This is a genomic window from Enterobacter cloacae complex sp. IR5428 (assembly GCF_049238585.1).
In the GTDB taxonomy this organism is placed as follows: domain Bacteria; phylum Pseudomonadota; class Gammaproteobacteria; order Enterobacterales; family Enterobacteriaceae; genus Enterobacter; species Enterobacter intestinihominis.
The window spans coordinates 228,569-334,231 of record NZ_JBMKHV010000007.1 but is presented as its reverse complement, the minus strand read 5'-3'; the positions used below and the strand labels follow the sequence as shown (position 1 = coordinate 334,231).

Annotated in this window: 94 protein-coding genes, 5 tRNA genes, 1 pseudogene and 1 riboswitch (1 of these 101 running past the window's edge); of the genes and pseudogenes, 61 read left to right on the top strand and 39 right to left on the bottom strand. The window is 56.3% G+C overall.

Annotated features, from left to right (window positions below; genetic code table 11):
• Positions 1-364: 364 nt before the first annotated feature.
• The 9 genes from potE to kdpF form a co-directional block, all read right to left on the bottom strand.
• Positions 365-1,678: a putrescine-ornithine antiporter gene (gene potE, locus ACOTXC_RS13495; protein ID WP_022647448.1), complete on the bottom strand. Its 1,314-nt coding sequence runs from the start codon at positions 1,676-1,678 to the stop codon at positions 365-367.
• Positions 1,675-3,873 (bottom strand): ornithine decarboxylase SpeF, encoded by a 2,199-nt coding sequence (gene speF / locus ACOTXC_RS13490; RefSeq protein ID WP_063150777.1) that lies wholly within the window; start codon positions 3,871-3,873, stop codon positions 1,675-1,677. The genes potE and speF overlap by 4 nt, the downstream gene beginning before the upstream one ends.
• A gap of 254 nt (positions 3,874-4,127) precedes the next feature.
• The gene (speFL, locus tag ACOTXC_RS13485) at positions 4,128-4,232 is read right to left on the bottom strand and encodes a leader peptide SpeFL (protein ID WP_003858645.1); all 105 of its coding nucleotides are present in this window, start codon (positions 4,230-4,232) and stop codon (positions 4,128-4,130) included.
• A 278-nt stretch (positions 4,233-4,510) separates the two neighbouring features.
• The gene (gene kdpE / locus ACOTXC_RS13480) at positions 4,511-5,188 is read right to left on the bottom strand and encodes a two-component system response regulator KdpE (protein WP_022647450.1); all 678 of its coding nucleotides are present in this window, start codon (positions 5,186-5,188) and stop codon (positions 4,511-4,513) included.
• Entirely contained in the window at positions 5,185-7,872 is a 2,688-nt protein-coding gene (gene kdpD / locus ACOTXC_RS13475; protein WP_108367305.1) for a two-component system sensor histidine kinase KdpD, read from the bottom strand. Before kdpD ends, kdpE begins: the two co-directional genes overlap by 4 nt.
• Entirely contained in the window at positions 7,873-8,448 is a 576-nt protein-coding gene (kdpC, locus tag ACOTXC_RS13470) for a potassium-transporting ATPase subunit KdpC (RefSeq protein WP_022647452.1), read from the bottom strand.
• Between the two features lie 12 nt (positions 8,449-8,460).
• The gene (gene kdpB, locus ACOTXC_RS13465; protein WP_421767748.1) at positions 8,461-10,509 is read right to left on the bottom strand and encodes a potassium-transporting ATPase subunit KdpB; all 2,049 of its coding nucleotides are present in this window, start codon (positions 10,507-10,509) and stop codon (positions 8,461-8,463) included.
• Between the two features lie 18 nt (positions 10,510-10,527).
• Positions 10,528-12,207, bottom strand: a complete 1,680-nt coding sequence (gene kdpA, locus ACOTXC_RS13460) for a potassium-transporting ATPase subunit KdpA (RefSeq protein ID WP_023305700.1) — start codon at positions 12,205-12,207, stop codon at positions 10,528-10,530.
• Positions 12,207-12,296, bottom strand: a complete 90-nt coding sequence (gene kdpF, locus ACOTXC_RS13455) for a K(+)-transporting ATPase subunit F (protein ID WP_003858638.1) — start codon at positions 12,294-12,296, stop codon at positions 12,207-12,209. Before kdpF ends, kdpA begins: the two co-directional genes overlap by 1 nt.
• Positions 12,297-12,606: 310 nt before the next feature.
• Between kdpF and ACOTXC_RS13450 the strand changes: the two genes are divergently transcribed.
• The 7 genes and pseudogenes from ACOTXC_RS13450 to nei all read left to right on the top strand — a co-directional run bounded on the left by ACOTXC_RS13450 (position 12,607) and on the right by nei (position 18,711).
• The gene (locus ACOTXC_RS13450) at positions 12,607-12,813 is read left to right on the top strand and encodes a YbfA family protein (RefSeq protein ID WP_014069366.1); all 207 of its coding nucleotides are present in this window, start codon (positions 12,607-12,609) and stop codon (positions 12,811-12,813) included.
• Positions 12,814-13,411: 598 nt separating this feature from the next.
• Positions 13,412-14,824, top strand: a complete 1,413-nt coding sequence (gene phrB / locus ACOTXC_RS13445; protein ID WP_199125575.1) for a deoxyribodipyrimidine photo-lyase — start codon at positions 13,412-13,414, stop codon at positions 14,822-14,824.
• Positions 14,825-14,834: 10 nt separating this feature from the next.
• A complete protein-coding gene (locus ACOTXC_RS13440; RefSeq protein ID WP_003858635.1) occupies positions 14,835-15,578 on the top strand; it encodes a type 2 GTP cyclohydrolase I in 744 nt (247 codons plus the stop codon).
• Positions 15,579-15,592: 14 nt separating this feature from the next.
• Positions 15,593-16,249, top strand: coding sequence for a 5-oxoprolinase subunit PxpB (gene pxpB, locus ACOTXC_RS13435; RefSeq protein WP_421767747.1), 657 nt, complete (start codon positions 15,593-15,595; stop codon positions 16,247-16,249).
• Positions 16,243-17,175, top strand: a complete 933-nt coding sequence (pxpC, locus tag ACOTXC_RS13430; RefSeq protein ID WP_022647458.1) for a 5-oxoprolinase subunit PxpC — start codon at positions 16,243-16,245, stop codon at positions 17,173-17,175. Before pxpB ends, pxpC begins: the two co-directional genes overlap by 7 nt.
• Entirely contained in the window at positions 17,162-17,902 is a 741-nt protein-coding gene (pxpA, locus tag ACOTXC_RS13425; RefSeq protein ID WP_022647459.1) for a 5-oxoprolinase subunit PxpA, read from the top strand. The genes pxpC and pxpA overlap by 14 nt, the downstream gene beginning before the upstream one ends.
• Positions 17,903-17,920: 18 nt before the next feature.
• Positions 17,921-18,711 (top strand): annotated as a pseudogene (nei, locus tag ACOTXC_RS13420) (endonuclease VIII).
• Between the two features lie 84 nt (positions 18,712-18,795).
• Here nei and ACOTXC_RS13415 read toward each other — a convergent pair.
• Positions 18,796-20,079 carry a citrate synthase gene (locus ACOTXC_RS13415; protein WP_006809584.1) on the bottom strand — a complete coding sequence of 428 codons (1,284 nt, stop codon included), beginning with the start codon at positions 20,077-20,079 and terminating at the stop codon, positions 18,796-18,798.
• 639 nt (positions 20,080-20,718) lie between these two features.
• Here ACOTXC_RS13415 and sdhC point away from each other — a divergent pair.
• The 8 genes from sdhC to sucD all read left to right on the top strand — a co-directional run bounded on the left by sdhC (position 20,719) and on the right by sucD (position 30,381).
• Positions 20,719-21,123 carry a succinate dehydrogenase cytochrome b556 subunit gene (sdhC, locus tag ACOTXC_RS13410; RefSeq protein ID WP_026080740.1) on the top strand — a complete coding sequence of 135 codons (405 nt, stop codon included), beginning with the start codon at positions 20,719-20,721 and terminating at the stop codon, positions 21,121-21,123.
• The gene (gene sdhD, locus ACOTXC_RS13405) at positions 21,117-21,464 is read left to right on the top strand and encodes a succinate dehydrogenase membrane anchor subunit (protein WP_003858621.1); all 348 of its coding nucleotides are present in this window, start codon (positions 21,117-21,119) and stop codon (positions 21,462-21,464) included. Before sdhC ends, sdhD begins: the two co-directional genes overlap by 7 nt.
• Positions 21,464-23,230 (top strand): succinate dehydrogenase flavoprotein subunit, encoded by a 1,767-nt coding sequence (gene sdhA / locus ACOTXC_RS13400; RefSeq protein WP_023299611.1) that lies wholly within the window; start codon positions 21,464-21,466, stop codon positions 23,228-23,230. Before sdhD ends, sdhA begins: the two co-directional genes overlap by 1 nt.
• Before the next feature lie 15 nt (positions 23,231-23,245).
• Positions 23,246-23,962, top strand: coding sequence for a succinate dehydrogenase iron-sulfur subunit (locus ACOTXC_RS13395; RefSeq protein ID WP_022647461.1), 717 nt, complete (start codon positions 23,246-23,248; stop codon positions 23,960-23,962).
• Between the two features lie 238 nt (positions 23,963-24,200).
• On the top strand, positions 24,201-27,008 hold the full coding sequence (gene sucA / locus ACOTXC_RS13390; RefSeq protein WP_022647462.1) for a 2-oxoglutarate dehydrogenase E1 component: 2,808 nt from the start codon (positions 24,201-24,203) through the stop codon (positions 27,006-27,008).
• A gap of 14 nt (positions 27,009-27,022) precedes the next feature.
• Positions 27,023-28,249, top strand: coding sequence for a 2-oxoglutarate dehydrogenase complex dihydrolipoyllysine-residue succinyltransferase (gene odhB, locus ACOTXC_RS13385; RefSeq protein ID WP_003858613.1), 1,227 nt, complete (start codon positions 27,023-27,025; stop codon positions 28,247-28,249).
• A gap of 96 nt (positions 28,250-28,345) precedes the next feature.
• Positions 28,346-29,512: an ADP-forming succinate--CoA ligase subunit beta gene (gene sucC, locus ACOTXC_RS13380; protein WP_022647464.1), complete on the top strand. Its 1,167-nt coding sequence runs from the start codon at positions 28,346-28,348 to the stop codon at positions 29,510-29,512.
• Positions 29,512-30,381, top strand: a complete 870-nt coding sequence (gene sucD, locus ACOTXC_RS13375; RefSeq protein ID WP_006809578.1) for a succinate--CoA ligase subunit alpha — start codon at positions 29,512-29,514, stop codon at positions 30,379-30,381. The genes sucC and sucD overlap by 1 nt, the downstream gene beginning before the upstream one ends.
• Positions 30,382-30,467: 86 nt before the next feature.
• Here sucD and ACOTXC_RS13370 read toward each other — a convergent pair whose 3' ends face one another.
• The gene (locus ACOTXC_RS13370) at positions 30,468-31,184 is read right to left on the bottom strand and encodes a GntR family transcriptional regulator (protein WP_022647465.1); all 717 of its coding nucleotides are present in this window, start codon (positions 31,182-31,184) and stop codon (positions 30,468-30,470) included.
• 171 nt (positions 31,185-31,355) lie between these two features.
• Here ACOTXC_RS13370 and mngA point away from each other — a divergent pair, with 171 nt between their 5' ends.
• The 20 genes from mngA to pnuC all read left to right on the top strand — a co-directional run bounded on the left by mngA (position 31,356) and on the right by pnuC (position 48,246).
• Positions 31,356-33,272 carry a PTS 2-O-a-mannosyl-D-glycerate transporter subunit IIABC gene (gene mngA, locus ACOTXC_RS13365; RefSeq protein WP_023299613.1) on the top strand — a complete coding sequence of 639 codons (1,917 nt, stop codon included), beginning with the start codon at positions 31,356-31,358 and terminating at the stop codon, positions 33,270-33,272.
• A gap of 23 nt (positions 33,273-33,295) precedes the next feature.
• On the top strand, positions 33,296-35,932 hold the full coding sequence (gene mngB, locus ACOTXC_RS13360) for a mannosylglycerate hydrolase (protein ID WP_421767746.1): 2,637 nt from the start codon (positions 33,296-33,298) through the stop codon (positions 35,930-35,932).
• A gap of 681 nt (positions 35,933-36,613) precedes the next feature.
• Positions 36,614-38,182 (top strand): cytochrome ubiquinol oxidase subunit I, encoded by a 1,569-nt coding sequence (gene cydA / locus ACOTXC_RS13355; RefSeq protein ID WP_023299615.1) that lies wholly within the window; start codon positions 36,614-36,616, stop codon positions 38,180-38,182.
• A 15-nt stretch (positions 38,183-38,197) separates the two neighbouring features.
• Entirely contained in the window at positions 38,198-39,337 is a 1,140-nt protein-coding gene (gene cydB, locus ACOTXC_RS13350) for a cytochrome d ubiquinol oxidase subunit II (protein ID WP_022647469.1), read from the top strand.
• Positions 39,338-39,351: 14 nt separating this feature from the next.
• Entirely contained in the window at positions 39,352-39,465 is a 114-nt protein-coding gene (gene cydX, locus ACOTXC_RS13345; protein ID WP_014169181.1) for a cytochrome bd-I oxidase subunit CydX, read from the top strand.
• Positions 39,465-39,755, top strand: a complete 291-nt coding sequence (ybgE, locus tag ACOTXC_RS13340) for a cyd operon protein YbgE (protein WP_003858596.1) — start codon at positions 39,465-39,467, stop codon at positions 39,753-39,755. The genes cydX and ybgE overlap by 1 nt, the downstream gene beginning before the upstream one ends.
• A 148-nt stretch (positions 39,756-39,903) precedes the next feature.
• A complete protein-coding gene (gene ybgC, locus ACOTXC_RS13335) occupies positions 39,904-40,308 on the top strand; it encodes a tol-pal system-associated acyl-CoA thioesterase (protein WP_003858593.1) in 405 nt (134 codons plus the stop codon).
• Positions 40,305-40,997 carry a Tol-Pal system protein TolQ gene (gene tolQ, locus ACOTXC_RS13330; protein ID WP_022647470.1) on the top strand — a complete coding sequence of 231 codons (693 nt, stop codon included), beginning with the start codon at positions 40,305-40,307 and terminating at the stop codon, positions 40,995-40,997. The genes ybgC and tolQ overlap by 4 nt, the downstream gene beginning before the upstream one ends.
• 3 nt (positions 40,998-41,000) lie before the next feature.
• The gene (tolR, locus tag ACOTXC_RS13325) at positions 41,001-41,429 is read left to right on the top strand and encodes a colicin uptake protein TolR (protein WP_003858589.1); all 429 of its coding nucleotides are present in this window, start codon (positions 41,001-41,003) and stop codon (positions 41,427-41,429) included.
• A gap of 28 nt (positions 41,430-41,457) precedes the next feature.
• Positions 41,458-42,711, top strand: coding sequence for a cell envelope integrity protein TolA (gene tolA, locus ACOTXC_RS13320; RefSeq protein ID WP_421767745.1), 1,254 nt, complete (start codon positions 41,458-41,460; stop codon positions 42,709-42,711).
• Positions 42,712-42,840: 129 nt separating this feature from the next.
• Entirely contained in the window at positions 42,841-44,133 is a 1,293-nt protein-coding gene (tolB, locus tag ACOTXC_RS13315; RefSeq protein ID WP_022647472.1) for a Tol-Pal system beta propeller repeat protein TolB, read from the top strand.
• 34 nt (positions 44,134-44,167) lie between these two features.
• Positions 44,168-44,689 carry a peptidoglycan-associated lipoprotein Pal gene (pal, locus tag ACOTXC_RS13310; protein WP_003858578.1) on the top strand — a complete coding sequence of 174 codons (522 nt, stop codon included), beginning with the start codon at positions 44,168-44,170 and terminating at the stop codon, positions 44,687-44,689.
• Positions 44,690-44,698: 9 nt separating this feature from the next.
• Positions 44,699-45,487 carry a cell division protein CpoB gene (gene cpoB / locus ACOTXC_RS13305; RefSeq protein ID WP_022647473.1) on the top strand — a complete coding sequence of 263 codons (789 nt, stop codon included), beginning with the start codon at positions 44,699-44,701 and terminating at the stop codon, positions 45,485-45,487.
• A gap of 161 nt (positions 45,488-45,648) precedes the next feature.
• Positions 45,649-45,724: transfer RNA gene (locus tag ACOTXC_RS13300), tRNA-Lys, on the top strand.
• Positions 45,725-45,751: 27 nt separating this feature from the next.
• Positions 45,752-45,827 (top strand) — tRNA-Val (locus ACOTXC_RS13295).
• Positions 45,828-45,830: 3 nt separating this feature from the next.
• Positions 45,831-45,906 (top strand) — tRNA-Lys (locus tag ACOTXC_RS13290).
• A 41-nt stretch (positions 45,907-45,947) separates the two neighbouring features.
• Positions 45,948-46,023 (top strand) — tRNA-Lys (locus ACOTXC_RS13285).
• A gap of 31 nt (positions 46,024-46,054) precedes the next feature.
• A tRNA-Lys gene (locus ACOTXC_RS13280) sits at positions 46,055-46,130 on the top strand.
• A 330-nt stretch (positions 46,131-46,460) separates the two neighbouring features.
• A complete protein-coding gene (nadA, locus tag ACOTXC_RS13275) occupies positions 46,461-47,504 on the top strand; it encodes a quinolinate synthase NadA (protein WP_032676358.1) in 1,044 nt (347 codons plus the stop codon).
• Between the two features lie 22 nt (positions 47,505-47,526).
• On the top strand, positions 47,527-48,246 hold the full coding sequence (gene pnuC / locus ACOTXC_RS13270; protein ID WP_421767744.1) for a nicotinamide riboside transporter PnuC: 720 nt from the start codon (positions 47,527-47,529) through the stop codon (positions 48,244-48,246).
• On the opposite strand, the gene zitB is transcribed toward pnuC, so the two are convergent.
• Both zitB and ACOTXC_RS13260 read right to left on the bottom strand, forming a co-directional pair.
• Positions 48,243-49,181, bottom strand: a complete 939-nt coding sequence (gene zitB, locus ACOTXC_RS13265; protein ID WP_022647476.1) for a CDF family zinc transporter ZitB — start codon at positions 49,179-49,181, stop codon at positions 48,243-48,245. The genes pnuC and zitB overlap by 4 nt on opposite strands.
• A 99-nt stretch (positions 49,182-49,280) precedes the next feature.
• The gene (locus ACOTXC_RS13260) at positions 49,281-49,640 is read right to left on the bottom strand and encodes a protein YbgS (protein WP_022647477.1); all 360 of its coding nucleotides are present in this window, start codon (positions 49,638-49,640) and stop codon (positions 49,281-49,283) included.
• A gap of 304 nt (positions 49,641-49,944) precedes the next feature.
• On the opposite strand from ACOTXC_RS13260, the gene aroG reads away from it, so the two are divergent.
• Positions 49,945-50,997, top strand: coding sequence for a 3-deoxy-7-phosphoheptulonate synthase AroG (aroG, locus tag ACOTXC_RS13255; RefSeq protein WP_022647478.1), 1,053 nt, complete (start codon positions 49,945-49,947; stop codon positions 50,995-50,997).
• 61 nt (positions 50,998-51,058) lie between these two features.
• Here the strand turns inward: aroG and gpmA are convergent, their stop codons facing one another.
• From gpmA to modE, 7 genes are all read right to left on the bottom strand, one after another.
• Positions 51,059-51,811: a 2,3-diphosphoglycerate-dependent phosphoglycerate mutase gene (gpmA, locus tag ACOTXC_RS13250; protein WP_003858562.1), complete on the bottom strand. Its 753-nt coding sequence runs from the start codon at positions 51,809-51,811 to the stop codon at positions 51,059-51,061.
• A 273-nt stretch (positions 51,812-52,084) separates the two neighbouring features.
• Positions 52,085-53,128 (bottom strand): galactose-1-epimerase, encoded by a 1,044-nt coding sequence (galM, locus tag ACOTXC_RS13245; RefSeq protein ID WP_023299620.1) that lies wholly within the window; start codon positions 53,126-53,128, stop codon positions 52,085-52,087.
• Positions 53,122-54,270: a galactokinase gene (gene galK / locus ACOTXC_RS13240; protein WP_023305717.1), complete on the bottom strand. Its 1,149-nt coding sequence runs from the start codon at positions 54,268-54,270 to the stop codon at positions 53,122-53,124. The genes galM and galK overlap by 7 nt, the downstream gene beginning before the upstream one ends.
• Positions 54,271-54,272: 2 nt before the next feature.
• A complete protein-coding gene (gene galT / locus ACOTXC_RS13235) occupies positions 54,273-55,319 on the bottom strand; it encodes a galactose-1-phosphate uridylyltransferase (protein ID WP_421767743.1) in 1,047 nt (348 codons plus the stop codon).
• 9 nt (positions 55,320-55,328) lie between these two features.
• On the bottom strand, positions 55,329-56,345 hold the full coding sequence (gene galE / locus ACOTXC_RS13230) for a UDP-glucose 4-epimerase GalE (RefSeq protein ID WP_022647482.1): 1,017 nt from the start codon (positions 56,343-56,345) through the stop codon (positions 55,329-55,331).
• 201 nt (positions 56,346-56,546) lie between these two features.
• Positions 56,547-58,019, bottom strand: a complete 1,473-nt coding sequence (gene modF, locus ACOTXC_RS13225) for a molybdate ABC transporter ATP-binding protein ModF (protein WP_421767742.1) — start codon at positions 58,017-58,019, stop codon at positions 56,547-56,549.
• Positions 58,020-58,086: 67 nt separating this feature from the next.
• Complete coding sequence (modE, locus tag ACOTXC_RS13220; protein ID WP_421767741.1) at positions 58,087-58,875, bottom strand: molybdenum-dependent transcriptional regulator; 789 nt, start codon at positions 58,873-58,875, stop codon at positions 58,087-58,089.
• A gap of 127 nt (positions 58,876-59,002) precedes the next feature.
• Between modE and ACOTXC_RS13215 the strand changes: the two genes are divergently transcribed.
• From ACOTXC_RS13215 to modC, 4 genes are all read left to right on the top strand, one after another.
• The gene (locus ACOTXC_RS13215; protein ID WP_003858549.1) at positions 59,003-59,155 is read left to right on the top strand and encodes an AcrZ family multidrug efflux pump-associated protein; all 153 of its coding nucleotides are present in this window, start codon (positions 59,003-59,005) and stop codon (positions 59,153-59,155) included.
• 178 nt (positions 59,156-59,333) lie between these two features.
• Positions 59,334-60,110, top strand: coding sequence for a molybdate ABC transporter substrate-binding protein (gene modA, locus ACOTXC_RS13210; protein ID WP_022647485.1), 777 nt, complete (start codon positions 59,334-59,336; stop codon positions 60,108-60,110).
• On the top strand, positions 60,107-60,799 hold the full coding sequence (modB, locus tag ACOTXC_RS13205) for a molybdate ABC transporter permease subunit (protein ID WP_105322565.1): 693 nt from the start codon (positions 60,107-60,109) through the stop codon (positions 60,797-60,799). Before modA ends, modB begins: the two co-directional genes overlap by 4 nt.
• Positions 60,799-61,857: a molybdenum ABC transporter ATP-binding protein ModC gene (gene modC / locus ACOTXC_RS13200; protein ID WP_017384950.1), complete on the top strand. Its 1,059-nt coding sequence runs from the start codon at positions 60,799-60,801 to the stop codon at positions 61,855-61,857. Before modB ends, modC begins: the two co-directional genes overlap by 1 nt.
• On the opposite strand, the gene ACOTXC_RS13195 is transcribed toward modC, so the two are convergent.
• On the bottom strand, positions 61,858-62,676 hold the full coding sequence (locus tag ACOTXC_RS13195; protein WP_022647486.1) for a pyridoxal phosphatase: 819 nt from the start codon (positions 62,674-62,676) through the stop codon (positions 61,858-61,860).
• A gap of 119 nt (positions 62,677-62,795) precedes the next feature.
• Between ACOTXC_RS13195 and pgl the strand changes: the two genes are divergently transcribed.
• On the top strand, positions 62,796-63,791 hold the full coding sequence (gene pgl, locus ACOTXC_RS13190; protein ID WP_023305719.1) for a 6-phosphogluconolactonase: 996 nt from the start codon (positions 62,796-62,798) through the stop codon (positions 63,789-63,791).
• Positions 63,792-63,894: 103 nt separating this feature from the next.
• Here the strand turns inward: pgl and ACOTXC_RS13185 are convergent, their stop codons facing one another.
• The gene (locus tag ACOTXC_RS13185) at positions 63,895-65,178 is read right to left on the bottom strand and encodes a putative acyl-CoA thioester hydrolase (RefSeq protein ID WP_048966835.1); all 1,284 of its coding nucleotides are present in this window, start codon (positions 65,176-65,178) and stop codon (positions 63,895-63,897) included.
• Between the two features lie 223 nt (positions 65,179-65,401).
• Here ACOTXC_RS13185 and hutI point away from each other — a divergent pair, with 223 nt between their 5' ends.
• The 5 genes from hutI (at position 65,402) to hutH (ending at position 71,647) form a co-directional block, all read left to right on the top strand.
• Positions 65,402-66,625 (top strand): imidazolonepropionase, encoded by a 1,224-nt coding sequence (gene hutI / locus ACOTXC_RS13180; RefSeq protein WP_421767740.1) that lies wholly within the window; start codon positions 65,402-65,404, stop codon positions 66,623-66,625.
• Positions 66,622-67,560 carry a formimidoylglutamase gene (gene hutG, locus ACOTXC_RS13175; protein ID WP_022647490.1) on the top strand — a complete coding sequence of 313 codons (939 nt, stop codon included), beginning with the start codon at positions 66,622-66,624 and terminating at the stop codon, positions 67,558-67,560. Before hutI ends, hutG begins: the two co-directional genes overlap by 4 nt.
• A gap of 19 nt (positions 67,561-67,579) precedes the next feature.
• Positions 67,580-68,314, top strand: a complete 735-nt coding sequence (locus ACOTXC_RS13170; protein WP_046618841.1) for a histidine utilization repressor — start codon at positions 67,580-67,582, stop codon at positions 68,312-68,314.
• A 127-nt stretch (positions 68,315-68,441) separates the two neighbouring features.
• Complete coding sequence (gene hutU, locus ACOTXC_RS13165) at positions 68,442-70,130, top strand: urocanate hydratase (protein WP_003858533.1); 1,689 nt, start codon at positions 68,442-68,444, stop codon at positions 70,128-70,130.
• Positions 70,127-71,647, top strand: a complete 1,521-nt coding sequence (gene hutH, locus ACOTXC_RS13160) for a histidine ammonia-lyase (protein WP_421767739.1) — start codon at positions 70,127-70,129, stop codon at positions 71,645-71,647. Before hutU ends, hutH begins: the two co-directional genes overlap by 4 nt.
• A gap of 85 nt (positions 71,648-71,732) precedes the next feature.
• Here hutH and ACOTXC_RS13155 read toward each other — a convergent pair whose 3' ends face one another.
• Together ACOTXC_RS13155 and bioA are read right to left on the bottom strand one after the other, a co-directional pair.
• Complete coding sequence (locus ACOTXC_RS13155) at positions 71,733-72,209, bottom strand: kinase inhibitor (RefSeq protein ID WP_421767738.1); 477 nt, start codon at positions 72,207-72,209, stop codon at positions 71,733-71,735.
• Between the two features lie 47 nt (positions 72,210-72,256).
• Positions 72,257-73,546, bottom strand: a complete 1,290-nt coding sequence (bioA, locus tag ACOTXC_RS13150) for an adenosylmethionine--8-amino-7-oxononanoate transaminase (RefSeq protein WP_421767737.1) — start codon at positions 73,544-73,546, stop codon at positions 72,257-72,259.
• Between the two features lie 86 nt (positions 73,547-73,632).
• Here bioA and bioB point away from each other — a divergent pair, with 86 nt between their 5' ends.
• The 4 genes from bioB to bioD are packed head-to-tail and all read left to right on the top strand — an operon-like array spanning position 73,633 to position 77,260.
• Complete coding sequence (gene bioB / locus ACOTXC_RS13145) at positions 73,633-74,673, top strand: biotin synthase BioB (RefSeq protein WP_421767736.1); 1,041 nt, start codon at positions 73,633-73,635, stop codon at positions 74,671-74,673.
• Entirely contained in the window at positions 74,670-75,827 is a 1,158-nt protein-coding gene (gene bioF / locus ACOTXC_RS13140) for an 8-amino-7-oxononanoate synthase (RefSeq protein WP_421767735.1), read from the top strand. The genes bioB and bioF overlap by 4 nt, the downstream gene beginning before the upstream one ends.
• Complete coding sequence (gene bioC / locus ACOTXC_RS13135; RefSeq protein ID WP_421767734.1) at positions 75,811-76,566, top strand: malonyl-ACP O-methyltransferase BioC; 756 nt, start codon at positions 75,811-75,813, stop codon at positions 76,564-76,566. The genes bioF and bioC overlap by 17 nt, the downstream gene beginning before the upstream one ends.
• Positions 76,559-77,260 carry a dethiobiotin synthase gene (gene bioD / locus ACOTXC_RS13130; RefSeq protein ID WP_421767733.1) on the top strand — a complete coding sequence of 234 codons (702 nt, stop codon included), beginning with the start codon at positions 76,559-76,561 and terminating at the stop codon, positions 77,258-77,260. Before bioC ends, bioD begins: the two co-directional genes overlap by 8 nt.
• Here the strand turns inward: bioD and ACOTXC_RS13125 are convergent.
• Positions 77,223-77,945 (bottom strand): ABC transporter ATP-binding protein, encoded by a 723-nt coding sequence (locus tag ACOTXC_RS13125; RefSeq protein ID WP_108367321.1) that lies wholly within the window; start codon positions 77,943-77,945, stop codon positions 77,223-77,225. The two genes, bioD and ACOTXC_RS13125, sit on opposite strands and share 38 nt — an antisense overlap.
• 748 nt (positions 77,946-78,693) lie before the next feature.
• Here ACOTXC_RS13125 and uvrB point away from each other — a divergent pair.
• Positions 78,694-80,709 carry an excinuclease ABC subunit UvrB gene (gene uvrB / locus ACOTXC_RS13120; protein ID WP_003858519.1) on the top strand — a complete coding sequence of 672 codons (2,016 nt, stop codon included), beginning with the start codon at positions 78,694-78,696 and terminating at the stop codon, positions 80,707-80,709.
• Between the two features lie 515 nt (positions 80,710-81,224).
• Here uvrB and yvcK read toward each other — a convergent pair.
• The gene (gene yvcK / locus ACOTXC_RS13115; protein ID WP_023299636.1) at positions 81,225-82,133 is read right to left on the bottom strand and encodes a uridine diphosphate-N-acetylglucosamine-binding protein YvcK; all 909 of its coding nucleotides are present in this window, start codon (positions 82,131-82,133) and stop codon (positions 81,225-81,227) included.
• A 226-nt stretch (positions 82,134-82,359) separates the two neighbouring features.
• Positions 82,360-82,493, top strand: a riboswitch (molybdenum cofactor riboswitch).
• Between yvcK and moaA the strand changes: the two genes are divergently transcribed.
• The 6 genes from moaA to ACOTXC_RS13085 all read left to right on the top strand — a co-directional run bounded on the left by moaA (position 82,481) and on the right by ACOTXC_RS13085 (position 85,954).
• On the top strand, positions 82,481-83,470 hold the full coding sequence (gene moaA, locus ACOTXC_RS13110; RefSeq protein ID WP_017384935.1) for a GTP 3',8-cyclase MoaA: 990 nt from the start codon (positions 82,481-82,483) through the stop codon (positions 83,468-83,470). Its footprint overlaps the riboswitch before it by 13 nt.
• A 24-nt stretch (positions 83,471-83,494) precedes the next feature.
• On the top strand, positions 83,495-84,007 hold the full coding sequence (gene moaB, locus ACOTXC_RS13105; RefSeq protein ID WP_022647501.1) for a molybdenum cofactor biosynthesis protein B: 513 nt from the start codon (positions 83,495-83,497) through the stop codon (positions 84,005-84,007).
• Positions 84,008-84,010: 3 nt separating this feature from the next.
• Positions 84,011-84,496: a cyclic pyranopterin monophosphate synthase MoaC gene (gene moaC / locus ACOTXC_RS13100; protein WP_006809528.1), complete on the top strand. Its 486-nt coding sequence runs from the start codon at positions 84,011-84,013 to the stop codon at positions 84,494-84,496.
• Entirely contained in the window at positions 84,489-84,734 is a 246-nt protein-coding gene (moaD, locus tag ACOTXC_RS13095; RefSeq protein ID WP_022647502.1) for a molybdopterin synthase sulfur carrier subunit, read from the top strand. Before moaC ends, moaD begins: the two co-directional genes overlap by 8 nt.
• 1 nt (position 84,735) lies before the next feature.
• Positions 84,736-85,188: a molybdopterin synthase catalytic subunit MoaE gene (gene moaE, locus ACOTXC_RS13090; RefSeq protein ID WP_022647503.1), complete on the top strand. Its 453-nt coding sequence runs from the start codon at positions 84,736-84,738 to the stop codon at positions 85,186-85,188.
• Between the two features lie 58 nt (positions 85,189-85,246).
• On the top strand, positions 85,247-85,954 hold the full coding sequence (locus ACOTXC_RS13085; RefSeq protein ID WP_015571081.1) for a Bax inhibitor-1/YccA family protein: 708 nt from the start codon (positions 85,247-85,249) through the stop codon (positions 85,952-85,954).
• Positions 85,955-86,486: 532 nt separating this feature from the next.
• Here the strand turns inward: ACOTXC_RS13085 and ACOTXC_RS13080 are convergent.
• Genes ACOTXC_RS13080 through ACOTXC_RS13070 form a run of 3 tightly spaced genes read right to left on the bottom strand, consistent with a single transcriptional unit; the run spans position 86,487 to position 89,445 of the window.
• On the bottom strand, positions 86,487-87,449 hold the full coding sequence (locus ACOTXC_RS13080) for a lysylphosphatidylglycerol synthase domain-containing protein (protein ID WP_421767732.1): 963 nt from the start codon (positions 87,447-87,449) through the stop codon (positions 86,487-86,489).
• Positions 87,449-88,687: a cardiolipin synthase ClsB gene (gene clsB, locus ACOTXC_RS13075; protein ID WP_022647504.1), complete on the bottom strand. Its 1,239-nt coding sequence runs from the start codon at positions 88,685-88,687 to the stop codon at positions 87,449-87,451. The genes ACOTXC_RS13080 and clsB overlap by 1 nt, the downstream gene beginning before the upstream one ends.
• The gene (locus ACOTXC_RS13070) at positions 88,684-89,445 is read right to left on the bottom strand and encodes an endonuclease/exonuclease/phosphatase family protein (protein WP_022647505.1); all 762 of its coding nucleotides are present in this window, start codon (positions 89,443-89,445) and stop codon (positions 88,684-88,686) included. Before ACOTXC_RS13070 ends, clsB begins: the two co-directional genes overlap by 4 nt.
• A gap of 133 nt (positions 89,446-89,578) precedes the next feature.
• Between ACOTXC_RS13070 and ACOTXC_RS13065 the strand changes: the two genes are divergently transcribed.
• Complete coding sequence (locus ACOTXC_RS13065) at positions 89,579-89,989, top strand: YbhQ family protein (protein ID WP_003858499.1); 411 nt, start codon at positions 89,579-89,581, stop codon at positions 89,987-89,989.
• On the opposite strand, the gene ACOTXC_RS13060 is transcribed toward ACOTXC_RS13065, so the two are convergent.
• The 5 genes from ACOTXC_RS13060 to cecR are packed head-to-tail and all read right to left on the bottom strand — an operon-like array spanning position 89,951 to position 95,639.
• Positions 89,951-91,057, bottom strand: a complete 1,107-nt coding sequence (locus tag ACOTXC_RS13060; protein ID WP_421767731.1) for an ABC transporter permease — start codon at positions 91,055-91,057, stop codon at positions 89,951-89,953. The genes ACOTXC_RS13065 and ACOTXC_RS13060 overlap by 39 nt on opposite strands.
• A gap of 57 nt (positions 91,058-91,114) precedes the next feature.
• Complete coding sequence (locus ACOTXC_RS13055) at positions 91,115-92,248, bottom strand: ABC transporter permease (RefSeq protein WP_022647507.1); 1,134 nt, start codon at positions 92,246-92,248, stop codon at positions 91,115-91,117.
• Complete coding sequence (locus tag ACOTXC_RS13050; RefSeq protein WP_421767730.1) at positions 92,238-93,977, bottom strand: ATP-binding cassette domain-containing protein; 1,740 nt, start codon at positions 93,975-93,977, stop codon at positions 92,238-92,240. Before ACOTXC_RS13050 ends, ACOTXC_RS13055 begins: the two co-directional genes overlap by 11 nt.
• Positions 93,970-94,965 (bottom strand): secretion protein HlyD, encoded by a 996-nt coding sequence (gene hlyD, locus ACOTXC_RS13045; protein ID WP_022647509.1) that lies wholly within the window; start codon positions 94,963-94,965, stop codon positions 93,970-93,972. Before hlyD ends, ACOTXC_RS13050 begins: the two co-directional genes overlap by 8 nt.
• The gene (gene cecR / locus ACOTXC_RS13040; RefSeq protein ID WP_046618586.1) at positions 94,962-95,639 is read right to left on the bottom strand and encodes a transcriptional regulator CecR; all 678 of its coding nucleotides are present in this window, start codon (positions 95,637-95,639) and stop codon (positions 94,962-94,964) included. The genes hlyD and cecR overlap by 4 nt, the downstream gene beginning before the upstream one ends.
• Positions 95,640-95,843: 204 nt before the next feature.
• Here cecR and rhlE point away from each other — a divergent pair, with 204 nt between their 5' ends.
• Together rhlE and dinG are read left to right on the top strand one after the other, a co-directional pair.
• Entirely contained in the window at positions 95,844-97,226 is a 1,383-nt protein-coding gene (gene rhlE / locus ACOTXC_RS13035) for an ATP-dependent RNA helicase RhlE (protein ID WP_017693771.1), read from the top strand.
• Positions 97,227-97,322: 96 nt separating this feature from the next.
• The gene (gene dinG / locus ACOTXC_RS13030; protein ID WP_421767729.1) at positions 97,323-99,500 is read left to right on the top strand and encodes an ATP-dependent DNA helicase DinG; all 2,178 of its coding nucleotides are present in this window, start codon (positions 97,323-97,325) and stop codon (positions 99,498-99,500) included.
• Here dinG and ACOTXC_RS13025 read toward each other — a convergent pair.
• From ACOTXC_RS13025 to ACOTXC_RS13005, 5 genes are all read right to left on the bottom strand, one after another.
• Positions 99,487-99,990 (bottom strand): fimbrial protein, encoded by a 504-nt coding sequence (locus ACOTXC_RS13025; RefSeq protein WP_023299643.1) that lies wholly within the window; start codon positions 99,988-99,990, stop codon positions 99,487-99,489. The genes dinG and ACOTXC_RS13025 overlap by 14 nt on opposite strands.
• Positions 99,991-99,995: 5 nt before the next feature.
• Positions 99,996-100,985, bottom strand: coding sequence for a fimbrial protein (locus tag ACOTXC_RS13020; RefSeq protein ID WP_022647513.1), 990 nt, complete (start codon positions 100,983-100,985; stop codon positions 99,996-99,998).
• Positions 100,986-101,007: 22 nt separating this feature from the next.
• Complete coding sequence (locus tag ACOTXC_RS13015) at positions 101,008-103,551, bottom strand: fimbria/pilus outer membrane usher protein (RefSeq protein WP_421767728.1); 2,544 nt, start codon at positions 103,549-103,551, stop codon at positions 101,008-101,010.
• A gap of 22 nt (positions 103,552-103,573) precedes the next feature.
• On the bottom strand, positions 103,574-104,248 hold the full coding sequence (locus ACOTXC_RS13010; protein WP_421767727.1) for a molecular chaperone: 675 nt from the start codon (positions 104,246-104,248) through the stop codon (positions 103,574-103,576).
• Between the two features lie 69 nt (positions 104,249-104,317).
• Entirely contained in the window at positions 104,318-104,854 is a 537-nt protein-coding gene (locus ACOTXC_RS13005) for a fimbrial protein (protein WP_022647516.1), read from the bottom strand.
• A 256-nt stretch (positions 104,855-105,110) separates the two neighbouring features.
• Here ACOTXC_RS13005 and ybiB point away from each other — a divergent pair, with 256 nt between their 5' ends.
• Positions 105,111-105,663 carry the 5' portion of a DNA-binding protein YbiB gene (gene ybiB / locus ACOTXC_RS13000; protein WP_022647517.1) on the top strand. The gene runs 410 nt beyond the window's last position, so the window shows 553 of its 963 coding nt (coding positions 1-553); the start codon lies at positions 105,111-105,113; its stop codon lies off the right edge, out of view.

The window sequence follows — 105,663 nt, the reverse complement described above, 5'->3', positions numbered from 1 at the left end:
CATGACCGGTGAACGTGCCAGGGTGGCTCAGTCGCCACCACCCTGGCGACCCGGGCTCCCGGCGGTAAATCGCCGCTTCGCGGTGCCCTCGGCTTATTCCTTCCGGCTTATCGGGTACGGGCGGAGGCAACGTCCCTGTAAAGCCGCCCTCTCGGCGCATCCCTGCGCCTCGCCCCGGCCGGAAGGCAAACGCCTCAGCGATTTACAGCCGGACCAGGGCATCGCTGACAGCCCTCAGTCATTTAGAAAGCAACTTTATTGCTTCTGCATAAAAAAATTACTGGGGAACCCTCAGCCCACAGGGAGAGGGAGAAAACATTGATCTCGTAGGCCCGGTAAGCGTTAGCGCCACCGGGCTTCTTTTTTAACTATGCTTATTCTTCAGTTCAAACCGTGGTGACACCAGACCGTACAGCGTCCAGCCCATAAAGGTCACCATCGCGCCATACAGCATCGCCTCCTGACCGGACGAGTAGAGCGCATAGAAGCTGTAAATCGCCCCAATCAGCGCCACGATATTGGCCGCCCGGGCTTTGCGCGGATCCACCTTCGCCACCTTCTGAATAATCACCAGTGCCGCCATCGACAGAATGTACGGAATGATGTTCGTCACCACCGCCAGGTTGACCAGTACATTAAACTGGCTGTTCAGTGACGGGCTGATGGTCATCAGCGACAAACCGCTCTGGAAAATCACAATCGCCAGCATACCCTGTACCGGCGCATCCGCTTTGGTGACGCGGGAGAAGATTTTCGGGAAATAACCTTCGTCAGCGGAGGATTTGAATACCTGGGCGATGGTGAACTGCCAGCCCAGCAGCGAGCCGCAGCAGGACATCACCATCAGTCCCATGATCACTTTCCCTACCTCTGGCGTAAACATCTGCGCAAACGCCAGCCCGAACGGCGCTGTGGAGTTGGCGAGATCCATGTTGGGCACAATTCCCGCAATCACGTTGGTCGAGACGATATAGATCACCGCCGCCCCCAGCGTCCCGCCGAGTACCGCGATCGGCACATTTTTCTCCGGGTTTTCCACCACTTCCGCATTCGCACAGGCTGACTCGAGACCGAGGAAAGCCCATAGCGTCATGGCGATGGACGATCCCACGGCGGTAAAGAACGGCACGTGGTGCGGGTTCCAGGAATTGGCGTACAGCGTCGGGCTAAACCAGAACCAGCCGATGATGCACAGACCGACTACCGGAATGATCACGCCCCAGACGGTGATGCTGCTGAGTTGTCCGGTGATGCGCGCGCCGCCAAAGTTGGCGACGGTGCAGATCCACAGCACGCCGATGGTCGCCAGCCCAATCTGCACCGGGGTCAGCGTCGCGCCAAACAGCTCCGTACCGTAACCGACAGCGGAAATGGCAATCGCCACGTTGGCGATCAGCAGCGACACGCCGTAGGTGTAGTTGGCCATAAAGTTGCCCGACTTGCCAAACGCATATTCGGCATAGCCGCCCATGCCGCCAGACTTACGGCTGAACATCCCGCACTTGGCAAACGCCCACGCCAGCGCCATTGAGCCGACTGCCGTTACCAGCCAGGAGATAATCGAAATCGTCCCCACTTCAGCGAGCTTAGTGGGCAGCATGATGATCCCGGACCCCATCATATTCACCATGGTGAGGATAGTGAGTTGTACCACGCCCATCTTGTTGGACTTACTCATAATTTTTCTCCTTTCAGCAGAGACGGCTGAGCGGCGGGTTGTTTAATGACGTAGCAGCGCACCTGTTTGCGCCCGTCACACTCCTCGACGTAAACCCCCTGTAACTCCGGCGCAAAGCCCGGCAGCAGATTGATCCCGTCTTCCAGCGCGGCGAAATAGCGCAGCACGGAACCGCCCCAGACTTCCCCCGGAACCACGCACAACACCCCCGGTGGGTAAGGCAGCGCGCCTTCCGCGGCGATACGGCCTTCCGCGTCGCGCAGTGACACCAGCTCGACCTCACCGCGCAGATAGGCATAGTTCGCCTCCTGCGGGTTCATCATGACGCGCGGGAAGTGAGACTTGCGGAACATCTCTTTCTGCAACTGCTTCACGTTATGGCGGGCGTAGAGGTCGTGCATCTCCTGACAAATCTGACGCAGGGAATAATCCGCATAACGTTCCGGATGTTGCTTATAAAGAGAGGGAAGAACCTCTTTCAGCGGCACATCGCTCTGGAGCAGTTTTTCGAAGCGCACCAGCTGGGCGACGAGCTGCTGCAATTTGCCCATGTCCTCCGCCGGGGTGAGCAGGAACAGAATGGAATTGAGGTCGCATTTTTCCGGCACGATGCCGTTTTCACGCAGGAAGTTGGCGAGGATGGTGGCGGGCACGCCGAAATCATCATACTCGCCGGTGCGGGCGTTGATGCCTGGCGTGGTCAGCAGCAGTTTGCAGGGATCAATAAAATACTGATGCTCGGCATATCCCTCAAAGGCGTGCCAGCGTTCGCCCGGAACGAAATGGAAGAAGCGCAGATCGGTGGCGATCTCCGCCGTATCCCAGCTTTCCCACGGACGGCCATCTACCGTCTCCGGCACGAACGGGCGAATAAACTGACAGTTCTGAAGGATCAGTTTTCGCGCTTCGATACCCGTCACCACGCAGTCTATCCACATGTTGCGCCCACTTTGCCCCTCGTGCATGCGGGCGTTGATATCCAGGGCGGCAAACAGCGGATAAAACGGGCTGGTGGAGGCGTGCATCATAAAGGCGTTGTTGAGGCGCTTATGCGGAACATAGCGCGGCTGGCCTTTTATGTGGCTGTCCTTCTTATGGATTTGCGAGGTTTGCGAGAAGCCCGCCTGCTGCTTATGCACCGACTGGGTAACCAGAATGCCCGGATCGTTTTCGTTCAGCTCCAGCAGCAGCGGCGAGCAGTCGGCCATCATCGGGATAAACTGCTCGTAACCCACCCAGGCGGAGTCAAACAGGATGTAATCGCACAGGTGACCAATCTTATCCACCACCTGACGGGCGTTATAAATAGTACCGTCGTAGGTGCCCAGCTGGATCACCGCCAGACGGAAGGGACGTTCATCCCGCGCGCGACCAGGCGCGACCTCTGACACCAGTTCCCGCAGGTAACTCTCGTCGAAACAGTGTGCGTCAATACCGCCGATAAACCCGTACGGGTTGCGGGCTGTTTCCAGATACACCGGCGTCGCTCCCGCCTGTAACAGTGCTCCGTGGTGATTAGATTTATGGTTATTGCGATCGAACAGCACCAGATCGCCTGGTGTGAGCAGGGCATTGAGCACCACCTTATTGGAAGAGGAGGTGCCGTTCAGCACGAAGTAGGTTTTATCCGCATTAAAGACTTTTGCCGCATGCTGTTGGGCGATGCATGGCGCACCTTCATGGATCAGCAGATCGCCCATTGCCACGTCGGCATTGCACAGATCGGCGCGGAAAAGCGTTTCGCCAAAGAAATCGACAAACTGGTTTCCGGCCGGATGGCGGCGGAAGAACTGGCCTCCCTGATGTCCGGGGCAGTCAAACGCGCTGTTCCCCTGCTGGACGTAATCGACCAGCGCGCGGAAGAACGGCGGACGGAGCTGGGTTTCGTACTTCTGCGCAGCCGCTTCAAGCTGGCGTCCGTAGTACGCATTGCTGGTGTCGGAGTACTCAAAAACGCCGTGAATACGCGACAAAAATTCAGCCGGAACCCTTTCTTCTTTATGCGTGGCAATAAACACCGGAATACCGAATCCCGTGGCTTCTATTTCTTCTATGGCGCCATTGAAAATATCACTGACGGCCAGAACCACGGCTGCCACATCAATATAATCCGATGCGGTGATATCCACGATCTCCCGCGAAGTGGTAAAGCATTCAGGGCAGGCACGGCTGACGGCAATTTTTAACGTTTTCATCTTTATCTCTTTATTTCAGGCAATATGGGGCCCTCGACTTCTTGCGGTAAAGAAATCGATTTTTTCCGGAAAAAAAGCAAAGCGCGTCCGCTGATACGAAATCAGTTAATTGCTTTTTTGCTGAGTAGAATTCAGTCCGCCCGGTTGCGGAGAATCTGAATCACAAGGAATGAGCGCAGGTGTTCACGGGCAACAGCCTGTAAAATAGCGTTTTTCAGGATAACCTGTAAGCAGATGCGCCAGAAGTCGAAGGACTACCGGGCGTTAAAGAGATGAAAGTCAAAACAGTTTCGGTGGGCAAACATCATGATATGTGTTGTCCGCCTTATATGGGGCATTAAACGATTATTGTTTTCCATGTTCATTTTCCTTTCAGTAATTGAAAGCACGGTCATTTTATCCAGGAAAAAGGGATTAACTGTGAAACAGATCACCAATAACCGATCATTTCAGAAATAATTAGTCGTTTTGAGTGAATAACGCAGATCAAAATGCTGTTTTGTTGGTTTGGTGTTAAATTGGTGTTCTAATTATGTTTAGTGAGGGCGAATATAGGCATGAAAATAATCTCGTCATTATTTTCATGCCTATATTCAGGCTGGTGTGTTCTTTATTTAAAATTAAAGTGAATACTTATTCAGATCATAAACCGATATCCGATACCGGTTTCTGTTAATAAATGACGAGGACGCGCGGGATCGGCTTCAAGTTTCTGGCGAAGGTGTCCCATATAAATGCGTAAATAGTGACTATGTTCGACAGCATTCGGTCCCCAGACCTGGCTTAACAGCTGTCGCTGCGTTAACACTTTTCCGTGGTTACTGAGCAACACGGCCAGCAGACGAAACTCGATAGGCGTAAGGTGGATCTCTTCTTCCCCTCGCACGATGCGGCGGGCGGCAAGATCGACGCGGATATCGCCAAAGACGTACACCGGTTCAGAAGGGGTCGTGGCACTGTGTCGACGCAGCGCCACACGCAGCCGGGCCTGTAACTCGCCAATGCCAAACGGTTTGATCAGATAATCATCCGCTCCGGCATCCAGTGCGGCGATTTTATCCGTCTCTTCGGTGCGGGCAGAGAGCACCAGAATGGGCATCTGGCTCCACTGACGCACCTCACGAATAAAATCGATGCCGTCGCCATCCGGGAGTCCCAGATCCAGGATCACCAGATCTGGCTTGCGGGTGGCGGCTTCAATTAACCCCCGTTGAAGCGTACCGGCTTCATGAACGCGCAAACCGTCGCCTTCCAGCGCGGTACGCAGAAATCGGCTGATAGCGAGCTCATCTTCAACAATCAGAACGTTAATCACAAATCCTCTGGTAATTCATCAAGTTCTGGTGGGGTTTCAAGAGGAAGTGTAACACAAAAGCGTGCCCCACCTTCCGGGCGGTTCTCTGCGGAAATGGTGCCGCCATGCACGTCAACAATCGCCTGGCAGATCGCCAGCCCCAGCCCGACGCCCGGAATGGCAGATTCCTTATTACCGCGCGCAAATTTTTCGAATATGGCGCGCTCCTGGCCGGCCGGAATACCCGGCCCGGTATCCCAGACATCGAGCCGCAGCACACGTTTATCCACCCTGGCAGCAATCCCCAGCCGGGCCTTTGTCCCGGCGTATTTAGCGGCATTTTCCAGCAGATTAATCAGCACGCGCTCAAACAGCGGGCCATCCACATGGATTAACGTCAGGGGTTCCGGCATGTCCAGCTCGATATGGCGCCCGCCGAGACCCGGCTCCAGCATCTTCAGCGCACTGCCGACAACCTCCTCAAGGGTGAGCCACTCTTTTTTGAGGTTAAACCCGCCGGACTGAATGCGCGCCATGTCCAGCAGGTTGTTCACCAGACGCGTGGTATTTAGCACGTGCTGACGAATTTCGCTGGCCTGCATCGCATGTTTTGATCCTTCCGCCGCCAGATCCAGCGTCAGAATTTCGGACTGACCAAACAGCACGGTAAGCGGGGTGCGCAAATCGTGAGACAGCGCTGCCAGCAGCGAATTGCGAATACTTTCGCGCTCGCTTGCCAGCCGTGCCTGCTCTTCGCTGGCGGTGAGCGCCAGCCGTTCAAGGGCGCTGGCGACCAGCAGGGTGAAGGTTTCCAGCAGGCGCTGCTGCTCGGGGATCATCAGCTGACGCAGGTTAGACGGCTCGACGATGACCAGCCCGTGATTTTTATCCGCGCTGCGCAGCGGCAGGATCTGGTAAGGCACCCCGGGCAGAGTGTCGGTGCCGGCGCCGGCAGGTAAACCCTTATCAAAGCTCCAGCGGGCAATCGCTTCATCCCAGGGCGTCATCCCCGAAGAGGAGGTCAGCGGGCGAAGGCGCCCCTGCTCGTCGGGGAGCAAAATCAGGTTACTGGCATGAAAGGTCGAACGGATAAACTGCTCGCTGGTCTGGACGATATCCTGCTGCGTGCGGCCGACCGCCAGCGATTTTGACATCTCATACAGATGGCGGGTGCGCTGCTCGCGATAGCGGGCAATGCGTGCCTGGTAGCGCACGCCTGCCGTCAGATTCCCGATCACCAGCCCGACGGTAAGCATCACGGCAAAGGTCAGAATGTACTGCACGTCCGAGACAGCAAGCGTCCCGCGCGGAGCGATAAAAAAGAGGTCGAAGCTGATGACGTTGATCACCGTTGCCAGCACCGACGGCCAGCGGCCATAAAAGAGCGCGACCACAACGACGCCCAGCAGATAAATCATGACCAGATTGGCGGCATCGAAGGCGATTAGCCACTGGCTGGCAATCACCGTAATCAGGGCGCAAAGGACCACGGCCACGAGGCAGCCCCGGATCTGGACGCGCCATTTATCGCCAAAGGTGCGTGCGTCCGGCGTACGGCCGGGCAGGGGGGCGGGCTTGTCATCCAGCGCGACGATGACTAAATCCAGATCCGGCGCGCGGCGTGCCAGCCTGTCGGCAAAAGATTCGCGGCTAAACCAGCGGCGATGCTGGCGACGTCCAATGACAATCTTGCCCAGGTTATGCTCGCGCGCGTAGCGCAGAATGGCTTTATCTTCCTGCGGATCGGACAGGGTTGCGGTTTCGGCACCCAGCTCCTGCGCCAGCCGCAGCGCGCTCAAAATGGCGCGACGCTGATTTTCCGGCAGGCCGTGAAGCTGTGGCGTTTCGACATACACCGCGTGCCAGACGCTGCCAAACTTCGCCGCAAGCCGGGCGGCGGTGCGGACCAGTTTTTCATTGCCGCTGCCGTGACCAATGCATAACAGAATGGCGTCACGCGTGTGCCAGACGCGCTCCCGCCCCTGCAGGTCTCGCCAGGCGCGCATCTGGTCATCCACGCGATCGGCGGTGCGGCGCAGGGCCAGCTCGCGCAGGGCAATCAGGTTTCCTTTGCGGAAAAAATGTTCGATGGCGCGTTCGGCCTGGCCGGCAATATACACCTTGCCTTCGTGCAGGCGCTGGCGCAGATCGTCCGGCGGCAGGTCAACCAGTACGACTTCATCGGCAGAATCAAAAAACGGATCGGGGACGGTTTCGCGCACCTGGATACCGGTTACCCCGCTTACCACGTCGTTCAGGCTTTCCAGATGCTGAACATTCACCGTGGTGAAGACGTCGATGCCGGCTTCAAGCAGCTCCTCAACATCCTGCCAGCGCTTCGGGTGGCGTGAGCCAGGCGCGTTGCTGTGCGCCAGTTCGTCCATCAGGATCAGCGCGGGGCGGCGGGCGAGGGCGGCATCAAGATCGAACTCCGTCACCAGCCGACCGCGATGGCTGATACGCTGGGGCGGCTGCGTCGCCAGCCCCGTCAGCAGCGCCGCCGTCTCTTTGCGACCGTGGGTTTCCACCACGCCGATGAGAATATCAAGCCCCTGCGCCCGAAGCCGCTGGGCTTCCGTCAGCATGGCGAAGGTTTTCCCGACGCCCGCGCAGGCGCCGAAGAAAATTTTCAGCTTGCCGCGGTGGGCTTCAGCCGTTTGTTCAAGCAGCCTGTCCGGATCCGGGCGCATGGGCTCGTCGGTCATTTAGTTCTTCCTTAGCGCATCCAGCGCCAGATTCAGCTCAACAATGTTCACTACCGGCATGCCGATGAAGCTGACCAGCGGCTTTTGCGTATGTTCTGCAACCAGCTGGCTCACCTGCTCGACGGTCAGCTGACGGGCGGCGGCCACGCGTGGGATCTGCCACGCCGCTGCGTCCGGCGTCAGGCTGTAATCCAGCCCGCTCGCGGAGGCGGTGACCAGCTCAACCGGCACCTCACGGCTGGCCTGCGGATTCGCGGCGCGCAGGGCGGCAACGCGTTCAGCAACGGCTTTGTCCAGGTCAGGATTACTGCCAGCCAGATTGCTGCCGCCGGAGGCCATTGGATTATACGGGCTTTCCGCAGTGGCGGAAGGGCGTCCCTGGAAGTAGCGCGGGTCCGTAAAGTTTTGCCCAATCAGACGCGAGCCGCGGTTTTCACCGTTCTGGATAATCAGCGAGCCGTTGGCCTGGTCCTCAAACCACCACTGGCCCAGCGCGGTTGTCATCAGCGGGTAAAGCCCGCCGGTAATCAGAGACAGCAGAATAAACAACAGTATAGCGGGACGTAACATCGTCATGAGATTCACCTTTTAAACCAGCCCGAACAGCGTTAACAACATGTCGATAACCTTGATCCCAATAAAGGGCACCACCAGCCCACCCAGACCGTAAATCCACAGGTTACGGCGCAGCATGGCGGCGGCCGTCAGCGGCTTATAGCTCACCCCTTTCAGCGCCAGCGGAATAAGAAAGACAATAATCAGCGCGTTGAAGATCACCGCGCTCAAAATGGCCGAGGCTGGAGAGTGCAGGTGCATCACATTCAGGGCATTCAGCTGCGGATAGGTTGCCGCAAAGGCCGCCGGGATTATGGCGAAATACTTCGCCACGTCGTTGGCGATACTGAACGTGGTCAGCGAGCCGCGCGTCATCAGCATCTGCTTCCCGATATGCACCACTTCGATCAGCTTGGTCGGGTTCGAGTCGAGATCCACCATGTTGCCCGCCTCTTTTGCCGCCTGCGTGCCGGAGTTCATCGCCACCGCCACGTCAGCCTGCGCCAGCGCCGGGGCGTCGTTGGTGCCGTCGCCGGTCATCGCCACCAGACGACCTTCCGCCTGATACTGGCGAATGAGCGCCAGCTTTGCTTCCGGTGTCGCTTCGGAAAGGAAATCATCCACGCCCGCTTCGGCGGCAATGGCCGCCGCAGTCAGACGGTTATCCCCGGTGATCATCACCGTTTTAATGCCCATCTTACGCATCTGGGCGAAACGCTCTTTAATACCCCCTTTAACGATATCCTTCAGAGCGATAACCCCCAGAACGCTTGCACCTTCCGCCACCACCAGCGGGGTTGCCCCCTGACGCGCCACGCTTTCCACCAGGTGGTCGACTTCCGGAGGGAAATGTCCATTATTGGCTTCAATATGACGGCGAATGGCATCAACGGACCCTTTACGGATCATCCGGTCCTGAATGTTAATTCCACTCATGCGGGTTTGCGCCGTAAAGGGCACGAACGTGGCGTGCAGGCTTTGTACGTCGCGCTGGCGCAGGTTAAAGCGCTGCTTGGCGAGGATCACGATACTGCGACCTTCCGGCGTCTCATCGGCCAGCGAAGAAAGCTGCGCCGCGTCGGCCAGCGTTTTTTCATCCACGCCGGGAGCAGGTAAAAAGTCAGAGGCCTGACGATTACCCAGGGTGATGGTCCCGGTTTTATCCAGCAGCAGTACGTCTACGTCACCCGCCGCTTCAACGGCGCGTCCGCTGGTGGCGATGACGTTCGCGCCCAGCATACGGCTCATCCCCGCCACGCCAATCGCGGAAAGCAGGCCGCCGATAGTGGTGGGGATCAGACAGACCAGCAGGGCGATCAGTACGGTGATGCTGACCGCTGTACCGCCGTAGGCAGAGAAGGGCCACAGGGTCGCCGTTGCCAGCAGGAACACAATGGTGAGCGCCACCAGCAGAATGGTCAGGGCGATCTCGTTCGGCGTTTTACGACGCTGTGCGCCTTCCACCATGGCGATCATCCGGTCGAGAAAGGTTTCGCCCGGGTTAACGCTGCACTGGATCACCAGCCAGTCGGAAAGAATGCGCGTTCCGCCGGTAACTGAGGCGAAATCTCCGCCCGACTCACGGATCACGGGCGCGGATTCCCCGGTAATAGCGCTTTCGTCTACCGACGCGCCGCCCTCAATTACCTCCCCGTCGCAGGGGATGATGTCCCCGGCTTCCACCAGCACCACGTCACCATTGCGCAGTTCATCCGCCGGAACGTGGTCCATCTGCGCGCCGTATTTAGGTTCGCGTAATTTGCGCGCAAAGGCGGTTTTTTTGACCCCTTTCAGACTGTTGGCCTGCGCCTTACTGCGGCCTTCCGCCAGCGCTTCGGCAAAGTTGGCGAACAGCACGGTAAACCACAGCCACAGGCTGATGGCGCCGGTAAAGGTTGCATTTCCTGAAAGGTGTCCCGTTCCCATGGCAATCGCCAATGCGGTGGTGAGTAAACTTCCAGTCCAGACAATAAACATCACCGGGTTGTGCCACTGCACGCGCGGGCTCAGTTTTTTTACCGCATCCATGAGGGCCTGACGAACTAAGGTTGGTTCGAGCAGGGCCAGTTGTTTACGACTCATGACAAATTCTCCGCAAAATCAGCGTAAAGAGAGATATTCCGCAACCGGGCCTAACGCGAGGGCGGGGATAAAGGTCAAGGCACCTACCAGCAGAACGGTGCCAATCAGCAGGCCGACGAACAGCGCGCCGTGAGTCGGTAACGTACCGGTAGTGGTCGGCTGGATCTTCTTATTCACCAGTGTTCCGGCGATCGCCATGACGGGAATAATCACGCCGAAACGACCGAAGAACATGCAGAACGCCAGCAGACAGTTCCAGAACGGTGAGTTGGCACTTAATCCTGCAAAGGCGCTGCCGTTGTTGTTTGCGGCAGACGAAACGGCGTAAAGCACTTCGCTAAAGCCGTGAATGCCCGGATTAAAGATGCCGCTGCGCCCGGCGTCGGTCATCAGCGCCAGGGCGGTACCGAGCAGCACAAGGGTGGGGGTGACCAGGATTGCCAGCGCGGTTAATTTCATTTCGCGGACGTCGATTTTTTTGCCGAGATATTCCGGCGTGCGGCCGATCATCAGCCCGGCGATAAACACGGCGAGCAGAACGAACAACAGCATGCCGTACAGCCCCGAACCGACCCCACCGAAGACCACCTCGCCAATCTGCATCAGCCACATCGGGATCATGCCGCCAAGCGCGGTGAAAGAGTCGTGCATGGCGTTCACCGCCCCGCAGGAGGCCGCCGTGGTGACCACCGCATAGAGGCTGCTGGCAAGAATGCCGAAGCGGCTCTCTTTGCCTTCCAGGTTGATATTGCTGTTAGCCCCCAGCTGCATGAAGTGGCTGTTGCCGTTCCATTCGGCCCACATCACCAGTGCTACGCAGACCACGAAGATTAACGACATGGCCCACAGCAGCGTACGGCCCTGGCGGCGATCGTTAACCACATCGCCAAAGGCGAAGCAGAGCGCGGCGGGGATCAGGAAGATCGCCAGCATCTGTACAAAATTGGTTAATGCCGTTGGGTTTTCAAACGGATGCGATGAGTTGGCGTTGAAGAAGCCGCCCCCGTTGGTGCCCAGCATCTTGATTGCTTCCTGCGACGCCACTGGCCCCATTGGCAGGAGTTCCCTGCCCCCTTCAAGCGAGGTGTAAGGGGTATAAGGTAGCAGGTTTTGCAGAGTGCCTTGCTGTATAAAGAACAGGGCAATAATCAGCGCAACAGGCACAAGGATCCAAAGGGTGATGCGCGTGACATCAACCCACGCGTTGCCGAGCGTGCTGACATTCTGACGGGCAAACGCGCGCGTCAGGGCGAAGATCACCGCGATACCGCTGGCTGCAGACAGAAAGTTTTGCACGGTTAACCCGGCCATCTGGCTGAAGTAGCTGAGCGTGGTTTCACCGGCGTAAGACTGCCAGTTGGTATTGGTGACAAAGCTGACCGCCGTGTTCAGCGCCAGATGCCAGGATAAACCTGGTAACTGCTGCGGATTCAACGGCAAATTGCCCTGGAGCATGAGCAGCGTAAAGAGGGCAATAAGCCCCACGATATTCAGAAGCAGTATCGCCATCAGGTACTGGCCCCAGCTCATTTCGCGGTCGCTGATACCTGAAATGCGCCAGAGCACGTTTTCAATTTTTCGCGTACCCGGCAGTGGCACGTTGTTTATCAGCCGTGCCAGCGCTGTTCCCAGCGGCCTGGCGAGCACAAACAGCAGCAGTAAAAAGCTGGCAATAAGCAAAAACGCCTGAGCAGCCATTAGAATGCCTCCGCATTAATCAGGGCATAAATCAGATAACCCAATAACAGGAACACCAGCACGATGCCGGCAATCAGACCTGCACTCACACTCCACCTCCGGGTGACTTTTGTTGTTGTACAAACGGTAGGATTTGTGGCGCAAAGATTTCGCAAAAATCAGAAGGGCAGGTGTAAAAAAAGTATAAAAATGGGAAAGACCATAATTTAACTATTGTTAAGTAAATTGTTAACTTTTTTGTAACTTAATTACAGGCGTGAATGTAAATATTCACGAAATGGATGAAAATAAGTGGTCGGATGAGTAGTAAAATTACAAACAAAGCGGTATTATTTTAACCAGGTCACAGATTTCACATTTTCCGGAGACGGTTTCCGGCCAACTACAGGGGAGAAAAATATGGATCTTTATAAAGAGTATCCGGCTCATATCGTGTTCATGCGTCGCACTTTCGCCGTAGTGGCTGGCGTGCTGGCCCTGCCGGTGATGCTGTTCTGGAAAGATCGCGCACGTTTTTACAGCTATTTGCACCGCGTCTGGGCGAAAACCAGCGAAAAGCCGGTGTGGATGGATCAGGCCGAGAAAGCAACCTGCGATTTCTACTGATACGGTGTGACATCGTAGCCATAAAAAAACCGCCTACAGCAAAGTGGCGGTTTTTTTGTCCCTCGGGATTCGCGGTCCGTTGGGTAATCTTGCAGCCCCTACCCGGGATTTTTATCATACCCTTCTTTAAAAAGTTCGCAATCCACTTCACCTTTATAAATTCCTAATTTTACTGAAATAACTTACTTTTGGCGTTGGTGTTAATTATGATGCCACGTCCCTTTCCGCCATCTCGCAAATGGGCATCGGTCCTGGGAAAGGTGTATCCATAGCCGTAAAGCAGCCCGCCTACCCGGGCTTGTGTCCACCGATTTATCACCGGTGGTGATAGGTGGAGCGGTTAGCAGCAGGGACCGCATAGTGAAACGCTATTTATGCATCGCGTTCATTGTCGCCAGCGCACTCGTTGTAAAGAGTGATAAACCGAATGTGTTTATTGCCTTTACCCCGATAGCGCAGGACAAGTAGCGTTAAGGCCGCCTCGGGCGGCCTTTTTTATTTCATCCCGTCTACACTTCATGGCAAAGTAGTTCAATGCATGCCTTTTTCCTTTTACGGCATGCCCTTACGGACATAATGGACAATTGCCTGGAGTTTTATGCCCACCCATCTGGTTTGGTTTCGCGCGGATTTACGCACTCACGACAACTTCGCTCTCGCGGCCGCCTGCCGCGCTAAAGACGCGAATGTGCTGGCCCTGTTTATCGCCACGCCTGAACAGTGGCGGCAGCATGACATGGCGCCCCGGCAAGCGGCATTACTCAGCGCGTATCTGAATGACCTGCAACATTCACTGGCCGAAAAAGGCATTCCGCTGATCTATAAAGAGGCCCATGATTTTGCCGCACAGCTTGAGATGGTGCAGGCAATCTGTAAGCAGCACGCGGTAACGCGTCTTTTTTACAACTACCAGTATGAATTTAACGAGCAGCAGCGGGATCGTCAGCTGGAGAAAAACCTTACGGGCGTGGTCTGTGAAGGCTTTGATGACAGCGTGATGCTCGCACCGGGCAGCGTGATGACCGGCAGTCACGAAATGTATAAAGTTTTCACGCCGTTTAAAAATGCTTTTATCAAACGCCTGAAAGAGGGGCTGCCAGAATGCGTTCCCGCCCCGGCCATAAGAGGGGAAACGATAACGGATCTGCAGGACATCAGGCTGAATTATCCCCAGCAGTCGTTTGATGAAACGGTATTCCCCGCCAGCGAGAAAGCGGCTATCGCCCGGTTGCGTCAGTTCTGCGCGCAGGGGGCGGCGGATTACGAGGCGCGGCGGGATTTTCCAGCGATTGAAGGCACCAGCCGCCTGTCGGCCTGTTTAGCGCTGGGCGCGCTCTCCCCGCGCCAGTGTTTACATCGGCTACTGGCGGAACAGCCTCAGGCGGTAGACGGGGGGGCGGGCGCAGTGTGGCTGAACGAACTGATCTGGCGTGAGTTTTATCGCCATCTGATGACGTATCATCCTGATTTATGTAAACATCGCCCCTTCATTCGTTGGACCGATAAGGTACAGTGGCAGTCGAATGAGAAGCTGCTGAAGGCATGGCAGCGTGGGCTTACCGGCTTCCCGATTGTTGATGCGGCTATGCGGCAGCTCAATGAAACCGGGTGGATGCATAACCGTCTGCGTATGATTACCGCCAGCTTCCTGGTAAAGGATCTGCTTATCGACTGGCGAACCGGAGAGCGTTATTTTATCTCTCAGCTGATCGATGGCGATCTGGCGGCAAATAACGGCGGCTGGCAGTGGGCGGCCTCCACCGGCACGGATGCGGCTCCCTATTTTCGGATCTTTAATCCGACCACGCAGGGACAACGATTTGACGTCGACGGCGAGTTTATCCGTCGCTGGCTGCCTGAACTTAAGGATGTCCCCGCCAAAGCCATTCATGAACCCTGGGCATGGGCGGATAAACAGCGTGTTACCCTGAACTATCCCCGTCCCATTGTCGACCATAAACAGGCGCGCGTCGCCACGCTGGCGGCGTATGAAGCAGCCCGAAAAGTTTGAGAGAATGATGATGAAAAACAGTGAACTGGAACGCCTGATTAACGAAAAACTCAACACCGCCTCGTTTAGCGACTACGGTCCGAATGGCTTACAGGTGGAGGGTCGCGAGACGGTGCAAAAAATCATCACCGGCGTAACGGCAAGCCAGGCGCTGCTGGATGAGGCGGTGCGTCAGGAAGCCGACGCGGTGATTGTCCATCACGGTTATTTCTGGAAAAACGAATCACCGATTATTCGCGGCATGAAGCGCAACCGTCTCAAAACGCTGCTGGCGAATGACATCAACCTGTACGGCTATCACCTGCCGCTCGATGCGCATCCTGAACTGGGGAATAACGTTCAGCTTGCGCAGCTGCTGGGGATTACCGTGATGGGCGAAATTGAACCCCTGGTGCCGTGGGGTGAACTGTCGATGCCGGTTCCGGGTCTGGAGCTGGCATCGTGGATCGAAGCACGCCTGGGGCGTCGTCCGCTGTGGTGCGGCGACACCGGGCCGGATACCGTGAAGCGCGTGGCATGGTGCACCGGCGGCGGCCAGGGCTTTATTGATAGCGCGGCGCGTTTCGGTGTCGACGCCTTCATTACCGGCGAGGTTTCCGAGCAGACCATTCACTCTGCCCGTGAACAAGGCCTGCATTTTTACGCGGCAGGCCATCACGCCACCGAGCGTGGCGGCATCCGCGCCCTCAGCGAGTGGCTGACGGAAAATACCGATCTGGATGTGACGTTTATTGATATCCCTAATCCGGCCTGATGAGAGGTAGTTAAGTGCAGCGAGCGCGTTGTTATCTTCTGGGTGAAACCGCAGTGGTTCTGGAACTTGAGCCTCCGGTGACGCTTGCCACGCAAAAGCGTATCTGGCGTCTGGCTCAGCGACTGCCCGAGCTACCCGGCGTGGTTGAAGCTATTCCGGGTATGAATAATATCACCGTGGTGCTGCGTGATCCGCACACGGGGGCGCTGGATGCCATTGAGCGTCTGCAACGCTGGTGGGAGGAGAGCGAGGCGCTGGAGCCGGAATCGCGGACGATTGAGATCCCGGTTGTCTATGGCGGCAAGGGAGGCCCCGACCTTGGCGTGGTGGCCGAACACTGTGGATTAACGGAGAAGCAGGTTGTGGAGCTGCATAGCTCAGTCGACTATGTTGTCTGGTTTTTGGGATTTCAGCCGGGTTTCCCCTATCTGGGCGGGTTATCGCCCCAGTTGCATACGCCGCGCCGGGCTGAGCCGCGCCTGAGCGTACCGGCGGGCAGCGTGGCGATTGGTGGCGAGCAAACGGGAATTTATCCACTCGCCTCGCCGGGAGGCTGGCAGCTTATCGGGCACACGTCCACGCCGTTATTTGAACCAGGCCAGGCCGCGCCCATACTCCTGCGTCCGGGGGATACCCTGCGCTTTATCCCGCAAAAGGAGGGGATATGTTAACGCTTATTCGCGCAGGGCTTTACACCTCGGTACAGGATGCCGGGCGTTTTGGGCTGCGTCAGTCGGGCGTGAGCTACTGCGGTGCGCTTGATCGTCCCTCGCTGGAGATTGCCAACCTGCTGGTAGGCAACGCCGGCAGCACGGCGGCGTTAGAAATTACGCTGGGTCAGTGCGTGATTGAGTTTGGTCAGGAAACCTGGTTTGCCTTAACCGGCGCGGGCTGTGACGCGACGCTGGACGGCAAAGCGGTGTGGACCGGCTGGCGCCTGCGGGCGAAAGCCGGACAGCGTCTGACGCTCAAGCGTCCTCTGCACGGCGTGCGCAGCTATCTTGCGGTGGCGGGAGGTATCGACGTGCCGGAGGTGCTGGGCTCATCCAGCACCGACCAGAAAGCGGGAATGGGCGGACATGAAGGACGGCTGCTGCGCGACGGCGATCGCCTGGCGATTAAGCCATCAGCGCGCCATTTCACCACCACGCAGGGCGTGAAGCAGCTGCTGTGGGGGAACCTGATCCGCGCCCTGCCGGGGCCGGAATATCATGAGTTCGATGAGGCCTCAAAAGAGTCTTTCTGGCGCTCGCCATGGAAGATCAGCCCGCAGAGTAACCGCATGGGTTACCGGCTTCAGGGCCAGCCGCTGACCCGCACAACTGACCGGGAGCTGCTTTCCCATGGTCTTTTGCCGGGGGTGATTCAGGTGCCGGGCAACGGCCAGCCTATCGTACTGATGAACGATGCGCAAACCACGGGAGGATATCCGCGTATTGCCTGCATTATCGAAGCGGATCGCTACCATCTGGCGCAAATTCCTCTCGGTCAGCCAATTCATTTTGTGCAGTGTTCGCTGGAGGAGGCGCTGAAAGCCCGTCAGGATCAGCAGCGTTATCTCGAACAGCTGGCGTGGAGGCTCGATGGTAAAGATTGATTTAAACGCCGATCTGGGGGAGGGCAGCAGCGCCGATGCGGCGCTGATGACGCTGGTCTCCTCGGTGAACATCGCCTGTGGGTTTCATGCCGGCGATGCGCAAACCATGCTGGCGAGCGTGCGCAATGCCATGAAAAACGGCGTGGCGATAGGCGCTCACCCCAGCTTTCCGGACCGGGAAAACTTTGGTCGCACGGCGATGGATCTGCCGCCTGAGACGGTTTACGCGCAAATGCTCTACCAGATCGGCGCCCTGGAGGCGATAGTGCGCGCTGAGAAGGGCGTGTTGCGTCACGTCAAGCCGCACGGCATGCTCTATAACCAGGCAGCGAAAGATCCGGCTCTGGCAGACGCCATTGCCCGCGCGGTACGGGACTGCAATCCGCGTCTGATTCTGGTTGGCCTGGCGGGCAGCGAGCTTATCCGTGCCGGCGAACGGCTGGGGCTGACTACGCGGCAGGAAGTGTTTGCCGATCGGGGATACCTGCCGGACGGCAGCCTGGTTCCGCGTACGCAGGCCGGTGCGCTGATCACCGACGAAGGTAAAGCGCTGGCGCAGACGCTGGAGATGGTGCGCTTCGGGCGAGTAACCTCAACGGAGGGTACAACGGCAAACGTTCAGGCTGATACGGTGTGCTTACACGGTGACGGCGAGCATGCGCTCCAGTTTGCACGACGCCTGCGGGCGGCGTTCTCGGAAGAGGGCATTGTTGTCAGCGCAGAATAATCATGAAAGGACAATAACATGCCAGAAGGTCCGGAGATCCGCCGCGCGGCGGATAGCCTGGAGGCGGCGATAAAGGGCAAAACTCTGACACACGTCTGGTTTGCCTTTCCTCAACTAAAACCGTTTGAAACAGAGCTGGTGGGACAGACGGTGACCCACATTGAAACGCGCGGCAAAGCGTTGCTCACCCACTTTTCCCATAACCTTACGTTATATAGCCACAATCAGCTTTACGGCGTCTGGCGGGTGGTAAAGGCGGACGAGCAGCCGCAAACGACCCGCGTGCTGCGAGTGCGGCTACAAACGGCGGATAAGGCGATCCTGCTCTACAGCGCTTCTGATATCGAAATGTTAACGCCGGAGCAGTTGCTCACGCACCCGTTCTTACAGCGGGTTGGGCCGGACGTGCTGGATATGCGCCTGACGGCAAGCGATGTGAAAGCCCGGCTGTTATCGCCCACATTCCGCAACCGGCAGTTTTCCGGGCTGTTGCTCGATCAGGCATTTCTGGCGGGGCTGGGAAACTACCTGCGGGTGGAGATCCTCTGGGAAGTGGGGCTGGCGCCGCAGCACAAAGCGTCGCAGCTAAGCGATGAAAGCTGGAGGCGCTGTCGCACGCGTTGCTGGATATTCCACGGCTGTCGTACAACACGCGCGGCATGGTGGATGAGAACAAGCATCACGGGGCGTTGTTTCGCTTCAAGGTGTTTCATCGGGCGGGTAAAAAGTGTGAGCGGTGTGGCGGGGTGATTGAGAAGGCGACGATCTCTTCCAGACCGTTTTACTGGTGTCCTGGGTGCCAGATGTAAAAAAGCCGGGTGGCGGCTACGCCTTACCCGGCCTACATCTCGCACTTGTAGGCCCGGCAAGCGAAGCGCCGCCGGGCGTGTTTTTTAGCGCTTAATATCAGACTTAAAGTCACGCTGCTCGTAGCCGGTATACAGCTGACGAGGACGGGCGATTTTCATGCCTTCGCTGTGCATTTCGTTCCAGTGCGCAATCCAGCCTACGGTACGCGCCATGGCAAAGATCACGGTGAACATGGAAGACGGAATGCCCATCGCTTTCAGGATGATACCGGAGTAGAAATCGACGTTCGGGTAGAGTTTCTTCTCGATGAAGTACGGATCGTTCAGCGCAATGTGTTCCAGCTCCATCGCCACTTCCAGCAGATCATCTTTGGTGCCCAGCTCTTTCAGCACTTCGTGGCAGGTCTCACGCATGACGGTCGCGCGCGGGTCGTAGTTTTTGTAAACACGGTGACCGAAGCCCATCAGACGGAAGGAGTCATTCTTGTCTTTCGCGCGGCGCACGAACTCAGGAATGTGCTCAACGGAGCTGATTTCTTCCAGCATCTTCAGTGCCGCTTCGTTCGCGCCGCCGTGCGCCGGTCCCCACAGGGAGGCGATACCCGCAGCGATACAGGCGAACGGGTTCGCGCCGGAAGAGCCTGCGGTACGGACGGTAGAGGTCGAGGCGTTCTGTTCGTGGTCAGCGTGCAGGATCAGAATACGGTCCATCGCGCGTTCCAGCACCGGGTTCACTTCGTACTCTTCACACGGCGTGGAGAACATCATGCGCAGGAAGTTACCTGCGTAGGAGAGGTCGTTGCGTGGATACACAAACGGCTGACCGATAGAGTATTTGTAACACATCGCCGCCATGGTAGGCATTTTGGACAGCAGACGGAACGCCGCGATATCACGGTGACGTGGGTTATTCACGTCCAGAGAATCGTGGTAGAACGCCGCCAGCGCACCGGTAATACCGCACATGACCGCCATCGGATGAGAGTCACGACGGAACGCATGGAACAGACGGGTAATCTGCTCATGGATCATGGTGTGACGGGTCACGGTGGTTTTAAATTCATCGTACTGGGCCTGCGTCGGTTTTTCGCCGTTCAGCAGGATGTAGCACACTTCCAGATAGTTGGATTCGGTGGCTAACTGATCGATGGGGAAGCCGCGATGGAGCAGGATACCTTCGTCACCGTCAATGTAGGTGATTTTGGATTCGCAAGATGCGGTGGAGGTGAATCCAGGGTCAAAGGTGAATACCCCTTTGGAACCCAGCGTACGGATATCAATAACATCCTGACCGAGCGTGCCTTTTAGCACATCCAGTTCAATAGCATCATCACCATTTAGGGTGAGTTTTGCCTTTGTATCAGCCATTTACGGTCTCCTTAGCGCCTTATGCTTAAGACTGCGCTTTACCGGATTTGCTTTCAGCTGTTAATCATCGTTACCAGATTGTTATTTGGCTTACCGCTCAGCTCACGAGGAGAAACCAGGGTACAGAGCTATGGCGCCTTGCAGGTAAACGAATGAAATATCAGTGAAACAACAGCAAATCAGCGTTTTTGCAGTCCGAATTATTCAAACCTGTATATCACTAATAACTGTCCTGATAACTTCGGTCAATACCATCACACTGTTACATAACTATTTGTCAGGTGAAAGAGAGACCTCATAACTTTTGCGCATTATATGCCTTTTCTGATGACGTTTGTAACAATATTGTTTAACATTTGTCAAATCAGATGATTAAAAATTAAAAAGATGTTGTTATCGTGACCCCGATCACTGTTCCAGAGAAAACCCAACAAACTGTATGTAGGTTAATTGTAATGATTTTGTGAACGGCCTATACTGCCGCCAGGTCTCCGGAACACCCTGCAATCCCGAGCCACCCAGCGTTGTAACGTGTCGTTTTAGCATTTGGAAGCAATGTTTTGCATGACGCGCAGTTATAGAAAAGGAACGCTGTCTGACCCGCATCGCAGTCCGGAGGAAGGAAACAATAAGAACAGCATGTGGGCGTTATTCATGATAAGAAATGTGAAAAAACAAAGACCTGTCAATCTGGATCTCAAAACGATCCGATTCCCTGTAACAGCAATAGCGTCCATTCTGCACCGTGTTTCTGGTGTGATTACGTTTGTGGCGGTTGGTATCTTGCTGTGGTTACTGGGAACCAGCCTCTCATCTCCTGAAGGATTCCTCCAGGCCTCAGCCATCATGAACAGCTTCTTCGTGAAATTTATCATGTGGGGCATTCTGACCGCGCTGGCCTATCACGTGGTTGGCGGCGTTCGCCATATGCTGATGGACTTTGGTTACCTGGAAGAGACGTTCGAGGCCGGTAAACGTACCGCTAACATTTCATTTGTGATCACTGTCGTGCTTTCACTTCTCGCAGGAGTTCTCGTATGGTAAGCAACGCCTCCGCATTAGGACGCAACGGCGTACATGACTTCATCCTGGTCCGCGCTACCGCCATCGTCCTCACGCTCTACATCATCTATATGATCGGTTTCTTCGCCACTAGCGGCACACTGACGTGGGAAATCTGGAGTGGTTTCTTCGGATCGGCCTTCACCAAAGTGTTCACCCTGCTGGCCCTGTTCTCCATCCTTATTCATGCCTGGATTGGCATGTGGCAGGTGTTGACCGATTACGTTAAACCGCTGGCGATTCGCCTTCCGCTGCAACTGATTATTGTTGTTGCTCTGCTGGTTTACGTCATTTATGGATTTGTTGTGGTGTGGGGTGTGTAATGAAACTGCCAGTCAGAGAATTTGATGCTGTTGTGATTGGTGCGGGTGGCGCAGGTATGCGCGCCGCACTGCAAATTTCCCAGAGCGGCCAGACCTGTGCGCTGCTCTCTAAAGTATTCCCGACCCGTTCCCACACTGTGTCTGCGCAGGGCGGTATCACCGTTGCGCTGGGTAATTCCCATGAAGATAACTGGGAATGGCACATGTACGATACGGTAAAAGGTTCCGACTACATCGGCGACCAGGATGCCATCGAATATATGTGTAAAACCGGCCCGGAAGCGATTCTGGAGCTGGACCACATGGGTCTGCCGTTCTCCCGTCTGGAAAATGGCACCATCTATCAGCGTCCGTTTGGCGGCCAGTCGAAAAACTTCGGCGGCGAACAGGCGGCACGTACCGCAGCAGCGGCTGACCGTACCGGTCACGCTTTGCTGCATACCCTTTATCAGCAAAACCTGAAAAACCACACCACCATCTTCTCCGAGTGGTATGCGTTGGATCTGGTGAAAAACGCCGATGGCGCGGTGGTGGGTTGTACCGCACTGTGCATTGAAACCGGTGAAGTGGTCTATTTCAAAGCGCGCGCAACCGTGCTGGCCACCGGCGGCGCAGGCCGTATCTATCAGTCCACTACCAACGCCCACATCAACACCGGTGACGGCGTTGGGATGGCTATCCGCGCTGGCGTGCCGGTGCAGGACATGGAGATGTGGCAGTTCCACCCAACCGGTATCGCCGGTGCGGGCGTGCTGGTGACAGAAGGCTGCCGTGGTGAAGGTGGCTATCTGCTGAACAAACATGGCGAGCGCTTTATGGAGCGTTATGCCCCGAATGCGAAAGATCTGGCGGGTCGTGACGTGGTGGCGCGTTCCATCATGATCGAAATCCGTGAAGGCCGCGGCTGCGACGGCCCTTGGGGCCCGCACGCGAAGCTGAAACTCGACCATCTTGGTAAAGAAGTGCTGGAATCCCGTCTGCCGGGCATTCTGGAACTGTCCCGCACCTTCGCCCACGTCGACCCGGTAAAAGAGCCGATTCCGGTTATCCCAACCTGTCACTACATGATGGGCGGTATTCCGACCAAAGTGACCGGTCAGGCGCTGACCGTGAACGAGCAGGGTGAAGACGTGGTCATCCCTGGTCTGTTCGCGGTAGGCGAAATTGCCTGCGTATCCGTGCACGGCGCAAACCGTCTGGGCGGCAACTCCCTGCTGGACCTGGTGGTATTTGGCCGTGCGGTGGGGCTGCATCTCCAGGAATCTATTGCCGAGCAGGGCGCGTTGCGTGATGCGACCGACGACGAGATTGATGCCTCTCTTGAGCGCCTCAACCGCTGGAACGGCAACCGTAACGGCGAAGATCCGGTGGAAATCCGTAAAGCGCTGCAAGAGTGTATGCAGCACAACTTCTCGGTATTCCGTGAAGGTGACGCGATGGCCAAAGGGCTTGAGCAACTGAAAACGATCCGCGAGCGTCTGAAGAATGCCCGTCTGGACGATACTTCGAGCGAGTTCAACACCCAGCGCGTTGAGTGCCTGGAGCTGGATAACCTGATGGAAACCGCGTTCGCGACCGCGATGTCGGCAAACTTCCGTACCGAAAGCCGTGGCGCCCATAGCCGCTTCGACTTCCCGGATCGTGATGACGAAAACTGGCTGTGCCATTCCCTGTATCTGCCAGAGTCGGAAACCATGACGCGTCGTAGCGTTAACATGGAACCGAAACTGCGTCCGGCGTTCCCGCCGAAGATTCGTACTTACTAATGCGGAGACAGGATAATGAAACTCGAATTCTCAGTTTATCGTTATAACCCGGATGTAGACGATGCTCCACGTATGCAGGATTACACCCTCGAAGCGGAAGAAGGTCGTGACATGATGCTGCTGGATGCTTTAATCCAGCTGAAAGAAAAAGATCCTACGCTGTCGTTCCGCCGCTCCTGCCGTGAAGGGGTATGTGGCTCTGACGGTGTAAACATGAACGGCAAAAACGGTCTGGCCTGTATCACGCCAATTTCAGCGCTACAGCGTGCAGGCCAGAAAATTGTCATCCGTCCTCTGCCTGGCCTGCCGGTCGTGCGTGATTTGGTGGTGGACATGGGGCAATTCTATGCACAATATGAGAAGATTAAGCCTTACTTATTGAATAATGGGCAAAATCCACCCGCTCGCGAGCACTTACAGTCGCCTGAGCAGCGTGAAAAACTCGATGGGTTGTACGAGTGTATTCTCTGTGCATGCTGTTCAACGTCATGCCCGTCATTCTGGTGGAACCCGGATAAATTTATCGGCCCTGCGGGTCTGCTGGCTGCCTATCGCTTCCTGATCGACAGCCGCGATACCGAAACCGAGAATCGTCTGGAAGGGTTAAGTGACGCTTTCAGCGTATTCCGCTGCCATAGCATCATGAACTGCGTCAGTGTGTGTCCTAAGGGGCTGAACCCGACGCGCGCCATCGGCCATATTAAGTCGATGTTGTTGCAGCGCAGTGCGTAAGTAACAACGCCGGATGGCGCTGCGCTTATCCGGCCTACGTAACAGTAGGCCCGGTAAGCGTAGCGCCACCGGGCAAATTGCAGAAACCTTTAAAAACTGCCCTGAAGTTTAGACAGTTTCTAAAGGTTCCTTCGCGGGCCAAATGAAAAGAGCTCGCAGGTGAACCCCGGCACGTACACGTGGTGTGCGTGGTAGTTTCTACGGCGAAAGTAAGCATAAAAATGCTTAAGGGATCACGATGCAGAACGGCGCAATGAAAGCCTGGCTGGACTCTTCTTACCTCTCTGGTTCAAACCAGAGCTGGATAGAACAGCTCTATGAAGACTTCTTAACCGATCCTGACTCAGTGGACGCAAACTGGCGTTCCATGTTCCAGCAGTTGCCTGGTACAGGGGTCAAACCGGATCAATTCCATTCAAAAACACGTGATTATTTCCGTCGTCTGGCGAAGGATGCCTCACGTTACTCTTCTGCGATTTCCGACCCTGACACCAATGCGAAGCAGGTAAAAGTCCTGCAGCTTATCAACGCTTATCGCTTCCGTGGTCACCAGCATGCGAATCTCGATCCGCTGGGACTGTGGCAGCAGGAACGTGTAGCGGATCTCGATCCGGCTTATCACGATCTGACCGAGGCCGATTTCCAGGAAAGCTTTAACGTAGGTTCCTTTGCCATCGGCAAAGACACGATGAAACTGGGCGATCTGATTGATGCGCTCAAGCAAACCTACTGCGGCTCCATCGGCGCGGAATATATGCACATTACCTCCACCGAAGAGAAACGCTGGATCCAGCAGCGTATCGAATCCGTGGCGGGTCACGCGAATTTCTCAGCAGATGAGAAAAAACGTTTCCTGAGCGAACTGACGGCAGCAGAAGGCCTTGAGCGCTATCTGGGCGCGAAATTCCCGGGCGCAAAACGCTTCTCACTGGAGGGCGGCGATGCGTTAGTCCCGATGCTGAAAGAGCTGATTCGTCATGCCGGTAAGAGCGGCACGCGCGAAGTGGTGCTGGGCATGGCGCACCGTGGCCGTCTGAACGTGCTGGTTAACGTGCTGGGTAAAAAACCGCAGGATCTGTTCGACGAATTTGCGGGTAAACATAAAGAGCACCTCGGCACCGGTGACGTGAAGTATCACATGGGCTTCTCGTCAGATATCGAAACCGAGGGCGGTCAGGTTCACCTGGCGCTGGCGTTTAACCCGTCGCACCTGGAAATCGTCAGCCCGGTGGTTATCGGTTCCGTGCGTGCGCGTCTGGATCGTCTGGACGAGCCGAGCAGCAATAAAGTGCTGCCAATCACCATTCACGGTGATGCGGCAGTCACAGGGCAGGGCGTGGTTCAGGAAACCCTGAACATGTCGAAAGCGCGTGGTTATGAAGTGGGCGGTACCGTTCGCATCGTAATCAACAATCAGGTGGGCTTCACCACCTCTAACCCGCTGGATGCGCGTTCTACCCCGTACTGCACCGACATCGGTAAAATGGTTCAGGCGCCAATCTTCCACGTAAACGCGGATGACCCGGAAGCCGTTGCTTTCGTTACCCGTCTGGCGCTGGACTTCCGTAACACCTTTAAGCGCGACGTGTTCATTGACCTCTTCTGCTACCGCCGTCACGGCCACAACGAAGCGGATGAGCCAAGTGCAACCCAGCCGCTGATGTACCAGAAAATCAAAAAACACCCGACGCCGCGTAAAATCTATGCTGACAAGCTGGAAAGCGAAAAAGTGGCGACGCTGGAAGATGCGACCGAAATGGTCAATCTTTATCGCGACGCGCTGGACGCGGGTGAATGCGTGGTCAAAGAGCTGCGCCCAATGAACATGCACTCCTTTACCTGGTCGCCGTACCTCAACCACGAGTGGGACGAGAGCTACCCGAACAAGGTTGAGATGAAGCGTTTGCAGGAGCTGGCTAAACGCATCAGCACCGTGCCGGAAGCGATCGAGATGCAGTCCCGCGTGGCCAAGATCTATGGCGACCGCCAGGCCATGGCGGCGGGTGAAAAGCTGTTCGACTGGGGCGGCGCGGAAACGCTGGCCTATGCGACGCTGGTTGACGAAGGTATTCCGGTTCGTCTGTCCGGTGAAGATGCGGGTCGTGGCACCTTCTTCCACCGTCATGCGGTTGTACACAACCAGTCTAACGGTTCAACCTATACTCCGCTTCAGCACGTGCATAACGGTCAGGGCCAGTTCAAGGTCTGGGACTCCGTGCTGTCAGAAGAAGCGGTTCTGGCCTTCGAATACGGCTACGCCACCGCAGAACCTCGCACCCTGACTATCTGGGAAGCGCAGTTCGGTGACTTCGCCAACGGTGCGCAGGTCGTCATCGACCAGTTCATCTCCTCCGGTGAGCAGAAGTGGGGCCGTATGTGTGGTCTGGTGATGTTGCTGCCGCACGGCTATGAAGGACAAGGGCCGGAGCACTCCTCCGCGCGTCTGGAGCGTTATCTGCAACTCTGCGCCGAGCAGAACATGCAGGTCTGCGTGCCGTCCACCCCGGCTCAGGTGTACCACATGTTGCGTCGTCAGGCGCTGCGCGGTATGCGCCGTCCGCTGGTGGTCATGTCGCCAAAATCCCTGCTGCGTCATCCGCTGGCGGTTTCGAGCCTGGATGAACTGGCTAACGGCACCTTCCTGCCAGCCATCGGTGAAATTGACGAGCTGGATCCGCAGGCCGTTAAGCGTGTCGTAATGTGTTCTGGTAAGGTTTATTACGACCTGCTGGAACAGCGCCGTAAGAACGATCAGAAAGATGTCGCCATCGTGCGTATCGAGCAGCTTTATCCGTTCCCGCATCAGGCGATGCAGGAAGTACTGAAACAGTACGCTCACGTTCATGATTTTGTCTGGTGCCAGGAAGAGCCGCTCAACCAGGGCGCATGGTATTGCAGCCAGCATCATTTCCGTGAAGTGATTCCATTTGGGTCTGCCCTGCGTTATGCAGGTCGCCCGGCCTCCGCCTCTCCGGCGGTAGGGTATATGTCCGTTCACCAGAAGCAGCAACAAGATCTGGTCAATGACGCGCTGAACGTCGATTAATTAAAGGATACATAATGAGTAGCGTAGATATTCTTGTTCCCGACCTGCCTGAGTCCGTAGCAGATGCAACCGTCGCCACCTGGCACAAAAAACCAGGCGACGCGGTAACCCGTGACGAAGTGCTGGTAGAAATCGAAACTGACAAAGTGGTACTGGAAGTACCGGCTTCAGCGGATGGCATTCTGGATGCAGTCCTGGAAGACGAAGGTACGACCGTGACTTCTCGCCAGATCCTGGGTCGCCTGCGTGAAGGCAACAGCGCGGGCAAAGAGTCCAGCGCGAAATCTGAAGAGAAAGCGTCTACCCCAGCCCAGCGCCAGCAGGCGTCTCTGTCCGATCAGACCAATGACGCGCTCAGCCCGGCGATCCGTCGCCTGCTGGCTGAGCACAGCCTCGATCCGGCAGCCATCAAAGGTACCGGCGTGGGTGGCCGTCTGACTCGCGAAGATATCGACAAGCATCTGGCAAAAGCGCCTTCAGAGGCGAAAGCGGAAGCGAAAGCCCCTGCGGCAGCACCAGCGGCACAGCCAGCTCTGGGCGCACGTAGCGAAAAACGCGTGCCGATGACCCGCCTGCGCAAGCGCGTGGCCGAGCGTCTGCTGGAAGCGAAAAACTCCACCGCGATGCTGACCACCTTCAACGAAGTCAACATGAAGCCAATCATGGACCTGCGCAAGCAGTACGGTGACGCGTTTGAAAAACGTCACGGTATCCGTCTGGGCTTCATGTCCTTCTACGTGAAAGCGGTAGTTGAAGCGCTGAAACGCTACCCGGAAGTGAACGCGTCTATCGATGGCGATGACGTGGTTTACCACAACTACTTCGATGTCAGCATGGCGGTTTCTACCCCACGCGGCCTGGTCACCCCGGTTCTGCGTGATGTGGACACCCTGGGTATGGCTGACATTGAGAAGAAAATCAAAGAGCTGGCCGTGAAAGGCCGCGACGGCAAGCTGACCGTTGAAGACCTGACTGGCGGTAACTTCACCATTACCAACGGTGGCGTGTTCGGCTCGCTGATGTCTACCCCGATCATCAACCCGCCGCAGAGCGCGATCCTGGGTATGCACGCCATTAAAGATCGTCCAATGGCGGTAGACGGTAAAGTTGAGATCCTGCCGATGATGTACCTGGCGCTCTCATACGATCACCGCCTGATCGACGGCCGCGAGTCCGTAGGCTTCCTGGTTGCCATTAAAGAGCTGCTGGAAGATCCAACGCGTCTGCTGCTGGACGTTTAGTAACTATTTAGCATCACCTGCCCTGTAGGCCGGATAAGCGTAGCGCCGGTCTACAGGTTTGAAGATAACGATTACCCTGAAGGATGGATAGAACACATGAACTTACATGAATATCAGGCCAAACAGCTGTTTGCCAGGTCAGGCTTACCGGCTCCGGTGGGTTATGCCTGTACTACCCCGCGTGAAGCAGAAGAAGCCGCATCTAAAATCGGTTCCGGCCCGTGGGTAGTTAAATGTCAGGTTCACGCTGGTGGCCGTGGTAAAGCGGGCGGTGTGAAGGTTGTTAAGAGCAAAGAAGAGATCCGTGCGTTTGCTGAACATTGGCTCGGCAAGCGTCTGGTAACCTACCAGACAGATGCGAATGGCCAGCCGGTCAACCAGATCCTGGTTGAAGCGGCAACCGACATCGCGAAAGAACTGTACCTCGGCGCAGTCGTAGACCGTAGCTCCCGTCGCGTGGTGTTCATGGCATCTACCGAAGGCGGCGTGGAAATCGAAAAAGTGGCGGAAGAGACCCCGCACCTGATCCACAAAGTGGCAATCGATCCGCTGGCGGGCCCAATGCCTTACCAGGGACGTGAGCTGGCGTTCAAACTGGGTCTGGAAGGCAAGCTGGTTCAGCAGTTCACCAAGATCTTCATGGGGCTGGCGACCATCTTCCTGGAGCGCGATCTGGCGCTGATCGAGATCAACCCGCTGGTGATCACCACCCAGGGCGACCTGATCTGCCTCGACGGCAAGCTGGGCGCTGACGGCAACGCGCTGTTCCGCCAGGCGGATCTGCGCGAAATGCGCGACCAGTCTCAGGAAGATCCGCGTGAAGCGCAGGCTGCCCAGTGGGAGCTGAACTACGTGGCGCTGGATGGCAACATCGGCTGCATGGTTAACGGTGCGGGCCTGGCAATGGGCACCATGGACATCGTTAAGCTGCACGGCGGTGAGCCAGCGAACTTCCTCGACGTGGGCGGTGGCGCAACCAAAGAGCGCGTAACCGAAGCGTTCAAAATCATTCTCTCTGACAGCAACGTAAAAGCGGTTCTGGTGAACATCTTCGGCGGTATCGTACGTTGCGACCTGATCGCCGACGGTATCATCGGCGCGGTAGGAGAAGTGGGCGTTAACGTTCCGGTTGTTGTACGTCTGGAAGGGAATAACGCTGAACTCGGCGCGAAAAAACTGGCTGACAGCGGCCTGAATATTATTGCAGCGAAAAGTCTGACGGATGCAGCTCAGCAGGTTGTTGCCGCAGTGGAGGGGAAATAATGTCCGTTTTAATTAATAAAGATACCAAGGTTATCTGCCAGGGCTTCACCGGTAGCCAGGGGACTTTCCACTCCGAACAGGCGATTGCCTACGGTACGCAGATGGTTGGCGGCGTAACGCCAGGTAAAGGCGGCACCACGCACCTGGGCCTGCCGGTGTTCAACACCGTGCGTGAAGCAGTAGAAGCGACGGGCGCAACCGCGACCGTGATCTACGTTCCAGCGCCGTTCTGCAAAGACTCTATTCTGGAAGCGATCGACGCAGGCATTAAGCTGATCATCACCATTACCGAAGGTATCCCGACGCTGGATATGCTGACCGTGAAGGTGAAGCTGGACGAAGCAGGCGTGCGCATGATCGGTCCGAACTGCCCAGGCGTCATCACCCCGGGCGAATGCAAAATCGGCATCATGCCGGGCCACATTCACAAACCGGGCAAAGTGGGCATCGTGTCCCGTTCCGGTACCCTGACCTATGAAGCAGTTAAGCAGACCACCGATTACGGCTTCGGCCAGTCCACCTGCGTGGGCATCGGCGGTGACCCGATCCCAGGCTCTAACTTCATCGACATCCTGAAGCTGTTCCAGGAAGATCCACAGACCGAAGCGATCGTGATGATCGGTGAGATCGGTGGTAGCGCGGAAGAAGAAGCGGCTGCTTACATCAAAGATCATGTGACCAAGCCGGTGGTGGGTTACATCGCGGGTGTGACCGCGCCAAAAGGCAAACGTATGGGTCACGCGGGCGCGATTATCGCTGGTGGTAAAGGTACGGCTGATGAGAAATTCGCAGCACTGGAAGCCGCAGGCGTGAAAACCGTTCGCAGCCTGGCGGATATCGGTGAAGCACTGAAATCCATCATTAAGTAAGTCCTCTCTGCTCCCCGAATGGGGCGCGTTGAAGTATAAAAAAATGTCCGTTTCGACATGGTTGGCCGCTGTAAAGCGGCCTTTTTTTATTGTCTGCGTTTAGCCACCAGAGTGAATTTATAGTCGTCGGTATTAAACACGTTGCGACTGTATTCAAATACCCGGCCGTCTTTAAGGAAGCCGCGGGAAACTTTTTCAAGAATTGGTTTTGCCGGATCGAGCGCCAGGGCGGCAATCGCCTCGTCCGATGGCATGACTGGCACCAGCTCCTGCTCGCTGCGATCGATAACCAGCTTTTTGACCTGCTCAATGTAATGGTATTTCGACTGTTCCATCACTTCCCAGGTGAGGTCGGGGAACATCGCCAGCGGCATCCATGTCTCTTCCAGATTCACCGGCTTTTCCCTGATGAAGCGTACGCGCTTGACGTGCCAGACCTTATCATCCGGATTGAGCGCCAGTTTTGCCGCGAGCCGCTCATCGGCTTTCACCACTTCGAAGACGCTGACGTCGCTGTGCGTATCAACGTTGCGATCCGCCAGTTTTTCGTAAAAGCCGGTAAGCTGATAAATATCGTAATTCACCCGCTCCTCTTTTACATACGAGCCGCTGCCCTGAATGCTTTCGATGATCTGCTCGTCGGCGAGCAGCTTCAAAGCCTGCCGCACGGTGACACGGCTAACGTTAAATGCCTCCTGAAGGCTGGATTCCGTCGGCAGCGCGTCTCCGGGTTTTAATTCCCCGGCGTTAATCTTCTCGCGGAACGCATCGGCGATCTGCCGGTACATCGGTTTATTGCCCATTGTGTTACGCCTTTTTAATACCTTTTTAGGGGAATTATGCCTTCAGTGACTGATTTGTAAATAATACAAATTAAATACAAATATCGTTGTTAGTGAAAATGATCACATAAATGTATTATCCAGTCTGCCACAATCCTCCCCAGACAATAACTTTGGATAGGTGAGGATCTTATGAACCTGACGACTCTGACCGACCCCCGTGCTGTCTGCGTGCAGGCGCAGTTTACCAGCCGTGATGAGGCAATCCGTCAGCTTGCGACGCGGCTGGTAGCGTTGGGCAAAATAGCCGACGCCGATACGTTTCTGGCAGAGGTTTTCCATCGCGAATCGCTTGGCCCGACGGCGCTGGGCGAGGGGCTGGCCGTACCCCATGGTAAATCAGCGGCAGTAAAGGAAGCGGCTTTTGCCGTGGCAACACTGCGCGAGCCGCTGGCCTGGGAAGGCGTGGACGGACCGGAGGAGGTCGAGCTGATTTTTTTGCTCGCCATTCCTCCCGCACAAGCGGGATCAACGCATATTCAGGTGCTGACGGAACTGACGTCCCGCCTGGCGGATGACGATCTCAGGGCGCACGTGATGACGGCGACCAGCGCGGAAGCGGTGCTTGCTGCGCTGGAAACGGCGCCTGAGGCGCAAGAAACCGCCGTCGCAGAGAATGCCCCGACGATCGTCTGCGTTACCGCCTGTCCGGCCGGGATCGCCCATACCTACATGGCAGCGGAATATCTCGAAAAAGCGGGACGTAAGCTCGGCGTCAATGTAGTGGTCGAAAAGCAGGGGGCAAACGGTATTGAGGGGCGCATCACCGCGCAGCATTTGCAGGAGGCAAAAGCGTGTATCTTCGCGGCGGAAGTGGCGATCAAAGAGCGTGAGCGTTTTCAGGGGATCCCCGCCATTTCCGTGCCTGTCGCGGAACCCTTGCGCCATGCGGAAGCGCTCATTGAGCGTGCGCTGGCGCTACAGCCTGTATCCGATGCGCGTCCTGCGCACGTCGACACGGACGCGAAAAAGTCCGTTAAAACCGAACTCAAGCAAGCGCTGCTCAGCGGTATCTCCTTTGCGGTGCCGCTGATTGTCGCTGGCGGCACGGTGCTGGCCGTGTCGGTACTCCTGGCGCAAATCCTGGGCTTGCAGCACCTGTTCGATCAGGAAAACTCGTGGCTGTGGATGTACCGTAAACTGGGCGGTGGGATGCTCGGCATTCTGATGGTTCCTGTTCTGGCGGCCTATACCGCTTACTCGCTGGCGGATAAACCTGCGCTTACGCCGGGCTTTGCGGCGGGTCTTGCCGCCAATATGATCGGCTCCGGCTTTCTGGGGGCCATCGTCGGCGGGCTGATTGCGGGCTACCTGATGCGCTGGGTGAAAAACCACATCCGGCTGAGTAGCCGCTACAACGGCTTTCTGACTTTTTATCTCTATCCGGTGATTGGCGTACTGGGCGCAGGCAGCCTGATGCTGTTTGTGATCGGCGAACCGGTGGCCTGGATCAATAACGCCCTGACCGCCTGGCTTAATGGTCTCTCCGGCGCGAACGCGCTGCTGCTGGGGGCGATCCTGGGCTTTATGTGCTCGTTCGATCTGGGCGGTCCGGTCAACAAAGCCTCTTACGCGTTCTGTCTGGGCGCGATGGCCAACGGCGTATACGGGCCTTATGCGATCTTCGCCTCCGTCAAAATGGTTTCGGCCTTTACCGTGACGGCATCAACGATGCTGGCTCCGAATCTGTTTAAACAGTTCGAAATTGAGACCGGCAAATCCACCTGGCTGCTGGGGCTGGCGGGCATCACCGAAGGGGCAATTCCGATGGCTATCGAGGATCCGTTGCGAGTCATCGGCTCATTTGTTCTGGGGTCAATGGCGACCGGAGCGATTGTCGGAGCGATGGGTATTGGGCTCTCCACCCCGGGCGCGGGCATTTTCTCTCTCTTCTTACTGCATGATGCCGGGCTGGGCGGCGTGATAGCCGCTGCCGGCTGGTTTGGCGCCGCGCTGGTGGGCGCCGCAATCTCTACGCTCATTTTACTGCTCTGGCGACGCCAGGCCGTGAAGAGCGGTACCTACGTGACTGAAGACATACCATCCTAAACACGCACTGACAGGAAACGAAGATGAAAGCTGTATCTCGCGTTCATATCACGCCACATATGCACTGGGACCGGGAGTGGTACTTCACCACCGAAGCGTCACGTATTCTTCTGGTCAATAATATGGAAGAGATCCTCACCCGTCTTGAGCAGGACGCAGAGTATAAATACTACGTTCTCGACGGCCAGACGGCGGTGCTGGAAGATTATTTTGCCGTGAAACCGGAAAACAGGCCACGCGTGAAGGCGCTGGTGGCGGCCGGGAAGCTGATTATCGGGCCGTGGTATACCCAGACGGATACCACCCTTGTCTCCGGCGAGTCGATTGTGCGCAATCTGATGTACGGCATGCGCGACTGTCTGGCCTTTGGCGAGCCGATGAAAATTGGCTATCTGCCGGACTCCTTCGGCATGTCTTCCCAGCTGCCACACATTTACAACGGTTTTGGCATCACGCGCACCATGTTCTGGCGCGGCTGTTCCGAGCGGCACGGTACCGATAAAACCGAATTTCTCTGGCAAAGCCAGGACGGCAGCGAAGTGACGGCACAGGTGCTGCCGCTGGGCTACGCGATTGGTAAGTACTTACCGGAGGATGAAGCCGGACTGCGCAAACGGCTCGACAACTACTTCGAGGTGCTCGAAAAAGCCTCCGTGACGAAAGAAATTTTGCTGCCTAACGGCCATGATCAGATGCCGCTCCAGCAGAACATATTTGCGGTGATGGATAAGCTGCGCAAAATCTATCCGCAGCGTCAGTTTGTGATGAGCCGCTTCGAGGAGGTGTTTGACCATATCGATGCGCACCGCGATGAACTGGCGACGCTGAAAGGGGAATTTATTGACGGTAAATATATGCGGGTGCACCGGACGATCGGCTCCACGAGGATGGACATCAAAATCGCCCACGCCCGGATAGAGAATAAAATCGTCAACGTCCTCGAGCCGCTGGCTACGCTTGCCTGGACGCTGGGCTTTGACTATCACCACGGCTTGCTGGAAAAAATGTGGAAAGAGATCCTCAAGAATCACGCCCACGACAGTATCGGCTGCTGCTGCAGCGATAAAGTGCATCGCGAGGTGATGTCACGCTTTGAGCTGGCGGAAGACATGGCCGATAACCTGACGTGCTTCTATATGCGCAAGATTGTCGACAACATGCCGCAGAGCGAGGAAGACAAACTGGTGATGTTTAACCTCACGCCCTGGCCGCGTGAGGAAGTGATCAACACCACGATACGTCTGCGCGCCAGCCAGTTCCGCCTGTTGGACGAAAAGGGAAATGAAATCCCTTATTATCTCCGCAGCGCGCGTGAGATAGACCCCGGGCTGATTGACCGGCAGATAGTGCATTACGGCAACTACGATCCCTTCATGGAGTTTGACATCCAGCTCAAACAGATCCTGCCATCTATGGGTTACCGCACGCTCTATATCGAGCCGCACGTGGCCGGCAAACTGCAGACGCCAGATAAATCGCCGGAGGCGTTACTGGAAAATGCTTTCTGGGAAGTAACGTTAAACGAGGACGGTACTTTGCGTCTGCTCGATAAAGCGTCCGGGCTTATCTATGACCGCGCGCTGGAAATTGAAGAGAGCTCGGATGATGGCGATGAGTACGACTACTCGCCTTCACGGGAAGAGTGGAGACTCTCTTCCGCGCAGGGCGAACATGAGGTTGAGGTGATCCACGAGGCCTGGCAGAGCAGGGCGGTGATCCGCCATCGAATGGCGGTGCCAGCGGATCTCGCTGAACGTTCTGCGCGTCAGCAGACGGGAACGCTTGAGGCAGAACTCACGGTCACGCTCAGCCATAACAGCCGACGTATCGACGTCAAGGCACGTCTCGGAAATCACGCGGATGACCACCGTGTGCGGGTGCTGATCCCGACACCATTCACCACAGAGACGGTCTTAGCCGATACCCAGTTTGGTTCGCTGACGCGCCCTGTACAGGATGAAGCGATGGCAAACTGGCAGGAGGAGGGATGGAAGGAAGCGCCGCTGCCGGTGTGGAATCTGCTCAACTACGCGGTGCTCCAGGAACGGCGTAACGGGATGGCGCTATTTACCGAAGGGTTGCGCGAATTTGAAGTAACAGGTGAGCGTCAAAACACGTTTGCCCTGACGTTGCTTCGCGGCGTCGGGTTGCTTGGGAAGGAAGACTTACTTCTGCGCCCTGGCAGACCGTCCGGGATCAAAATGCCGGTGCCTGATTCGCAGATGCGGGGTCAGTTAACCTGTCGCTTTAGCCTGTTCAGTTTTAATGGTACGCCCGTCAGTGCTGGCGTTGCGCAGCAGGCGAAGTCGTGGTTAACGCCAGTGCACTGTTATAACAAAATTCCGTGGGATGCGATGAAGCTTAACCGTGCCTCTTTCACCACACCCTGTAGCTATAGCCTGCTAACGCTGGCGCCTAACGGATGTGTACTCAGTGCGCTGAAAAAAGCGGAGGATCGTGACGAGATGATTCTTCGTCTGTACAACCCTTCGGAGACCCGCTCCTGTGACGTGGCTTTGTCTGTGAACCGTAAGGTCCAGGCCTGTTGCGAAACGGACATGAATGAGGTGTGCAAAGCGCAAGGGGAGGAGGGCTCAGCCATTACGGGGCCTTTCCGGCCAGGCCAGTCACGGACCTTCAGCATAAAAATTGAAAGGTAATCTCAAGAACAATATCAAGGCCGCATCCCCTGCGGCCTTTATTTCATCAAATAGTCACCAAAGGGTGTTAATTTTAAGATTAGCGAAGGTGAATGAAATGTAATCTTTTAGGCGGGTAGTAAAGCGAAAGAAAAATACTGTGAAGCGGATAACATTATATGTTTCTCTCCCTGCAAAAAGGTCTTTTTTCACACGCGTTAATAAAAATCACAACTGTTTATATTATCTTCTGGCTTTTATAACCATTAATGCCTTTAAATATACATGTTATTAACAAGGTTTTTACTATCCATATCACAAAGAAACATCATTAACAGTACCGGCTGTTTTTGATTTAAATCAATGTTTAATCCTTGGAAAAAGGCTCCAAAAGGCGTTAAATTGTTCCCGATCAAAATGGCCGAAAAGTGGTAATTTTGCTATAAATTGATCGCCGTCGAAAAACGTAAATCTGTTCGAATAAAAACCTGTTTATTGTAAGGGTTTTGCAGCGTATTATATTTACGGGATCAATTTGGTTTTTTCTTAACGTATTTGTAACCTTTCATCATTGCTTTTTCCTCCTGTAGAGAATAAGCAACGAAGAAGGGAAGCAGATAACTTTGTATTGGGGCATGCGTGTGGATCCTTATCTAACGGGGTTCACTCTCGGAGTCTTCATGCGATGAGCAAGGAGTCATAATGTTAGACGTAGTCGAACTGTCGCGCTTACAGTTTGCCTTGACCGCGATGTACCACTTCCTTTTTGTGCCGCTGACGCTCGGTATGGCGTTCCTGCTGGCCATCATGGAAACGGTTTACGTCCTCTCCGGCAAACAGATTTATAAAGATATGACCAAGTTCTGGGGCAAGTTGTTTGGTATCAACTTTGCGCTGGGCGTGGCAACCGGTCTGACCATGGAGTTCCAGTTCGGGACAAACTGGTCTTACTATTCCCACTATGTAGGGGATATTTTCGGTGCGCCGCTGGCCATTGAAGGTCTGATGGCCTTCTTCCTCGAATCCACCTTTGTAGGTCTGTTCTTCTTCGGTTGGGACCGTCTGGGTAAAGTCCAGCATATGGCGGTAACCTGGCTGGTGGCATTAGGCTCCAACTTGTCCGCACTGTGGATCCTGGTGGCGAACGGCTGGATGCAAAACCCAATCGCATCTGATTTCAACTTCGAAACCATGCGTATGGAGATGGTCAGCTTCGCTGAGCTAGTCCTGAACCCGGTTGCCCAGGTTAAATTCGTGCACACCGTGGCGTCTGGCTATGTGTGCGGCGCGATGTTCGTGCTGGGCATCAGCTCCTACTATATGCTGCGCGGCCGTGACTTCGCGTTCGCCAAGCGTTCTTTCGCTATCGCAGCAAGCTTCGGTATGGCCGCGATTCTGTCCGTTATTGTTCTGGGTGATGAATCCGGTTACGAAATGGGTGACGTGCAGAAAACCAAACTCGCCGCAATTGAAGCTGAATGGGAAACCCAGCCGGCACCGGCAGCGTTTACCCTGTTCGGCGTGCCTGACCAGGACGCGCAGGAAAACCGCTTCGCCATTCAAATTCCTTACGCTCTGGGTATTATCGCCACGCGCTCCGTCGACAAACAGGTGACTGGCCTGAAAGATCTGATGGTGCAGCATGAAGAGCGTATCCGTAACGGGATGAAAGCCTACTCGCTGCTGGAACAGCTGCGCGCCGGCTCTACCGACCAGGCCGTTCGCGATCAATTTAACGACGTGAAGAAAGACCTCGGTTACGGTCTGCTGCTGAAACGCTATACCCCGAACGTCTCCGACGCGACGGAAGCGCAGATTCAGATGGCAACCAAAGACTCTATTCCACGCGTTGCGCCGCTGTACTTCGCGTTCCGCATCATGGTGGGTTGCGGCATTATCATGCTGCTGATCATCGCGGCCTCGTTCTGGTCAGTCATTCGTAACCGTATCGGTGAGAAAAAATGGCTGCTGCGCACCGCGCTGTACGGTATCCCACTGCCATGGATTGCTATCGAGTCCGGCTGGTTTGTTGCGGAATATGGACGTCAGCCATGGGCGATCGGTGAGGTGCTGCCAACAGCGGTAGCGAACTCCTCCCTGACCGCAGGCGACCTGATCTTCTCCATGCTGCTGATTTGCGGTCTGTACACCCTGTTCCTGGTGGCTGAACTGTTCCTGATGTTCAAGTTCGCGCGCCTTGGCCCAAGCAGCCTGAAAACCGGTCGCTACCACTACGAGCAGTCTGTTACGACTACTCAGCCGGCACGCTAAGACAGGAGTCATCAAATGATCGATTATGAAGTATTGCGTTTTATCTGGTGGCTGTTGATCGGCGTTCTGCTGATTGGTTTTGCGGTCACCGATGGTTTCGATATGGGCGTGGGCATGCTCACCCGTTTCCTCGGTCGTAATGACACCGAGCGTCGAATCATGATCAACTCCATCGCCCCGCACTGGGACGGTAACCAGGTGTGGCTGATCACCGCAGGCGGCGCGCTGTTCGCTGCCTGGCCGATGGTTTACGCGGCTGCGTTCTCCGGCTTCTATGTGGCGATGATTCTGGTGCTGGCCTCTTTATTCTTCCGTCCGGTAGGTTTTGACTACCGCTCCAAGATTGAAGACACCCGCTGGCGAAACATGTGGGACTGGGGCATCTTCATTGGTAGCTTCGTTCCACCGCTGGTCATTGGTGTGGCGTTCGGTAACCTGTTACAGGGCGTACCGTTCCACGTCGACGAATATATGCGTCTGTTCTACACCGGTAACTTCTTCCAACTGCTGAATCCGTTTGGTCTGCTGGCTGGCGTGGTGAGCGTGGCGATGATCATCACCCAGGGCGCAACCTATCTCCAGATGCGTACCGTAGGTGAACTGCACCTGCGTTCCCGTGCGACCGCTCAGGTGGCGGCGCTGGTGACGCTGGTCTGCTTCGCGCTGGCAGGCGTGTGGGTCGTGTACGGTATTGATGGCTACGTGGTGACCTCCGCCATTAACCATACCGCACCGTCTAACCCGTTGACCAAAGAGGTGGCGCGTCAGGCTGGCGCATGGCTGGTGAACTTCAACAATATGCCTGCGCTGTGGGCTATCCCTGCTCTGGGTGTGCTGCTGCCACTGCTGACAGTGTTAATGTCTCGTCTGGAGAAAGGCGCTATGGCGTTCGTGTTCTCTTCCCTGACGCTGGCGTGCATTATCCTGACGGCAGGTATTGCTATGTTCCCATTCGTGATGCCATCCAGCACCATGATGAATGCTAGCCTGACCATGTGGGATGCAACGTCCAGCCAGTTGACGTTGAACCTGATGACGTACGTTGCTTGCGTGTTCGTGCCGATTATCCTGCTCTACACCGCCTGGTGTTACTGGAAAATGTTCGGTCGCATCACTAAAGAACATATCGAAAGCAACACCCACTCTATGTATTAAGTAAGGAGCTGAATATGTGGTATTTCGCATGGATTTTAGGGACGCTTCTTGCCTGTGCATTTGGTGTCATCACTGCCCTGGCGCTTGAGCATGTAGAAGCGTCTAAAGCAGGTGAAGATAAGCACTAATGAATATTATCGCAACGTTATATGCGGTAATGGACAAGCGCCCCCTGCGGGCGCTTTCCCTCATTATGGCATTACTGCTGGCGGGCTGTATCTTCTGGGACCCGTCGCGCTTCGCGGCTAAAACCAGCGAGCTTGAGATCTGGCACGGCTTCCTGATTATGTGGGCGGTGTGTGCAGGTGTGATTCACGGTGTCGGCTTTCGTCCGAAAGCGCTTCACTGGCAGGGCATCTTCTGCCCGCTGATTGCCGATCTGGTTCTTCTCGCCGGTTTGATTTTCTTCTTCTTCTGAATAAGAAATGTCCGTTAATGATATGGGCTTACCCGAGCCCATAAAAATTTACTCTCCGTTTACTTTCCCCCATTCCAAACCATCATTCCCGCGCGTATAGTAGCGAAGTTTGAAAGCTCCAACTTTTCTTGTATTACCGGGATGTAAAGTGAATACAACGCTGTTTCGATGGCCGGTACGTGTCTATTACGAAGATACCGATGCCGGTGGTGTGGTCTACCACGCCAGCTACGTTGCTTTTTATGAACGGGCACGCACAGAGATGCTGCGCCATCATCACTTTAGTCAACAGGTGCTGTTGGCTGAGCGAGTTGCCTTCGTGGTACGCAAGATGACGCTTGAGTATTTTGCGCCTGCCAGACTCGACGATATGCTCGAAGTCCAAACAGAAATTACATCAATGCGCGGAACTTCACTGGTTTTCACGCAGCGGATAGTCAATGCAGAGAACACGGTACTGAACTCAGCTGAAGTCCTGATTGTCTGTGTTGATCCAACCATAATGAAGCCTCGTGCGCTTCCTAAGTCTATTGTCGCGGAGTTTAAGCAGTGACTGACATGAATATCCTTGATTTGTTCCTGAAGGCAAGCCTTCTGGTTAAACTTATCATGTTGATTTTGATTGGTTTTTCAATCGCATCCTGGGCCATCATCATCCAGAGAACGCGTATCCTCAATGCCGCTGGCCGCGAAGCCGAAGCGTTTGAAGATAAGTTCTGGTCGGGTATAGAGCTTTCTCGTCTCTATCAGGAAAGCCAGGGACGCCGTGATAACCTTTCAGGCTCCGAACAAATTTTTTATAGTGGTTTCAAAGAGTTCGCTCGCTTACACCGTGCTAACAACCATGCGCCGGAAGCCGTGGTAGAAGGTGCGTCGCGTGCGATGCGCATTTCCATGAATCGCGAACTGGAAAATCTTGAAACGCATATTCCTTTCCTCGGAACCGTTGGCTCCATCAGCCCGTATATCGGCCTGTTTGGTACGGTGTGGGGGATCATGCACGCCTTTATCGCCCTGGGGGCGGTGAAGCAGGCAACCTTGCAGATGGTGGCACCGGGTATCGCAGAAGCACTGATCGCGACCGCAATCGGTCTGTTCGCGGCAATTCCGGCGGTAATGGCGTACAACCGTCTGAACCAGCGCGTGAATAAACTGGAACTGAACTACGACAACTTTATGGAAGAGTTCACCGCGATTCTGCATCGTCAGGCGTTTACCAGCACCGAGAGCAACAAGGGGTAAACCATGGCCAGATCGCGTGGACGAGGTCGTCGCGAGCTCAAGTCCGAAATCAATATCGTTCCGTTACTGGACGTGCTGCTGGTGCTGCTGCTGATCTTTATGGCGACAGCCCCCATCATCACCCAGAGCGTAGAAGTTGATCTGCCGGATGCGACAGAATCACAGGCGGTAAGCACCAATGACGATCCTCCGGTCATCATTGAGGTTTCCGGCGTAGGGCAGTACAGCGTGGTGGTCGAGAAGGATCGTATGGATCAGCTCCCCCCAGAGCAGGTTATTGCTGAAGCGCAACGACGCCTGGAGTCAAATCCGAAGACGGTCTTCTTAATCGGTGGTGCGAAAGACGTACCATATGATGAAATTATCAAAGCGCTGAACTTGCTACATAGCGCGGGCGTTAAGTCAGTTGGCTTAATGACTCAGCCTATTTGATCATCTGCGTAGTTTTTGGGAACCGATAGTGTCAAAGGCAACCGAACAGAACGACAAGCTTAAGCGAGCGATAATCGTCTCCGCAGTGCTGCACGTGATTCTTTTTGCAGCGCTGATCTGGAGTTCGTTCGATGAGCACCTTGATGCATCAGGCGGCGGTGGGGGCTCGTCCATCGACGCCGTCATGGTGGATCCCGGTGCGGTAGTGCAGAACTATAATCGCCAGCAACAGCAGCAGGCGAGTGCAAAACGTGCGGAAGAACAGCGTGAAAAACAGGCGCAACAGCAGGCGGAAGAGCTACGTGAAAAGCAGGCCGCCGAGCAGGAACGTTTGAAGCAGCTTGAGAAAGAGCGTTTGCAGGCGCAGGAAGCCGCGAAAGAGCAGGCGGAGCAGCAGAAACAGGCTGAAGCCGCAGCGAAGAAAGCGCAGGAACAGCAGAAGCAGGCGGAGGAGGCGGCAGCCAAAGCCGCAGCAGATGCGAAGGCGCAGGCAGATGCTCAGGCGAAAGTAGCCGCAGAAGCAGCGAAAAAAGCCGCTGCTGACGCGCAGAAGAAGGCCGAAGCAGAAGCCGCGAAGAAAGCCGCTGCTGATGCGAAGAAGAAAGCGGAAGCCGAAGCCGCGAAAAAAGCCGCTGCTGACGCACAGAAGAAAGCCGAAGCAGAAGCCGCGAAGAAAGCCGCCCAGGAAGCAGAGAAAAAAGCGGCCGCCGAAGCGGCGAAGAAAGCGGCTGCCGCTGAGAAAGCTGCGGCAGAAAAAGCCGCCGCTGCGGAAAAAGCCGCTGCTGATAAAAAAGCTGCAGCTGAGAAAGCCGCTGCCGATAAGAAAGCAGCAGCCGAAAAAGCCGCTGCTAAAAAGGCCGCTGCCGCTGAGAAAGCTGCCGCAGCCGCAGGAGTTGACGATCTGCTGGGCGACCTGAGTTCCGGTAATAATGCACCGAAAACGGGCGGTGGGGCGAAAGGAAATGGACAGCCGTCAAAAGACAGCGGTACCTCCGGAGCCAACGGTGGGGCAACAGGTGCAGATATCAGTGCTTATGCCAAACAGATCCAGGTTGCGATTCAGAGCCGACTCTTTGATGCAGGCCTGTATCAGGGCAAGCAATGCGTACTGCACATCAATCTTGCGCCAGACGGCAGGTTGAAAAGCGTGACGTCTGAAGGGGGCGATCCTGCGCTCTGTCAGGCTGCGCTGGCCGCAGCCAGATCGGCGAACATTCCTAAACCGCCTAGCGAGGCTGTTTATGAAAGGATAAAAGATGCCAAACTGGACTTTAAGCTGTAATCAACTCTTCTAACGGAAGTATGAAAAACAGTCTATGGTCGTAAACAGGATAAGTAGTTTTGTCTATTTGGGTTTGTTAACATTCTGCTAAATTATCGTGGGTAAGGTTACCCAGATAAGGGAGATATGATGAAGCAGGCATTACGTGTAGCAGTTAGTTTTTTAATGCTGTGGGCAGCTGTACTGCACGCAGAAGTACGTATCGAGATCACCCAGGGGGTGGACTCGGCGCGTCCGATTGGTGTCGTTCCGTTCCAGTGGGCAGGCCCGGGCGCTGCGCCTGAAGATATTGGCGGCATTGTTGCAGCTGACCTGCGTAACAGCGGTAAATTTAACCCATTAGATCGTTCCCGCCTGCCTCAGCAGCCGGGTACTGCGCAGGACGTTCAGCCTGCTGCATGGTCTGCGCTGGGTATTGATGCGGTAGTTGTCGGTCAGGTTACGCCTGCACCAGACGGCGGCTATAACGTTGCGTATCAGCTGGTTGATACCGGCGGTGCGCCGGGTACCGTTCTGGCTCAGAACACGTATAAAGTGAACAAGCAGTGGCTGCGCTACGCTGGCCATACGGCGAGTGACGAAGTGTTTGAGAAGCTGACCGGTATTAAAGGTGCGTTCCGTACCCGTATCGCGTACGTGGTACAGACCAACGGCGGCCAGTTCCCTTATGAGCTGCGCGTCTCTGACTACGATGGTTACAACCAGTTCACCGTACACCGTTCACCGCAGCCGCTGATGTCTCCGGCATGGTCTCCGGACGGCTCTAAGCTGGCGTATGTCACCTTCGAAAGCGGCCGCTCCGCGCTGGTCATCCAGACGCTCTCTAACGGTGCTGTTCGTCAGGTTGCGTCATTCCCACGTCACAACGGTGCACCTGCGTTCTCTCCGGACGGTACCAAACTGGCGTTTGCCCTGTCTAAAACCGGTAGCCTGAACCTGTACGTAATGGATATTGGTTCTGGTCAGATCCGTCAGGTCACGGATGGTCGTAGCAATAACACTGAGCCAACCTGGTTCCCGGACAGCCAGAATCTGGCCTTTACGTCCGACCAGGCAGGTCGTCCACAAGTTTATAAAGTGAATATCAACGGCGGAGCAGCGCAGCGTATTACCTGGGAAGGTTCTCAGAACCAGGATGCTGACGTCAGTGCCGATGGTAAAACAATGGTAATGGTCAGCACTGCGGGTGGTCAGCAGCACATTGCCAAACAAGATCTGGTAACGGGAGGCGTACAAATACTGTCGTCAACGTTCCTGGATGAAACGCCAAGTCTGGCACCTAACGGCACCATGGTAATCTACAGCTCTTCTCAGGGGATGGGATCCGTGCTGAATCTGGTTTCTACAGATGGGCGTTTCAAAGCGCGTCTTCCGGCAACTGATGGACAGGTAAAATCACCTGCCTGGTCGCCGTATCTGTAATAATAATTAATTGATTACTAAAGGAATCTTAGAAATGCAACTGAACAAAGTGCTGAAGGGGCTGATGATCGCTCTGCCTGTTATGGCAATCGCAGCGTGTTCTTCTAACAAGAACGCAAGCAATGACCAGAGCGGCGAAGGCATGATGGGTGCCGGCACCGGTATGGACGCTAACGGCAATGGCAATATGTCTTCTGAAGAGCAAGCGCGTCTTCAGATGCAGCAGTTACAGCAGAACAACATCGTTTACTTCGATCTGGATAAATACGACATCCGTTCTGACTTCGCTGCGATGCTGGATGCGCACGCAAACTTCCTGCGTAGCAACCCGTCTTACAAAGTCACCGTAGAAGGTCACGCGGACGAACGTGGTACTCCGGAGTACAACATCTCCCTGGGTGAACGTCGTGCAAACGCTGTTAAAATGTATTTGCAGGGTAAAGGCGTTTCTGCTGACCAGATCTCCATCGTTTCTTACGGTAAAGAAAAACCAGCAGTACTGGGTCACGACGAAGCGGCTTACTCCAAAAACCGTCGTGCCGTACTCGTTTACTAAGAGAATTGCATGAGCAGTAACTTCAGACATCATCTGATGAGTCTGTCGTTACTGGTTGGAATAGCGGCCCCCTGGGCCGCTTTTGCTCAGGCACCAATCAGTAGTGTCGGCTCAGGCTCGGTAGAAGACCGGGTCACTCAACTCGAGCGTATCTCTAACGCTCACAGCCAGCTTTTAACTCAACTCCAGCAGCAACTTTCTGACAACCAGAACGATATCGATTCCCTTCGTGGTCAGATCCAGGAGAGTCAGTATCAGCTTAATCAGGTTGTGGAACGCCAGAAGCAAATCTTGTCGCAGATGGATAGCCTGAGCAGCGGCGGTGCGGCTGCACAGCCCGCAGCAGGCGATCAAAGCGGTGCGGCGACGCCTGCACCTGCGGCAGATGCCTCCGCGTCGTCTGGAGCGCCTGTACAGAGCGGTGACGCGAATACGGACTATAACGCGGCCATTGCCCTGGTACAGGACAAATCGCGCCAGGACGATGCTATCGTTGCGTTTCAGAACTTCGTTAAGAAGTACCCTGATTCTACTTACCAGCCAAATGCGAACTACTGGCTGGGTCAGTTGAATTACAACAAGGGTAAAAAGGATGATGCGGCGTTTTATTTTGCCTCTGTGGTGAAAAATTACCCGAAATCACCGAAAGCGCCGGATGCGATGTATAAAGTCGGCGTGATCATGCAGGACAAAGGCGACACTGCAAAAGCCAAAGCGGTTTATCAGCAGGTGGTTGCGAAATTCCCGGGTACAGACGGCGCCAAACAAGCGCAAAAACGTTTGAGTTCGATGGGTTGATTATCGCATGACCAGAAATCGCGTTATTTCTGGTCGTGCAGCATGATTCCTAAGCAGTTAAGTGATCTTCATCGAAATTTTTGTTGCGCAGAATTCTTAAATCAGTAATATATGCCGCCGTTGCCACGGGATATCAAACAACGTGAAAGCAGCGCAAAAGTGGGTCGTTAGCTCAGTTGGTAGAGCAGTTGACTTTTAATCAATTGGTCGCAGGTTCGAATCCTGCACGACCCACCACTTAAAGCAGTTCCGGCAGTACAGAGTGGGTGATTAGCTCAGTTGGTAGAGCATCTCCTTTACACGGAGGGGGTCGGCGGTTCGAGCCCGTCATCACCCACCACTCGGGTCGTTAGCTCAGTTGGTAGAGCAGTTGACTTTTAATCAATTGGTCGCAGGTTCGAATCCTGCACGACCCACCAATTTTATTGGTTCCGAGTGATAATTCAGGCAACACCCGAATGGGTCGTTAGCTCAGTTGGTAGAGCAGTTGACTTTTAATCAATTGGTCGCAGGTTCGAATCCTGCACGACCCACCAGCCTGAATAGATTTGAAGTACATCCCGTAAGGGGTCGTTAGCTCAGTTGGTAGAGCAGTTGACTTTTAATCAATTGGTCGCAGGTTCGAATCCTGCACGACCCACCAATTTTAATGTCTTACTCAGATATTACACGTGAAGGATAACGTTGCTATAGCAACGGCCCGAAGGGCGAGGCGAAGCCGAGTCATCCTGCACGGCCCACCAGTGTAGAAAGGCGCCCTAAAGGCGCCTTTTTGCTATCTGTCTTTCGCCAGTACCTTGTTGGTCGGGTAAGGCGAAGCCACCAGCCGACAAATGCTACCGGCATCAATTCCCGATGACATTCCCCCTCAAATTCGCTATCTTGTTTAGTATACAAAACACCATTGCCTCATTTTTGTTATCTCATGCAAAACAAAGGCAATATTGTTAAGCCAGTAAAACGAGAAGCCATAATGAGTGTGATGTTTGATCCCGAAACCGCAATCTATCCCTTCCCGCCGAAGCCAGCTCCGCTAAGCCGGGATGAGAAGCAGTTCTATCGTGAAAAAATCAAGCGCCTCCTTAAAGAGCGTGATGCGGTGATGGTGGCGCATTACTACACCGACCCGGAAATTCAGCAGCTGGCGGAAGAGACGGGTGGCTGTATCTCAGACTCCCTGGAGATGGCGCGTTTCGGTGCTAAGCATTCAGCCTCCACGCTGCTGGTCGCGGGGGTTCGTTTTATGGGTGAAACGGCAAAAATCCTCAGCCCGGAAAAAACGATTCTGATGCCTACGCTGAATGCCGAATGTTCTCTTGACCTCGGTTGCCCGATTGATGAGTTCACCGCCTTCTGTGATGCCCACCCTGACCGTACCGTGGTGGTCTATGCCAATACGTCTGCGGCGGTGAAAGCCCGGGCAGACTGGGTAGTAACGTCCAGTATCGCCGTTGAGCTGATTGAACATCTGGACAGCCTGGGGGAGAAAATCATCTGGGCGCCCGATCGTCACCTGGGAAACTACGTACAAAAACAGACCGGTGCGGATGTGCTGTGCTGGCAGGGCGCCTGTATCGTTCACGACGAGTTTAAGACCCAGGCACTGACCCGGATGAAACGCCTATACCCGCAGGCCGCAATTCTGGTGCATCCGGAGTCGCCGCAGTCGATTGTTGAGATGGCGGACGCCGTCGGCTCAACCAGCCAGTTGATAAACGCGGCAAAAACCCTGCCGCATAAGCAGCTCATCGTGGCGACCGATCGCGGTATCTTCTATAAAATGCAGCAGGCCGTACCAGAAAAAGAGCTGCTCGAAGCGCCAACCGCCGGAGAAGGGGCGACCTGTCGAAGCTGCGCGCACTGCCCGTGGATGGCGATGAATGGACTTAAGGCGATAGCGGAGGGGCTGGAGATCGGTGGCGCAGCGCATGAGATCCACGTAGACGCCGCCCTGCGCGAAGGCGCGTTAATTCCGCTTAACCGTATGCTGGATTTTGCGGCTACACTACGTACTTAACTTATTACGCCCCGGAGAAAAAATGGATTTTTTTAGCACACAGAACATCCTGGTTCATATTCCGATTGGTGCGGGCGGCTATGACCTGTCGTGGATTGAAGCGGTAGGTACGCTGGCCGGTTTACTCTGTATCTGGCTGGCCAGCCTTGAGAAGATCAGTAACTATGCGTTCGGGCTGATAAACGTCACGCTGTTGGCGATCATCTTCTTCCAGATCCAGCTCTACGCCAGCCTGCTTCTGCAGCTGTTCTTCTTCGCGGCCAATATCTATGGCTGGTACGCCTGGTCGCGGCAAAACAGTCAGCAGGAGGCGGAGCTGCAAATCCGCTGGCTGCCGTTGCCAAAAGCCATTGCCTGGCTCGCGGCCTGCGTGGTGGCAATCGGCTTTATGACCGTCTTTATTGACCCGGTATTTGCCTTCCTGACGCGCGTGGCGGTCTCGGTCATGTCGGGTCTGGGATTAAACGTGACGATGCCTGAGCTTCAGCCTGATGCCTTCCCGTTCTGGGATTCCTGCATGATGGTGCTGTCGATTGCCGCAATGATCCTGATGACCCGTAAATACGTTGAAAACTGGCTGCTGTGGGTGGTCATCAACGTGATTAGCGTGGTGATTTTTGCCCGTCAGGGCGTTTATGCCATGTCGCTGGAGTATATGCTGCTGACCGTCATTGCCCTGAACGGTAGCCGCATGTGGATCAACAGCGCGCGTGAGCGTGGCTCTCGCGCGCTTTCCCGCTAATGGTGATGCTCGTGTGAGTGGCCGGACTGCGCCTCGTTCAGGTGACAGTCTGGCCCGTTACAGGGCTGATACTCCATCTGGATGGTGGAGTGCGCAATTTCGTAGTGATGCTCAAGGAAGTGCCGAATACGTTCAAGCAACGCATCGTGATCGTGGGGCGGAATAACCTGAACGTGCAGCGTCATAAGCGGTTTCTCACCCACCAGCCAGACGTGAACGTGGTGAACGTTACGGACTTCAGGAATGGAACGACACAGATTGCGTTTTAGCTCGCCAATATCCAGCGACGTGGGAGCGCCTTCCAGCAGTTCATTCACGCTCTCTTTCAACAGCCGCCAGGCACTGCGTAATACAAGGCACGATACCAGCACGGAAAGAATCGGGTCGATGGGGGTCCAGCCCGTACCCATAATGATCAGCGCGGCGACGATGGCACCTACGGAACCCAGCAGATCGCCCAGCACGTGAAGCGCCGCGGCCCGTACGTTCAGATTTTTTTCGCTGCTGCCGCGGTGCAATATCCAGAATGCCAGAATATTGGCGACCAACCCGGCAATAGCAATCACCATCATCGTCGTTCCGGCTACCGGTTGTGGATGACGAAAGCGCTGAAACGCCTCCCAGACGATAAGAATGGTAATAACCACCAGTGCAATCGCATTCACGAACGCAGCAAGTGTGGTCAGTCTGAGCCAGCCAAAGGTGTGGCGGGCATTGGGAGGGCGACGGGCAAACTGCACGGCCAGCAGAGCAAACAGGAGCGCGGCAGCGTCGGTCAGCATATGCCCGGCATCGGCCAGCAGCGCCAGCGATCCGGAGATCAGTCCGCCTGTCACCTCAATAATCATAAAGGTGGCAGTGACGCCAAAAGCCAGCAGAAGCCGTTTGGCATTTTCATCGCCAGTGGAGTGGGAATGGGAGTGGGAGTGCGCCATGGTATCGTTCCTGATTTATTATTATTTTTAGTGTAGCGTTTTTAAGAGCTTAAATAAAAAAGGAGAGCATTCGCTCTCCCTCTTTTACCTTACGGAAGATTACTGGGTAGTACCGTCCGTTTTGGTATTGGCATCGCTGCCCACTTTGTCATTCGGGTCCGGGCATTTCCCGTCTTTACACATTGAGTTTTTGTGAACTTCGTCAGTGCTCATACCGTCATGGTTCATCGTGCCGGTATTCGTACCGCCGGTGTTGGTATTGCCCGTGTTGATATTACTGTTATCAACATTATTTGGCGCGATATTCTGTTTTGCATCCGGCGCAACCTGGCCCGCTTCGGCAGCGGCATTCGCGTCGCCGTTGCTGCCGGAGGAGCCTGTATCGGCTGCCAGTACGCTACCGCTTGCCAGGGTAAGGGTTGCCGTCAGGAAAAGCGTAGTCAGTTTCGTCATTTTCATCATGGTGCTCCTGTTCTTATCGTTACGCTGGATAACATTCTCCAACAGTGCATCTTGTTCAGTGGCGAAAGATCCCAGATTCCTGAATTATGTCAGGATGGAATCGCGTATAAATATTTAAAAACAGTCGTTACAAGTAAAAAGCTTAGGCGAGATCTCATTTTTCGCTATTTTGTTGCGTATTTTAGGCGAATTCCAGGAATTATCTGCGCGAAGTGTAAAAGCCCGTTTACACTTCGTGACCGACAAGTTAGATTGAAAGCATTGCTTTCATTACTAAAGATATGGCAGAGCCGGAAAGAAGATGAATTATCAGAACGACGATTTACGCATTAAAGAGATCAATGAGTTATTACCTCCCGTAGCGCTCCTTGAAAAATTCCCCGCCACCGAAAATGCCGCCAACACGGTGTCTCATGCCCGCAAGGCGATCCACAAGATCCTGAAAGGTAGCGACGATCGTCTTCTGGTGGTCATCGGACCGTGCTCCATTCACGATCCTGCTGCGGCCAAAGAGTACGCGTCACGTCTGCTCACCCTGCGCGAAGAGCTGAAGGGCGAACTGGAAATTGTGATGCGCGTTTATTTCGAAAAACCGCGTACCACCGTGGGCTGGAAAGGGTTGATCAACGATCCGCACATGGACAACAGTTTCCAGATCAACGACGGCCTGCGTATTGCGCGTAAGCTGCTGCTGGAGATTAACGACAGCGGGCTGCCTGCTGCCGGAGAATTCCTCGATATGATCACCCCGCAGTATCTGGCTGACCTGATGAGCTGGGGCGCTATTGGTGCGCGTACGACTGAATCGCAGGTTCACCGTGAGCTGGCGTCTGGCCTGTCATGCCCGGTGGGTTTCAAAAACGGCACTGATGGCACCATCAAAGTCGCTATTGATGCCATCAATGCGGCTGGCGCGCCGCACTGCTTCCTGTCGGTGACTAAGTGGGGCCACTCGGCTATCGTGAATACCAGCGGTAATGGCGATTGCCATATCATTCTGCGCGGCGGTAAAGAGCCTAACTACAGCGCTAAACACGTAGCGGAAGTGAAGGCGGGTCTGGAGAAAGCGGGACTGGCGCCGCAGATCATGATCGATTTCAGCCATGCGAACTCAAGCAAACAGTTCAAAAAGCAGATGGAAGTTGGTGCAGACGTTTGTCAGCAAATCGCCAACGGTGAACGCGCAGTGATTGGGGTGATGATTGAGAGCCATCTGGTGGAAGGCAATCAGAACCTGGAGGGCAGCGAGCCGCTGGTCTACGGTAAGAGCGTGACGGATGCCTGCATTGGCTGGGATGATACCGATGCGATCCTGCGTCAGCTGGCGGATGCGGTAAAAGCGCGTCGCGGTTAAGTTTATCGCGGGCAATAAAAAAGCGTGGATTGCTCCACGCTTTTTTTATATCCGGCGAAAATTACTTCGCTTTACCCTGGTTCGCCACGGCCGCCGCTTTTGCAGCGATTTCGTCGGCGTTACCCAGGTAGTAATGTTTAACTGGCTTGAAGTTTTCGTCGAACTCGTACACCAGCGGCACGCCGGTAGGGATGTTCAGCTCGAGGATTTCATCTTCACCCATGTTGTCCAGGTATTTCACCAGCGCACGCAGGGAGTTACCGTGAGCAGCGATAATGACGCGCTCGCCGCTTTTCAGGCGTGGCAGAATGGTTTCGTTCCAGTAAGGCACAACGCGGTCGATGGTCAGCGCCAGGCTTTCGGTCTGCGGCAGTTCAGCTTCAGTCAGCTTCGCGTAACGCGGATCGTGGCCCGGGTAGCGCTCGTCATCTTTGCTCAGCTCTGGAGGCGTGACCGCAAAACCACGACGCCACTGCTTAACCTGCTCGTCACCGTATTTTTCTGCGGTTTCTGCTTTGTTCAGACCTTGCAGCGCACCGTAGTGACGCTCGTTCAGTTTCCAGGATTTCTCAACCGGCAGCCAGGCCTGATCCAGCTCGTCCAGAATGTTCCACAGGGTATGGATGGCACGTTTCAGCACAGAGGTGTAAGCAAAGTCAAAGGTGAAGCCTTCTTCTTTCAGCAGTTTACCTGCCGCTTTTGCTTCGCTCACGCCTTTCTCGGACAGATCAACGTCATACCAACCGGTGAAGCGGTTTTCGTTGTTCCACTGGCTTTCGCCGTGGCGCACCAGGACAAGCTTAGTATTAGCCATTTCTTACTCCTCAAGCATTTTGAATGATAACAATTCTCATTATATTGCCGTGACTGTGCCAGCAGCAACGCTTAACCCTAACCATAGCGAAAATAGTTCGAGAGTGTAAGATGCATGTGAATCCAGGGTTATGATTTTGTCTGCGATCGCCGCTATTTTCAGCAAGCTGAGCGGAAAAAAGCCCTCGCGGTGAGGGCCAGGCTTTTTGCCGGATGGCGCTTCGCTTATCCGGCCTACATTCGTAGGCCCGTGCACGCGTAGCGCCGCCGGACATTATGCGCGCGGAATGAAATGATACTCTGTGACGCTTACGTACTCTTCACCCGGACGCAGCACACAGTCAGGCTGCGGCCATTCAGGATGGTTAGGACTGTCCGGCAGGAACTCGCTCTCCAGCGCCAGACCTTGCCAGGCGGCGTAGTCGTTATGTTCACGTGCCGTGGTCCCCTCCAGGTAGTTACCGGAGTAGAACTGCAGGGCAGGGGCGGTGGTGTAGACCGTCATCTGTAACTTCTCATCCGCAGACCAGACCTGTGCGGCAGGTTGAGAAAGATCGCCTTTCGCCTGCAACAGGAAAGCGTGGTCGTAGCCTTTCACCTTGCGCTGATCGTCATCACTCAGGAAATCCTGGGCGATGGTTTTCGGCTGACGGAAATCAAAGCTATTACCGCTTACCGGTTTCAGCCCCTGATAAGGGATCCCCATCTCATCGACCGGCAGATACGCGTCCGCCAGGATCTGGAGTTTGTGGCTGCGGACATCGGTCTGATTGCCGTCAAGGTTGAAATAGGCGTGGTTAGTCAGGTTGACCGGGCACGGCTTGTCGACGGTCGCGCGGTACTCAATGGCGATACGATTATCTTCGGTCAGGGTAAAGCGCGCGGTTGCGGTGAGATTGCCCGGGAAGCCCTGGTCTCCGTCGAGGGAGTCCAGAGAGAACCAGACCTCACCGTCATTTTGCTGCACAATCTTCCAGCGACGTTTATCAAACCCTTCCGGGCCGCCGTGCAGCTGATTTTCACCCTGGCTGGCAAGCAGGGAATAGGTTACGCCGTCCAGCGTAAACCGGCTTCTGGCGATGCGGTTGGCGTAGCGGCCTATGGATGCGCCCAGAAAAGCGGTCTGCTCGATATATTGCTCGGGCGATGCGCAGCCGAGCAGGGTTTCGCGCACGCTGCCGTCAGGCATTGGTACGCGGGCAGAAAGTAACGTTGCGCCCCAGTCCATCAGCGTAACCACCATCCCGGCGCTGTTGCGCAGGGTCAACAGGCGATACGGCAGACCATCCGGTGCGAGAGTAGGTGTTTCGTTTAGCACTGTCCGGCTCCTTGTGATGCTTTGCAGACATAGAAAGTTTCTTTGATGCCCGTTTTGGCTTCGTACTGTTTAGCCACCGCGTCCTGAATGGCAGGGACCAGCTCTTCCGGCACCAGGGCGACGACGCACCCGCCGAATCCGCCGCCGGTCATACGCACGCCGCCTTTGTCGCCAATCGTGGCTTTCACAATTTCAACCAGGGTGTCGATTTGTGGCACGGTGATTTCGAAATCGTCGCGCATGGAGGCATGCGATTCGGCCATCAGCTCGCCCATCCGTTTCAGGTCACCTTTCGCCAGCGCGGAGGCGGCTTCTACGGTACGGGCATTTTCCGTCAGCACGTGACGCACGCGCTTAGTGACAACCGGATCCAGTTCGTGGGCAACCTTGTTAAATTCGTCAAGTGAGACATCACGCAGGGCTGGCTGCTGGAAGAAGCGCGCGCCGGTTTCACACTGCTCGCGGCGGGTGTTGTACTCGCTCCCCACCAGTGTGCGTTTGAAGTTGCTGTTGATGATCACCACAGCCGCACCTTTTGGCAGTGGAACCGCTTTGGTCCCGAGGGAGCGGCAGTCAATCAGCAAAGCATGTTCTTTCTTGCCCAGCGCGGAAATCAGCTGATCCATAATGCCGCAGTTGCAGCCCACGAACTGGTTTTCCGCTTCCTGACCGTTGAGGGCGATTTGCGCCCCGTCCAGCGGCAGATGATAAAGCTGCTGGAACACGGTGCCGACCGCCACTTCCAGCGATGCGGAAGAGCTTAATCCCGCCCCCTGCGGCACGTTGCCGCTGATCACCAGATCGGCCCCGCCGAAATTCTTGTTACGCTTCAGAAGATGCTTCACCACGCCGCGAACATAGTTCGACCACTGCTGGCTGTCGTGGGTCACGATCGGCGCATCGAGGGAAAATTCGTCAATTTCGTTGCCGTAATCCGCGGCGATCACTCGCACGTTACGATCTGAACGTTTCGCGCAGGCGATCACCGTCTGGTAGTCGATGGCACACGGCAGGACAAAACCGTCGTTATAGTCGGTGTGCTCGCCGATCAGATTAACGCGGCCTGGCGCCTGGATAATATGGGTGGCAGGGTAGCCAAATTTTTCAGCAAACAGGGATTGTGTTTTATCTTTCAGACTCATTTTTAGACTCCTGATTCGCGGTAATGGACGTCGCTAACGGCACGCAGGCGTTCTGCCGCCTGTTCCGCCGTCAGGTCGCGCTGGGTTTCCGCCAGCATTTCATAGCCCACCATGAATTTACGTACCGTCGCAGAACGCAGCAGCGGCGGATAGAAGTGTGCATGTAACTGCCAGTGTTGATTCTCTTCGCCGTTAAACGGCGCACCGTGCCAGCCCATGGAGTAGGGGAAGGAACACTGGAACAGGTTGTCGTAGCGGCTGGTCAGTTTTTTCAGCGCCAGGGCAAGGTCGTCTCGCTGGGCGTCGCTGAGGTCCGTAATACGCTGAACATGGGCCTTTGGCAGCAGCAGCGTTTCAAACGGCCACGCCGCCCAGTAAGGGACTACCGCAAGCCAGTGCTCGGTTTCCACCACAGTGCGGCTGCCGTCCGCCAGTTCACGCTGGGTGTAATCCACCAGCATCGGCGAACCGTTCTGGGCGAAATAGGCTTTTTGCAGCCGGTTTTCACGTTCGGCTTCGTTCGGCAGGAAGCTGTTCGCCCAGATCTGGCCGTGCGGATGCGGGTTAGAGCAGCCCATCGCCGCGCCTTTATTTTCAAATACCTGCACCCACGGATAGGTCTGGCCCAGCTCCGCCGTTTGCGCCTGCCAGGTGCTGACCACCTCTTTCAGCGCCTCAACGCTCAGCTCCGGCAGCGTTTTGCTGTGATCGGGCGAGAAGCAGATCACGCGGCTGGTGCCGCGGGCGCTTTCGCAGCGCATCAGCGGGTCATGGCTTTCCGGCGCGTCCGGCGTGTCGGTCATCAGCGCCGCAAAATCGTTAGTGAAAACGAAGGTGCCTTTGTAGTTCGGGTTTGTATCGCCCGTCACGCGCGTGTTGCCCGGACAGAGGAAGCAGTCCGGATCGTGCTGCGGCAGCGACTGTTTGGCAGGCGTCTCTTGCGCCCCCTGCCAGGGGCGCTTGGCGCGATGCGGTGAAACTAAAATCCATTGCCCGCTGAGCGGGTTAAAACGACGATGCGGGTGATCAACGGGATTGAATTGTGTCATGACAAATCCTTAATCCGGATAACCCTGCGGATGGCGTGACTGCCAGTGCCAGGTATCCTGTGCCATTTCATCAAGCGTGCGGGTAACACGCCAGTTAAGCTCTTTATCCGCTTTGGTGGCATCGGCCCAGTAAGCCGGGAGGTCGCCATCACGACGCGGCGCGAAGTGATACTTCACTGGCTTGCCGCAGGCTTTACTGAAGGCATTCACCACATCCAGCACGCTGCTGCCGACGCCGGCGCCGAGGTTGTAAATATGCACGCCCGGTTTATCCGCCAGCTGCTGCATCGCCGCCACGTGGCCGTCGGCCAGATCCATCACGTGAATGTAATCGCGCACGCCGGTGCCGTCTTCGGTGGGATAATCGTTACCAAAAATCGCCAGGGAGTCGCGACGCCCTACGGCAACCTGCGCGATATACGGCATCAGGTTATTTGGAATACCCTGCGGATCTTCGCCCATATCCCCTGACGGATGCGCGCCAACCGGGTTGAAGTAGCGCAGCAAGGCGATGCTCCACTCAGGCTGGGCTTTTTGCAGGTCGGTCAGGATCTGCTCTACCATCAGCTTGCTTTTGCCATACGGGCTTTGCGGCGTACCGGTCGGGAAGCTTTCAACGTAAGGAATTTTTGGCTGATCGCCGTAGACGGTCGCGGAAGAGCTGAAGATAAAGTTTTTAACGTTTGCCGCACGCATGGCGGAGATCAGACGCAGGGTACCGTTGACGTTGTTGTCGTAGTACTCAAGCGGTTTTGCTACCGATTCGCCCACCGCTTTCAGGCCCGCGAAGTGGATAACGGTTTCAATCGCGTGATCGTGAAGGATTTCAGTCATCAATGCTTCATTGCGGATATCGCCTTCCACGAAAGTCGGCTGTTTACCCGCAAGGCGTTCAATGACCGGCAGCACGCTGCGCTTACTGTTGCACAGGTTATCAAGAATGACGACATCGTGGCCGCTTTGCAGAAGTTGTACGCAGGTATGACTTCCTATGTAACCGCTACCACCTGTTACCAGAACTCGCATATTTCGCTCCATTAGGCTTATGGTATGAATTAACCATAGCATATCAGAGACGCGAAAAGTGTGACATGGGATAAAATAGTGGTATCGTTTACACTGGTTTTCACAGGCGCTTTTTCACAGACTGAGTGCATTGTAGATCAAAGAGATAGAGATGTATTGTTGCAGGTTGTCTGAAAAGCGGAGGGCAGCGCCCTCCACGCGTTAATCGATTTTGCTCAGCAGGTAGCGGTAATGCTCGCCGTCAGACACAAATTCCAGCCGATGGGTGATGCAGGATGGGGCATCCTCAGCATGGTGGGAGACAAACAGCAACTGGGTTTCACCTTCGCTAATCAGGACATCCACAAAGCGGCGGATCAGCTGACGGTTGAGGGGATCCAGCCCCTGCAACGGTTCATCAAGAATCAACAGCGTAGGATGCTTAACCAGCGCGCGGACGATCAATGCCAGCCGCTGCTGCCCCCACGACAGGCTGTGGAATGGCGCATCGGCTACCCGGTTGTCCATACCCAGAATATCCAGCCACTGCTGCGCCAGCTTGTGCTGCTTGTCGGATACCGCCTGATAAATACCAATGGAATCGAAGAAGCCAGAGAGGATCACGTTTCGCACCGTAGTGCTCACCCGGTAGTCCAGATGCAGGCTGCTGCTGACATAACCGATATGCTTTTTGATATCCCAGATGGTTTCCCCGCTGCCGCGGCGGCGGCCGAAGAGGGTCAAATCGTTGCTGTAACCCTGCGGGTGATCGCCAGTGATCAGGCTTAGCAGCGTGGATTTACCCGCCCCGTTGGGGCCGACGATCTGCCAGTGCTCACCAGGATTAACCGTCCAGCTGAGATGATTAAGAATAGGGCGATCGTCGTAAGCAACCACCCCATCGCGCAGCACAATGCGCGGCTGGTCAGGATCCAGCCCGTGGCGTGCCGAAGGGGCATCCGGCTCCGGCAGCGCAATACCGTCCAGTTTCTCGCTGTGGGCCAGCTGTGCAATTAGCGCCTGCCGGAGCAGTACGGCTTTCTCGCCGGTTTCGGTCAGGCTACAGTCCGCCAGCACGCCCGCGTAATGTACGAAATCCGGGATCTCATCAAAGCGGTTAAGGACCAGCACAAGGGTGTATCCCTGCTGGTTAAGCGACGCCAGCAACGCTGCCAGCTGCGCGCGGGACTGCACATCCAGTCCGTCAAACGGTTCATCCAGAATCAGGAGTTCCGGCTCGCTCATCAGCGCCTGACATAGCAGCGTTTTGCGCGTCTCGCCGGTAGAGAGATATTTAAAGCGGCGGTTAAGCAGGGCGGTAATGCCAAATTGCTCCGCCAGCTGCTGACAGCGGGCAGGATCTTTTATCTCATCCTGGATAATGTCCGCCGTCGTGCGGCCGGTATCTTCTTCGCCGGGGCTGAGCAAATCGGTATTGTTACGCTGCCACTCATCGCTGACCAGCTTTTGCAGCTGTTCAAAGGAAAGGCGCGTCAGCCGGGTAAAGGTGCACTGACGCTCCCCCTTCAGCTGGGTTAATTCGCCAGCCAGGGCGCGGGCCAGCGCCGATTTTCCGCTGCCGTTCGTGCCCACAAACGCCCAGCTTTCTCCGGGGCGAAGGGTTAACTCTGGCAGCGATAAGGTACGGGTATCGCTAAGACGAAACGTGCCTTGCGAAATATGCAATGATGACATGTGTTATCCCATTTTTTGCAGCAACAGATGTCAGGGATACTCAGTGTTGGTGAGGTTGTCAATGCGCTTAGCACAATGTGGCGATAATTACCCGGTCTGCATTGAAATATGCGGTCACCACAGCACCTTCATCTAATTCGGTCGCGTCGTTCACCGGAATGGTGGCGCAGAGCGACTGCCCATCCGGCAGGGTCATCAGCACTTCACACTGTTCTGCGCCGCGCTCGATGTGGCTGATACGCCCGCGTAGCTGGTTGTCGGCCTCGGCGGCCTGCTCAGGGTTAAGCGTGATGCTGATCCAGGGCGCTTTGAGTAATACCAGCACTTCCTGACCTTCGTTCAGCCCGAGGCGTTGACCGCTTTGCGCGGTGATGGCGGCTTTCAGGCGCGTTGTGCCGTCCGCGAGCAGGATCTCAATATGCTCCTGCACCTGCGAATGATCGCGCCCCGTCACCGTACCAAACCATTGGTTGCGGGCGCTGGTCTGCAAAGAGAAACGGGAGATGGCGCCCAGCAGGCTGTCCAGCGGCAGGTTGTCGTCATCGCTCAGCACATCAAATGCTTTTTGCTGGATCTGCGCCAGTAAGTCATAGAGCTGGATCAGGCGTTGCCCGTAACGCGTCAACACGGCGCCGCCGCCGCCTTTTCCGCCGGTGGCGCGCTCTACCAGCGTTTGTTCGCTCAGGGTGTTCATGTCGTTAATCGCATCCCAGGCGCTTTTATAGCTGATGCCGGCGTTTTTGGCTCCCTGGCTAATCGAGCCAGTTTGTTCTATTTGTTTTAACAGGGCGATGCGTCGCGGATCGGCGAAAAGCTTCTGCTGAAGTCGTAGGGTGAGGAGAATTTCGGCCTGCATAACAATGTCCCGGCAAAAAGGTTATTGTGACCCAAATGTCCGGGTGCGGAAAGCGCACCGCACAAAAGGGGATGTTTTTCTTACTTTTCAGGGTAGAATAAGCCGTTCACAAGATCTGGAGAAAACCATGTTAGAGTTGTTGAAAAGTCTGGTATTCGCGGTAATCATGGTGCCAGTAGTGATGGCTATCATCCTCGGTGCCATCTACGGCCTGGGTGAAGTGTTCAACGTCTTTTCGAACATTGGTCATCGTCGTGACCAGCCTAAAAAGCAGCAATGATTTCCTCCAAAACGCCCGGCCAGCCCGGGCGTTTTGCTCTCAAGTTTATTCCTCTCCCGCCGATATCTTTTACAACGTTCCTTGAGTTTACGCATTAATGGGTACGATTTAGCGCTAGGAACGCCTGCGATATGTCGTTATATTTGTTTGTATATAACGATACGCACAGGAGCTTCAAATGGCACGTTCATGGGTACGCCTTTTCGCAGGGGCAACGCTGACTCTCTCACTCACCGGCCACGCGCTGGCGGATGAAGGAAAAATCACGGTCTTTGCGGCGGCGTCGCTGACTAACGCGATGCAGGATATTGCTGCGGTATACAAAAAAGAGAAAAACGTCGAGGTCGTTTCGTCGTTTGCCTCCTCGTCGACGCTGGCCCGCCAGATCGAAGCGGGGGCACCGGCTGATCTGTTCATCTCTGCCGATCAGAAATGGATGGACTACGCGGTGGAGAAAAAATCTGTTGATACGGCTAGCCGCGAAACGCTGCTGGGAAATAGCCTGGTGGTGGTCGCGCCCGCAAACAGCAAGCAGGGCGACATCGCCATCAACAAACAGACGGACTGGACCCGTCTGCTCAACGGTGGCCGTCTGGCGGTAGGCGATCCGGAGCATGTTCCTGCCGGGATTTATGCGAAAGAAGCGCTGCAAAAACTTGGCGCATGGGAAACCTTATCGCCGAAGCTGGCTCCCGCAGAAGATGTGCGTGGCGCGCTGGCGCTGGTGGAGCGTAACGAAGCGCCACTCGGGATCGTTTACGGCTCCGATGCCGTCGCCAGTAAAGGTGTGAAGGTGGTGGGCACCTTCCCGGAAGACTCGCATAAGAAAGTGGAATATCCTGTTGCGATAGTTGATGGACATAAAAATGCGAGCGTGACGGCCTTCGTTGACTACCTGAAGGGGCCTGAAGCGTCCGCTATCTTTAAACGTTACGGATTTACGACTCACGAATGATATTGACCGAACCTGAATGGCAGGCCGTGCTGCTGAGCCTGAAAGTCTCTTCCCTGGCGGTTGCGCTGAGTTTGCCCTTTGGGGTGTTCTTTGCCTGGTTACTGGTTCGCGTGAAGTTTCCAGGCAAAGCCCTGCTCGACAGTGTTCTCCATCTTCCGCTTGTCTTACCGCCTGTGGTGGTCGGCTATCTGCTGCTGATCTCCATGGGGCGACGCGGTTTTATCGGCGAATGGCTGTACGACTGGTTCGGACTGACCTTTGCTTTCAGCTGGCGCGGCGCGGTTCTGGCCGCGGCAGTAATGTCCTTCCCGCTGATGGTGCGCGCTATCCGCCTGGCGCTGGAAGGGGTGGATATCCGGTTAGAACAGGCCGCCCGCACGCTGGGCGCAGGCCGCTGGCGGGTATTTCTGACCATTACGCTTCCGCTCACCTTACCGGGCATTATCGTCGGTACGGTGTTAGCCTTCGCCCGCTCACTGGGTGAGTTCGGCGCGACCATCACCTTTGTGTCCAACATTCCCGGCGAGACGCGGACCATCCCGTCGGCCATGTATACCCTGATTCAGACCCCGGGCGGCGAAGGTGCGGCGGCCCGGCTGTGTGTTATTTCGATTGTGCTCGCTCTGGTCTCGCTGCTGGTGTCTGAGTGGCTGGCGCGCCTCAGCCGTGAACGGATGGGGAAATCGTGATGCTGGAACTCAACTTTACGCAAACCCTGGGCAGCCACACTCTGACGCTTAACGAAACGCTGCCTGCCAGCGGTATCACCGCCATTTTTGGCGTTTCCGGGGCAGGGAAAACGTCGCTGATTAATGCGATTAGCGGCCTGACGCGTCCCCAGTCTGGCCGTATTGTGTTAAATAACCGCGTCTTAAACGACGCGGAGAAGAAGGTCTGCCTGTCACCGGACAAGCGCCGCATCGGCTATGTGTTTCAGGATGCGCGCCTGTTTCCGCACTACAGCGTGCGCGGAAATCTGCGCTATGGCATGGCAAAAAGCATGGCCGGACAGTTCGATAAGCTGGTGGCGCTGCTGGGCATCGAACCGCTGCTCGATCGTCTCCCGTCTTCGCTGTCGGGTGGTGAAAAACAGCGCGTGGCGATTGGCCGCGCCCTGTTAACCGCGCCGGAATTGTTGCTGCTGGATGAGCCGCTGGCCTCGCTGGATATTCCGCGCAAGCGCGAGTTGCTGCCGTATCTGCAACGTCTGGCGCGGGAAATCAACGTGCCCATGCTGTACGTCAGCCATTCGCTGGATGAGATCTTACATCTGGCCGACAAAGTGCTGGTGCTGGAGGCGGGCAGGGTGAAGGCATTCGGCAATCTGGAAGAGGTATGGGGCAGCAGCGTTATGCATCCGTGGCTGCCAAAGGAGCAGCAGAGCAGCATTCTGAAGGTGAGCGTGCTGGAGCACCATCCACATTATGCGATGACCGCGCTGGCGCTGGGTGACCAGCATTTGTGGGTGAATAAAATCGATACGCCGATTCAGTCCACGTTACGGATCCGCATTCAGGCGTCGGATGTCTCCCTGGTGCTGCAACCGCCGCTGCAAACCAGTATCCGCAATATTTTGCGCGCAAAAGTGGCGCAGTGTTTTGATGATAACGGCCAGGTGGAAGTGCAACTGGAAGTGGGCAACAGAACGCTGTGGGCGCGCATCAGCCCGTGGGCCAGGGATGAGTTAGGCATCAAGCCTGGCCTGTGGCTTTACGCGCAAATCAAGAGCGTCTCTATCACCGCCTGATTACAGCAGGTGGGTATAAATATACTGCGCGATGCTGTCGGTGGTGTTATCGCCAATCACCACGTTAGCACGCGCTTTCACCGCATCATCGGCGTTGCCCATCGCCACGCCCGTTCCGGCCGCTTCCAGCATGCTGATGTCGTTATAGTTATCGCCGAAGGCAATCACGTCCTGCATTGACCAGCCCTGTGACTCAACGAACTGGGTCAGACGCTTTCCTTTGCTGTTGCCTTTACGGGCGATATCCACCTGATCGTGCCAGGACCATTCACATTCCAGACCCAGCGTATGCTCGACATGTTTTGCGAAAGTATTCAGTTTGGCGGTGTCTTCATCGGTCAGGGCAAATTTCCAGATTGCCTGGACGTCTTCCGCCGCCTGGCGCAGGGAGGAAACCTGAGTGAACACCGGACGCTGCGCTTCCGGCAGAGACAGGGCCCAGTTGCTGGTGCGGATCACATGGCCGGTAGGGCGTTCATACAGCATGGCGTTATCCACATACATCAGGCCGTGAATCGCGTGCTCATCCAGTAAATCAATCAATTGCAGCGCCTGCGGAACGGGAAGCGGATCAGAGGTTAAAACCTTTTTTGCCTGATAATCATACAAATAAGTGCCATTACAACAAATTGCAGGTGTATCTAAGCCCAGTGCCTGATAAAAAGGATGAATGGCTACGTGATGTCGACCCGTTACGATGAGAAGTTGATACCCCGCTTCCCGGGCTCGTTTGAGGGCCTCAAGAGAAGAGGGGAGCAGGGTTTTCTGAGGGGTAAGCAGTGTTCCGTCTAAATCCAGGGCAATCACTCGCGAGGTCATTTTTTCTTCCGGGTTAATGTTGAATTTAAGGTCTGTCGGGATGGTACACCGAGAGCGGAACCCTGCAAAATCCCGGACTACAATTCAGCATTCACCGTTAAAAATAATCAGGAGTATTCATGAAACAAACCGTTTATACCGCCAGTCCTGAAAGTCAGCAGATCCATGTCTGGCGTTTGAATACAGAAGGTTCGCTTACGCTGGTTCAGGTTGTTGATGTGCCAGGCCAGGTGCAGCCGATGGTCGTCAGCCCGGATAAACGTTTTCTTTATGTCGGGGTACGCCCGGAATTCCGCGTACTCGCATACCGCATCTCCCCGGATGACGGCGCGCTGACCTATACCGCAGAAGCGCCGCTGCCGGGCAGCCCGACCCATATTTCTACCGACCATAAAGGCAACTTTATCTTCAGCGGCTCCTACAATGCAGGCTGCGTGAGCGTCACCCGCCTGGAAGACGGTATTCCCGTTGAAACCGTCGACGTGGTAGAAGGGCTTGAGGGTTGCCACTCCGCCAACATTTCGCCGGATAACCGCACGCTGTGGGTGCCAGCGCTGAAGCAGGATCGCATCTGCCTGTTTACCCTGAGCGATGACGGTCATCTGGTCGCGCAGAGCCCGGCGGAAGTCACCACCGTGGAAGGCGCAGGCCCGCGCCATATGGTCTTCCACCCGAATCAGCAGTATGCCTATGTCGTTAACGAGCTGAACAGCTCGGTAGATGTCTGGGAGCTGAACGATCCTAACGGGCAGATCGAGTGTGTACAGACGCTGGACATGATGCCAGCTGATTTCTCCGACACACGCTGGGCGGCAGACATTCACATCACGCCCGATGGCCGCCACCTGTATGCCTGTGACCGTACCTCCAGTCTGATCACCGTCTTCAGCGTCTCAGAAGACGGCAGCGTTCTGGCAGTTGAGGGCTTCCAGCCGACAGAAACCCAGCCGCGCGGCTTTAATGTCGATCACAGCGGCAAATACCTGATTGCTGCGGGGCAGAAATCCCACCACATCGCGCTCTATGAAATCAAAGGCGTGCAGGGTCTACTGGAAGAGAAAGGACGCTATGCGGTCGGACAAGGGCCGATGTGGGTTGTAATTAACGCTCACTGATCCGTAGACGAAAAAAAACCTCGCACATGCGAGGTTTTTTTATGCGTGGTTAATGCATGAGGTAGGCCGGGTAAGGCATAGCCGCCACCCGGCAGCAGGCATTTTACTGCTTCGGTTCAGCAACCACTTTGCTACCCAGACCGCGGTTGTTGTATTCCCACATGCGGTTAAAGTTAGCGTCGTTCAGGTTACGCTGCACGTTGTCTTTATCATCCACCGTGCCGATGTTGCCGGAGAAAGGACGTTTCGAGATCGCCGCATCCGCCCACGGTTTCGCCATGTTAAAGCCTTCGTTAATCACGCTGTCGCGGATCACGACCTGGCCGTTAGTGGCGGAGTCCACGTCCAGAGAGCGGCCAAGCTGCGCCACGCCATCGCCAGCAGCAGTAAAGCGGCTATTCACGGCCAGGAAGCCATAGAACAGGTTGGACTGCGTGGCCGGGGCAAAGACGTAACCTTCCTGCTGCGTACGTGAATTCACCACGCGGAAGTCGGTGTTATCAAACACCACCGCGCCGCGACCGGAGACCATATCCACGTCGCCTTCAATGTAGCTGTTGGTGACCAGAGTACGCGTCAGACGGTTGTTCTGAAGGGTATTCTGCACGCCGCTGTTGGTCACGAAGAAGGTATTCTGGCGGCCCAGGATATTGACGTTGTTAATCTGTACCTTGTCGCCATCGCTACGCAGCGCCACGGCCTGGTGATTACCGGCGTCAACGCTGTCGCCCAGGGTGTTCTGAATGGTCAGGTTCTGCAATTGCAGGCCGTTGTTCTGTGACCAGAATACTGCCGAGCACATCACGCCAATGGTGGCGGCACGTTTGCGCTGGCAGTTATCAAACATATACCACGCCGGTTTACCTGGCATGTATTTACCGGCCGGGTTCACCAGATGGCGCCAGGTGGTGCTGTCGATCTCTGAATCAATCGCCAGGCCAATTTTCACGTCGACCGCTTTTTCGCCAAGTCCGTAAAGCGTAATGCTTCCCGGTGCAGCCGGAACATAAACGGTTCCTTCGTATTCACCCGGCAGGATGGCAATGTACTGACGAGATGCGCTGTGTTTGGTGATTGCGGCATCAACAGCTGCCTGAATTGAGGTGTGCGTAACGCCCTCTGCTCCGGCCGGGCCGACAACGAAGTCTGGCTGTTTCGGCAGGTTAATAGAAGAAGGCGTCCATGGGGCTGCATTGGGATCCATCGCCGAGAAATAGTGCGCACGGGTGAAGTTCTTCGCTTCAGCCGCTGACAGGATCGGACGGGAAGCGGTGCCCGGAGCAACCTGCTCAGAAGGTTGCTGATCCGGTGGTGTTGAACTGCAAGCGGATAAAGTCACGCCAAAGGCGAGTGCCAACGCCAGACGGGAAATCCTGGAAATATTCAAGGTAATGCTCCTGGGTATGCAAGTCTTATCTGAATAGACGAAATAGCCTGCTTTTTTATACTAAGTTGAGCGAAACGGGAAGATAAAAACGGGAAAAGTTGCATTTTTGCCCGCAGGCGACGGGAAAGTCATCACAAATAAATAACATTTTCCTGCAAGGCGGTTGACAGCAGGTGACAGATGAAAATAAATGTCTATACAACCCATGACAAGCGGAAGGCACATGCAGCAGCTTCATCCCGATGATGTGATATGGCGAAATGCGCGACTGGCGACCCTGGCGACAGGTGAGCCGGAACCCTACGGCCTGAAAGAACAACATGCCCTCGTCGTGCGCGGCCAGACGATTGCGGCCGTTATTCCTGAAGCCGAGATCCCCTCCGGGCATCGTCAGTGTGTCGATCTCGACGGGCGTCTGGTTACTCCCGGCCTGATCGATTGCCACACCCATCTGGTGTTCGGCGGCGATCGCGCAGCGGAATGGGAGCAACGGCTTAACGGCGTGTCGTATCAGACCATTAGCGCGCAGGGCGGCGGTATTAACGCCACGGTCACGGCGACCCGCAACAGTTCGCCGGAAATGCTCCTGACGGTGGCACAGCAGCGGCTCCAGCGGCTGATGAATGAAGGCGTAACGACCATTGAAATCAAATCGGGATACGGACTGAACGTCCAGGCCGAAGAGAAAATGCTGCTGGTTGCCCGCCAGCTCAGCCTGAACAATCTGGTCGATATCAGCCCGACGCTGCTTGCCGCGCACGCCGTTCCTGCCGAGTACCGACAGGATCCGGATGCCTATCTCACGCTGGTCTGTGAGCAGATCATGCCCACGCTGTGGCAAAAAGAGTTATTTGAAGCGGTGGACGTGTTTTGTGAAAACGTCGGCTTTACCCCGGCGCAAACCGAGCGCCTGTTCCAGGCCGCCGCCGCGCTCGGGATACCGGTTAAAGGGCATGTAGAGCAGCTGTCGAATCTGGGCGGCGCGGCGCTGGTCAGCCAGTATAAGGGGCTGTCGGCCGATCATATTGAGTATCTCGATGATGCAGGTATTCAGGCGATAGCGCAAAGCGGCACGGTGGCGGTATTGCTCCCCGGCGCGTTCTATTTTCTTCAGGAGCGCCAGCGTCCACCGGTGGCGCAGCTCAGAGAGCAGGGCGTGCCGATGGCGGTGGCTACCGACTACAACCCGGGCACCAGCCCGTTTGCCAGCCTGCATCTGGCAATGAACATGGCCTGCGTCCAGTTTGGCCTCACGCCGGAAGAGGCCTGGGCTGGCGTGACGCGGCATGCGGCGCAGGCGCTAGGTCGTGGCGCGACGCACGGGCAGTTAAAGCCCGGTTATGTGGCTGATTTCGTCGTCTGGGAGGCGAATCATCCGGTTGAGATGGTTTACGAGCCGGGGCGGAATCCTTTATATCAACGCGTGTTTCGGGGGCAGGTAGCATGAAATTGTGGCATCCCGTTTCCCCGCAGGTCTGGCAGGGTCGTGACGACAGCGCCGAATCCAGCACCGCGAAACGTCTCTTCCAGACCATACAGCAGCGCGTACACTTTGCACCCGTGCCGTCAGGCATCGCCCTGCTGGGCTTTGAATGTGATGAAGGGGTTAAGCGTAACCAGGGCAGGCCCGGTGCTGCACAGGCTCCCGATGTGCTGCGCGGCGCGCTGGCGAATATGGCGAGCCATCAGGGGCATGCGCGCCTCGTGGATATGGGCTCCATTTTTGTTGAAGGCAATGCGCTGGAGGCGGCACAGCAGGCGCTGAGCGAGGCCATAACCGCGTGCCAGCAATCCGGGATGCGTACTCTGGTTTTTGGCGGTGGACATGAAACCGCCTGGGCGCACGGGCGCGGCGTGCTGGACGCCTTTCCGAACGATCGCATTGCGGTGATCAACCTGGATGCGCACCTCGATTTACGTAAGGCTGAACGGGCTACGTCCGGCACGCCGTTCCGCCAGCTGGCGCTCTACTGCGCGTCGCAGTCGCGGTCGTTTCACTACGCCTGCCTGGGGGTAAGCCGTGCGGCGAATACCCAGGCGCTGTGGGAGGAAGCTGAACGGTTGAACGTGATGCTGGTTGAAGATCTCGATTTTCGCCGGGATGCGCTATCCGCGCTGGATAGCGTGCTTGCGCAGGCAGACCGGGTTTATCTCACCATTGACCTTGATGTGCTGCCCGCCGCAGAAATGCCCGCCGTGTCCGCCCCTGCGGCGTTGGGGATCCCGGCGCTGGATCTGTTCCCGGTGATTGAGCGTATCTGCCGAAGCGGTAAACTACAGGCGGCGGATCTGGTGGAATATAATCCGCACTACGACCGGGACGGTCAGGGGGCGAAGCTTGCCGCCCGACTGGCCTGGCAAATTGCTCACTGGTGGGCATAACAACATTCAAGGAGTCATGATGTTTTCACGCTCGCCCCTGCCGCAGCCGAGCCCTCCCGCGCCTTTTTACGAAAAGGTGAAGCAGGCGATCAGCGAAAAAATTGCTGCCGGCGTCTGGCGTCCGCACGACCGTATTCCCTCCGAAGCTGAACTGGTCGCGCAGTTTGGCTTTAGTCGAATGACCATTAACCGGGCGCTGCGGGAACTGACCGATGAAGGGTTGCTGGTGCGTTTGCAGGGTGTCGGAACCTTTGTCGCCGAGCCAAAAGGACAGTCGGCGCTGTTTGAAATCCGCAGCATTGCCGATGAAATTGCCGCCCGCAACCATCAGCACCACTGCGAAGTGCTGGTGCTTGAAGAGACGCAGGCCAGCGCCGAACAGGCCATCGAGCTGAACGTTAAAGAGGGCACCCGGATCTTCCATTCGGTGATGGTGCATTATGAGAACGATATTCCGGTCCAGATTGAAGATCGCTGCGTCAACGCGGAGCGGATCCCGGACTACCTGAACCAGGATTACACCCAAACCACACCGCATGCGTATCTCTCGCTCGTCGCCCCGCTGACGGAAGGGGAGCATATCGTGGAGGCCGTGCGCGCCACGCCTCAGGAGTGCGAGTTGTTGCGTATTAAAGAGCATGATCCCTGCCTGCTGATCCGCCGTCGTACCTGGTCATCCTCGCAGATCGTGTCGCATGCGAAGCTGCTGTTCCCGGGGAATCGTTACCGGTTGCAGGGCCACTTTATGTCATAAGTTTTATAAGCGTGATCGCTAACGCAATATAGCAAAATTGTATCTTTTTTGTTAAATCCGACCTTGTGTGTGCTTGTCTATACAAGTATATCTAAATGCATCACCTGTCCCTTATGAGGAACACACAATGTCGTCAGATAAATACCGCAAGCAGGATGTCCGCGCCGCGCGCGGCACCACGCTCACCGCAAAAAGCTGGCTCACCGAAGCACCGCTGCGCATGTTAATGAACAACCTTGATCCTGAGGTAGCAGAGAATCCCCATGAGCTGGTGGTCTACGGCGGCATTGGTCGCGCCGCACGCAACTGGGCGTGCTATGACGCGATTGTTGAGTCTTTGACGAATCTCGAAAACGACGAAACGCTGCTGGTGCAATCCGGCAAACCGGTTGGCGTATTCAAAACCCATAAAAATGCGCCCCGTGTGCTGATTGCCAACTCCAACCTGGTGCCGCACTGGGCGACGTGGGAACACTTCAACGAGCTGGACGCAAAAGGGCTGGCCATGTACGGCCAGATGACCGCGGGTAGCTGGATCTACATCGGCAGCCAGGGGATTGTGCAGGGCACCTATGAAACCTTCGTGGAAGCGGGCCGACAGCACTATAACGGCTCACTGAAAGGCCGCTGGGTGCTCACCGCCGGACTAGGCGGCATGGGCGGCGCGCAGCCGCTGGCCGCGACGCTGGCCGGCGCGTGCTCCCTGAACATTGAGTGCCAGCAGAGCCGCATCGATTTCCGTCTGCGTACCCGCTATGTTGATGAACAGGCCGACAACCTCGATGACGCGCTGGCGCGCATCAAAAAGTACACCGCTGAAGGCAAAGCCGTGTCGGTTGCCCTGTGCGGCAACGCGGCGGATATTCTACCGGAACTGGTGGCGCGCGGCGTGCGTCCGGATCTGGTCACCGACCAGACCAGCGCTCACGATCCGCTTCATGGTTACCTGCCAAAAGGCTGGACGTGGGAAGATTACCAGCAAAAAGCGGAAACCGATCCTGAGGGCACGGTACTGGCGGCTAAACGCGCCATGGCGGAACACGTCTCCGCGATGCTCGCCTTCAGTAAGATGGGGATTCCGACCTTTGATTACGGGAATAACATCCGCCAGATGGCGAAAGAGATGGGGGTGAATAACGCCTTTGACTTCCCCGGCTTCGTGCCTGCCTATATTCGTCCGCTGTTCTGCCGCGGCATCGGGCCGTTCCGCTGGGTTGCCCTGTCCGGCGACCCGGAGGATATCTACAAAACCGACGCCAGAGTGAAGGAAATTGTCGCCGACGACGAGCACCTGCACCGCTGGCTGGACATGGCGCGCGAGCGCATTAATTTCCAGGGCCTGCCAGCGCGTATCTGCTGGGTCGGGCTGGAGTGGCGGCAAAAACTCGGCCTCGCCTTTAACGAAATGGTGCGCAGCGGCGAAGTCTCCGCGCCGATCGTCATTGGCCGCGACCACCTGGACTCCGGCTCTGTCGCCAGTCCGAACCGTGAAACCGAAGCCATGCGCGACGGCTCGGATGCGGTCTCCGACTGGCCGCTGCTGAATGCCCTGCTGAACACCGCCAGCGGCGCAACCTGGGTGTCGCTGCACCACGGCGGCGGCGTCGGGATGGGCTTCTCCCAGCACTCCGGGATGGTCATCGTCTGTGACGGTACCGACGAAGCGGCGGCACGTATTGCTCGCGTGCTGCATAACGACCCGGCAACCGGCGTAATGCGCCACGCGGATGCGGGTTACGAGATTGCCATTGATTGTGCCAAAGAGCAGGGCCTGAACCTGCCGATGATCCCCGCCACACAAGGAAAGCCTGCATGAACGCGTTAACACTTACTCCCGGCTCTTTGTCGCTCAAACAGCTGCGTCACGTCTGGCGTCAGCCGGTGACACTCGCCCTTGATGAAAGCGCCCACCGTGCCATTAACGACAGCGTGGCCTGCGTGGAGGCGATTGTAGCGGAGGGGCGCACCGCCTACGGCATCAATACCGGGTTTGGCCTGCTGGCACAGACCCGCATTGCCACGCACGATCTGGAGAATTTACAGCGTTCGCTTGTGCTCTCGCACGCGGCGGGCGTTGGCCAGCCGCTGGACGATGAGATCGTCCGCCTGATGATGGTGTTGAAAATCAACAGCCTGGCGCGTGGGTTTTCCGGCATTCGTCTGAGCGTGATCCAGGCGCTGATGGCGCTGGTCAATGCGGAAGTTTATCCGTGGATCCCGGCGAAGGGCTCCGTCGGAGCTTCCGGCGATCTGGCACCGCTGGCGCATATGTCGCTGCTCCTGCTGGGTGAAGGCAAGGCGCGCTGGCAAGGGGAGTGGCTGCCTGCGAAAGAGGCGCTGAAAAAAGCCGGCTTAGCGCCGATCACCCTCGCGGCAAAAGAAGGGCTGGCGCTGCTCAACGGCACGCAGGCGTCGACGGCCTTTGCGCTGCGCGGCCTGTTTGAAGCGGAAGATCTGTTCGCCTCCGCGGTGGTGTGTGGTGCGCTGACCACTGAAGCGGTGCTCGGCTCGCGTCGTCCGTTCGATGCCCGCATCCACGAGGTGCGCGGCCAGCGCGGTCAGATTGATGCCGCTGCCATGTACCGCCACGTACTTACCGATACCAGCGACATTGCCGAATCACACCATAACTGCGAGAAGGTGCAGGATCCGTATTCCCTGCGCTGCCAGCCGCAGGTGATGGGCGCATGCCTGACACAGCTTCGCCAGGCGGCAGAAGTGCTGCTGGTGGAGGCCAATGCGGTGTCCGACAACCCACTGGTGTTTGCTCAGGAAAACGAGGTGGTCTCCGGCGGCAACTTCCACGCCGAGCCGGTGGCGATGGCCGCAGATAATATCGCGCTGACGATTGCCGAAATCGGAGCGTTGTCCGAGCGTCGAATCGCACTAATGATGGATAAACACATGTCCCAGCTGCCGCCATTCCTGGTGCGCAACGGTGGGGTGAACTCGGGCTTTATGATCGCCCAGGTCACCGCCGCAGCACTGGCAAGCGAAAACAAAGCCCTGTCGCATCCGCACAGCGTGGACAGCCTGCCAACGTCAGCAAATCAGGAAGATCACGTTTCGATGGCCCCGGCTGCCGGGCGTCGACTGTGGGAGATGGCCTCCAACACCCGCGGCGTGCTGGCGGTGGAATGGCTGGCGGCGTGTCAGGGTATTGATTTACGCGAAGGGCTAAAATCCAGCCCGCTGCTGGAGCAGGCGCGTCATACGCTGCGCGAGCACGTTACGCACTACGATGAGGACCGCTTCTTTGCGCCGGATATTGATAAGGCGATACAGCTTCTGGAAGAAGAAACCCTTGCAGGACTGCTACCTTCCGTGCTGTGATTTTTTTGCCCGGTGGCGCTGCGCTTACCGGGCCTACGAATACGAAATGTAGTCCGGGTAAGGCGTAGCCGCCACCCGGCTTTTTTTATGAATACATCGCCGTAATCGACGCGCTGCCCAGCGAATGGAAATGCACGTTAAAGCCTACCATTGCCCCGCTTGCCCCTTCGTCAACCTCAATCTTGTCCACATCCAGCGCGTGCACCGTGAATATATAGCGGTGCGTTTCCCCTTTTGGCGGCGCCGCGCCGCCGTAGCCCGCTTTGCCAAAGTCCGTGCGGGTCTGAATTGCACCGTCGGGCAGGGCAACCAGATCGGAACCGGAACCCTGCGGCAGCACGCGGGTGTCGGCGGGCAGGTTTGCCACGATCCAGTGCCACCAGCCCGAGCCGGTTGGCGCATCCGGATCGTAGCAGGTCACGACAAAACTTTTGGTTCCCGCTGGTACATCGTCCCACGCCAGATGGGGAGAGATATTATCTCCCTGATAACCCATCCCGTTAAACACGTGACGTTCCGGCAGCTTTTCGCCGTTGCGCAAATCTTTACTGATGATTTTCATCCTATTTCCCTCGTTACTCACTCATTCAGAAAGTGTAACGCATGGGGTTAAATCGTGAAATGCGCTGATATGTTAACGGCTTTAACCACTGCCCCGGTCAGCTTGTGGAGCTGATCCGGAGAAATGCTGTACGGCGGCATGAGGTAAATCAGCTTACCGAAAGGTCGCACCCAAACGCCCTGGTCAACGAAGAAGCGCTGCAACGCGGCCATGTTCACCGGATGCGTTGTCTCGATCACCCCGATGGCGCCCAGCACGCGGACATCCGCGACGTATTCCGCATCCGCCGCCACGCTTAGCTGCTGCTTCAGCTGCGCCTCAATCACCGCCACCTGCGTCTGCCACTCGCCGCTCTCCAGAATGGCGAGGCTTTCGCTTGCCACGGCGCAGGCCAGCGGGTTGCCCATAAACGTCGGGCCGTGCATAAAGCAGCCCGCGTCGCCGTCGCTGATGGTGTCGGCAACCTGGCGGGTGGTGAGCGTGGCGGAGAGCGTCATGGTGCCGCCGGTGAGCGCTTTCCCCAGGCACAGAATATCCGGCGCGATCCCCGCATGCTCGCAGGCAAACAGCTTCCCGGTACGGCCAAAGCCGGTGGCGATCTCATCGGCAACCAGCAAAATCCCTTCGCGGTCGCACATCTTCCGAATGCGCTTCAGCCACTCGGGGTGATACATCCGCATTCCGCCCGCGCCCTGTACAATCGGTTCGAGAATAACGGCGGCAATCTCGTGGCGATGGGCTGCCATCAACCGCGCGAAGCCCACCATGTCCATCTCGTCCCATTCGCCGTCGAAGCGGCTCTGCGGGGCTGGCGCAAACAGGTTTTCCGGCAGGTAGCCTTTCCACAGGCTGTGCATGGAGTTGTCCGGATCGCACACCGACATCGCCCCGAAGGTGTCGCCGTGATAGCCGTTGCGGAAGGTGAGGAACCGCTGGCGCGTTTCGCCCTTCGCATGCCAGTACTGCAACGCCATTTTCATCGCCACTTCCACGGCCACCGAGCCGGAATCAGCCAGGAAAACACACTCCAGCGATTCAGGCGTCATCGCTACCAGGCGACGGCATAAATCCACCGCGGGCTGATGCGTGATCCCGCCAAACATCACGTGTGACATCTGGTCAATCTGCGCTTTCATCGCCGCGTTCAGACGCGGGTGGTTGTAGCCATGGATCGCCGCCCACCAGGAGGACATCCCGTCAACAAGCCGCTCGCCGCTGGCGAGATGCAGCTCGCAGCCGTGGGCCGAGGCTACCGGATAGACGGGAAGGGGGCGGGTCGTGGAGGTGTAAGGGTGCCAGATATGCTGCTTGTCGAAGGCGAGATCGTCCTGGGTCATAATCGACTTGTAAACCATTTTGAAAAGTTTTAGGTTTACAAGTATAAACCGAACCGACAATTAACAAAACCCTTTGGAGAAGCCCGATGGCTCACCACGTAAGCTGGACGATGTCGCAAGTCACTGAATTATTCAACAAACCTTTCCTGGAGCTGATATTTGAGGCGCAACAGGTGCACCGCCAGCACTTCGATCCGCGTCATGTTCAGGTCAGCACGCTGCTGTCGATTAAAACCGGGGCTTGCCCGGAAGACTGCAAATATTGCCCGCAAAGCGCGCGCTATAAAACCGGTCTCGAATCCGAGCGCCTGATGGAAGTCGAGCAGGTGCTCGACTCCGCGCGCAAGGCCAAAAATGCTGGCTCAACCCGCTTCTGCATGGGCGCGGCGTGGAAAAACCCCCATGACCGCGACATGCCCTATCTGGAGCAGATGGTGAAGGGCGTGAAGGAGATGGGGCTTGAAGCCTGCATGACCCTGGGTACGCTTAACGAGGAGCAGGCGCAGCGCCTCTCGGCGGCAGGGCTGGATTACTACAATCACAACCTCGATACCTCGCCGGAATTCTACGGCAACATCATCACCACGCGCACCTATCAGGAGCGTCTGGACACGCTGGATAAAGTGCGTGATGCGGGGATCAAGGTCTGTTCCGGCGGGATCGTGGGACTGGGCGAAACGGTAAAAGATCGTGCCGGCCTGCTGTTACAGCTGGCGAACCTGCCGACCCCTCCGGAAAGCGTGCCCATCAACATGCTGGTGAAGGTAAAAGGTACGCCGCTGGCGGATAATGAGGACGTGGATGCCTTCGATTTCATCCGCACCATCGCGGTGGCGCGCATCATGATGCCAACCTCTTACGTTCGCCTCTCTGCCGGTCGCGAGCAGATGAGCGAGCAGACCCAGGCGATGTGCTTTATGGCCGGGGCCAACTCCATCTTCTACGGTTGCAAACTGCTGACCACACCAAACCCGGAAGAGGACAAAGACGTTCAGCTGTTCCGCAAGCTGGGGCTGAACCCACACCAGACCGGGGTACAGGCGGGGGATAACGAGCAACAGCAGCAGCTGGAGCAGCAGATTTTCAACGCCGACACTGACCAGTTCTACAACGCGGCAGCCGTATGACCTGGCAGGCACGTATCAGGACCGCGCTCGACGAGCGGCGGGCGGCGGATGCATTTCGGGTACGCAGGGTAGTGGAAAACGGTGCAGGCCGTTTTCTCACCCGGGAAGGAGAGCGGTTCTGTAATTTCTCCAGCAACGATTATCTGGGCCTGAGCCAGCACCCGCAAATCGTTCGTGCCTGGCAGCAGGGCGCGGATCGTTACGGCGTGGGCAGCGGTGGCTCCGGGCACGTCAGCGGCTACACCACGGCCCATCAGGCGCTGGAGGAAGCGTTGGCCGACTGGCTGGGCTACCCGCGGGCGCTGTTGTTTATCTCCGGTTTTGCCGCGAATCAGGCGGTGATTGCCGCCCTGATGGGCAAAGACGACCGCATCATCGCGGACCGCCTGAGCCACGCCTCCCTGCTTGAAGCCGCCAGTCTCAGCCCGGCACAGCTGCGGCGTTTTGCCCATAACGATGCCTCTCAGCTGAACGTCCTGCTGGGTAAACCCTGTTCAGGGCTTCAGCTGGCGGTCACGGAAGGGGTATTCAGCATGGACGGCGACAGCGCGCCCCTGGCCGCGTTGCACGATGCCGCAAAACAGCAAAACGCATGGCTGCTGGTCGACGATGCCCACGGCATTGGCGTCACCGGCGAGGAGGGGCGCGGAAGCGCTTATCAGCAGGGCGTCAGGCCGGAACTGCTGGTGGTCACTTTTGGAAAAGGCTTCGGCGTCAGCGGTGCCGCGGTGTTGTGCTGCGAGCCGGTGGCCGACTACCTGGTGCAGTTCGCCCGGCACCTGATCTACAGCACCAGCATGCCCCCGGCGCAGGCCGTGGCACTCTCTGCGTCGCTTGCGGTGATCCGCGGCGAAGACGGCGCTGAACGCCGGGCTCGCCTGGCCGACCATATTCAGCGTTTCCGCCGGGGGGTAAGCGAACTGCCTTACCGGCTTACCGACTCGCACAGCGCCATTCAGCCCGTGATTGTGGGTGAAAACCATCGGGCGCTGATGCTGGCACAGGCGCTACGAGAGCGGGGGCAGTGGGTCACGGCGATCCGCCCACCCACCGTGCCGCCAGGCACCGCGCGCTTGCGTCTGACGCTTACGGCAGCGCACGAGCCGCAGGATATCGATACGCTTCTGGAGGCACTGTATGTCTCCTGTCAATAAACAGGCCGTTGCCGCCGCGTTTGGCCGGGCAGCGCAAAGCTATTCACAGCACGATGAGCTGCAACGCCTGAGCGCCCGCGGGCTGCTGGCCGCGCTCGGTGAGGGGCGTTTTGCGCAGGTGCTCGACGCTGGCTGCGGGCCTGGCGGCAATAGCCGCTACTGGCGCGCAACGGGTAGCCACGTCACGGCGCTGGATTTATCCGCGCAGATGCTGGATGAGGCCCGCCAGCAGCAGTCAGCAGACCGTTATCTGGTGGCCGATATCGAGGCCATCCCGCTGGAGGATGCGCTGTTTGACCTTGTCTGGAGCCATCTGGCGGTGCAGTGGTGCGCCAGCCTGCCGCAGGCCCTACGCGAGCTATACCGCGTGGCGCGGCCCGGCGGAGCGGTGGCCTTTACCACCCTGCTGGAAAGTTCGTTGCCAGAGCTGAATCAGGCGTGGAGGGCAGTGGATGCGCAGCCGCACGCCAACCGGTTTCTCTCGCACCAACAGGTCACTCAGGCGCTGGCAGGCTGGCGCTATCGCAGCGTGGTCCAGGCCGTCACCCTCGAATTTAGCGATGCGTTAAGCGCCATGCGATCGCTTAAGGGCATAGGCGCGACGCACCTGCACGCCGGACGGGAGAAGAAACCCCTTACCCGCGGCCAACTCCAGCGTCTCGAGCTGGCCTGGCCGCAGGAACGGGGCCAGTTCCCGCTCTCTTATCATCTTTTTCATGGGATTATTGAACGTGACTGAACGTTATTTTGTTACCGGCACGGACACTGAAGTCGGTAAAACGGTTGCCAGCGCCGCGCTGTTGCAGGCGGCGCGTCTGCTGGGGAAAACAACGGCCGGGTATAAACCCGTAGCCTCCGGCAGCGAGATGACGCCGGAAGGCTTACGCAATACCGATGCGCTGGCGCTTCAGCGTAACAGCAGCCTTGCGCTGGCCTATTCTGCGGTGAACCCCTATACCTTTGCTGAACCCACCTCGCCGCACATCGTCAGCGCCGATGAAGATCGCCCGATTGATTTTTCGGTGCTCTCTTCCGGGTTACGCGACCTGGAAACGCAGGCCGACTGGGTGCTGGTGGAGGGGGCTGGCGGCTGGTTTACCCCGCTGTCCGACGAGCAGACATTTGCTGACTGGGTGCAGGCCGAGCAGCTTCCGGTCATTCTGGTGGTCGGCGTGAAGCTTGGCTGTATCAATCACGCTATGCTGACCGCTCAGGCCGTGCAGCAGGCCGGGTTGCGTCTGGCAGGGTGGATTGCCAATGACGTGGTAGCGCCGGGGAAACGTCATCCTGAGTATCTGGCGACGCTGAAGCGGGTGCTGCCTGCGCCGTTTCTCGGCGAGATCCCGTGGCTTGCCGACGGCGCAGAGCAGGCGGAAACCGGACGCTATCTTGACCTCAGCGCCTTATGTCCCGCGCCATCCAGTGCGCAATAAGGTTGTCATCCAGCTCGTTAACGTGGCCCTGTGCCACGTTACGCCCGCGATAGAGCATGCAGAAACGATCCGCTACCCGGCGGATAAACGACAGCTGTTGCTCCGCTAACAGCACCGTCATTCCCAGCTCCCGATTCAACCGTACCAGCAGTTGACCCAGCCTGCGGGCGAAGCCTTGCCCTGCGCCATACATGGGCTCATCCAGAATCAACACGCGCGGGCGATTAACCAGCGCACTGGCGAGGGCCAGCTGATACTGGTCGTCGGGGGACAGCGCAGAGGCACGCATTTGTCGCAGCGGATAGAGCTCCGGAAACAGGGCGTACACGTCATTTTTTGATGTCGGGTCGGATTTCCCCGTCGCCCGCATAGCGATATGCAGATTTTCATCGACGGTCAACTGGGAAAATATCCGCCGATCCTGCGGGACGTAGCCTATCGTTGGCGGCGCCGTTAATGCTGACGCAGGGCTGAGCAAATTACGCGGCGGCGCGCCAGCCTCATGCCATATGATGGTGCCGCTCTCAACGGGCACCTTTCCGGTAATGCAGTTCATGAGCGTGGATTTACCCATGCCAGGCAGGCCAACAATGCCCGTACAGATGCCTTGCGGGAAATCGATATTCACGTTCCATAGCGTATGTTGGCTTCCGTAAAACTGATTTACAGCACGCAGACTCAACATCTTTCTCTCCTTAAAAATGTGTGGGGTAATGCTCAGGCTGATATCTGCAAAACGCCTGCCAGAAACAAAATAATGATTATAAAAGAGCCATTTTTAGGAATAACCCACTGCTAAAAGCTTAACGTTTGTTCGAATTGCACGCTCCCGGTGCCGTGCGTGTCGAATCGTGGTGCAGGGAAAATGACGGAATTGTGATTAAGATCTCGCCGGTTACTTATGAAAAAATGAACGTTTTCCAGGCAAAAAAGAGTGATAAAAATTTTTTACTGCCGCTTCGTGGGAAAAACCGGGAATTTGCTGGAGTGCATGCTATACGGGCTGGAGGCAGTTATCCACTATTCCTGTGGATAACCTTGTGTATTAGAGTTAGAAAACACGCGATAAGCGAGAGAACACGCGGGTTACGCCCAAATTGATGCGAAACGCGGCTTTAGGAAATAGTCTATATTTTTTAACGAATTAGATAAAAGCAATTCCCTCAGCGCCAGCAACACCTGTTGCCATAAAACTTTCATAACCGCCCTTGACAAATGTTAAAAAAGTAATAGTTCTGGGGATAACCCCCTGAGGCTGGTGTTTTATATTGTCACAGTTGAAATTTAGCTCGCAAACGCACTAATCCTCTCTGCGCTACGCTAAATATCCTGACACGCTACTGGTTTTCCATCCAGTGTTTTTTACTGGCAATCCTGGCCACAACGAGTAAAATTACTCACCTGCCGCTTATTCTGTCATCAGGTCGTCGCCCATGAGTAAACCGTTCAAATTGAATTCTGCTTTCCGTCCTTCCGGGGATCAGCCCGAGGCCATTCGTCGCCTGGAAGAGGGGCTGGAAGACGGGCTGGCGCACCAGACCCTGCTGGGGGTAACCGGTTCGGGTAAAACCTTCACCATTGCCAACGTCATTGCCGATCTCCAGCGTCCTACGATGGTTCTCGCGCCGAACAAAACGCTGGCGGCGCAGCTGTATGGTGAGATGAAAGAGTTCTTCCCGGAAAACGCGGTGGAGTATTTCGTCTCCTACTACGACTACTACCAGCCGGAAGCCTACGTTCCCAGCTCCGACACGTTTATCGAGAAAGATGCCTCGGTGAACGAACATATCGAGCAGATGCGTTTGTCGGCGACCAAGGCGCTGCTGGAGCGTCGTGATGTGGTGGTGGTGGCCTCGGTGTCGGCGATCTACGGCCTGGGCGATCCGGATCTCTATCTCAAGATGATGCTGCACCTGACGCAGGGGATGATCATCGATCAGCGTGCAATTTTGCGCCGTCTGGCGGAGCTGCAGTACACCCGTAACGATCAGGCGTTCCAGCGCGGGACCTTCCGCGTACGTGGTGAGGTTATTGATATCTTCCCGGCGGAATCGGACGACATGGCGCTGCGCGTGGAGCTGTTCGATGAAGAGGTTGAACGCCTGTCGCTGTTCGATCCGCTGACCGGTCATGTGGAGTCGGTGATCCAGCGCTTCACCATCTACCCAAAAACGCACTACGTGACGCCACGCGAGCGTATCGTACAGGCGATGGAAGAGATTAAAATTGAGCTGGCAGACCGCCGCAAGGTGCTGCTGGCGAACAACAAGCTGCTGGAAGAGCAGCGCCTGAGCCAGCGTACCCAGTTCGATCTGGAGATGATGAACGAGCTGGGCTACTGCTCCGGCATCGAAAACTACTCGCGCTACCTCTCCGGACGCGGGCCGGGCGAAGCGCCGCCGACGCTGTTTGACTACCTTCCGGCGGACGGCCTGCTGGTGATCGACGAATCCCACGTTACGATCCCCCAGATCGGCGGGATGTACCGCGGTGACCGCGCGCGTAAAGAGACGTTGGTGGAGTACGGATTCCGACTGCCGTCAGCGCTGGACAACCGTCCGATGAAGTTTGAAGAATTTGAGGCGCTTGCTCCGCAGACCATCTACGTATCGGCGACGCCGGGCAACTACGAGCTGGAGAAATCCGGTGATGACGTGGTGGACCAGGTTGTGCGTCCGACCGGGCTGCTGGATCCGATTATCGAGGTGCGTCCGGTGGCGACGCAGGTGGACGATCTGCTCTCGGAAATACGTGCCCGTTCCGCCATCAACGAGCGTGTACTGGTGACCACGCTCACCAAACGTATGGCGGAGGATTTGACGGAGTATCTGGAAGAACACGGCGAGAAGGTGCGGTATCTGCACTCGGATATTGATACCGTGGAGCGTATGGAGATCATCCGCGACCTGCGCCTGGGCGAGTTCGACGTGCTGGTGGGTATCAACCTTCTGCGAGAAGGTCTGGATATGCCGGAAGTGTCGCTGGTGGCGATTCTGGATGCGGACAAAGAGGGCTTCCTGCGTTCCGAGCGCTCGCTGATCCAGACCATTGGCCGTGCCGCGCGTAACGTCAACGGGAAGGCGATTCTGTACGGGGATAAAATCACCCCGTCGATGGCCAAAGCGATTGGCGAAACGGAACGTCGTCGCGAGAAGCAGCAGCGCTATAACGAAGAGCACGGCATCACGCCGCAGGGGCTGAACAAGAAAGTGGTGGATATCCTGGCGCTGGGTCAGAACATTGCGAAGACCAAAGCGAAAGGGCGCGGCAAGGCCCGTTCAGTGGTGGAAGAGGATACCGTCGCGCTGACCCCGAAAGCGTTGCAGCAAAAGATCCACGAGTTGGAAGGGCAGATGATGCAGCACGCGCAGAATCTGGAGTTCGAAGAGGCTGCGCAAATCCGCGATCAGCTTCATCAACTGCGGGATCTGTTTATTGCGGCATCGTAGTTTTTTGCCCGGTGGCGTTTTCTCCCTCTCCCTGTGGGCTGAGGGATCCCCAGTAATTTTTTATGCAGAAGCAATAAAGTTGCTTTCTAAATGACTGAGGGCTGTCAGCGATGCCCTGGTCCGGCTGTAAATCGCTGAGGCGTTTGCCTTCCGGCCGGGGCGAGGCGCAGGGATGCGCCGAGAGGGCGGCTTTACAGGGACGTTGCCTCCGCCCGTACCCGATAAGCCGGAAGGAATAAGCCGAGGGCACCGCGAAGCGGCGATTTACCGCCGGGAGCCCGGGTCGCCAGGGTGGTGGCGACTGAGCCACCCTGGCACGTTCACCGGTCATGTCGTTACAGAGTAGCAAGGAACATAAAGTGAACGGAATGACCACCACCGCCGTATGTTCCCCTCACCCTAACCCTCTCCCCGGAGGGGCGAGGGGATTGCTCAGTGCTCGCATTAATTTGTGGGGAACCCTCAGCCCTGTGGGAGAGGGCCGGGGTGAGGGCATCAGGCCGCACAAAACGAACCTAACCTAATGCCTGAATCGCCTTCTCCAGCGCCTCGCGCAGCAGATGGCGGTCGTGGCGATATTTAATATCGCTGGCTTCCAGCGGCTCCTGCACCACCACGCGATCGCCAATCCCCGACACATCTACTTTTGGCCCGACCACGACACCATCGATAATTTTCTTACCAACATACTGTTCCATCAGGTCCAGCTTATCCGCCAGCGACAGGCTTGCCGCCGCCGGACTGAGTTCGCGGCCTAAATTACCGATATAGACCATGGGCGCAGGCGTTCTGCGCAGCGCCTGCGCCAGCTCTTTCACCAGCAGGATCGGCATCAGGCTGGTATAAAAACTCCCCGGCCCAATCAGGATCAGATCGGCCTCGCCAATCGCTTCAACCGCTTCACGCGTTGCGGGTACGCTGGGGTAGGTCATCAGCTCTTTTGGCGGAAGGAGAAGCTGGTCGATATTCACTTCACCATACACTTCGTGATCGTCAGCATCGATCGCCATCAAATCTACCGGCTGTTCGGACATCGGGATCAGGAACGCATCCACTTTTAGCAGGTTACGAATTAAATTGATCGCTTCCAGAGGGCGCACGCTCAGGTGATCCAGCGCCTTTAACATCAGATTTCCAAGGTTATGGCCTGAAAGTTCGCCATTTCCCCCAAAACGGTACTCAAACATCGCCGAGGCCACGCTTGGCTCAGTGATGAGCTGGTTGAGGCAGTTGCGCATATCACCCCAGGCTATCCCGCCTTCAGCACGTCGGATCCGCCCGGTTGAGCCGCCGTTGTCCGTTGTTGTCACGATGCCCGTCAGGCGTGAGCCCAGTGACGATAACGACGACATAACCCGTCCCAGACCGTGACCTCCTCCAAGAGCGACCACGCGGTCCAGATCCGCAAAAGTGCGATTGCGCATACCTATTCCTTATCCTGTTAAGCTTGCGTCACAGTAACGCAACTACTCCTAAAAGACGATGCCTCTCACAAACCATAATGACGTATATCAATGCGAAAGCGCTGTTTTTGCGTATTCTGTAGTGAAAATGCACGATAACATCGTTATGTATAAATTTATATAGCGAAAAGCGATAATGGCGAAGTGGCGATTTCCACGCTACTATCGCCATAACCACGTTTTCAAAACTGAAAACATACACTCTAGCCCTGGCGCCTGTGTCGAGAGATATGGCGCCCTGGCCGTGGCGGATTTGCCACCAGGGTACAGAAAGAAATGACTGTGCCTCCCGATCTGGAAAGGTGTACATGGCTTCACAACTTACTGATGCTTTCGCGCGTAAGTTTTTCTACTTACGTTTGTCGATTACCGACGTGTGTAACTTCCGTTGCACCTACTGCCTGCCCGACGGCTACAAGCCGGGCAGCGTCACCAACAACGGCTTTCTCTCCGTGGATGAAGTACGCCGCGTCACGCGCGCGTTCTCTGAACTCGGTACGGAAAAAGTGCGTCTTACCGGGGGAGAGCCCTCCCTGCGCCGTGATTTCCCTGACATCATTGCCGCCGTGCGTGAAAACGAACGTATCCGCCAGATAGCGGTGACCACCAACGGTTACCGCATGGCGCGTGACGTGGCGAACTGGCGCGATGCGGGGCTGACGGCGATCAACGTCAGCGTCGATAGCCTGGACGCCCGTCAGTTCCACGCCATTACCGGCCAGGATAAGTTCCAGCAGGTAATGGACGGCATCGATGCCGCGTTCACCGCCGGTTTCGACAAGGTCAAAGTCAATACCGTGTTGATGCGTGATGTGAACCACCATCAGCTGGACACCTTTCTGGCGTGGATCAAACCGCGCCGCATTCAACTGCGTTTTATTGAGCTGATGGAGACCGGGGAGGGCAGCGAGCTGTTCCGTCGCCATCACATCTCTGGCATGGTCCTGCGTGACGAACTGCTGAAACGCGGCTGGATCCACCAGATCCGCCAGCGCAGCGATGGCCCGGCGCAGGTCTTTTGTCATCCGGATTATGAAGGCGAAATCGGCCTGATCATGCCCTATGAAAAAGACTTCTGTGCCAGCTGCAACCGCCTGCGCGTCTCCTCTGTTGGCAAGCTGCACCTCTGCCTGTTCGGGGATGGCGGCGTCGATCTGCGCGATTTGCTGGAAGACGACGCCCAACAGGACGCGCTTGAAGCACGCATTTCCGAGGCGCTGACGCACAAAAAGCAGACCCATTTCCTGCATCAGGGCAACACCGGCATTACTCAGAACCTGTCCTATATCGGCGGGTAATCAGGCTTTAGAAGGAACCAGAAGATGAGTCAGGTAAGCGCGGAATTTATCCCGACACGCATTGCTATTCTTACCGTTTCCGAACGTCGTGGTGAAGAGGATGATACCTCCGGCCACTGGCTGCGCGAGGCGGCACACGAAGCCGGGCACCAGATTGTTGATAAAGCGATCGTCAAAGAGAACCGTTACGCCATTCGCGCTCAGGTTTCACAGTGGATTGCGAGTGATGACGTCCAGGTTGTACTGATCACTGGCGGCACCGGCTTTACCGCAGGCGACCAGGCGCCGGAAGCGCTGCTTCCGCTGTTCGATCGCGAAGTAGAAGGCTTCGGCGAAGTGTTCCGCATGCTCTCATTTGAAGAGATTGGCACCTCTACGCTCCAGTCCCGTGCCGTCGCGGGGGTAGCGAACAAGACGCTGATCTTCGCCATGCCGGGCTCGACCAAAGCCTGCCGCACCGCGTGGGAAAACATTATTGCCCCGCAGCTGGATGCCCGTACCCGTCCGTGTAATTTCCATCCCCATTTAAAGAAATAAGCTATGTCACAACTGACCCACATAAACGCCGCTGGCGAAGCGCATATGGTGGATGTCTCCGCCAAAGCCGAAACGGTGCGCGAGGCGCGTGCTGAAGCGTTCGTCACCATGCTGCCGGAGACGCTGGCGATGATTATCGACGGTAGCCATCACAAGGGTGATGTGTTTGCCACCGCCCGCATCGCCGGTATTCAGGCCGCTAAACGCACCTGGGACCTCATCCCGCTCTGCCATCCGCTGATGCTTAGCAAAGTGGAGGTAAATTTGCAGGCGCAGCCGGAGCATAACCGCGTGCGTATCGAGTCCCTGTGCCGCTTAACCGGGAAAACCGGTGTGGAGATGGAGGCGTTAACGGCAGCCTCCGTGGCGGCGCTGACCATCTACGACATGTGTAAAGCGGTGCAGAAAGATATGGTGATTGGCCCGGTGCGTCTGCTGGCAAAAAGCGGCGGCAAATCCGGTGATTTTAAGGTGGAAAGCCATGATTAAGGTGCTGTTTTTTGCCCAGGTCCGTGAGCTGATCAATACCGACAGCCTGACGCTGGACGGCTCTTTCGAAAACGTCGCCGCCCTGCGTGCGCATCTGGCGGCGCAAAGCGACCGCTGGGCGCTGGCGCTGGATGAAGGCAAATTGCTGGCCGCCGTGAATCAGACGCTGGTGGAGTTGACCCACCCGCTGGCTGATGGGGATGAAGTGGCTTTCTTCCCGCCGGTCACAGGGGGTTGAGATGACGGAAACCCGAATTCTGGTTGGCCATGAGCGTTTTAACGTGGGCACGGAATATGACTGGCTGGCCGGGCGCGACGAAGACGGCGCGGTCGTGACCTTTACCGGGAAAGTGCGTAATCATAATCTCGGCGACAGCGTAAAAGCGCTGACGCTGGAGCACTATCCGGGAATGACCGAAAAATCGCTGGCGGCCATTGTCGAAGAGGCGCGAGGCCGCTGGCCGCTGGGGCGCGTTACGGTTATCCATCGCATCGGCGAAATGTGGCCCGGCGAAGAAATTGTGTTTGTCGGCGTCACCAGCGCCCATCGCGGGAGTGCTTTTGCGGCGGGGGAGTTCATCATGGATTACCTCAAAACTAAAGCGCCGTTCTGGAAGCGTGAAGCGACGCCGGAAGGTGAGCGCTGGGTGGAATCGCGGGACAGCGACAAACAGGCTGCCAGCCGCTGGTAACAGGTTTACGTGGATGTGTTAGTCTTAACGTGTGTGTTTACTTAATCAGGAGTGAATCATGGACCGATTTCCGCGTTCCGATTCGATAGTTCAGCAGACCCGTAGCGGGCTGCAAACCTACATGGCTCAGGTATATGGCTGGATGACGGTTGGCCTGCTGCTTACCGCGTTTATCGCGTGGTATGCGGCAAACACGCCTGAACTGATGATGTTTATCTTCTCCAGCAAAATCACCTTCTTTGGGCTGATTATTGCGCAACTGGCGCTGGTATTCGTGCTCTCCGGGCTGGTGCACAAGCTCAGCGCGGGCATGGCGACCACGCTGTTTATGCTCTATTCGGCGCTGACCGGGCTGACGCTCTCCAGTATTTTCATCGTTTACACCTACTCCTCCATCGCCAGCACCTTTGTGGTGACCGGCGGGATGTTCGGTGTGATGAGCCTGTACGGTTACACCACCAAACGTGACCTGAGCGGCTTCGGCAACATGCTGTTTATGGGGCTGATAGGGATTGTGCTGGCGTCGCTGGTGAACCTGTGGTTGAAGAGTGACGCGCTGATGTGGGCGGTGACCTATATCGGGGTGGTGATCTTCGTGGGCTTAACCGCCTACGACACCCAGAAACTGAAAAACATCGGTGAACAAATTGATGTTCGCGACAGTTCAAACCTGCGCAAATACTCGATTCTGGGCGCGCTGACGCTGTATCTGGACTTCATCAACCTGTTCCTGATGCTGCTGCGTATTTTTGGCAACCGGCGTTAGTGAGGGTGGCGCTGTCTGATGCCCTCACCCTGACCCTCTCCCACAGGGCTGAGGGTTCCCCACAAATTAATGCGAGCACTGAGCAATCCCCTCGCCCCTCCGGGGAGAGGGTTAGGGTGAGGGGAACATACGGCGGTGGTGGTCATTCCGTTCACTTTATGTTCCTTGCTACTCTGTAACGACATGACCGGTGAACGTGCCAGGGTGGCTCAGTCGCCACCACCCTGGCGACCCGGGCTCCCGGCGGTAAATCGCCGCTTCGCGGTGCCCTCGGCTTATTCCTTCCGGCTTATCGGGTACGGGCGGAGGTAACGTCCCTGTAAAGCCGCCCTCTCGGCGCATCCCTGCGCCTCGCCCCGGCCGTAAGGCAAACGCCTCAGCGATTTACAGCCGGACCAGGGCATCGCTGACAGCCCTCAGTCATTTAGAAAGCAACTTTATTGCTTCTGCATAAAAAAATTACTGGGGATCCCTCAGCCCACAGGGAGAGGGAACAAACCCTAAAAACGGCAACGAAGTTGCCGTTTTGCTTTTATTTTGCCATCGCCTTCTCGTTTTTGGCGCGCAGCTTCTTCGCCCGACTCTCCAGCACCAGATAACAGATCGTTGCCAGCGCCAGCGGCAGGAAGTAGTAGATCATGCGGTACGCGAGCAGGGCAGCGATAATCGTCCCGTGAGACACATGCTCCCCTGCAAGCAGCGCGATAAACACCGCTTCCAGTACGCCGATCCCCGCTGGAATATGCACAATCACCCCGGCAATACTGCTTACCAGCAGCACGCCCAGCACGAAGAAGTAATTCACATCTTCGCCAATCAGCAGCCAGATAATGGCCCCCATCGCCATCCAGTTGGCGCTGGAAACCACCATTTGCAGGACGGCAAACTTCCATGACGGCAGCACCAGCTTCTGCCCTTTAATGGTCATATGACGACGTTTGGCAAAGGCGCAGGCCCAAAGGTAGGCGGCGATGATCAGCAGCAGTACGATGCCCAGAATGCGCAGGGTGGCCTCATCGATGTACCAGTGCGCAGGCAACTGCACCACGCCAATGGTGAAAATCACCCCGCCGAGCAGGATATACCCCAGCCAGTTGGTGGTGATACTCAGCGAGAAAATACGCGTGATGGTGCCGCCCGGTAAGCCAAGGCGGGAGTACAGGCGATAGCGCATTCCAATCCCGCCCACCCAGGTGCTCAGCGTCAGGTTAAAGGCGTAGCAGATGAATGACACCAGCATAACCTGCCGTTTGGCAAGCTTATGCCCGCAGTAGGCGCGTCCCAACAGGTCATAGCAGCCGTACATCAGGTAGCTCACAATCACCAGGCCAACCGCCCCGAGCAGGACTGTCCGGTTGTAGTTGTGAATAACCTTCCACACCTCTTCCCAGTCCACCTTCTGGGCATACACCACCAGCAGGACCGCGACGGCAATGAAGAACAGCCAGGTCAGGATTTTTTTCGCCAGCCGCCAGCGAGGATGAGATTTCGACATCAGGTTTTCCCTCCATCTTCCGCCTCTACGCGGTCCTGGGTTTCCATTTCGGGTTGCACTGGCGGATCCACCAGCGCCAGTTTCGGCGTATGTGCGGGCAGCCAGCCCACCATGGCCGGGAAGTGGCGTAGGAAGTGGAACACCACCACACCGATGCCAACGTTCCACCAGCTGCGTTTCGGCACCATGGACTCATCCACACGCACGCAGTCTTTATTGATCAGACCCTGAAGGTTATCGCGCAGGGTCTGATTAAACTGGCGATCGTGGATGATCAGGTTCGCTTCCAGATTGAGCGATAAGCTCAGCGGATCGAGGTTGCTTGAGCCAACGGTCGCCCAGTGGTCATCCATCACGGCCACTTTGCCGTGCAGCGGGCGGCGGCGATATTCATAGATTTGCACGCCGCTTTTGACCAGATAGCGATAGAGCAGACGCGCGCCCACCTTCACAATCGGCATATCGGGCTCACCCTGGACGATGAGCTTCACGCTCACGCCGCGTCGGGCCGCGTTGCGCATGGCGTGCAAAATCCGGTAACCGGGGAAGAAATAGGCGTTGGCGATAATCACCTCGCGCTTCGCGTTCGCCAGCATCTTCAGGTAGTGACGTTCGATATCGTCCCGGTGCTCCTCGTTATCCCGCCAGACGAACAGCGCCTGCGCCTCGCCGGGCTTGCGGTTCTCTTCCGGGCGATGGCGGCGTCGCCACCAGCGGCGTGCGGCCTCTTTGCCGGGTAAGTTTTCCAGCACGAACAGCTGGATGTCCTGTACCACCGGTCCCTCAATGCGGATCGCGTAGTCCTGTTTCGCTTCGGGACCGTAATCCGACATATGCTCGGCGGAGTAGTTAATGCCGCCAACGAAGGCCACCGTTTCGTCCACCACCACAATTTTGCGGTGCATTCGGCGGAACAGGTTGGTGCGCATCCCGAACAGACGCGGGCCGGGATCGTAATAGCGGAATACCACCCCTGCGGCAGTGAGCTCGTTAACAAATTCGTCGCTGAGATCCGGCGAACCATATCCGTCGAGCAGGACCTCGATTTTTATACCGCGACGAGCGGCTTGCAGCAGCGCGCTGTGCAACTGCCTGCCCACGTCGTCTTCAAACCAGATAAACGTTTCCAGAAAGACTTTCTGCTGTGCGTGGCTAATCGCCTCAAAGACTGCCGGATAAAAGTTATCGCCATTTTCCAGCAGCGTAATACGGTTACCTTCCTGCCATGTGCATTTCATAAGTGGATCTCCGCGCTGAGTGGGGCATGGTCGGAGAGATGTCGCCAGTTGAGTAAAGCCAGCGCCGTCGGGCTGCTGGCGTGGGCATTTTTTACGTAGATGCGGTCAAGGCGCAGCAGGGGGAAGCGCACCGGAAACGTCCGCGCGGGACGACCGCGTGAGCGGGTAAAAATCTCCTCCAGCCCCGCATTCACCTTCAGCGGATGATTGGCCCGCTGTCGCCAGTCGTTAAAATCACCGGCCACCACCACGGGCTCGCCCTCCGGCAGCGCATTGGTCCAGTCTGCCAGCATCTGTAGCTGAGCCTGACGGTGGGCCTCACGCAGGCCAAGATGAACGCAGCCCACATGAATGGGAAAATCGAGCGCCGGTGGCGTGATGCGGCAGTATAACAACCCGCGTTTTTCGCTCTCGCCAACGGAGACGTCCCGGTTCTCATAATGCTCGATAGGAAAACGCGACAGCACTGCGTTACCGTGATGCCCCTCCGGGTAGACCGCATTGCGCCCGTAGGCGTAATCGCTCCACATGGTATCCGCCAGAAACTCGTAATGGGGCGTGTCGGGCCAGTTTTCGAAATGCATCGGGTGCACTTCGTGCGCGCCCATGACCTCCTGGAGGCAGACAATATCGGCGCTGACGGTGCGTACCGCGTCGCGCAGCTCCGGTAAAATGAAGCGGCGGTTAAATGCTGTGAAGCCCTTATGAATATTTATCGTCAGCACCTTAAGCGAGAAATGCTGCGTTCTTTTGCTCATAAACACCTTCCTGGGTGACTATCCCGATGAAAATAAAGTGTAGTAGGCGTCACAAAAAGATGCGGCGTTACGGAATTTTCCGTAAAGTGCGGTAGTCTGAATTAGCAGAGAAAAATCCTTCAGGAGAGAAGCCATGAAGTGGCAACAACGCGTTCGTGTCGCAACCGGTTTGAGTTGCTGGCAGATAATGTTGCATTTACTGGTCGTGGCCGTACTGGTGATGGGCTGGATGAGCGGCACGCTGGTGCGTGTCGGCTTAGGGTTATGCGTGGTTTACGGCGTGACCGTGCTGTCGATGCTGTTTTTACAGCGTCACCACGACGCGCGCTGGCGTGAAGTGGGTGATGTGCTCGAAGAGCTCACCACCACCTGGTATTTTGGTGCGGCAATGATCGTCCTGTGGCTGTTGTCACGCGTGCTGCAAAACAACCTGCTGCTGGCCCTGGCGGGTCTGGCTATCCTCGCAGGGCCTGCGGTGGTGTCGTTGCTCACCAAAGAGAAAAAGCTACGCGATGTTTCGTCTAAACATCGCATAGGCCACTGAGCCCGTTGTGGCCGCGATGACCAGTAGCGGCCACAAACTTCCCCACACAATATCCAGACTCGCATCCTTCAGATAGATTTGCTTGGTGATATCCGTGAAGTGACGAATCGGGTTTATCCATGTCAGATCTTGTAACCACACCGGCATGTTCTCCACTGGCGACACGTACCCTGAAAGCAAAATCGCCGGCATCATAAAGACAAACACCCCGATAAACGCCTGCTGCTGCGTTGAGCAGAGCGCCGAAATCAGCAGCCCAAACCCCACCAGCGACAGGCCGTAAATCACCATCGTGAAGTAAAACAGCGCCAGCGATCCGGCAAACGGGATCTGGTACGCCCATATTCCCACCCCCAGCACGATGGTGGCCTGGAACGTCGCGACAATCAGTGCCGGCACCGCCTTGCCGACAAATATCTGCCAGGTGGCGAGCGGCGAGACCAGCAGCTGATCCAGCGTACCTTGCTCACGTTCGCGTGCCACGGACAGCGAGGTGACAATCATCACGCCAATAGTGGTGATCATGGCGATTAACGACGGCACCACAAACCACTTGTAGTCCAGATTCGGGTTGTACCAGTTGCGCACCACCAGCTCGCTGTTGTTGGGTTTGGGTTTGCCCGCCATCAGCTCTTGCTGGTAGTCCTTCACTACCTGCTGCAAATAGTTCGCCGCTATCTGGGCGCTGTTGGAGTTACGTCCGTCGAGGATCAGCTGCATCGGCGCGGTCTCGAAGGTGTCCAGATTGCGGGAGAAATCCGCCGGGAAGCGCACCAGCAATAATGCTTTCTGCGTGTCGATGGTGGGCTGGATCGCCTGCGGGCTTTGCAGCAGCAGGACATGGGTAAAGGCTTTGGCGCGGGCGAAACGCTGTGTCAGCTCGACGGAATGCTTGCCATTATCTTCGTTGTAAATGGCGATGGTGGCGTTGGTGACCTCCAGCGTGGCGGCAAACGGAAACAGTACAACCTGAAGCAGCACCGGCAGCACCAGAATGGCGCGGGTCTGCGGCTCGCGCAGCAAGGATTGCAGCTCTTTGCGGATCAATGTCCATAAACGGTGAAACATCGCGTCGTCCTCCTGTCGGGTGGCGCTTGCGCTTTCCCGACCTACAAAATCCGATGGCTAATCTAATCTTCTTTTCGTTTTCATCCACGTCAGCCCGATAAACATCACCGCCGACGCCAGCAAAAACAGGGTGTTGATAATCAGCACTACCGGGATGTTCCCCGCCAGAAACAGGCTTTGCAGGGTGCTCACAAAGTAGCGTGCCGGAATGATGTAGGTCACGGCACGGATCACCGCTGGCATACTGTCAATCTGGAAGATAAAGCCGGAGAGCATGATCGACGGCAGGAAGGCGGCATTAAGCGCCACCTGCGCGGCGTTAAACTGGTTGCGGGTGATGGTGGAGATCAGCAGCCCCATTCCCAGCGTGCTGAGTAAAAACAGGCTGGTAATAAAGAACAGCACCACCAGCGAACCGCGGTACGGCACGCCAAGAATAAATACCGAGACCAGCATACAGAGCAGCATCGCCAGCATGCCGAGGAAGTAGTAGGGGATCAGCTTGCAGAGCAAAAGCTCGACGCGCGTCACTTCGGTGGAGAGCAGCGCCTCCATGGTGCCGCGCTCCCATTCGCGGGCGATCACCAGCGAGGTGAGGATCGCGCCAATCACCGTCATGATGATAGTGACCGCACCCGGGATAATAAAATGCTGGCTGATGGCGGCGGGGTTAAACCAGTAGCGCGTCTGCACGTCAATCAGCGGTTCAAACTTCTCCCCCCGGTCTTCGGCGCGCTGCATCTGCCAGAGCTGCCAGATCCCCTCCGCATAGCCCTGCACGAAATTGGCGGTGTTCGGTTCGCTGCCGTCGGTGATCACCTGAATTGGCGCATCGGCGCCCGGGCGTGCCATGTTGGCGGCGAAATCGACCGGGATGACGATCAGACCGCGAATTTTACCGGCCTGCATTTTCTGGATCAGTTCCTGCCGGTTGTCGCTGATGGTGGCATCGATGTAGGGCGAGCCGGTCATGGCGTGGGTGAAGTCCAGCGCCTCTTCGCTCTGCTGCTCCAGCAGGATCCCGACCCGCAGCTTGCTGGAATCGAGGTTAATCCCGTAGCCAAAAATAAACAGCAGCAGCAGGGGGATCACCACCGCAATCAGCCAGCTGCTGGGGTCACGCACAATCTGCCGCGTCTCTTTGACGCACAGGGCGCGCACCCGGCGCCAGGAGAGGGCGTTACTGCGCATGAGGATTCTCCTTATCCCAGTCGTGGATGAGGGTGATAAACGCCTGCTCCATGGTTGGGTCCGGCTGTGCGTCGTCGGCGGCCTGCGCTTTCAGGTCGTCCGGCGTGCCGTGGGCAATCAGCTTGCCGCGATAGACCAGCCCGATGCGGTCGCAGTACTCTGCCTCGTCCATAAAGTGGGTGGTGACCATCACGGTCACGCCTTTTTCCACCATGCTATTGATATGCAACCAGAATTCACGGCGGGTGAGGGGGTCCACGCCTGACGTAGGTTCATCAAGAAAGAGGATATCGGGCTCGTGCATCAACGAACAGGCCAGCGCCAGCCGCTGTTTGAAGCCAAGCGGCAGCGCGTCGGTAGCGTGTGAGGCGATATCGGTCAGGCCAAAGGCGTCGCACATGCGGCCGATTTTCTCGTTCTGCGCCCGTCCCCGCAGGCCGTAGACGCCGGAGAAAAATCGCAGATTTTGCTCCACCGTCAGGTTGCCGTAGAGCGAAAACTTCTGCGCCATATAGCCCAGATGCTGGCGCGCCTTGCCGGAGCTGACTTTGAGATCCATGTTCAGCACCAGCGCTTTGCCGGAGGTCGGTACCAGCAGGCCGCACATCATTTTAAAGGTGGTGGATTTCCCTGCACCGTTCGGCCCGAGCAGGCCAAATATCTCGCCGCGCTTCACGGCAAAATTGACGTTATCGGTGGCAGCGAAATCGCCGAATTTTTTGGTGAGCGATTTCGCTTCAATGACCGTTTCGCCCGGCGTGCCTTCCACCGTGTGCAGAATGGCGCCAAGCGGTGATTCTGAGGTTCCCGCCCCGCCCAGCAGATCGATAAACGCATCTTCAAAGCGCGGCGCGGTCTCTGTCATGTCGATTTCAGGCATCCCCTGCGCACGCCGGATATCGTCGGCGGTGGTCTCTTTTTTGAGGATCACGCGCACCGAACGGCCCTGAATCATCCCGTCGCTCACCTGGGGCAGCTTCAGCACCCGTTGCAGCAGCTTGCGGTTAGATTCCTGCGCGCTGTGTAGCAGAAAACTGCGCCCGGCCATGGTTTGCGTCAGCTCGGTGGGCTCGCCCTGATAGAGCAGTTCGCCTTCGTTCATCAGCAGCACGTCACGGCACTGCTCTGCTTCATCAAGGTAAGAGGTACTCCAGAGGATCAGCATGCCGTCACCCGCCAGCTCGTGCACCATCTGCCACAGCTCGCGGCGGGAAATCGGGTCCACGCCGACGCCGGGTTCATCCAGCAACAGCACCTTCGGTTCGCCCACCAGCGTGCAGGCCAGCCCCAGCTTCTGCTTCATCCCGCCGGAAAGTTTGCCCGCCAGCCGATCGGTGAACGGGCCGAGGGAGGTAAACGCCAGCAGACGCTCGAAGGTTTTCTGCCGGGTTTCGCCGGTAACGCTGCGCAGATCGGCATACAGGTTGAGGTTTTCCATTACCGTCAGATCTTCATACAGACCAAACTTCTGCGGCATATAGCCGAGTATGCCGTGGAGCGCCGCGTCGTCTTTGATCGGATCGAGGTCAAGCACGCTGGCACTGCCTTCATCCGGCTTCAGCAATCCCGCCAGCATCCGCATCAGCGTGGTTTTACCCGCGCCGTCCGGCCCCACCAGCCCGGTCACATAGCCTTTTTGAATCGTACAGTTCAGCGGCGCGACCGCCGGTTTAGCCATTCCCGGGAAGCGTTTGACCAGATTATTGAGCTGGATAACCGCATCATTCATGTTGTTCCCCGTCGTTTAAGGTCACGGTAACAGGCATGCCCTGACGCAGCGCGTCGTCCGCATCGGTGACGATGATGCGCAGGCGATACACCAGGTCGGTACGCAGATCCGGGGTTTCAACGGTTTTTGGCGTGAACTCGGCCGTTGGGGAGACGAAGCCCACTTTGCCGTGATACGGCTTGTCCGGGCGACCATCGGTGTAGAGCAGCAGTTCGCGGCCCGGCTGCATCTGGCCAAGATTCGGCTCATCAATGTAAGCGCGCACCCACACCGGACGGGTTAAGGAGAGCGTTAACACGGTGCTGCCCGCGCTGAGCATGCTGCCCGGCTCCACGGCGCGGGTCATCAGCGTACCGTCAGACGGGGCGATTAACGTGGTATCGTGCAGATCCAGCTCCGCCTGGGCTAACTGCGCCTGCGCCTGCTCAAGGCTGGCCTTCGCCTGGGCAATGTCCTGCGCGCGGTTACCGGTGCGGTACTGGCTTAACTTATCCTGGGCAGATTTCAGCGTCGCCTGCGCCTGGTCGCGGGATGAGCGCGCATTTTCCAGGTCGTTGGCGGAAATAGTGCGGCTTTTCCATAAGCCTTGCTGACGGTTATAGAAATTCTGCGCATAGTCATAGGCGGCTTTTGCCTGCTTAACGGCAGCGGCCGCCTGGGCGATCTCTTCATCACGATAGCCCGCCAGCATCAGGTCGTACTGCGCCTGTGCGACGGCGACGCCCGCTTTTGCCTGCATCAACGCGTTTTCAAACGGGGCTTTGTCCAGCATCCCCAGCGTCTGCCCGGTTTTGATGGCATCGCCTTCGTCAACGCTCAGCGAGGCCAGCCGTCCGCCGACGCGGAAGCTCATGTTCACGGTGCGGATATCCACGTTGCCGTACAGCGTCAGGCCACGATCCTGCTGGCTCTGATACCACAGCCAGCCGCCTGTTCCCGCAGCAAGCAAGACAACAACCACCAGAATGATGGCGACAGGTTTTTTCATGACTTCTGGCTCCTTTGCGTTAAGCCTTGCAGGATCAGATCAACGTGACAGGTAATGACCTGGCTAATTTGCGCGGCTTTATCCTCATCGAATTGTGTCCAGCCCGTACGTAACAGGATGGTCTCACGCCCCAGACGGAAGGCGAGCACTTCGCCCAGCAGGGCGTGGGTATGCAAAATGGTGTCCGTATCGCTGGCGTTCCGTCCGGTATAGGCGGCAATCAGCCGGGTCAGATGGCTATGCATCGGGGCGATCACCTGATCGTGCACCAGCTGGTACGCGGCAGTGGGGGAGAGCTGCTCGCGGGAGATAAATTTGCTCAGGTTCAGCGTATCGTCGTGCGTCAGCAGGCGGATCATGTTGTGACAGGCGTTAAGGATCAGCTGGCGGATGGCAACCCGGTCCGGCTCTGGCTGGCTGAACAGCGCGGTGGCTTCTTCCACGTGCGGGCGAAAGCTGGTGCCGATAAAATCCGCGATCCACTGGGCGCAGGCGAGGTATAGATCCTCTTTTGAGCCAAAATAGTAGGTAATGGCCGCAATATTCTGCCCGGCCTGCGCGGCGATATCCCGCGTGGTGGCATGCAGACCATACTCGCCAAACTGCGCCAGCGCAGCGGCGATAAGCTGACTTTTCGCCTGTTCGCCTTTGGTTGTCGTTGGGGTTGTATTCATAGCAGCATTAAAAATTAATCAATCGATTGATTAAGATTATGCCTGATTTGCGCAAACGTCGAGTCATCGCCGGGGATATTTTATGCGCCACGTCACAAAAGCTGCTACACTCCGCTCCTTCGCGACATTGTGGTTTTTGTCCTTCTATTCGTTATATCTCCCTGAAAACTACACCTGTGATGGTCGGGGCGGTTCGGAGTTTTTATGTCTTTTGATTCCCTTGGTCTGAACCCGGAAATTCTGCGCGCCATCGCAGAGCAGGGCTACGTTGAGCCAACCCCTATTCAGCAGCAGGCTATCCCGGCCGTTTTGCAGGGCCGTGACCTGATGGCAAGCGCGCAGACCGGTACTGGTAAGACCGCGGGCTTTACCCTGCCGCTGCTGGAGCTGCTGGTAAAAAACCAGCCACACGCCAAAGGCCGTCGTCCGGTGCGTGCGCTGATCCTCACCCCAACCCGCGAGCTGGCGGCCCAGATTGGTGAGAACGTGCGTGAATACAGCCGCTATCTTAACATTCGTTCGCTGGTAGTTTTCGGCGGGGTAAGCATTAACCCGCAGATGATGAAGCTGCGCGGCGGCGTGGACGTGCTGGTGGCAACGCCGGGGCGTCTGCTGGATCTCGAACACCAGAACGCGGTGAAGCTCGATAACATCGAAATTCTGGTGCTGGACGAAGCCGACCGTATGCTCGACATGGGCTTCATCCACGACATTCGCCGCGTGCTGGCGAAGCTGCCGACGCGTCGTCAGAACCTGCTCTTCTCCGCGACCTTCTCCGACGAGATCAAGGCGCTGGCGGAAAAGCTGCTGCATAACCCGCTGGAAGTGGAAGTCGCGCGCCGCAACACCGCCTCCGAGCAGGTGACGCAGCACGTGCACTTTGTAGATAAGAAGCGCAAGCGGGAACTGCTCTCCCAGATGATCGGCCAGGGCAACTGGCAGCAGGTGCTGGTGTTTACCCGCACCAAGCACGGCGCCAATCACCTGGCGGAACAGCTGAATAAAGATGGCATCCGCAGCGCGGCCATTCACGGCAACAAGAGCCAGGGCGCGCGTACCCGCGCGCTGGCAGACTTCAAGTCAGGCGACATACGCGTGCTGGTGGCAACCGACATCGCCGCACGCGGTCTGGATATCGAAGAGCTGCCGCACGTGGTGAACTACGAGCTGCCAAACGTGCCGGAAGATTACGTTCACCGTATCGGCCGTACCGGACGCGCGGCGGCAACCGGGGAAGCGCTCTCTCTGGTTTGCGTGGATGAGCACAAGCTGCTGCGCGACATCGAACGCCTGCTGAAGAAAGAGATCCCGCGCATTGAAACCCCGGGCTATGAAGTTGACCCGTCAATCAAAGCCGAGCCAATTCAGAACGGTCGTCAGGGTGGCGGGCGCGGTCAGGGCGGCGGTGGTCGCGGTCAGCAGCCGCGTCGTGCCGAAGGCGGCGCGCCGAAATCTTCGGGCAAACCGCCGCGTCGTAATAACGACAGCAAACCGGCCGGTGAAAACCCATGGCGTAGCGGCGAAGGGAAACCGGCAGGCGAGGGACAGCGCCGACGCCGCCCGCGTAAGCCTGCTAACCCGCAGTAATCTGGAAGCCCGGTCGTAAAGCCGGGCTTTTCTTTTTGCGGCAGCGGAGAGAAAGTGCCACAATAGTGGCTGTTTATACAGTATTTCAGGTTTCCGATGGCTTTAACCGCTGCGCTCAAGGCGCAAATTGGCGCATGGTATAAGGCGCTACAACAGCAGATCCCCGATTTTATTCCCCGAGCCCCGCAGCGGCAGATGATTGCCGACGTGGCAAAAACGCTCGCCGGGGACGACGGGCGACATCTGGCGATTGAAGCCCCGACCGGCGTCGGGAAAACCCTGTCGTATCTTATTCCCGGCATTGCCATCGCGCGGGAAGAAGATAAAACGCTGGTGGTCAGTACCGCTAACGTGGCCTTGCAGGATCAGATCTTCAGCAAAGATTTGCCGCTGCTGCGCAAAATTATCCCCGATTTACGGTTTACCGCCGCCTTTGGTCGCGGGCGCTACGTCTGTCCGCGCAATCTGACGGCTCTGGCCAGCAGTGAACCCTCCCAACAGGATCTGCTCGCGTTTCTTGATGACGAGCTGACGCCAAACAACAAGGCGGAGCAGGAGCAGTGCGCAAAGCTGAAGGCCGATCTCGACGGCTACAAGTGGGACGGCCTGCGGGATCACACCAACCAGGCGATCGGCGACGACCTGTGGCGCAGGCTCAGCACCGATAAAGCAAGCTGCCTGAACCGTAACTGTCACTACTATCGCGAGTGTCCGTTCTTTGTCGCCCGGCGTGAGATTCAGGAAGCGGAGGTGGTTGTCGCCAACCACGCGCTGGTCATGGCTGCACTGGAGAGTGAAGCGGTCCTGCCGGAGCCCAAAAACCTGCTGCTGGTGCTCGATGAAGGTCATCATCTGCCCGACGTGGCGCGAGATGCGCTGGAGATGAGCGCGGAAATTACCGCCCCGTGGTTTCGCCTGCAACTGGATCTGTTCTGCAAACTGGTGGCAACCTGCATGGAGCAGTTCCGTCCGAAAACCACGCCGCCGCTGGCGGTTCCGGAGCGGTTGAGCGAGCACTGTGAAGAGGTGTACAGCCTCATCGCCTCGCTGAATAATATTCTTAACCTGTATCTCCCCGCCACCCAGGAGGCGGAACACCGCTTTGCGATGGGTGAGTTGCCGCAGGAAGTGATGGAGATTTGCCAGCAGCTGGCGAAGCACCTGGAAAAGCTGCGCGGGCTGGCGGAGATGTTCTTAAACGATCTCAGCGAGAAAACCGGTACTCACGACGTGGTGCGTTTGCACCGCATTCTGCTGCAAATGAATCGTGCGCTGGGGATGTTTGAAGCGCAGAGCAAACTCTGGCGGCTGGCTTCGATGGCGCAGGCGTCCGGCGCGCCGGTGACTAAGTGGGCCACCCGCGAAGTACGAGACGGGCAGGGACATCTCTTCTTCCACTGCGTGGGCATCCGCGTGGCCGATCAGCTGGAAAAGCTGATCTGGCGCAACGTTCCGCACGTGGTAGTGACGTCAGCGACTCTGCGTTCCCTGAACAGCTTCTCAAGGTTGCAGGAGATGAGCGGCCTGAAAGAGAAAGCGGGCGACCGCTTTGTGGCCCTGGACTCGCCGTTCAACCACTGTGAGCAGGGAAAGCTGGTTATTCCGCGCATGAATTATGAGCCGCTTATCGATAACGAAGAGCAGCATATTGCGGAAATGGCGGCCTACTTCCGCGAGCAGGTTGAGAGTAAAAAATACCCCGGTATGCTGGTGCTGTTTGCCAGCGGTCGGGCGATGCAACGCTTCCTGGAGCACGTCACCGATCTGCGCTTACTCCTGCTGGTGCAGGGCGATCAGCCGCGCTATCGGCTGGTGGAAACCCACCGTAAACGCATTGATAACGGCGAGCGCAGCGTGCTGGTGGGGTTACAGTCCTTTGCGGAAGGGCTTGATTTGAAAGGCGACTACCTGACGCAGGTGCATATCCATAAAATCGCCTTCCCGCCCATCGACAGCCCGGTGGTGATCACCGAAGGCGAATGGCTGAAAAGCCTTAACCGTTATCCGTTTGAAGTACAAAGCCTGCCTGCAGCGTCGTTTAACCTGATTCAGCAGGTCGGGCGCTTGATCCGTAGCCACGGCTGCTGGGGCGAGGTGGTGATTTATGACAAACGACTGCTCACCAAAAACTACGGCCAGCGGCTGCTGAATGCGCTGCCGATCTTCCCGATTGAGCAGCCGGACGTGCCGGAAGTAAAAAAACGCCCGACAAAACTGGCTGCCGGGCGTCGAAAAAGCTTCCGTGCTAAGGGGCGCGGTCCTACTGGTAAGTGAAGGTCACCTGGATCACGCTGCTGAACGTGCCGGCAGAGATGGGCATCGAGGTGGCGTAATAGCGTGCGGCCAGCGGGAACGTGGCCGTGTGGTCTGACGGGTTTATGGCAGCGTTAAAGGCGGCCTGCGGGGCAATCAGTATCTTGTCCTGACGATCTGCCAGCTCCAGTGCCAGCCCCTTTGCGCTACCGAGATTGGCAAATTTGGTGGGATGGGTGCTGTCGGCCTGACCGTAGAAAAAGGCGGTGGCAAGCGCCAGCGTGGCCGGGCAGTGCGACACCGAAAGGGAAAAGTCCTTCCACTCGCCGGTATCGCCCACGTCTTTAAAACTACCCGATGCCGCCTGGCCTAAGTCCACCGTCAGGTTGCGGCTGGCACTGTCAATGACGCACGTGTTGGCGTAAATGTTACCCGTCATCTGGATCTGTATATCATCGGCGTGGGCCTGGGCGATCAGCCCCAGCGCGAGAATCAATGCGGTTTTTTTCATGACGTTCACTTATAAGCGAGGGTGATGGTTGCCACAGTATTGGCTGGCCCGGGGGTGACTACATTGCTGACCTGCTCGTAGCGAACCTCAAACGGGATCACCAGCGTTTCGTTGGCTACGGCCTGATTTTGGGTACTTACATAGGTACCGAAGGTGGCGAGATGGTCATCAAATAGCATTCTTACTCCGACGCCTGTAGCCATGCCGGTCTGCTGCGTGAGTTTGATCACCCCCTCAAATGCTGTGTCATATCCATTCGCGCTGGTGATTTTTAGCTCAGGCTGTACGGTTGTGTCACAGTTGACGGTGATATTAAATTTTTGAGCAGGGCTGGATAAAAAACCTACGCTGATGAAATCACTGACGGGAAAATCGCCCAAATTAACGGTGAGATTTTTCGGTAAAACGGAGCAGGTGACCTGATGAAGAATAACATTACCTGCATAGGCGATGTGGTTAGGGTTGCCGATCCCTTCATGGCCGAAAACGCCAATGCCAAATTCGGTTTGAGACTGCACCAGCGTACCGGATGTCACGGTGTCACTCGTTTTAACCAGCTCAAGCGTTATTTCAAAGCTAAAAGTCTGTGTTCCATCGGTAGAGACGTAGCCGACAGGCGTTCCACGTGAATCGCACTGCACGCCGCCAGCGCCGCTAATTCGCTGCCCGTGATCATTCATCAATGCTACACCAATCCCCGGCACACCGGATTCGTATACCCCCCTGAGCCCTGGCATTTCCGCTCCGGTGCCGTAGTAGCAGGAGACAATCTCCAGGCCGCTGTCGGTACTCTGATCGCAATGCCCGGCAACATGAACGCTCTGCTCTGTACCCGGGATAGTTGCGCCAACTGCCAGCGTCGTCGGGACAGAAATGGATGCCACGTTGATCATTTTGGGGAGATCCGGCGTAGTGCAGGTCGCCTTCGCATGCGGCATGAATAACGCAGCGGTTCCCAGAATCAGTAAGAAAAAGCACTGTTTAATCATTTGCATAATGTTTTGCCTTTAGGGGAGATCAGTGACACTGCGCGGCAGCGTTAATGATGCTGGTTTTCGCTTTCTCATCCGTGAGCACATAGTCAGCGACGCAATGCTCGTTTGCCTCCTGTCCCCAGGAAACGCGGAGATGCCCTTGCTGTGGCAGACCGGAGAGATAGGTCTGGCCATCATTCCCGACGATAAATTCGCTGTCCTTGTCATCGGTGGTAACCGTTGCGCCGAACGGCAGCGGTTTACCGTTTTGCGTGAGCGTCATCAGGACGCGATTGCCCACGCGCGTCGTGAAGCTGGCGCGCACAATGGCTCCGCGGGTTGGCGTCACAATTTGTGCCGCATGGGTGACGTCGGCGTCCTCCGGCAGCGTTTCCGTATCCAGCGCAATAGTGTTGTGGCGATACGCGGTGACGAACGGTACGACGGTGTAGCCGCGGAAGTCGGTTTCAACGCCGGTCTGGTTAGTGATATGCGTGCCGTGCGTACCCGGGGCTTTCACGAGCGCAATGGTCTCACCGAGCGGCTGGCTCAGCGTGATGCCGTTTGCATGGGCAATCACGCCTCCCTGCAAGCCGACGTTCAGTGTTTGCTGATATTTATCCTGACTGACGCCACCGCTCACTTCACCGTATGTCGCTTTGTAGTCGGCGTTAACGCTGGTGGAGTTACCGCTGCCGGTGCTGCTCAGCCCCTCCTGGAGATTCCAGTTCAGGTTGTCTTCTTTCAGGGCCGTACCGTTCAGGCCGATGTTCTGCGTGGTGCCATCTTTCGTGTTGTTCAGGTTGTACGTGGCCCAGGTGTTATGCATCCAGCGATCCAGCGGAACCGAAACGCTCAGCGAGAACTGGTTGTCGTTCGTCACCGCATTACCGTCCAGATCGCTGTCGTGAGTGTTTTTATTCATGCTGTAGCTAAGGCTGTAGCTAACGCCGTGCCAGCTGTTGTTGTAGCTGACGCTCATGGAGGTCATGTCCTGATTCTGGCTCCAGTAGGTTTCCTTCACCATGCTCAGCGTGACCGATCCCCAGCCTTCTGGTAGCGTCTGGTCGATGGTGGCTTCGGTACGGGCGCGGCGCTGCTGTGGCGCAGACCAGTTATCGGCGCGGGTATACGACTCCATGGTGTCGTCCAGGGTGTAAAACCCCTTGCTGTTGTAGCGATAGCCCGCAAGCGAAAAGTTGGTGCCTGAACCGGCGAAATCTTTGCTGTAGCGTACGCGCCACGATTTGCCTGTGCTGGACTGCTGTTTTTTCAGCAGGGCTCTGGCGCGAGTCACGTCAATGGAGAACGCCCCTAAATCACCCATGTTTTTCCCGGCGCCTATCGCCTGCGACTGATAATGACTGCTCTGCTGTACGCCGCCGTAGGCCGTGAAGCCGTGGGGTAAACCATAGATGGCGCTCCCCTGAGCAAACGGGGTCTTTTCAACATCTTTGTCATAAGAACGATAACGCCCGGCAGTTACGCTGTAGCGCAGGTTTTTTTCACGCTGCAATACCGGAACGGAGGCAAACGGCACCACGAAATGGCTTTCGCTGCCGTCAGTTTCTTTCACCGTGACCTGGAGGTCGCCGCTGCTGCCGGTGGGGTAGAGATCGTTAATTTCGAAGGCCCCCGGCGCGACCGTGTTCTGATAAATCACGTACCCGTTCTGGCGCACCATCACCAGCGCGTTGCTGTGGGCGGTGCCACGAATAATAGGCGCATAGCCTTTTTCGCTGTCGGGAAGCATGTCGTTATCGGATTTCAGCTCCACGCCGGTGTAAGGGACACTGTCAAAAACATCAGCAGGTGATGAGCTCTGGCCAACGGTGATATCGCTTTTCATCGCCACAATATCGCGTTGCGCATAGGTATAAACGGAGGTGAATTTCTGTTCCTCCTCATTGCCTGTGGTGCTGCGATTCCAGGTGGAATAGTTGCGAAGGCGCCATGCGCCAACGTTTAAACCCGGACGCAGGTTCACGTACTGGCTACTGCTATCCTCTTCACCCTGCTGGCGCGCATGGCTCTGGCTGGCGTTGACGCTGTAATTAAGCAAGCCCGCGTTGATCCCTTCATCAAACTCTTTCGGGTCGATGTAACCGCGTGGCACCTGTCCGAGCGCCTTTTGCGGAATGCTCAGCAGCAGCTGCTGGTTGCGAACGTGAAAGATTGCAGATGAAGCAGGGATGACACCTAAATCGGCACACTGGCCTTTGGCCATGAGCTGAGGAAACTTTTGGGTCCTGATACCGAGGCTTTTTAACTCACCCATGCTAAAGCAAGGTTGTAACGTGTCGTTGCCCTGCGAATCTTTCTCAAGCGTAAAGGTCACGTTGCGGGTATCAATTTTATTATTATTGATAAACACCGCGACCTCATATTTCCCCGGTGCCTGGCCGGGACCTTTTTCATAGACGGACAGATCGGTTTTACCCTGCTGGGGATTATCAATATCCAGCAAGGCGGGGTTAAAATAATCATCAGCCATAACCTGCTGCGCAAAGATGGCTATTGCCAGGCCACAGAGAATGACCAGCAATGAAGACATTCGGCAGGTGAACGGCTTTTTGTGGCTGTACATGATTATTTTATTACCGGAACAATTAATGAACGGATTTCGACCAGGAATGGCTGATGCTGCCGTAATCATTAATAATGGAATACGTCACGTTTGAGCCCCCGACATTACCCGGTATGGCAAAATGTGTTTCTGATTTCGGAACAGCCCAGGTCGCTTTTGTGACTTTCTGACCGTTAAGCGTGACGGTCTGGAAATTCATATAGAAAGGCGTAGGGTTATTCACCACCAGGTCGTTACCTTCGCGATGCCATTCAAGCTTATCCGCCACATCTTCTGGTCGGCCTTTTACCGCGGACGGGCGATACAGCAATTTAATGCGGGTATTAATGGCAATTTGCAGCGTATTTACTCCCTCAACGTGTTTTGAGGAAGGGATCGCTTTGATATTCAACCAGTACAGAGATTCCCTGTCTTCCGGTAAATTTCCGCCCGTGCGTACCACGCGCAGAACGTTATCTTCTTTTGCATCCAGACGGAAAAGCGGCGGGGTGATCAGGAATGGGGCTTTGGCCGGGTTTTTACCGCCAGAATCGACCCAGGACTGTACCAGATAATCCGTCGTATCCGGGTTTGACAGGCCAAGAGATGATTCCTTTTTATCTCCTTGATAGACCAGCCGGGTACCATTAATCACGACGCCCGCATGTGCAGAGGCTGCTATCAGTAAAAGAGTGCTCAGTAAATAACCGTGGTGCATAAAGATTTCTCAATAAATAGAAGAGATATTAATGCCCGCAAAAGCATTAATATCTCAGGATTGATAAGATCAGTTATAAATAACGGTGAAAGTCGATACAGAGTTGGCAGGGCCTGCGGTAATGGCGGCCTGAGTTTGAATATAACGCGCACCGAATTCCAGGTCGTTAACTGCCGTGCCGGAGGCTAAAGGATATTGCTGCGAAGGCGTATACAGAGTGACAGGCTGCCCGGAAGCATCCATCAACTGAATCGCTACACCGGTTGCCGCATCGGTATCTGGCGTTAATGCCAGCGCGGCATTATTATCCGCATCCGGCGTACCACCGAAGTTAATCGCAGCCGAGGTCACTGTTTCCGGACAATTGGTTAACTTAATATCAAACTTCGTTGATGTGCTGGTAGAGCCTGCGCCGGTAAATACCGTTTTAGACACCTTACCCAACTGAACGTTTAATGGATTACTTAATCCATTCACGACCTGGCAAGCAGAATCGATAATTTCACCGGTGAAATTAATCTGGCCTTCACCGTTAGTTGCCGCAAATGCGGATGCAGAACATCCCACCGTTGCGGCGATAAAAAAACCTAATGCAACCTTGTTCATAGTTAATCCTGATGTGATTCTGGTAAAAGCGTTGCCTGGACGTTTTTACCGTTGACCCTTAATGATTTTTCGATGTTTATTTAATCAAAAAAAGGGTCGCTGCGGATCTTTTGTCCCAATCACAAATAATTTAAATAGTGCTTGAGTTTAATTTTTTTATATGAAAACAGCAGGTTGATAATGATCACAAAACACTATCGGGTCTGTGTTCATCGGGCTATATTGTTAACAAGATAATGCAGTCAGGAGAAATGTCGTGGATTACCGCAAAATTATCAAAGAGGTAGGGCGTGGGAAAAACCACGCTCGCGATCTGGACCAGGAAACAGCCCGCGCGTTGTACACGCATATGCTGAATGGCGACGTGCCGGAACTGGAAATGGGCGGCATTTTGATTGCGCTGCGTATTAAAGGGGAAGGTGAGGCGGAGATGCGCGGCTTTTATGAGGCCATGCAGTCGCAGACCATGCGCTTAACCCCGCCCGTCACGAAGCCGATGCCAATTGTGATCCCGACCTACAACGGCGCGCGTAAGCAGGCAAACCTCACGCCGCTGCTGGCTATTCTGTTGCAGAAACTCGGTTTCCCGGTAGTAGTGCATGGCGTGAGCGAAGATCCGACGCGCGTGCTGACAGAAACCATCCTGGCGTTGTTAGGTATTGAACCGACCCTCCATGCCGGTCAGGCACAGGCAAAGCTGGAGGGGAATCAGCCGGTCTATATCCCCGTTAGCGCGCTCTGCCCACCGCTGGAAAAGCAGCTGGACATGCGCTGGCGCATGGGCGTACGTAACAGTGCTCACACCCTGG

Excerpts from the sequence above, each read along its gene's own strand:
- potE (WP_022647448.1), bottom strand. The coding sequence starts at position 1,678 with ATGAGTAAGTCCAACAAGATGGGCGTGGTACAACTCACTATCCTCACC.
- speF (WP_063150777.1), bottom strand. The coding sequence starts at position 3,873 with ATGAAAACGTTAAAAATTGCCGTCAGCCGTGCCTGCCCTGAATGCTTT.
- speFL (WP_003858645.1), bottom strand. The coding sequence starts at position 4,232 with ATGGAAAACAATAATCGTTTAATGCCCCATATAAGGCGGACAACACAT.
- kdpD (WP_108367305.1), bottom strand. The coding sequence starts at position 7,872 with ATGACCGACGAGCCCATGCGCCCGGATCCGGACAGGCTGCTTGAACAA.
- kdpC (WP_022647452.1), bottom strand. The coding sequence starts at position 8,448 with ATGACGATGTTACGTCCCGCTATACTGTTGTTTATTCTGCTGTCTCTG.
- kdpB (WP_421767748.1), bottom strand. The coding sequence starts at position 10,509 with ATGAGTCGTAAACAACTGGCCCTGCTCGAACCAACCTTAGTTCGTCAG.
- kdpA (WP_023305700.1), bottom strand. The coding sequence starts at position 12,207 with ATGGCTGCTCAGGCGTTTTTGCTTATTGCCAGCTTTTTACTGCTGCTG.
- ACOTXC_RS13450 (WP_014069366.1), top strand. The coding sequence starts at position 12,607 with ATGGATCTTTATAAAGAGTATCCGGCTCATATCGTGTTCATGCGTCGC.
- phrB (WP_199125575.1), top strand. The coding sequence starts at position 13,412 with ATGCCCACCCATCTGGTTTGGTTTCGCGCGGATTTACGCACTCACGAC.
- ACOTXC_RS13440 (WP_003858635.1), top strand. The coding sequence starts at position 14,835 with ATGAAAAACAGTGAACTGGAACGCCTGATTAACGAAAAACTCAACACC.
- pxpC (WP_022647458.1), top strand. The coding sequence starts at position 16,243 with ATGTTAACGCTTATTCGCGCAGGGCTTTACACCTCGGTACAGGATGCC.
- pxpA (WP_022647459.1), top strand. The coding sequence starts at position 17,162 with ATGGTAAAGATTGATTTAAACGCCGATCTGGGGGAGGGCAGCAGCGCC.
- ACOTXC_RS13415 (WP_006809584.1), bottom strand. The coding sequence starts at position 20,079 with ATGGCTGATACAAAGGCAAAACTCACCCTAAATGGTGATGATGCTATT.
- sdhC (WP_026080740.1), top strand. The coding sequence starts at position 20,719 with ATGTGGGCGTTATTCATGATAAGAAATGTGAAAAAACAAAGACCTGTC.
- sdhD (WP_003858621.1), top strand. The coding sequence starts at position 21,117 with ATGGTAAGCAACGCCTCCGCATTAGGACGCAACGGCGTACATGACTTC.
- sdhA (WP_023299611.1), top strand. The coding sequence starts at position 21,464 with ATGAAACTGCCAGTCAGAGAATTTGATGCTGTTGTGATTGGTGCGGGT.
- ACOTXC_RS13395 (WP_022647461.1), top strand. The coding sequence starts at position 23,246 with ATGAAACTCGAATTCTCAGTTTATCGTTATAACCCGGATGTAGACGAT.
- sucA (WP_022647462.1), top strand. The coding sequence starts at position 24,201 with ATGCAGAACGGCGCAATGAAAGCCTGGCTGGACTCTTCTTACCTCTCT.
- odhB (WP_003858613.1), top strand. The coding sequence starts at position 27,023 with ATGAGTAGCGTAGATATTCTTGTTCCCGACCTGCCTGAGTCCGTAGCA.
- sucC (WP_022647464.1), top strand. The coding sequence starts at position 28,346 with ATGAACTTACATGAATATCAGGCCAAACAGCTGTTTGCCAGGTCAGGC.
- sucD (WP_006809578.1), top strand. The coding sequence starts at position 29,512 with ATGTCCGTTTTAATTAATAAAGATACCAAGGTTATCTGCCAGGGCTTC.
- ACOTXC_RS13370 (WP_022647465.1), bottom strand. The coding sequence starts at position 31,184 with ATGGGCAATAAACCGATGTACCGGCAGATCGCCGATGCGTTCCGCGAG.
- mngA (WP_023299613.1), top strand. The coding sequence starts at position 31,356 with ATGAACCTGACGACTCTGACCGACCCCCGTGCTGTCTGCGTGCAGGCG.
- mngB (WP_421767746.1), top strand. The coding sequence starts at position 33,296 with ATGAAAGCTGTATCTCGCGTTCATATCACGCCACATATGCACTGGGAC.
- cydA (WP_023299615.1), top strand. The coding sequence starts at position 36,614 with ATGTTAGACGTAGTCGAACTGTCGCGCTTACAGTTTGCCTTGACCGCG.
- cydB (WP_022647469.1), top strand. The coding sequence starts at position 38,198 with ATGATCGATTATGAAGTATTGCGTTTTATCTGGTGGCTGTTGATCGGC.
- cydX (WP_014169181.1), top strand. The coding sequence starts at position 39,352 with ATGTGGTATTTCGCATGGATTTTAGGGACGCTTCTTGCCTGTGCATTT.
- ybgE (WP_003858596.1), top strand. The coding sequence starts at position 39,465 with ATGAATATTATCGCAACGTTATATGCGGTAATGGACAAGCGCCCCCTG.
- tolR (WP_003858589.1), top strand. The coding sequence starts at position 41,001 with ATGGCCAGATCGCGTGGACGAGGTCGTCGCGAGCTCAAGTCCGAAATC.
- tolB (WP_022647472.1), top strand. The coding sequence starts at position 42,841 with ATGAAGCAGGCATTACGTGTAGCAGTTAGTTTTTTAATGCTGTGGGCA.
- pal (WP_003858578.1), top strand. The coding sequence starts at position 44,168 with ATGCAACTGAACAAAGTGCTGAAGGGGCTGATGATCGCTCTGCCTGTT.
- cpoB (WP_022647473.1), top strand. The coding sequence starts at position 44,699 with ATGAGCAGTAACTTCAGACATCATCTGATGAGTCTGTCGTTACTGGTT.
- nadA (WP_032676358.1), top strand. The coding sequence starts at position 46,461 with ATGAGTGTGATGTTTGATCCCGAAACCGCAATCTATCCCTTCCCGCCG.
- pnuC (WP_421767744.1), top strand. The coding sequence starts at position 47,527 with ATGGATTTTTTTAGCACACAGAACATCCTGGTTCATATTCCGATTGGT.
- zitB (WP_022647476.1), bottom strand. The coding sequence starts at position 49,181 with ATGGCGCACTCCCACTCCCATTCCCACTCCACTGGCGATGAAAATGCC.
- ACOTXC_RS13260 (WP_022647477.1), bottom strand. The coding sequence starts at position 49,640 with ATGAAAATGACGAAACTGACTACGCTTTTCCTGACGGCAACCCTTACC.
- aroG (WP_022647478.1), top strand. The coding sequence starts at position 49,945 with ATGAATTATCAGAACGACGATTTACGCATTAAAGAGATCAATGAGTTA.
- gpmA (WP_003858562.1), bottom strand. The coding sequence starts at position 51,811 with ATGGCTAATACTAAGCTTGTCCTGGTGCGCCACGGCGAAAGCCAGTGG.
- galK (WP_023305717.1), bottom strand. The coding sequence starts at position 54,270 with ATGAGTCTGAAAGATAAAACACAATCCCTGTTTGCTGAAAAATTTGGC.
- galT (WP_421767743.1), bottom strand. The coding sequence starts at position 55,319 with ATGACACAATTCAATCCCGTTGATCACCCGCATCGTCGTTTTAACCCG.
- galE (WP_022647482.1), bottom strand. The coding sequence starts at position 56,345 with ATGCGAGTTCTGGTAACAGGTGGTAGCGGTTACATAGGAAGTCATACC.
- modF (WP_421767742.1), bottom strand. The coding sequence starts at position 58,019 with ATGTCATCATTGCATATTTCGCAAGGCACGTTTCGTCTTAGCGATACC.
- modE (WP_421767741.1), bottom strand. The coding sequence starts at position 58,875 with ATGCAGGCCGAAATTCTCCTCACCCTACGACTTCAGCAGAAGCTTTTC.
- ACOTXC_RS13215 (WP_003858549.1), top strand. The coding sequence starts at position 59,003 with ATGTTAGAGTTGTTGAAAAGTCTGGTATTCGCGGTAATCATGGTGCCA.
- modA (WP_022647485.1), top strand. The coding sequence starts at position 59,334 with ATGGCACGTTCATGGGTACGCCTTTTCGCAGGGGCAACGCTGACTCTC.
- modB (WP_105322565.1), top strand. The coding sequence starts at position 60,107 with ATGATATTGACCGAACCTGAATGGCAGGCCGTGCTGCTGAGCCTGAAA.
- modC (WP_017384950.1), top strand. The coding sequence starts at position 60,799 with ATGCTGGAACTCAACTTTACGCAAACCCTGGGCAGCCACACTCTGACG.
- ACOTXC_RS13195 (WP_022647486.1), bottom strand. The coding sequence starts at position 62,676 with ATGACCTCGCGAGTGATTGCCCTGGATTTAGACGGAACACTGCTTACC.
- pgl (WP_023305719.1), top strand. The coding sequence starts at position 62,796 with ATGAAACAAACCGTTTATACCGCCAGTCCTGAAAGTCAGCAGATCCAT.
- hutI (WP_421767740.1), top strand. The coding sequence starts at position 65,402 with ATGCAGCAGCTTCATCCCGATGATGTGATATGGCGAAATGCGCGACTG.
- hutG (WP_022647490.1), top strand. The coding sequence starts at position 66,622 with ATGAAATTGTGGCATCCCGTTTCCCCGCAGGTCTGGCAGGGTCGTGAC.
- ACOTXC_RS13170 (WP_046618841.1), top strand. The coding sequence starts at position 67,580 with ATGTTTTCACGCTCGCCCCTGCCGCAGCCGAGCCCTCCCGCGCCTTTT.
- hutU (WP_003858533.1), top strand. The coding sequence starts at position 68,442 with ATGTCGTCAGATAAATACCGCAAGCAGGATGTCCGCGCCGCGCGCGGC.
- hutH (WP_421767739.1), top strand. The coding sequence starts at position 70,127 with ATGAACGCGTTAACACTTACTCCCGGCTCTTTGTCGCTCAAACAGCTG.
- ACOTXC_RS13155 (WP_421767738.1), bottom strand. The coding sequence starts at position 72,209 with ATGAAAATCATCAGTAAAGATTTGCGCAACGGCGAAAAGCTGCCGGAA.
- bioA (WP_421767737.1), bottom strand. The coding sequence starts at position 73,546 with ATGACCCAGGACGATCTCGCCTTCGACAAGCAGCATATCTGGCACCCT.
- bioB (WP_421767736.1), top strand. The coding sequence starts at position 73,633 with ATGGCTCACCACGTAAGCTGGACGATGTCGCAAGTCACTGAATTATTC.
- bioF (WP_421767735.1), top strand. The coding sequence starts at position 74,670 with ATGACCTGGCAGGCACGTATCAGGACCGCGCTCGACGAGCGGCGGGCG.
- bioC (WP_421767734.1), top strand. The coding sequence starts at position 75,811 with ATGTCTCCTGTCAATAAACAGGCCGTTGCCGCCGCGTTTGGCCGGGCA.
- ACOTXC_RS13125 (WP_108367321.1), bottom strand. The coding sequence starts at position 77,945 with ATGTTGAGTCTGCGTGCTGTAAATCAGTTTTACGGAAGCCAACATACG.
- uvrB (WP_003858519.1), top strand. The coding sequence starts at position 78,694 with ATGAGTAAACCGTTCAAATTGAATTCTGCTTTCCGTCCTTCCGGGGAT.
- yvcK (WP_023299636.1), bottom strand. The coding sequence starts at position 82,133 with ATGCGCAATCGCACTTTTGCGGATCTGGACCGCGTGGTCGCTCTTGGA.
- moaA (WP_017384935.1), top strand. The coding sequence starts at position 82,481 with ATGGCTTCACAACTTACTGATGCTTTCGCGCGTAAGTTTTTCTACTTA.
- moaB (WP_022647501.1), top strand. The coding sequence starts at position 83,495 with ATGAGTCAGGTAAGCGCGGAATTTATCCCGACACGCATTGCTATTCTT.
- moaC (WP_006809528.1), top strand. The coding sequence starts at position 84,011 with ATGTCACAACTGACCCACATAAACGCCGCTGGCGAAGCGCATATGGTG.
- moaD (WP_022647502.1), top strand. The coding sequence starts at position 84,489 with ATGATTAAGGTGCTGTTTTTTGCCCAGGTCCGTGAGCTGATCAATACC.
- moaE (WP_022647503.1), top strand. The coding sequence starts at position 84,736 with ATGACGGAAACCCGAATTCTGGTTGGCCATGAGCGTTTTAACGTGGGC.
- ACOTXC_RS13085 (WP_015571081.1), top strand. The coding sequence starts at position 85,247 with ATGGACCGATTTCCGCGTTCCGATTCGATAGTTCAGCAGACCCGTAGC.
- ACOTXC_RS13080 (WP_421767732.1), bottom strand. The coding sequence starts at position 87,449 with ATGTCGAAATCTCATCCTCGCTGGCGGCTGGCGAAAAAAATCCTGACC.
- clsB (WP_022647504.1), bottom strand. The coding sequence starts at position 88,687 with ATGAAATGCACATGGCAGGAAGGTAACCGTATTACGCTGCTGGAAAAT.
- ACOTXC_RS13070 (WP_022647505.1), bottom strand. The coding sequence starts at position 89,445 with ATGAGCAAAAGAACGCAGCATTTCTCGCTTAAGGTGCTGACGATAAAT.
- ACOTXC_RS13065 (WP_003858499.1), top strand. The coding sequence starts at position 89,579 with ATGAAGTGGCAACAACGCGTTCGTGTCGCAACCGGTTTGAGTTGCTGG.
- ACOTXC_RS13060 (WP_421767731.1), bottom strand. The coding sequence starts at position 91,057 with ATGTTTCACCGTTTATGGACATTGATCCGCAAAGAGCTGCAATCCTTG.
- ACOTXC_RS13055 (WP_022647507.1), bottom strand. The coding sequence starts at position 92,248 with ATGCGCAGTAACGCCCTCTCCTGGCGCCGGGTGCGCGCCCTGTGCGTC.
- ACOTXC_RS13050 (WP_421767730.1), bottom strand. The coding sequence starts at position 93,977 with ATGAATGATGCGGTTATCCAGCTCAATAATCTGGTCAAACGCTTCCCG.
- hlyD (WP_022647509.1), bottom strand. The coding sequence starts at position 94,965 with ATGAAAAAACCTGTCGCCATCATTCTGGTGGTTGTTGTCTTGCTTGCT.
- cecR (WP_046618586.1), bottom strand. The coding sequence starts at position 95,639 with ATGAATACAACCCCAACGACAACCAAAGGCGAACAGGCGAAAAGTCAG.
- rhlE (WP_017693771.1), top strand. The coding sequence starts at position 95,844 with ATGTCTTTTGATTCCCTTGGTCTGAACCCGGAAATTCTGCGCGCCATC.
- dinG (WP_421767729.1), top strand. The coding sequence starts at position 97,323 with ATGGCTTTAACCGCTGCGCTCAAGGCGCAAATTGGCGCATGGTATAAG.
- ACOTXC_RS13025 (WP_023299643.1), bottom strand. The coding sequence starts at position 99,990 with ATGAAAAAAACCGCATTGATTCTCGCGCTGGGGCTGATCGCCCAGGCC.
- ACOTXC_RS13020 (WP_022647513.1), bottom strand. The coding sequence starts at position 100,985 with ATGCAAATGATTAAACAGTGCTTTTTCTTACTGATTCTGGGAACCGCT.
- ACOTXC_RS13015 (WP_421767728.1), bottom strand. The coding sequence starts at position 103,551 with ATGTACAGCCACAAAAAGCCGTTCACCTGCCGAATGTCTTCATTGCTG.
- ACOTXC_RS13010 (WP_421767727.1), bottom strand. The coding sequence starts at position 104,248 with ATGCACCACGGTTATTTACTGAGCACTCTTTTACTGATAGCAGCCTCT.
- ACOTXC_RS13005 (WP_022647516.1), bottom strand. The coding sequence starts at position 104,854 with ATGAACAAGGTTGCATTAGGTTTTTTTATCGCCGCAACGGTGGGATGT.